The sequence below is a fragment of the Actinacidiphila oryziradicis genome, assembly GCF_005047355.1.
In the GTDB taxonomy this organism is placed as follows: domain Bacteria; phylum Actinomycetota; class Actinomycetes; order Streptomycetales; family Streptomycetaceae; genus Actinacidiphila; species Actinacidiphila oryziradicis.
Map to the genome: position 1 here is coordinate 57,672 of NZ_SUMC01000012.1, position 115,343 is coordinate 173,014.

At 69.7% G+C, this 115,343-nt stretch carries 101 protein-coding genes, 1 tRNA gene and 4 pseudogenes (2 of these 106 cut by a window edge); 70 read left to right on the forward strand and 36 right to left on the reverse strand.

Features of this window, described 5'->3' with window-relative positions; genetic code table 11:
- The 4 genes from FCI23_RS15405 to FCI23_RS15420 all read left to right on the forward strand — a co-directional run.
- Positions 1-924 carry the 3' portion of an NYN domain-containing protein gene (locus FCI23_RS15405; protein WP_136724452.1) on the forward strand. The gene continues 258 nt to the left of window position 1, outside the view, so the window shows 924 of its 1,182 coding nt (coding positions 259-1,182); the start codon falls outside the window, past its left edge; it ends in the stop codon at positions 922-924.
- Between the two features lie 168 nt (positions 925-1,092).
- Positions 1,093-2,061 carry an ABC transporter ATP-binding protein gene (locus FCI23_RS15410; RefSeq protein WP_136724551.1) on the forward strand — a complete coding sequence of 323 codons (969 nt, stop codon included), beginning with the start codon at positions 1,093-1,095 and terminating at the stop codon, positions 2,059-2,061.
- A gap of 55 nt (positions 2,062-2,116) precedes the next feature.
- Positions 2,117-2,956: an ABC transporter permease gene (locus FCI23_RS15415; RefSeq protein WP_136724453.1), complete on the forward strand. Its 840-nt coding sequence runs from the start codon at positions 2,117-2,119 to the stop codon at positions 2,954-2,956.
- A 34-nt stretch (positions 2,957-2,990) separates the two neighbouring features.
- On the forward strand, positions 2,991-3,623 hold the full coding sequence (locus FCI23_RS15420; RefSeq protein ID WP_322973840.1) for an ABC transporter permease: 633 nt from the start codon (positions 2,991-2,993) through the stop codon (positions 3,621-3,623).
- 368 nt (positions 3,624-3,991) lie between these two features.
- Here FCI23_RS15420 and FCI23_RS15425 read toward each other — a convergent pair whose 3' ends face one another.
- The 5 genes from FCI23_RS15425 to FCI23_RS15445 form a co-directional block, all read right to left on the reverse strand.
- Complete coding sequence (locus FCI23_RS15425) at positions 3,992-4,216, reverse strand: hypothetical protein (RefSeq protein WP_136724454.1); 225 nt, start codon at positions 4,214-4,216, stop codon at positions 3,992-3,994.
- Positions 4,217-4,300: 84 nt separating this feature from the next.
- A complete protein-coding gene (gene ybaK, locus FCI23_RS15430) occupies positions 4,301-4,804 on the reverse strand; it encodes a Cys-tRNA(Pro) deacylase (RefSeq protein WP_136724455.1) in 504 nt (167 codons plus the stop codon).
- Between the two features lie 16 nt (positions 4,805-4,820).
- Positions 4,821-5,531, reverse strand: a complete 711-nt coding sequence (locus tag FCI23_RS15435) for an LON peptidase substrate-binding domain-containing protein (protein ID WP_136724456.1) — start codon at positions 5,529-5,531, stop codon at positions 4,821-4,823.
- Positions 5,532-5,639: 108 nt separating this feature from the next.
- Positions 5,640-6,668 (reverse strand): hypothetical protein, encoded by a 1,029-nt coding sequence (locus FCI23_RS15440; RefSeq protein WP_136724457.1) that lies wholly within the window; start codon positions 6,666-6,668, stop codon positions 5,640-5,642.
- Between the two features lie 290 nt (positions 6,669-6,958).
- Positions 6,959-8,527: an oxidoreductase gene (locus FCI23_RS15445; protein ID WP_136724458.1), complete on the reverse strand. Its 1,569-nt coding sequence runs from the start codon at positions 8,525-8,527 to the stop codon at positions 6,959-6,961.
- 127 nt (positions 8,528-8,654) lie between these two features.
- Between FCI23_RS15445 and hisD the strand changes: the two genes are divergently transcribed.
- The 10 genes from hisD (at position 8,655) to FCI23_RS15490 (ending at position 16,484) form a co-directional block, all read left to right on the forward strand.
- A complete protein-coding gene (gene hisD / locus FCI23_RS15450; protein ID WP_136724459.1) occupies positions 8,655-10,007 on the forward strand; it encodes a histidinol dehydrogenase in 1,353 nt (450 codons plus the stop codon).
- A complete protein-coding gene (locus FCI23_RS15455) occupies positions 9,986-11,107 on the forward strand; it encodes a histidinol-phosphate transaminase (protein ID WP_136724460.1) in 1,122 nt (373 codons plus the stop codon). The genes hisD and FCI23_RS15455 overlap by 22 nt, the downstream gene beginning before the upstream one ends.
- Positions 11,104-11,697, forward strand: coding sequence for an imidazoleglycerol-phosphate dehydratase HisB (gene hisB / locus FCI23_RS15460; RefSeq protein WP_136724461.1), 594 nt, complete (start codon positions 11,104-11,106; stop codon positions 11,695-11,697). Before FCI23_RS15455 ends, hisB begins: the two co-directional genes overlap by 4 nt.
- Complete coding sequence (locus FCI23_RS56380; RefSeq protein WP_169316807.1) at positions 11,694-11,846, forward strand: hypothetical protein; 153 nt, start codon at positions 11,694-11,696, stop codon at positions 11,844-11,846. The genes hisB and FCI23_RS56380 overlap by 4 nt, the downstream gene beginning before the upstream one ends.
- Positions 11,847-11,863: 17 nt before the next feature.
- Positions 11,864-12,499 (forward strand): imidazole glycerol phosphate synthase subunit HisH, encoded by a 636-nt coding sequence (gene hisH / locus FCI23_RS15465; protein ID WP_136724462.1) that lies wholly within the window; start codon positions 11,864-11,866, stop codon positions 12,497-12,499.
- Between the two features lie 58 nt (positions 12,500-12,557).
- The gene (gene priA, locus FCI23_RS15470; RefSeq protein ID WP_136724463.1) at positions 12,558-13,292 is read left to right on the forward strand and encodes a bifunctional 1-(5-phosphoribosyl)-5-((5-phosphoribosylamino)methylideneamino)imidazole-4-carboxamide isomerase/phosphoribosylanthranilate isomerase PriA; all 735 of its coding nucleotides are present in this window, start codon (positions 12,558-12,560) and stop codon (positions 13,290-13,292) included.
- Positions 13,289-13,699 (forward strand): RidA family protein, encoded by a 411-nt coding sequence (locus FCI23_RS15475; protein ID WP_136724464.1) that lies wholly within the window; start codon positions 13,289-13,291, stop codon positions 13,697-13,699. Before priA ends, FCI23_RS15475 begins: the two co-directional genes overlap by 4 nt.
- Before the next feature lie 6 nt (positions 13,700-13,705).
- On the forward strand, positions 13,706-14,464 hold the full coding sequence (gene hisF / locus FCI23_RS15480; RefSeq protein ID WP_136724465.1) for an imidazole glycerol phosphate synthase subunit HisF: 759 nt from the start codon (positions 13,706-13,708) through the stop codon (positions 14,462-14,464).
- Between the two features lie 133 nt (positions 14,465-14,597).
- Positions 14,598-15,185, forward strand: coding sequence for an ArsR/SmtB family transcription factor (locus tag FCI23_RS15485; RefSeq protein WP_136724466.1), 588 nt, complete (start codon positions 14,598-14,600; stop codon positions 15,183-15,185).
- A 36-nt stretch (positions 15,186-15,221) separates the two neighbouring features.
- Positions 15,222-16,484 (forward strand): MFS transporter, encoded by a 1,263-nt coding sequence (locus tag FCI23_RS15490; protein ID WP_136724467.1) that lies wholly within the window; start codon positions 15,222-15,224, stop codon positions 16,482-16,484.
- On the opposite strand, the gene FCI23_RS15495 is transcribed toward FCI23_RS15490, so the two are convergent.
- Together FCI23_RS15495 and FCI23_RS15500 are read right to left on the reverse strand one after the other, a co-directional pair.
- The gene (locus FCI23_RS15495; RefSeq protein WP_136724468.1) at positions 16,481-17,116 is read right to left on the reverse strand and encodes a TIGR03085 family metal-binding protein; all 636 of its coding nucleotides are present in this window, start codon (positions 17,114-17,116) and stop codon (positions 16,481-16,483) included. The genes FCI23_RS15490 and FCI23_RS15495 overlap by 4 nt on opposite strands.
- A gap of 37 nt (positions 17,117-17,153) precedes the next feature.
- The gene (locus tag FCI23_RS15500; RefSeq protein WP_136724469.1) at positions 17,154-17,846 is read right to left on the reverse strand and encodes a hypothetical protein; all 693 of its coding nucleotides are present in this window, start codon (positions 17,844-17,846) and stop codon (positions 17,154-17,156) included.
- Positions 17,847-17,970: 124 nt separating this feature from the next.
- On the opposite strand from FCI23_RS15500, the gene hisI reads away from it, so the two are divergent.
- The 15 genes from hisI (at position 17,971) to FCI23_RS15575 (ending at position 36,369) form a co-directional block, all read left to right on the forward strand.
- Positions 17,971-18,336, forward strand: a complete 366-nt coding sequence (hisI, locus tag FCI23_RS15505) for a phosphoribosyl-AMP cyclohydrolase (protein ID WP_136724470.1) — start codon at positions 17,971-17,973, stop codon at positions 18,334-18,336.
- Between the two features lie 168 nt (positions 18,337-18,504).
- Entirely contained in the window at positions 18,505-20,025 is a 1,521-nt protein-coding gene (locus FCI23_RS15510) for an anthranilate synthase component I (protein ID WP_136724471.1), read from the forward strand.
- Positions 20,026-20,073: 48 nt separating this feature from the next.
- Positions 20,074-20,751 carry a TIGR02234 family membrane protein gene (locus FCI23_RS15515; protein ID WP_407645965.1) on the forward strand — a complete coding sequence of 226 codons (678 nt, stop codon included), beginning with the start codon at positions 20,074-20,076 and terminating at the stop codon, positions 20,749-20,751.
- 92 nt (positions 20,752-20,843) lie between these two features.
- Positions 20,844-21,062: an HGxxPAAW family protein gene (locus FCI23_RS59575; RefSeq protein ID WP_136724472.1), complete on the forward strand. Its 219-nt coding sequence runs from the start codon at positions 20,844-20,846 to the stop codon at positions 21,060-21,062.
- Positions 21,063-21,142: 80 nt separating this feature from the next.
- A complete protein-coding gene (locus FCI23_RS59580) occupies positions 21,143-21,571 on the forward strand; it encodes a DUF2752 domain-containing protein (RefSeq protein WP_246143731.1) in 429 nt (142 codons plus the stop codon).
- A gap of 133 nt (positions 21,572-21,704) precedes the next feature.
- Positions 21,705-22,514, forward strand: a complete 810-nt coding sequence (gene trpC / locus FCI23_RS15530) for an indole-3-glycerol phosphate synthase TrpC (RefSeq protein ID WP_136724473.1) — start codon at positions 21,705-21,707, stop codon at positions 22,512-22,514.
- Between the two features lie 21 nt (positions 22,515-22,535).
- Positions 22,536-22,742, forward strand: coding sequence for a tryptophan biosynthesis modulator TrpM (trpM, locus tag FCI23_RS59585; protein WP_136724474.1), 207 nt, complete (start codon positions 22,536-22,538; stop codon positions 22,740-22,742).
- 647 nt (positions 22,743-23,389) lie between these two features.
- The gene (gene trpB / locus FCI23_RS15540) at positions 23,390-24,634 is read left to right on the forward strand and encodes a tryptophan synthase subunit beta (RefSeq protein ID WP_136724475.1); all 1,245 of its coding nucleotides are present in this window, start codon (positions 23,390-23,392) and stop codon (positions 24,632-24,634) included.
- Positions 24,631-25,446, forward strand: coding sequence for a tryptophan synthase subunit alpha (gene trpA / locus FCI23_RS15545; RefSeq protein ID WP_136724476.1), 816 nt, complete (start codon positions 24,631-24,633; stop codon positions 25,444-25,446). The genes trpB and trpA overlap by 4 nt, the downstream gene beginning before the upstream one ends.
- A gap of 73 nt (positions 25,447-25,519) precedes the next feature.
- Positions 25,520-26,410 (forward strand): DsbA family protein, encoded by an 891-nt coding sequence (locus FCI23_RS15550; RefSeq protein WP_136724477.1) that lies wholly within the window; start codon positions 25,520-25,522, stop codon positions 26,408-26,410.
- Between the two features lie 147 nt (positions 26,411-26,557).
- The gene (gene lgt / locus FCI23_RS15555; RefSeq protein WP_136724555.1) at positions 26,558-27,646 is read left to right on the forward strand and encodes a prolipoprotein diacylglyceryl transferase; all 1,089 of its coding nucleotides are present in this window, start codon (positions 26,558-26,560) and stop codon (positions 27,644-27,646) included.
- A 241-nt stretch (positions 27,647-27,887) separates the two neighbouring features.
- On the forward strand, positions 27,888-28,616 hold the full coding sequence (locus FCI23_RS15560; RefSeq protein WP_136724556.1) for a VIT1/CCC1 transporter family protein: 729 nt from the start codon (positions 27,888-27,890) through the stop codon (positions 28,614-28,616).
- 399 nt (positions 28,617-29,015) lie between these two features.
- Positions 29,016-33,644, forward strand: a complete 4,629-nt coding sequence (gltB, locus tag FCI23_RS15565; protein WP_136724478.1) for a glutamate synthase large subunit — start codon at positions 29,016-29,018, stop codon at positions 33,642-33,644.
- Entirely contained in the window at positions 33,637-35,097 is a 1,461-nt protein-coding gene (locus tag FCI23_RS15570) for a glutamate synthase subunit beta (protein ID WP_136724479.1), read from the forward strand. Before gltB ends, FCI23_RS15570 begins: the two co-directional genes overlap by 8 nt.
- A gap of 210 nt (positions 35,098-35,307) precedes the next feature.
- The gene (locus tag FCI23_RS15575; RefSeq protein ID WP_136724480.1) at positions 35,308-36,369 is read left to right on the forward strand and encodes a LacI family DNA-binding transcriptional regulator; all 1,062 of its coding nucleotides are present in this window, start codon (positions 35,308-35,310) and stop codon (positions 36,367-36,369) included.
- Here the strand turns inward: FCI23_RS15575 and FCI23_RS15580 are convergent.
- The 4 genes from FCI23_RS15580 to FCI23_RS15595 form a co-directional block, all read right to left on the reverse strand.
- A complete protein-coding gene (locus FCI23_RS15580) occupies positions 36,339-37,595 on the reverse strand; it encodes an MFS transporter (protein ID WP_136724481.1) in 1,257 nt (418 codons plus the stop codon). The genes FCI23_RS15575 and FCI23_RS15580 overlap by 31 nt on opposite strands.
- A gap of 218 nt (positions 37,596-37,813) precedes the next feature.
- Positions 37,814-38,032 carry a hypothetical protein gene (locus tag FCI23_RS15585; protein ID WP_136724482.1) on the reverse strand — a complete coding sequence of 73 codons (219 nt, stop codon included), beginning with the start codon at positions 38,030-38,032 and terminating at the stop codon, positions 37,814-37,816.
- Positions 38,033-38,113: 81 nt separating this feature from the next.
- Positions 38,114-39,013, reverse strand: a complete 900-nt coding sequence (locus FCI23_RS15590; protein ID WP_136724483.1) for a hypothetical protein — start codon at positions 39,011-39,013, stop codon at positions 38,114-38,116.
- A 40-nt stretch (positions 39,014-39,053) separates the two neighbouring features.
- Complete coding sequence (locus tag FCI23_RS15595; RefSeq protein ID WP_136724484.1) at positions 39,054-40,025, reverse strand: class I SAM-dependent methyltransferase; 972 nt, start codon at positions 40,023-40,025, stop codon at positions 39,054-39,056.
- 85 nt (positions 40,026-40,110) lie between these two features.
- Between FCI23_RS15595 and FCI23_RS15600 the strand changes: the two genes are divergently transcribed.
- The 4 genes from FCI23_RS15600 (at position 40,111) to FCI23_RS15615 (ending at position 42,353) form a co-directional block, all read left to right on the forward strand.
- Positions 40,111-40,797: an MBL fold metallo-hydrolase gene (locus FCI23_RS15600; protein ID WP_136724485.1), complete on the forward strand. Its 687-nt coding sequence runs from the start codon at positions 40,111-40,113 to the stop codon at positions 40,795-40,797.
- Positions 40,781-41,560: a phosphotransferase gene (locus FCI23_RS15605; RefSeq protein ID WP_136724486.1), complete on the forward strand. Its 780-nt coding sequence runs from the start codon at positions 40,781-40,783 to the stop codon at positions 41,558-41,560. Before FCI23_RS15600 ends, FCI23_RS15605 begins: the two co-directional genes overlap by 17 nt.
- Positions 41,561-41,658: 98 nt before the next feature.
- A complete protein-coding gene (locus tag FCI23_RS15610) occupies positions 41,659-41,955 on the forward strand; it encodes a type II toxin-antitoxin system Phd/YefM family antitoxin (protein WP_136724487.1) in 297 nt (98 codons plus the stop codon).
- Positions 41,952-42,353 (forward strand): type II toxin-antitoxin system VapC family toxin, encoded by a 402-nt coding sequence (locus FCI23_RS15615; RefSeq protein WP_136724488.1) that lies wholly within the window; start codon positions 41,952-41,954, stop codon positions 42,351-42,353. The genes FCI23_RS15610 and FCI23_RS15615 overlap by 4 nt, the downstream gene beginning before the upstream one ends.
- A 53-nt stretch (positions 42,354-42,406) precedes the next feature.
- On the opposite strand, the pseudogene FCI23_RS63050 reads toward FCI23_RS15615, so the two are convergent.
- A pseudogene (locus FCI23_RS63050) lies at positions 42,407-42,633 on the reverse strand (VOC family protein).
- A gap of 74 nt (positions 42,634-42,707) precedes the next feature.
- Here FCI23_RS63050 and pepN point away from each other — a divergent pair.
- The 3 genes from pepN to FCI23_RS15635 all read left to right on the forward strand — a co-directional run bounded on the left by pepN (position 42,708) and on the right by FCI23_RS15635 (position 48,588).
- On the forward strand, positions 42,708-45,185 hold the full coding sequence (gene pepN, locus FCI23_RS15625; RefSeq protein ID WP_136724489.1) for an aminopeptidase N: 2,478 nt from the start codon (positions 42,708-42,710) through the stop codon (positions 45,183-45,185).
- Between the two features lie 539 nt (positions 45,186-45,724).
- On the forward strand, positions 45,725-47,185 hold the full coding sequence (locus FCI23_RS15630) for a pyridoxal phosphate-dependent decarboxylase family protein (RefSeq protein ID WP_136724490.1): 1,461 nt from the start codon (positions 45,725-45,727) through the stop codon (positions 47,183-47,185).
- On the forward strand, positions 47,182-48,588 hold the full coding sequence (locus FCI23_RS15635) for a lysine N(6)-hydroxylase/L-ornithine N(5)-oxygenase family protein (RefSeq protein ID WP_136724491.1): 1,407 nt from the start codon (positions 47,182-47,184) through the stop codon (positions 48,586-48,588). The genes FCI23_RS15630 and FCI23_RS15635 overlap by 4 nt, the downstream gene beginning before the upstream one ends.
- Here the strand turns inward: FCI23_RS15635 and FCI23_RS15640 are convergent.
- From FCI23_RS15640 to FCI23_RS15650, 3 genes are read right to left on the reverse strand one after another with little or no spacing between them, the layout of a single operon-like run.
- Positions 48,542-49,288, reverse strand: a complete 747-nt coding sequence (locus FCI23_RS15640; protein ID WP_136724492.1) for a succinate dehydrogenase/fumarate reductase iron-sulfur subunit — start codon at positions 49,286-49,288, stop codon at positions 48,542-48,544. The genes FCI23_RS15635 and FCI23_RS15640 overlap by 47 nt on opposite strands.
- Positions 49,285-51,231, reverse strand: a complete 1,947-nt coding sequence (locus tag FCI23_RS15645; protein WP_136724493.1) for a fumarate reductase/succinate dehydrogenase flavoprotein subunit — start codon at positions 51,229-51,231, stop codon at positions 49,285-49,287. Before FCI23_RS15645 ends, FCI23_RS15640 begins: the two co-directional genes overlap by 4 nt.
- 2 nt (positions 51,232-51,233) lie before the next feature.
- A complete protein-coding gene (locus FCI23_RS15650) occupies positions 51,234-51,935 on the reverse strand; it encodes a succinate dehydrogenase cytochrome b subunit (protein ID WP_136724494.1) in 702 nt (233 codons plus the stop codon).
- 248 nt (positions 51,936-52,183) lie between these two features.
- On the opposite strand from FCI23_RS15650, the gene FCI23_RS15655 reads away from it, so the two are divergent.
- Positions 52,184-53,116, forward strand: coding sequence for a LysR family transcriptional regulator (locus FCI23_RS15655; RefSeq protein ID WP_136724495.1), 933 nt, complete (start codon positions 52,184-52,186; stop codon positions 53,114-53,116).
- Positions 53,117-53,331: 215 nt separating this feature from the next.
- On the opposite strand, the gene FCI23_RS15660 is transcribed toward FCI23_RS15655, so the two are convergent.
- Positions 53,332-55,143, reverse strand: coding sequence for a bifunctional metallophosphatase/5'-nucleotidase (locus FCI23_RS15660; protein ID WP_136724496.1), 1,812 nt, complete (start codon positions 55,141-55,143; stop codon positions 53,332-53,334).
- A 124-nt stretch (positions 55,144-55,267) separates the two neighbouring features.
- Here FCI23_RS15660 and FCI23_RS15665 point away from each other — a divergent pair, with 124 nt between their 5' ends.
- Together FCI23_RS15665 and pyk are read left to right on the forward strand one after the other, a co-directional pair.
- Positions 55,268-56,002 carry an SIMPL domain-containing protein gene (locus tag FCI23_RS15665; RefSeq protein WP_136724497.1) on the forward strand — a complete coding sequence of 245 codons (735 nt, stop codon included), beginning with the start codon at positions 55,268-55,270 and terminating at the stop codon, positions 56,000-56,002.
- Positions 56,003-56,132: 130 nt separating this feature from the next.
- On the forward strand, positions 56,133-57,578 hold the full coding sequence (gene pyk, locus FCI23_RS15670) for a pyruvate kinase (RefSeq protein WP_136724498.1): 1,446 nt from the start codon (positions 56,133-56,135) through the stop codon (positions 57,576-57,578).
- Here the strand turns inward: pyk and FCI23_RS15675 are convergent.
- Both FCI23_RS15675 and FCI23_RS15680 read right to left on the reverse strand, forming a co-directional pair.
- A complete protein-coding gene (locus tag FCI23_RS15675) occupies positions 57,575-57,985 on the reverse strand; it encodes a nucleoside/nucleotide kinase family protein (RefSeq protein ID WP_246143733.1) in 411 nt (136 codons plus the stop codon). The two genes, pyk and FCI23_RS15675, sit on opposite strands and share 4 nt — an antisense overlap.
- 141 nt (positions 57,986-58,126) lie before the next feature.
- A tRNA-Leu gene (locus tag FCI23_RS15680) sits at positions 58,127-58,199 on the reverse strand.
- Positions 58,200-58,298: 99 nt separating this feature from the next.
- On the opposite strand from FCI23_RS15680, the gene FCI23_RS15685 reads away from it, so the two are divergent.
- Complete coding sequence (locus FCI23_RS15685; protein WP_136724500.1) at positions 58,299-58,928, forward strand: ANTAR domain-containing response regulator; 630 nt, start codon at positions 58,299-58,301, stop codon at positions 58,926-58,928.
- 92 nt (positions 58,929-59,020) lie between these two features.
- Here FCI23_RS15685 and FCI23_RS15690 read toward each other — a convergent pair whose 3' ends face one another.
- The 7 genes from FCI23_RS15690 to FCI23_RS15720 all read right to left on the reverse strand — a co-directional run bounded on the left by FCI23_RS15690 (position 59,021) and on the right by FCI23_RS15720 (position 68,609).
- Positions 59,021-59,737, reverse strand: coding sequence for an ABC transporter ATP-binding protein (locus FCI23_RS15690; RefSeq protein WP_136724501.1), 717 nt, complete (start codon positions 59,735-59,737; stop codon positions 59,021-59,023).
- Positions 59,734-60,612: an ABC transporter ATP-binding protein gene (locus tag FCI23_RS15695; protein WP_136724502.1), complete on the reverse strand. Its 879-nt coding sequence runs from the start codon at positions 60,610-60,612 to the stop codon at positions 59,734-59,736. The genes FCI23_RS15690 and FCI23_RS15695 overlap by 4 nt, the downstream gene beginning before the upstream one ends.
- Positions 60,613-60,617: 5 nt before the next feature.
- Positions 60,618-62,399, reverse strand: a complete 1,782-nt coding sequence (locus FCI23_RS15700) for a branched-chain amino acid ABC transporter permease (RefSeq protein ID WP_136724503.1) — start codon at positions 62,397-62,399, stop codon at positions 60,618-60,620.
- Positions 62,400-62,403: 4 nt separating this feature from the next.
- Entirely contained in the window at positions 62,404-63,333 is a 930-nt protein-coding gene (locus tag FCI23_RS15705) for a branched-chain amino acid ABC transporter permease (protein WP_136724504.1), read from the reverse strand.
- Positions 63,334-63,430: 97 nt separating this feature from the next.
- Positions 63,431-64,633 carry a branched-chain amino acid ABC transporter substrate-binding protein gene (locus FCI23_RS15710; RefSeq protein WP_211265340.1) on the reverse strand — a complete coding sequence of 401 codons (1,203 nt, stop codon included), beginning with the start codon at positions 64,631-64,633 and terminating at the stop codon, positions 63,431-63,433.
- A gap of 1,033 nt (positions 64,634-65,666) precedes the next feature.
- Positions 65,667-66,146, reverse strand: coding sequence for a PaaI family thioesterase (locus FCI23_RS15715; protein ID WP_136724505.1), 480 nt, complete (start codon positions 66,144-66,146; stop codon positions 65,667-65,669).
- Between the two features lie 147 nt (positions 66,147-66,293).
- A complete protein-coding gene (locus FCI23_RS15720) occupies positions 66,294-68,609 on the reverse strand; it encodes an FdhF/YdeP family oxidoreductase (RefSeq protein ID WP_136724506.1) in 2,316 nt (771 codons plus the stop codon).
- A gap of 197 nt (positions 68,610-68,806) precedes the next feature.
- Here FCI23_RS15720 and polA point away from each other — a divergent pair, with 197 nt between their 5' ends.
- Entirely contained in the window at positions 68,807-71,542 is a 2,736-nt protein-coding gene (gene polA / locus FCI23_RS15725) for a DNA polymerase I (protein ID WP_136724507.1), read from the forward strand.
- A gap of 210 nt (positions 71,543-71,752) precedes the next feature.
- Here polA and FCI23_RS15730 read toward each other — a convergent pair whose 3' ends face one another.
- A complete protein-coding gene (locus FCI23_RS15730) occupies positions 71,753-72,547 on the reverse strand; it encodes a DUF4184 family protein (RefSeq protein ID WP_136724508.1) in 795 nt (264 codons plus the stop codon).
- Positions 72,548-72,717: 170 nt separating this feature from the next.
- On the opposite strand from FCI23_RS15730, the gene FCI23_RS15735 reads away from it, so the two are divergent.
- From FCI23_RS15735 to FCI23_RS15745, 3 genes are all read left to right on the forward strand, one after another.
- Positions 72,718-73,986, forward strand: coding sequence for a lytic transglycosylase domain-containing protein (locus tag FCI23_RS15735; RefSeq protein ID WP_136724509.1), 1,269 nt, complete (start codon positions 72,718-72,720; stop codon positions 73,984-73,986).
- A 118-nt stretch (positions 73,987-74,104) separates the two neighbouring features.
- Positions 74,105-74,239, forward strand: coding sequence for an SPW_0924 family protein (locus FCI23_RS15740; protein ID WP_136724510.1), 135 nt, complete (start codon positions 74,105-74,107; stop codon positions 74,237-74,239).
- Positions 74,240-74,257: 18 nt separating this feature from the next.
- Entirely contained in the window at positions 74,258-75,256 is a 999-nt protein-coding gene (locus FCI23_RS15745) for a DUF3068 domain-containing protein (protein ID WP_136724511.1), read from the forward strand.
- Between the two features lie 5 nt (positions 75,257-75,261).
- On the opposite strand, the gene FCI23_RS15750 is transcribed toward FCI23_RS15745, so the two are convergent.
- Together FCI23_RS15750 and FCI23_RS15755 are read right to left on the reverse strand one after the other, a co-directional pair.
- Positions 75,262-78,153, reverse strand: a complete 2,892-nt coding sequence (locus tag FCI23_RS15750) for an ATP-dependent RNA helicase (RefSeq protein WP_136724512.1) — start codon at positions 78,151-78,153, stop codon at positions 75,262-75,264.
- Entirely contained in the window at positions 78,150-78,962 is an 813-nt protein-coding gene (locus FCI23_RS15755) for a class I SAM-dependent methyltransferase (protein ID WP_136724513.1), read from the reverse strand. Before FCI23_RS15755 ends, FCI23_RS15750 begins: the two co-directional genes overlap by 4 nt.
- Before the next feature lie 285 nt (positions 78,963-79,247).
- Between FCI23_RS15755 and rpsA the strand changes: the two genes are divergently transcribed.
- From rpsA to FCI23_RS15780, 5 genes and pseudogenes are all read left to right on the forward strand, one after another.
- Positions 79,248-80,756 carry a 30S ribosomal protein S1 gene (rpsA, locus tag FCI23_RS15760; RefSeq protein WP_136724514.1) on the forward strand — a complete coding sequence of 503 codons (1,509 nt, stop codon included), beginning with the start codon at positions 79,248-79,250 and terminating at the stop codon, positions 80,754-80,756.
- A 226-nt stretch (positions 80,757-80,982) separates the two neighbouring features.
- Positions 80,983-82,506 carry a flavin monoamine oxidase family protein gene (locus FCI23_RS15765; protein WP_136724558.1) on the forward strand — a complete coding sequence of 508 codons (1,524 nt, stop codon included), beginning with the start codon at positions 80,983-80,985 and terminating at the stop codon, positions 82,504-82,506.
- Positions 82,507-82,623: 117 nt separating this feature from the next.
- Positions 82,624-83,559, forward strand: coding sequence for a PAC2 family protein (locus tag FCI23_RS15770; protein WP_136724515.1), 936 nt, complete (start codon positions 82,624-82,626; stop codon positions 83,557-83,559).
- A 59-nt stretch (positions 83,560-83,618) separates the two neighbouring features.
- A pseudogene (gene coaE / locus FCI23_RS15775) lies at positions 83,619-84,218 on the forward strand (dephospho-CoA kinase); the annotation flags it as partial.
- 187 nt (positions 84,219-84,405) lie between these two features.
- Positions 84,406-84,777 (forward strand): tetratricopeptide repeat protein, encoded by a 372-nt coding sequence (locus tag FCI23_RS15780; protein WP_136724516.1) that lies wholly within the window; start codon positions 84,406-84,408, stop codon positions 84,775-84,777.
- 156 nt (positions 84,778-84,933) lie between these two features.
- Here the strand turns inward: FCI23_RS15780 and FCI23_RS15785 are convergent.
- A pseudogene (locus FCI23_RS15785) lies at positions 84,934-85,748 on the reverse strand (N-formylglutamate amidohydrolase).
- Between the two features lie 71 nt (positions 85,749-85,819).
- Between FCI23_RS15785 and FCI23_RS15790 the strand changes: the two are divergent.
- Positions 85,820-86,275 carry a cupin domain-containing protein gene (locus tag FCI23_RS15790; RefSeq protein ID WP_211265341.1) on the forward strand — a complete coding sequence of 152 codons (456 nt, stop codon included), beginning with the start codon at positions 85,820-85,822 and terminating at the stop codon, positions 86,273-86,275.
- A 35-nt stretch (positions 86,276-86,310) separates the two neighbouring features.
- Here the strand turns inward: FCI23_RS15790 and FCI23_RS15795 are convergent, their stop codons facing one another.
- Positions 86,311-86,892, reverse strand: coding sequence for a methylated-DNA--[protein]-cysteine S-methyltransferase (locus FCI23_RS15795; RefSeq protein ID WP_136724517.1), 582 nt, complete (start codon positions 86,890-86,892; stop codon positions 86,311-86,313).
- 199 nt (positions 86,893-87,091) lie between these two features.
- On the opposite strand from FCI23_RS15795, the gene FCI23_RS15800 reads away from it, so the two are divergent.
- Positions 87,092-88,018, forward strand: coding sequence for a hypothetical protein (locus FCI23_RS15800; RefSeq protein WP_136724518.1), 927 nt, complete (start codon positions 87,092-87,094; stop codon positions 88,016-88,018).
- Positions 88,019-88,125: 107 nt separating this feature from the next.
- Positions 88,126-89,000 (forward strand): annotated as a pseudogene (locus FCI23_RS15805) (MHYT domain-containing protein).
- Here the strand turns inward: FCI23_RS15805 and FCI23_RS15810 are convergent.
- Complete coding sequence (locus FCI23_RS15810; RefSeq protein WP_136724519.1) at positions 88,957-89,982, reverse strand: chitinase; 1,026 nt, start codon at positions 89,980-89,982, stop codon at positions 88,957-88,959. The pseudogene FCI23_RS15805 and the gene FCI23_RS15810 overlap by 44 nt on opposite strands.
- Before the next feature lie 157 nt (positions 89,983-90,139).
- Positions 90,140-90,637 carry a hypothetical protein gene (locus FCI23_RS15815; RefSeq protein WP_136724520.1) on the reverse strand — a complete coding sequence of 166 codons (498 nt, stop codon included), beginning with the start codon at positions 90,635-90,637 and terminating at the stop codon, positions 90,140-90,142.
- Positions 90,638-90,847: 210 nt separating this feature from the next.
- Here FCI23_RS15815 and FCI23_RS15820 point away from each other — a divergent pair, with 210 nt between their 5' ends.
- From FCI23_RS15820 to FCI23_RS15840, 5 genes are all read left to right on the forward strand, one after another.
- Complete coding sequence (locus tag FCI23_RS15820) at positions 90,848-92,893, forward strand: bifunctional polysaccharide deacetylase/glycosyltransferase family 2 protein (protein ID WP_136724560.1); 2,046 nt, start codon at positions 90,848-90,850, stop codon at positions 92,891-92,893.
- Entirely contained in the window at positions 92,890-94,002 is a 1,113-nt protein-coding gene (locus FCI23_RS15825) for an acyltransferase family protein (RefSeq protein ID WP_407645966.1), read from the forward strand. The genes FCI23_RS15820 and FCI23_RS15825 overlap by 4 nt, the downstream gene beginning before the upstream one ends.
- A gap of 121 nt (positions 94,003-94,123) precedes the next feature.
- Positions 94,124-96,220, forward strand: a complete 2,097-nt coding sequence (gene uvrB, locus FCI23_RS15830; protein WP_136724522.1) for an excinuclease ABC subunit UvrB — start codon at positions 94,124-94,126, stop codon at positions 96,218-96,220.
- A gap of 81 nt (positions 96,221-96,301) precedes the next feature.
- A complete protein-coding gene (locus FCI23_RS15835) occupies positions 96,302-96,880 on the forward strand; it encodes a TerD family protein (RefSeq protein WP_136724523.1) in 579 nt (192 codons plus the stop codon).
- 258 nt (positions 96,881-97,138) lie between these two features.
- Positions 97,139-98,125, forward strand: a complete 987-nt coding sequence (locus FCI23_RS15840; protein WP_136724524.1) for a TerC family protein — start codon at positions 97,139-97,141, stop codon at positions 98,123-98,125.
- A 13-nt stretch (positions 98,126-98,138) separates the two neighbouring features.
- Here FCI23_RS15840 and FCI23_RS15845 read toward each other — a convergent pair whose 3' ends face one another.
- The gene (locus FCI23_RS15845; RefSeq protein ID WP_136724525.1) at positions 98,139-99,422 is read right to left on the reverse strand and encodes an MFS transporter; all 1,284 of its coding nucleotides are present in this window, start codon (positions 99,420-99,422) and stop codon (positions 98,139-98,141) included.
- Positions 99,423-99,519: 97 nt separating this feature from the next.
- Here FCI23_RS15845 and FCI23_RS15850 point away from each other — a divergent pair, with 97 nt between their 5' ends.
- A complete protein-coding gene (locus FCI23_RS15850) occupies positions 99,520-100,428 on the forward strand; it encodes a cytochrome c oxidase assembly protein (RefSeq protein WP_136724526.1) in 909 nt (302 codons plus the stop codon).
- A gap of 97 nt (positions 100,429-100,525) precedes the next feature.
- Here the strand turns inward: FCI23_RS15850 and FCI23_RS59595 are convergent, their stop codons facing one another.
- Positions 100,526-100,945, reverse strand: coding sequence for a hypothetical protein (locus tag FCI23_RS59595; RefSeq protein WP_136724527.1), 420 nt, complete (start codon positions 100,943-100,945; stop codon positions 100,526-100,528).
- A gap of 49 nt (positions 100,946-100,994) precedes the next feature.
- On the opposite strand from FCI23_RS59595, the gene FCI23_RS59600 reads away from it, so the two are divergent.
- Positions 100,995-101,081, forward strand: coding sequence for a DUF3761 domain-containing protein (locus FCI23_RS59600; RefSeq protein ID WP_246143737.1), 87 nt, complete (start codon positions 100,995-100,997; stop codon positions 101,079-101,081).
- A gap of 165 nt (positions 101,082-101,246) precedes the next feature.
- Positions 101,247-101,657 carry a hypothetical protein gene (locus tag FCI23_RS15865; RefSeq protein WP_136724529.1) on the forward strand — a complete coding sequence of 137 codons (411 nt, stop codon included), beginning with the start codon at positions 101,247-101,249 and terminating at the stop codon, positions 101,655-101,657.
- 51 nt (positions 101,658-101,708) lie between these two features.
- Here the strand turns inward: FCI23_RS15865 and FCI23_RS15870 are convergent, their stop codons facing one another.
- Together FCI23_RS15870 and FCI23_RS15875 are read right to left on the reverse strand one after the other, a co-directional pair.
- Positions 101,709-102,365 carry an MBL fold metallo-hydrolase gene (locus FCI23_RS15870; RefSeq protein WP_136724530.1) on the reverse strand — a complete coding sequence of 219 codons (657 nt, stop codon included), beginning with the start codon at positions 102,363-102,365 and terminating at the stop codon, positions 101,709-101,711.
- A gap of 5 nt (positions 102,366-102,370) precedes the next feature.
- Positions 102,371-103,102: a maleylpyruvate isomerase family mycothiol-dependent enzyme gene (locus FCI23_RS15875; protein ID WP_136724531.1), complete on the reverse strand. Its 732-nt coding sequence runs from the start codon at positions 103,100-103,102 to the stop codon at positions 102,371-102,373.
- A gap of 208 nt (positions 103,103-103,310) precedes the next feature.
- Here FCI23_RS15875 and uvrA point away from each other — a divergent pair, with 208 nt between their 5' ends.
- From uvrA to FCI23_RS15925, 10 genes are all read left to right on the forward strand, one after another.
- Entirely contained in the window at positions 103,311-106,235 is a 2,925-nt protein-coding gene (gene uvrA / locus FCI23_RS15880; protein ID WP_136724532.1) for an excinuclease ABC subunit UvrA, read from the forward strand.
- A 178-nt stretch (positions 106,236-106,413) separates the two neighbouring features.
- Positions 106,414-108,489 carry an excinuclease ABC subunit UvrC gene (gene uvrC / locus FCI23_RS15885; RefSeq protein ID WP_136724533.1) on the forward strand — a complete coding sequence of 692 codons (2,076 nt, stop codon included), beginning with the start codon at positions 106,414-106,416 and terminating at the stop codon, positions 108,487-108,489.
- Entirely contained in the window at positions 108,486-109,409 is a 924-nt protein-coding gene (gene rapZ, locus FCI23_RS15890; protein WP_136724534.1) for an RNase adapter RapZ, read from the forward strand. The genes uvrC and rapZ overlap by 4 nt, the downstream gene beginning before the upstream one ends.
- Positions 109,409-110,413: a gluconeogenesis factor YvcK family protein gene (locus FCI23_RS15895; protein WP_407645967.1), complete on the forward strand. Its 1,005-nt coding sequence runs from the start codon at positions 109,409-109,411 to the stop codon at positions 110,411-110,413. Before rapZ ends, FCI23_RS15895 begins: the two co-directional genes overlap by 1 nt.
- Positions 110,404-111,381: a DNA-binding protein WhiA gene (gene whiA / locus FCI23_RS15900; protein WP_136724535.1), complete on the forward strand. Its 978-nt coding sequence runs from the start codon at positions 110,404-110,406 to the stop codon at positions 111,379-111,381. The genes FCI23_RS15895 and whiA overlap by 10 nt, the downstream gene beginning before the upstream one ends.
- A 226-nt stretch (positions 111,382-111,607) precedes the next feature.
- Complete coding sequence (gap, locus tag FCI23_RS15905; protein WP_136724536.1) at positions 111,608-112,612, forward strand: type I glyceraldehyde-3-phosphate dehydrogenase; 1,005 nt, start codon at positions 111,608-111,610, stop codon at positions 112,610-112,612.
- Between the two features lie 78 nt (positions 112,613-112,690).
- Complete coding sequence (locus FCI23_RS15910; protein WP_136724537.1) at positions 112,691-113,914, forward strand: phosphoglycerate kinase; 1,224 nt, start codon at positions 112,691-112,693, stop codon at positions 113,912-113,914.
- A gap of 6 nt (positions 113,915-113,920) precedes the next feature.
- Positions 113,921-114,715 carry a triose-phosphate isomerase gene (gene tpiA / locus FCI23_RS15915; protein ID WP_136724538.1) on the forward strand — a complete coding sequence of 265 codons (795 nt, stop codon included), beginning with the start codon at positions 113,921-113,923 and terminating at the stop codon, positions 114,713-114,715.
- Between the two features lie 141 nt (positions 114,716-114,856).
- Positions 114,857-115,093: a preprotein translocase subunit SecG gene (secG, locus tag FCI23_RS15920; protein ID WP_136724539.1), complete on the forward strand. Its 237-nt coding sequence runs from the start codon at positions 114,857-114,859 to the stop codon at positions 115,091-115,093.
- Positions 115,094-115,265: 172 nt separating this feature from the next.
- Positions 115,266-115,343, forward strand: the 5' portion of a protein-coding gene (locus tag FCI23_RS15925) for an RNA polymerase-binding protein RbpA (protein ID WP_073497103.1). 258 nt of this gene lie beyond the right edge of the window; the window shows 78 of its 336 coding nt (coding positions 1-78); its start codon is at positions 115,266-115,268; the stop codon falls past the right edge of the window.

The window sequence follows — 115,343 nt, forward strand, 5'->3', positions numbered from 1 at the left end:
CTCACCCGAACGGACGGACGCTGGGCGCAGAAAGGCGTCGACGCCGCGATGCACGCCGAGCTGTCCGAGCTCGCCCGCAACCGGGCCTGCTCGGATGTGGTGCTGGTCACAGGCGACGGGGACCTGCTGCCCGGCATGATGTCGGCCAAGGAGCACGGGGTCGCCGTGCACCTCTGGGCGGTGCAGGCAGCCGACGGGGACTACAACCAGTCCGAGGACCTGGTCGCCGAGGCCGACGAGCGGCGTGTCCTCGACCGTGAGTGGATCACCCGGGCGATCCGGGCCCGGGAGATCGCCGTGGCCTGTGCCCCGCTCACCCCCCGCCCGGAGATCGCGGCGATCCTCTCCGCACCCCTGCCCGAGTCCTCCTCCGCCGAGAGCGTCAAGGCGCCGTCCCCGGCCAAGAACGGCTCCGCCTCCTCCGAGCACGCCGCCATCGGCGGCAAGGGCGTCGTCCCCACGCCCAAGGACCTCGCCGGGCTCGGCCGCACCCAGGCCGCCTCCCAGGCCGCCCCCAACGCCACGCTGCGCTGGTCCTCCGAGAAGGGCATGGTCGCCTCGGAGACCGCCCCCGACCTCGGCCTCCCCACCCTCGCCCTGCTGACCAGCGCAGAGCAGCGCTGGGCCGACCGCGAGGAGGACATCACCACCGTCAGCGGCGATCCCTTTGAGGTCGGCCAGGTCTTCGCCCGCCGCTGGATCGCCCGCCTCGCCGACCCCTCCCAGCTTCAACTCCTGTCCACCGAGTACCCCCGTATCCCACACCGCATCGACGGTGAGCTCCTCCGCTACGCCGCCCGCTTCGGGCTCCTCGCCCATAAGGACGACCAGATCGACGAGCACGACCGCTACGCCATCCGGGCCGGCTTCTGGCGGGAAGTCGATGCCCGCACCGTTGCCGAGCACGCCCCGGCGGCCGAATAACCGGCTTGCCCGCTTGCCCGCTTGCCCGCTTGCCCGCTTGCCCGCCGGACGGCGGAACAAGGGGCCGAGGCACGGGCGGCGGGCCGGGCGGGCTACTCTCGGCTCGTGAGCGCGCGCACCAGTCCGGGGGATCCGGCACCGGCGGTACCCGCGACTGTGCGCGGGGCGGTGGCGACTGTGCGCGGGCTGGTGAAGACGTACCCGGCGGTGCGGGGCCGGCGGGGTGCCGGGAGCCCGGAGGTACGGGCGAACGACGGCATCGACCTGGATGTTCGCGGCGGCGAGATCTTCGGCCTGCTCGGCCCGAACGGAGCCGGGAAGAGCACGCTGGTACGGCAGCTGACGGGCCTGCTCCGGCCGGACGCCGGAGCGATCGACCTGCTGGGCCACGATCTCGTACGCCATCCGGACCGCGCCTCGCGGCTGGTCGGCTATCTGGGGCAGGAATCCTCCGCGCTGGACGAGCTGACGGTCGGGCTCGCCGCCGAGACGACCGGGCGGCTGCGCGGCATGGACGTCGCGACCGCCCGGGCGGAGCGGGACCACGTGCTCGCGGAGCTCGGGCTGGAAGGGCTCGCGGGGCGGCCGATCAAGCGCCTCTCGGGCGGGCAGCGGCGGCTGGCGTGCTTCGCCGCGACGCTGGTGGGGGACCGGCCGCTACTGGTGCTGGACGAGCCGACCACCGGCATGGACCCGGTGGCCCGGCGTGCGGTCTGGGCGGCGGTCGACCGGCGGCGGGCGGAGCGCGGGGTGACGGTGCTGCTGGTGACGCACAACGTGATCGAGGCGGAGACCGTTCTCGACCGGGTCGCGGTGATGGACGGCGGACGGGTGATCGCGTGCGACACCCCGGCCGGGCTGAAGGCCATGGTGGCCGATGAGGTCCGGCTCGATCTCGTATGGCGTGACCAGCCCCCGCTCGCGGTGCCGGCGATCGCCGCGCTGCGCGAGGAGGCCGCGGTCTCCGGGCGCCGCTGGACTCTGCGGCTGCCGCAGGCGCGGGCCCGTACGGTGGTGGCCGAGGTGACCGGCGGCCCGGCCTTCGCCGCGCTGGACGACTTCACACTCGCCACACCGAGCCTGGAGGACGTGTACCTCGCCCTCGGCGGCCGGCAGAAGGGACTGGTGAAGGCGTGACGGCTGCCCGCCGGAAATCAGGTTCGACGAACAGGAGCCGCGTAGCGTGAGCGTCATGTCATCTGCCGCCTCTGCCGCGTCCGCGGCCCTCTCCTTGCCCGTCGTGGCGGCCGGGACCGACCCGGGCCAGGGCGCGGCGCCGCTGGCGCCGCGGGCGCGGTTGCTGCCGGCGCTGGGAGCGGTGTACCGGGCGCAGCTGTCACGGGCCAGGGTCGCGCGGATACCGCTGCTGTTCGTGGCGACGTTCCAGTCCGTCGGGATCATGATCATGATGCGGGGCGTGGTGGCCGGGGGATCGGCGTCGGCCGCGACCTCGGTGGTGGCCGGGTCCAGCGTGCTGGTCGTGGCGTTCGTGGCGCTGAATCTGCTGGCGCAGTACTTCGGGCAGCTACGGGCCTCCGGCGGCCTCGACCACTACGCGACGCTGCCGGTGCCCCCGGCGGCGGTGGTGCTGGGGACGGCGGGGGCGTACGCGTCGTTCACGGTGCCGGGGACGATCGCGACAGCGGCGGTGGGCTGCGCGCTGTTCCAGCTGCCGTTCGCGAATCTGTGGGTGCTCGGGGCGGTGATCCCGCTGGCCGGGGCCGCGCTGGCGGGGCTGGGAGCGGCGCTGGGGCTGCTGGCGCCGCGCCAGGAGCTGGCGACGCTTTTCGGCCAGTTGGGTATGTCGGCGGCACTGCTGCTGGGCGTGCTGCCGGCCGGCAATCTGCCGGAGCCGGTGGCGTATGCGCGGGATCTTCTGCCGTCGACGTACGGTGTCGAGGCTTTCGCCCGTACTTTCGCGCCGCACCCGTACTGGGCGGCGGTCGTCGCCGATCTGGGGGTGTGCGCGGCGGTGGGAGTGCTCTCGCTGGCCGTGGCCACCTGGGCGTACCGCAGGGCCGCCTGCCGATGACGCGGCAGACAGCGAGACCTGGCACGATGTCTGAGTGACCGCACCTCTGACGCCGCATGAACAGCCTTCCACGCCGTCGTACCCGTCGGCGTCCGGACTGCCCACCGAGGGCCTGACCGAGCAGGAGCGTATGGAGTTCGGCCCCGAGCTCAAGCGCGGCGCTCTGACCGCCCTCGTGGTCGCGGTGTGCGGGGTGGTGCTGGGACTGCTGTGGCTGTGGCTGGCGCCTCGTATTCCCCTGGTCTCCGACGGCAAGGCCGTCTACCTCAAGGATTCCGAGGGTGAGCAGGCGGTCGGTGCCGACGGCACATTCGTGCTGCTCGGCCTCGGCATGGGCGCGCTGACCGCCCTCGTCGCCTTCTGGCGGTGCCGGCGCGGCGGCATCGGCATCGTCCTCGGCCTGGCGGTGGGCGGGGTGCTCGGCTCGCTGCTCGCCTGGCGCATCGGCGTCTGGCTCGGCCCCACCCAGGACATCGTCGCGCACGCCAAGCAGGTCGGCGCCAAGAAGGTCTTCGACGGCCCGCTCGATCTCCAGGCCAAGGCTGCCCTCCTCGTCTGGCCGATCGCGGCGACCCTCGCCCACCTGGGACTCACCACGGCCTTCGGCCCCCGCGATCCGCAGCCGCCGCAGGGCTGGGACGTCCCGCTACCGCCTCCGCCGCAGTAGCCGCCCCGGCGCGCCTGCGGCTGCTGGGACGTCCCGCTACCGCCTCCGCCGCAGTAGCCGCCCCGGCGCGCCTGCGGCGGGCTTCCCCCACCCCGCCCCTTCCCGGCTGCCTCCGATTTGCGGCTGGCGCCGCGTGGGGGGGCTCCGCCCCCAGGCCCGCCCTCTACGCCCTCGGGCGTGGGGGGACCCCCAGGTCCTCAAACGCCGGACGGGCTGGATTGTGCTGGCGTTGTGGGCAGGCGTGCCGCAGCGCGAGCGAAGCGAGACGGTGGCACCTCCTGGGGGCACCTCCCGGCCGAAGGCTGGGGGAGGTAGCTGGGGGAGGGTGGGCACAACCCGGCCACCGGCCCGGACAGGACCGCGGCCGGCTACGCGGGAACCGAGCGGTTCCGTGCCGCGCCGGCGTACCCCGCCCGGGGGACCTCCGCGGCAGCGGACGAGGCGGAGACGAAGCGGATCGAATGCTGGGGCGCCCGGTTCGCCTCCTCCAGCGCGGAGGCGACGACGGCGGACGGGCCGAGGAGCACTGTGGCCAGTACGCCCGCGATGATTCCGCCGTCGCGCAGCAACGATCGCTTGTCCGGGTAACCCATGACCTTCTCCCTCGGCCGAGTGCCTGATGGAGACGATCGTCGCCGACCCCGCTGTGCCGGTGCCCTGAGGTGTCTGTGGGCCTCCTACGAGGCGCGCGCGGCGCGGCCGATGGGCGCTGTGCCGGCCGAGGTGAGCTTCACCAGGTCCTGGGGGGCGAGTTCGACCTCCAGACCGCGTTTGCCCGCGGAGACGAAGACGGTGTCGTGGTCGAGGGCGGAGGAGTCGACGACCGTGCGCAGCTGCTTGCGCTGCCCCAGCGGTGAGATTCCGCCCCGTACATAGCCGGTGGTGCGTTCGGCGGCGGCGGGGTCGGCCATGGCGGCGCGCTTGCCGCCGGTGGCGGAGGCGAGGGCCTTGAGGTCCAGGGCCCCGGTGACGGGGACGACGGCGACGGCCAGCACACCGTCGATGTCGGCGACGAGCGTCTTGAAGACGCGCTCGGGGGCGGTGCCGAGGGCTTGGGCGGCCTCTTCCCCGTAGCTGGCAACGGCCGGATCGTGCTCGTAGGAGTGGAGGGTGAAGGCGGTGCCGGTCTTCTCCAGTACGACGGTGGCGGGGGTGCCGCCGGGGCGCTGCTTCTTGCCCATCGGGCGGTACCTCCGGTCAGTTGGGGCTGGGGGCCTTCTGCGTGAGGTCAACGGCGGGGATGGTGCGGAGCTTGCTGATGACGGCGGCCTCGCGGCGCAGGAGCCGCAGTTCCTCGGCGAGCCGGGTGGCGGTGTCGGGCGCTTCGAGGAGGCGTTGCTTGGCCGGGGTGTCGAGGATGGTCGCCGCGGCGACGAGGTAGGACAGCACGGACGGCTCGTCGGGGAGCTCCGGGGCGCCGGCGAGGGTACGCTCGCGGGCTCCGGCCAGCCGCTTCTGGTACGTACGGAAGGCCCGGGCGACCCCGGCGGCGAGCGCGCCCGCACCTTCGCCGGAGTGCTCGGGGAGCTCTTCGACCTCGCCGACGAGATAGGGGCCGGTGGCGTCGATGGAGAGCACCCGGAAGCGGGTGGTGCCGGTGGCGACGATTTCGTAGCCGCCGCCGGTCTCGTGTTCGCCGATGGTCGCGGCGTCGGCGGTGCAGCCGACGGTGAACAGGGCCTGGGCCGGATTCTCGCCGAAGCCCGCGGCGGCGTCGGTGGCGTCCTTCGGGGCGACTTCATGGCCGTCGCGGATGGCCACCACGCCAAAGACGCGAGGGGCGTCCTCGGGGAGCGCGATCAGGTCGCGGACGAGGGCGCGGTACCGCTCCTCGAAGATGCTCAGCGGCAGGACGAGGCCGGGGAACAGCACCGAGTTCAGCGGGAAAAGCGGAAGGCGAGCGGTCACAAACGGAAGCCTATGGCTTCGGGCCACATCGGCCGGAGCCAGCGGCCGGGGCCGGCGGCCGGGAACCGGTGTCCGCCGGAGCCGGACGGGCTCGCGCCGCCCGGACAGCTAGGCGTACGGGCCGCCCGCCCTGGCGGTGAGGCGGACGGTCGATGCCAGTTGGACGCGTACGCCGGTACGCATTTCCAGGAACTCGTGCAGGGGCTCACCCGTGCGGGACCAGGGGAAGCTGGTGGCGTGGATGCCGATGGCGCGGAACTGGTCGAGGGCTTCGGGCCAGCGCTTGCGGAGGATCAGTACCTGGGTGAGGACGTTGCGTACTTCGGCGGGCTCGCGGTCGCCGCGTTCGTGCCAGGCGGAGAGCTGGAGGGCGCGGTCGACGGCGTCGTCGATGTACGAGTCGGCGCCGCGGCCGCCGCTGAGCAGATACTCGTAGGAGGCGATCAGCGGCAGGGCGTTCACCAGGGAGCCGGGCAGGACCCGCTCGGCGGCGTCCTCGGCGAAGGCGAGGTACTCCTCGGGCGGACTGGCGGGGTCCTCGCGCAGGAAGCGCAGGGCGCTGACGTGGCAGCCGTAGTGGTGCGGGGAGCGGGCGACGGCCTGGGCCCAGAGGGCGTCGAACTCCTCGCGCGGGGCACGCAGGCCGCGGGCGCGGGTGAGGGCGATCCGCCACGGGACCGGGTCTCCGGGGGCGGCCTCGGCGGCGGTGCGGACCTGCGGGCCGGCGTCGTGCAGGCGGGCGACGTGTCCGCGGCCCGTGCGCCAGGCGCCGCGTACGGCGATCTCGGCGTGCAGCAGGGCGAGGTCGGGGTCGTCGGGGTCGGCGTCCCACCAGGTGTCGAGCCAGCTCCGGCCGGGAGCGTCGCGGGGGCCGGACCGGCCGGCGGCGATGAGGTGCTGTTCGGCGAGCCAGCCGACGTAGCGGTCGCGCGCCTCCCACCAAGCGGTTTCGCGGGTCCGGGCCAGCAGTTCGGAAACCGGCTTGAAATCGCCGTCTAGCAGCCCCGTCGAGGCAGCGGCGAGCCGCTCGTCGGGCGCGTCGAGCCGCACTGTGTCATCGGGCGGCAGATCGGCCCCGATGTGCGGAGTGTGGCGCATCATGCGTGACACGGCGACGAGGGAGTGAAGGAAAGGCATGATGCGCTTATTGAAAGGCCATTGCCCGCCTCCGTTCATTCGCATTTGGATGAAGATTCCATTGTTACTCCTCCGAAGGGGGTCGATGGCGCTGAGCGTCGCTGACTCGCTACAGTGTGTGGCGCGCCGTCAGGGGCCGGTCAGGGCTTGGCCGTCATTAGGTCATCGCGGCGGCCGAGTGAGAAGCCGCCTCCTTCAAGAGGGGAGGAGTCACATATGTCCAAAGGTTGCGTGTTTTAAGGCCAAGGCCAAGCAAAAAGCGATATGTGACTTCGGCGTCTGCGGCGGCCTCAACCCCGGCGCAGCAGCCGGGACGCGCCCGCCGCCACCGTCGTCGCAAGGATCCAACCCAGCATCATCAGAGCAGCTGCTACCCATTGAGCGAATCCCGAAAGCCGCCAGGCGCCGCCCTGTCCCAGATCGACCAGCGGCAGCAGCAGATCCAGCGCGAACAGTGCCGGATTCCAATGCGGCCAGGCGCCCTGGTCGGTGGGCGGCGGCTGGGGCCGGGTCGCGAAGAACACCGCGCCGAGTGCCCACAGCACCGCCATCCACACCGCGGCGCGCCCGGGCCGGTAGCCATAGCCGACCGTCACGTCCTGCAGATAGCCCCACGCCTGGCCGGCCAGCGGCAGCGCCCCGCGCCGGCGTCGCTGCTTGGCGAGCAGCACCTCGCGGGCGTCGGAGTCCTCGCCGCCCGTGCGCAGGGCCGCAGCCAGGTGCTCGTACGGTTCGGGGCCGTACTCGGGGGTGACCGCGGCCAGCCAGGCGATGCGTTCGGACAGCGGGAAGGGGCCCTCGGGGGTGAGCGACGCATAGGTGAAGTTGGCGAGGTCGACGCCGCCGGACTCCGGCCAGGTCCGCCGGCTGTCGGTGAGATTGCCGACCCGGGCCCCGACCAGGGAGATCAAGCCGGTGGGCGGCTCGTCCAGGGTGAGCCGCAGCTCCGGGGTCTGGATCCGGCGCAGCGACAACTGCTGTTGGCCGGTCAGCCGGAAGCGCGCCCGGTCGATTATCACCGCGTTGCCGAACCGCCCGTCGTCCAGGCGCACCCCGCCCTCGGCGGTGAAGCGCTTGGTCCGCGCTCCGGCGGGCGGGGTGCCGCCGCCGCTGCCCGCGGCGACCCAGCCCGAGCTGAGGTACAGGGTGTGCTCGACGGTGACCCGGGCGGCGTTGAGCGCGTATCGCCCGTCCGGGTTGTGCAGCATGCTGCCGCGCAGGCTCAGTCGTCCGCCGATCCGGGCGCTGCGCAGGCTGACTTCGCCGGTCGCCTCGATCAGCTCCGCCTCGACGTCCTGGGCGACGTTCAGTCCGTCGGCGGCCAGAGCCCGGCCGTGCCGGTCACGGCGGACGATGAGCTGGTTGATGAGCAGATCGGTGCCGATGTGCGCGTCGGTGAGCCGGATGCCGCCCTCCACGGTGCACTGGGCGAGATGCAGATCGCCGGTGGTGCTCAGCCGGGCGGCCTCCAGGCGCGGGATCGCGCAGTGCACCAGGCGCAGGGTGGTGAAACTGCACTCCGGCAGCAGCAGTTGCTGGTCGAAGCGGCAGTCGTGCATCTCCACATACGGGGTGACATGGCCGCCGGAGAGGTTCAACTGGCCGCTGACCTGCGCGCCGGACAGTTTGACGGCCGACACCCGGCCGGAGACGGCGGGCGGTCCGTCGAGCAGCAGCTTGGCGATCGCCTCTGCGCGCACGGTCCGGTCGGGGCCCCAGTAGCGGTCGGTGGCGGGATCGTCCCGCTCCGGGATGCCGGTCCGCAGGTCGTACACCTCGCCGAGGCGGAATGCCTCCCACAGCCCGTGCTCCACAGCGGTCCAGTCCTGTGGGGGTGCGATGTCCGGTGGCTCGGTCACTGAAGTCCCTCCCGTTGAGCCAGGGACACTAGTCGTACCAGTAATGATCACTGGGCGGGACCCGTATGCCGTATCAGGGAGTGATACTCCGGACGACCTGTCGGACCGGTTCTCTACACTTGACCATGTGATCTCCCGAATCGATCTGCGCGGTACCGCCTTCTCGGAGGGTTCTCCCGGAGGCGGCATCGACCGCGACCTGCTGCCCCGTGCCGACTTCGACGTCGAGGCCGCCCTGGAGAAGGTGCGCCCGATCTGCGAGGACGTGAAGCATCGTGGGACGGCGGCGCTGATCCACTACGCGGAGAAGTTTGACGGAGTCGTCATCGACCAGGTCCGGGTGCCTGCCGAGGCGCTTCGGCGCGCCCTTGAGGAGCTGGACCCGAAGGTGCGCGCCGCGCTGGAGGAGTCCGTCCGCCGCGCCCGCCTCGTCCACGGCGAGCAGCGCCGCAACGACCACACCACCCAGGTCGTGCCGGGCGGCACCGTGACCGAACGCTGGGTGCCCGTCGAGCGGGTCGGGCTGTACGTCCCGGGCGGGCGGTCCGTCTACCCGTCGTCCGTGATCATGAACGTGGTGCCCGCCCAGGAGGCCGGCGTCGCTTCGATGGCCGTCGCCTCGCCCGCGCAGAAGGCCCCTTTTCCAGGTCATTGGGGCGGCGGCCTGCCGCATCCCACCATCCTCGCCGCGTGCGCTCTGCTCGGCGTCGACGAGGTGTACGCGGCCGGAGGCGCCACCGCCATCGCCATGTTCGCGTACGGCACCGAGGAGTGCCGCCCGGCCACCTTGGTCACCGGTCCCGGCAACATCTGGGTGGCCGCCGCCAAGCGGCTGCTCAAGGGCCGGATCGGCATCGACGCCGAGGCCGGGCCGACCGAGATCGCCATCCTCGCCGATGCCACCGCCGACCCGGTCCATGTCGCCGCCGACCTGATCAGCCAGGCCGAGCACGACCCGCTGGCCGCCGCAGTCCTCGTCACCGACTCCGAGGAGCTGGCCGACGCGGTCGACAAGGAGCTGGAGACCCAGGTCGCGGCCACCAAGCATGTCGCCGACCGGATCCTCCCGGCGCTGGCCGGCCGCCAGTCCGGCATCGTGCTCGTCGACACCATCGAGCAGGGCCTCGCCGTGGTGAACGCCTACGCCGCCGAGCACCTGGAGATCCAGACCGCCGACGCCCACGCGGTCGCCGCCAGGGTGCGCAATGCGGGTGCGGTCTTCATCGGCCCCTATGCCCCGGTCTCGCTCGGTGACTACGCCGCCGGGTCGAACCATGTGCTGCCCACCGGCGGCTGTGCCTGCCACTCCTCGGGCCTGTCGGTGCAGAGCTTCCTGCGCGGTATCCACGTCGTGGACTACACCCGGGACGCGCTGGCCGACGTCGCCCACCATGTCGTCACCCTCGCCGACGCCGAGGACCTGCCGGCGCACGGCGCGGCGGTCCGCGCCCGATTCGAATGGACGGTTCCTGGCACGTGACCGGTATCGACGACCTCCCCATCCGCGACGAGCTGCGCGGCCAGTCCCCGTACGGCGCCCCCCAGCTCGACGTACCCGTACGCCTCAACACCAACGAGAACCCGTACCCGTTGCCCGAGCCGCTGGTCCAGCGGATCACCGAGCGCGTCCGCGAGGCCGCCCGCAACCTCAACCGCTATCCCGACCGGGAAGCGGTGGAGCTCCGCACCGAGCTGGCGAAGTACCTCACCCGCAGCGCCGGACACGAGGTCGGCACGGCCAACGTCTGGGCCGCCAACGGCTCCAACGAGGTGCTTCAGCAGCTGCTGCAGACCTTCGGCGGCCCGGGGCGCACAGCGATCGGCTTCGAGCCTTCCTACTCCATGCACGGGCTCATCGCGCGCGGCACCGGCACCGCTTGGATCTCCGGCCCGCGGGGCGACGACTTCGCGATCGACGTCGAGGCATCCGTGGCGGCCATCGCCGGGCACCGGCCGCATGTGGTCTTCATCACCTCGCCGAACAACCCCACCGGCACCGCCGTCGGCGCCGGGACCGTCCGCGCGCTGTACGAGGCCGCGCAGGCCGCGCGGCCTTCCCTTGTGATCGTCGACGAGGCATACGGCGAGTTCAGCCACCACCCGTCGCTGCTGCCGCTGATCGAGGGCCGCCCGAATCTCGTCGTCAGCCGCACCATGTCCAAGGCGTTCGGCGCCGCCGGCCTGCGTCTGGGCTACCTCGCCGCCGACCCCGCCGTCGTGGACGCCGTACAGCTGGTGCGGCTGCCGTACCACCTGTCCTCCGTCACCCAGGCCACCGCGCTGGCCGCCCTGGAGTACACCGATACTCTGCTCGGGTATGTCGAGCAGCTGAAGGCCGAGCGGGACCGCCTGGTCACCGAGCTGCGCGCGATCGGCTGCGAGGTCAGCGACTCGGATGCCAACTTCGTGCAGTTCGGCCGCTTCGAGGACAGCCACACCGCCTGGCAGGCGATCCTCGACCGCGGCGTACTCGTCCGCGACAACGGCGTACCGGGCTGGCTGCGGGTCTCCGCGGGCACCCCGGCCGAGAACGACGCGTTCCTGGAAGCGGTGCGCGCGATGAAGAAGGAAGACAGATGAACCGCGTAGGCCGCGTGGAACGCACCACCAAGGAGACGTCCGTCGTCGTCGAGATCGACCTCGACGGCAAGGGAGACGTCGCGGTATCGACCGGTGTCGGCTTCTACGACCACATGCTCGACCAGCTCGGCCGCCACGGCCTCTTCGACCTCACCGTCAAGACCGAGGGCGACCTGCACATCGACTCCCACCACACCATCGAGGACACCGCCCTCGCCCTCGGCGCCGCCTTCAAGCAGGCCCTCGGCGACAAGGTCGGCATCTACCGCTTCGGCAATTGCACGGTGCCGCTGGACGAGTCCCTCGCCCAGGTGACGGTCGACCTCTCCGGCCGCCCCTACCTCGTCCACTCCGAGCCCGAGAACATGGCGCCGATGATCGGCGAGTACGACACCACCATGACCCGGCACATCCTGGAGTCGTTCGTCGCCCAGGCGCAGATCGCCCTGCATGTGCACGTCCCTTACGGGCGCAATGCGCACCACATCGTGGAGTGCCAGTTCAAGGCCCTCGCACGGGCCCTGCGCTACGCCTCCGAGCGCGACCCGCGCGCGGCCGGCATCCTCCCCTCGACGAAGGGCGCGCTGTGAACACCGCCGCTACCGTCTACATCGTCCTGGGACTCTTCCTCCTGGGCGGGGTCTACTCCTTCTGGAAGCAGAAGCTGCCCAAGGGCGTCATTGTGCTGCTCGGCGTCGGTGCGGCCATGTCCCTGGCCGCCGGCCTGGTGCACCTCTAGCTCCAAGGGAGGTTGTCATGACCAAGAACGTGGTCGTCCTCGACTACGGATTCGGCAATGTCCGCTCCGCCGAGCGCGCCCTCACCCGGACCGGCGCCGATGTCGAGATCACCGCAGACTTCGACAAGGCCATGGCCGCCGACGGCCTGCTGGTACCCGGCGTCGGGGCCTTCGCCGCCTGCATGCAGGGCCTGAAGTCGGTGCGCGGTGAATGGATCATCGGGCGCCGGCTCGCCGGCGGACGCCCCGTGATGGGCATCTGTGTCGGCATGCAGATCCTCTTCGCGCGTGGCGTCGAGCACGGCGTGGAGACCGAGGGCTGCGACGAGTGGCCCGGCATCGTCGAGCCGCTGCGCGCGCCCATCGTCCCGCACATGGGCTGGAACACCGTGAAGGCACCCGAGGACACCCGGCAGTTCGCCGGCCTCGACGCCGACGCCCGCTTCTACTTCGTCCACTCCTACGCCGTACGGGACTGGGAACTCGAAGTGAACAACGCCCACATCCGCCCGCCCAAGGTCACCTGGTCCACCCATGGCGAACCCTTTGTCGCCGCCGTCGAGAACGGACCCCTGTGGGCCACCCAGTTCCACCCCGAGAAGTCCGGCGACTGCGGCGCGCAACTGCTCCGCAACTGGCTCGACACGCTGTGACCGCTGGCCGGCACAGGTCCGCACCCGCACCCGTCCTCCCCGTAAGGTCCGCAACGCCATGAGCTCCCCGCACCGCCTCGAACTCCTCCCCGCTGTCGACGTCCGCGACGGCCAGGCAGTCCGCCTCGTCCACGGCGAGTCCGGCTCCGAGACGTCCTACGGCGACCCGCTCGCCGCCGCCCTGGCCTGGCAGCAGTCCGGCGCCGAGTGGCTGCACCTCGTCGACCTCGACGCCGCGTTCGGCACCGGCGACAACCGCGCACTGATCGCCGAGGTCGCCCGCACCATGGACGTCAAGGTCGAGCTCTCCGGCGGCATCCGCGACGACGACACCCTCGCCGCCGCCCTCGCCACCGGCTGCACCCGCGTCAACCTCGGCACCGCCGCCCTGGAGACCCCGGAATGGGTCGCCAAGGTCATCGCCGAGCACGGCGACCGCATCGCCGTCGGGCTCGACGTCCGCGGCACCACCCTGCGCGGCCGCGGCTGGACCCGCGACGGCGGCGACCTCTACGAGACCCTCGCCCGCCTCGACTCCGAGGGCTGCGCCCGCTATGTCGTCACCGACATCGCCAAGGACGGCACCCTCCAGGGCCCCAACCTGGATCTGCTGCGCAATGTCTGCGCCGCCACGGACCAGCCCATCGTCGCCTCGGGCGGCGTCTCCTCGCTCGATGACCTCCGCGCGATCGCCACCCTTGTCCCGGAAGGCGTCGAAGGCGCCATCGTGGGCAAGGCTCTGTACGCCAAGGCATTCACCCTCGAAGAAGCGTTGGAGGCCGTATCCCGATGACAGCAGACGGGGCCGTGCGCAGGATCCAGTCCGAAAGCCAGTCCGAAACCCCCTGGGAGGAGCGGATGGGTTTCTCGAGCGCCGTCGCCGCCGGGGACCGCGTCCTCGTCTCGGGCACCCTGCCGCTGGTCGACGGGAACCTGCAGGGCGAGAGCGACCCCTACGAGCAGACCAAGGCGGCCTTCTCCAACGCCTTCGCCGCACTGGAGAAGTTCGGCCTCGGCCCCGCCCACGTCATCCGCACCCGCATGTACCTCACCCACGCCCGCGACGTCGACGCCGCGGGCCGCGCCCACAAAGAGCTCTTCGACGGCATCCGCCCGGCGGGGACTCTCGTCGTCGTCTCCGGCTTCGTCGACTCCCGCGTGCTCGTCGAGGTCGAGCTCGAAGCCTTCCGAGGAGCCTGAATTTCCATGACCCTCGCCGTACGAGTCATCCCCTGCCTCGACGTGGACAACGGCCGCGTCGTCAAGGGCGTCAACTTCCAGAACCTCCGCGACGCCGGTGACCCGGTCGAGATGGCCAAGCTCTACGACGCCGAAGGCGCCGACGAGCTCACCTTCCTCGACATCACCGCCTCCTCCGGCGACCGCGAGACCACCTACGACGTCGTGCGCCGCACCGCCGAACAGGTCTTCATCCCCCTCACCGTCGGCGGCGGGATCCGTGCCGTCGAGGACGTCGACAAGCTGCTGCGCGCCGGGGCCGACAAAGTCGGCGTCAACACCGCCGCCATCGCCCGCCCCGACCTCATCCGGGAGATCGCCGAGCGCTTCGGCAGCCAGGTCCTCGTCCTGTCCGTCGACGCCCGCCGCAGTCCCGAGGGCACCTCCTTCGAGGTCACCACCCACGGCGGCCGCCGCGGTACCGGCATCGACGCCGTCGAATGGGCCCAGCGCGCTGCCGAGCTCGGCGCCGGCGAGATCCTGCTCAACTCCATGGACGCCGACGGCACCAAGGACGGCTACGACACCGAGATGATCGCCGCCGTCCGCAAGCACGTCACCATCCCCGTCATCGCCTCCGGCGGGGCCGGCAAGCTCACCGACTTCCCCCCGGCGGTCGCGGCCGGCGCCGACGCCGTCCTTGCCGCCTCCGTCTTCCACTTCGGCGACCTCCGCATCAGCGAGGTCAAGCAGGCCCTCCGGGAGGCCGGTAACCCGGTGCGGTGAGGGACCGGGCCCGCGTGGCGGTGACCGCACCGCCCGCCGGGCACGGGGAGGCTGACGCCGGAAGCCGTGTTACGCAAGGCCAGTTGCGCAATTTTTATTGCGCAACTTTCCTTTCTTATCTACGCTCGCAGCCATGGCAGACGAGAAACCCCGCCGGATCACCGAGCTGGATGTGCTCAAGGCGGTCAGCAACCCGCTGCGGATGCGGATCTACCGGGCGTTGTCGACCGCCCGCACCGCAACCGCGTCACAGCTGGCGGAGGAGGTCGACGAAGCGGTGTCGCTGGTGAGCTACCACCTCCGCAGGCTCGCCGCGACCGGCATCGTCGAGGAAGCCGAGCAGCAGAGTGCGGACGGGCGCGAGCGCTGGTGGCAACTGGCGTCCCAGGGCCTGAGCTTCAGGGGCGACGACTTCCGGGACGCGCCCGAGCGGGCCGCCGCGCACATGGCCTTCGCCCGCCTCGTGGAGAGCCAGCGCCGTGAGGCGCACGGCCGCTTCCTGGACGAGCAGGCCGCCTGGGGCCAGGAATGGCGGGACGCGTCGTTCGACGCGGAGTACCTGGCCCGCCTCACCGCTGCCGAACTCGACGAGTTCGGGACGGAGTTGAACGCCCTGGCCAAGCGGTGGAGCGACCGGGCCCACGCGGCGCAGGACGCAGGCGACACCGAGGGCCGCGAGAACGTCGCGATCCACCTGTACGGATTCCCTTTCCGGCACTGACCCGGCAGTTCCCCCGACCGCGAAGGAGGCCGCCGGATGCCGGCGACCGTCGTAACCGCGCATTTACCCCTGAAACCCGCCCACCGGGACGGCAATGTCCTGCGCTGGCTGACCGCCTACGCCGCCTCGCTGATCGGCGACAACGTGTACTTCCTCGCCCTGTCCTGGGCGGCGGCCCAGGCCGGGAGCCCGACGCAGGCCGGGGTGGTGCTGGCAGTCGGCTCGGTGCCGAGGGCGCTGCTGATGCTCGGCGGGGGAGTGGTGGCGGACCGGTTCGGGCCGCGCCGGGTGGTGATCGGCAGCGATCTGACGCGGTGCGTGGTGATCCTGGCGGTGGCCGGGCTGCTGGCCATCGCCACGCCGGGGCTGTGGCTGCTGGTGACGGTGGCGCTGGTCTTCGGGGTCGTGGACGCGCTCTTCATGCCGGCCGTCGGGGCGTTACCGCCGCAGATCACCACGTCCGACCAACTGGGCCGGATCCAGGGGCTGAAGGGGGTCGCGTCCCGCGTCGGCACCGTCGCCGGTTCGTCGCTGGGCGGAATCGCGGTGGCCACCGGAGGATCGGCGACCGCCTTCGCAGTGGCCGGAGTGCTCTTCGCGGTGTCGCTGGGGCTGCTGCTCGCCGTACGGATCGCCCCACTGCCCGCCGGCGGACCTGACGATTCCGAGGCCGCCGGGAGCACAGCCTGGCGGGACCTGGCCGACGGCCTGCGGTACATCCGCCGGGACCGCGTGCTGGCCCCGCTGGTTGTCGTGTTCACGGTCGGCGAACTCGGCTTCGCCGGGCCGCTGAACATCGGCGTGACACTGCTCGCGAACGAGCGGGGCTGGGGCGCGGCCGGGCTCGGCTGGATAGTGAGCGGCTTCGGGCTGGGCGCGGGGGCTGCCTCGGTACTGCTGGCCGTACGGGGCACGCTGCCGCGCGCCGGGCTGGTGCAGGCGGCCTGCCTCGTGCCGGCCGCGGTCGCGGTGGCAGCCCTCGCCTACCTGCCCTCCTTGCCGGCCGCTGTCGTGATGGGCGCGGTCGTGGGCCTGGCCGGGGGACTCGCCGGGGCGCTGGGCGGGGCGCTCCTGCAGACCGTCGCGGATCCCGCCTACCTGGGCCGGGTGAGTTCCGTGGTGATGTTCTTCGCGGTCGGCACCGCACCGCTGACCTATCCGCTGACCGGCGCGGCCATCGCAGCCTGGGGCCCGGCGCCGGTCTTCACCGCGAGCGCGGCGGTCATCGCCGCCGGAGCCCTGCTGGGCCTGGCCTCCAGCCCGCTGCGCCGTGCCGAACTCCCGGGCACCGGGCTCTAAAAGCCGAGCTGCTTCGGCTCGTGCAGCTTCGCGACCGCGTCCTTGTCGCCCTCCGCCTCCACCTGCGCGGCCTCCGTACGCCCAAAGGCGAAGAGCGTCAGCTCGCCCGGCTCACCGGTGACGGTGACGACCGGCAGGCCCTTGTGCGCGACCGCCGTCCGGCCGTCCGGGCGGCGCAGGACGAGGCCGACCGGGGCCTTGCGGCCCAGCAGCCGGGCGCTGCGTTCCAGGCGGGACCAGAGGGCGTCGGCGAAGACCGGATCCACTTCGCGCGGCGACCAGTCCGGCTGGGCGCGGCGGACGTCCTCGGCGTGGACATAGAACTCGACGGTGTTCGCCGCCTCGTCGATCTGCTTGAGGGCGAAGGGCGACAGGCGGGGCGGACCGGTGCGGATGAGCTGGATCAGCTCCTCGTACGGCTTCTGGGCGAATTCCTGGCGGATCCGCTCCAGCCGGGCGGCGAGCTGCGGCACAAGCTGGCCAACGGCGGCGTCGCTGCGCCGCTCGCGGACCACGACATGTGCGGCGAGATCCCGGGTGGTCCAGCCCTCGCACAGCGTCGGGGCTGCTGGACCCGCGGATTCGAGCAGGTCGGCGAGGAGCAGGCGTTCACGCTGGGCATGAGTCGACATACCGTCAGGTTACGTCCACTCCGTGCGGGGCGGGCGGCTACGGAAGGGGTTTCGTGAGTTTCTTGCCATCCGGCTTCTCGCTGAGGGTGAGGGAGCAGGAGACGATGTCTCTCTTGTTCTTCTCGTAGGTGACCAGCGACGGGTAGATCGCGTAGTAGTAGTACTGGGCGTCGCTCGGGACCTTGGATCCCTTCTTCGCGACGTCCGTCTTGCACAGCTCCAGGACCTTGGCGCGGAGCGCCTTCTCGGTGGTGAAGGTGCCGACGATGGTCTCGTTGGCGATCACCTCCCCGTCGTGGGGGCTGGAGCAGGACCGGCGGACGGTCTTGGTGATGCTGCTGTCCAGCCCAGGAGTGTCGAAGCACTCGCCCGGCTTGAGCACCACGTAGGGATTGACGCTCTCGCTGGCGCTCGCGCTCGGGGAGTCCGTCCCCGCCCCGCTCCCGGAAGCCTGCACAGGAGACGCGGTGGCGCTGCCGGCGGCTGTAGCCGCGGCGTTCTCACCGTTCTTGCCGTCGCTGCCACCGCCGAGGAACAGAGCCGTCCCCCCGACGATCGCCGCGACTACCGCAACCACACCCACGGCGATCGCGACGAGCTTCGCCCCGCCGCCCGGTTTGCGCGGGGGCGGGGCGGGGCGGTACGAGGGCGGGGGCGGTCCGAAGTCCCGCGGCGGTCCGAAGCCACCGCCCTGGCCGGGCGGGAGTTCGTTAGGCGGAGGAAAACTCATGGACGAAGCATGCCGCATCTGAGTGACAGCGATGAACAGGCACTGAGATCGACTCAGCCGGTGCGCCCCATATATGCGTTGTGACGCTTTTCCGGTCGGGCGTGACAGACGGCAGAATAGAAGCATGTCCGCCCCGATCGACTCCCCCCTCGCTCCCGACGTCGCCGCCCGCCTCAAGCGCACCGCCGACGGACTGGTTCCCGCCATCGCCCAGCAGTACGACACCGGCGAGGTGCTCATGCTCGGCTGGATGGACGACGAGGCGCTGCATCGCACCCTCACCACCGGCCGCTGCACGTACTGGAGCCGCAGCCGCCAGGAGTACTGGGTCAAGGGCGACACCTCCGGGCACGTCCAGTACGTGAAGTCCGTCGCCCTGGACTGCGACGGCGACACGCTCCTGGTCAAGGTCGACCAGATCGGCGCCGCCTGCCACACCGGTGACCGCACCTGCTTCGACGCGGCCCCGCTGCCGCTGGCTCCTTTTTAGGGCTCGTTCGCCTCCGGGGCGCTTCAGCCGCCGTCGACAGTCGACCGTGCTCGGTCGCTCGTTCCTCGCGACCTCCGCGCGCTCTCCCTTTCGACAGCGGCCGCGCCCCTTCGGCTCACTCGCCGGGCCCGGAGCCGGCCCGCCCGGCAGGGCACTACGCTTTCCGTCATGACCATGGGCACCGTCACCCCCGACCTCGAAACGTTCCGCAAGCTGGCCCAGGACCGCCGGGTGATCCCGGTCAGCCGTCGGCTGCTGGCGGACGGCGACACCCCGGTGGGGTTGTACCGGAAGCTCGCCGCGGAGCGGACCGGAACGTTTCTGTTGGAGTCGGCCGAAAACGGCCGCTCGTGGTCGCGGTACTCATTCATCGGCGTACACAGCGCCGCGACGCTCACCGAGCGCGACGGCCAGGCGCACTGGGTGGGCACCCCGCCGGTCGGGGTGCCCGCGCACGGCGACCCGCTACAGGCGCTGCGTGTCACCGTCGAGGCCCTGCACACCCCTCGTGACCTGCATGACGATGCCCGGCTGCCGCCCTTCACCGGCGGCATGGTCGGGTATCTGGGGTACGACGTCGTACGCCGCTTGGAGCGCATAGGCGACCATGCCCAGGACGACCTGCACCTCCCCGAGCTGACGATGCTGCTCACCTCGGACCTCGCGGTGCTCGACCACTGGGACGGCTCCGTCCTCCTGATCGCCAACGCGATCAACCACAACCACCTCGACACCGGCATCGACGATGCCCACGCCGACGCCGTCGCCCGTCTCGACGCCATGGCCGCCGACCTGGCCCGCCCCATCGACACCGCGCCCGTCGAGCTGCCGCCGTCCCGGCTGCCCGAGTTCACCGCCCGCTCCGGCGGCGCCGTCTACCAGGCCGCGGTGGAGACCGCCAAGGAGCACATCCGGGCCGGTGACGCCTTCCAGATCGTGCCGTCGCAGCGCTTCGAGACGCCGTGCCCGGCCAGCGCCCTCGACGTCTACCGCGTACTGCGGGCCACCAACCCGAGCCCGTACATGTACCTCTTCCGCTTCGACGGCTTCGACGTCGTCGGGTCCAGCCCCGAGGCGCTGGTCAAGGTCGAGGACGGCCACGCCATGGTGCATCCCATCGCCGGCACCCGGCCCCGCGGGGCCACCCCGCAGGAGGACCAGGCGCTGGCGGACGAGCTGCTGGCCGACCCCAAGGAGCGCGCCGAGCACCTGATGCTGGTCGACCTGGGCCGCAACGACCTCGGGCGGGTGTGCGAGCCCGGCACGGTCGAGGTCGTCGACTTCATGTCGATCGAGCGCTACAGCCATGTGATGCACATCGTGTCCACGGTCACCGGCAGGCTCGGCGCGGGCCGCACGGCATTCGATGTGCTGACCGCCTGTTTCCCGGCCGGCACCCTCTCCGGCGCACCCAAACCGCGGGCCATGCAGATCATCGACGAGCTGGAGCCCACCCGGCGCGGCGTGTACGGCGGCTGCGTCGGCTATCTGGACTTCGCCGGTGACTCCGATACCGCCATCGCCATCCGCACCGCCCTGCTCCGCGACGGCACCGCGTACATCCAGGCCGGCGCTGGCGTCGTCGCCGACTCCGACCCGGTCGCCGAGGACACGGAGTGCCGTAACAAGGCGGCGGCGGTGCTGCGGGCGGTGGCGACGGCGTCGTCGATTTCCGCTCCCCGCGGCTAGGACGGGGGCGCCTGGGCGCCCGTCCGGCCCACAGGCCATAGTGATGAGGTGAGCCCCGTACCCCAGCCCCGTACCACCGCAGCGAGCGAAGTGCCTGCGGCTTCCGAAACCTCCGGCGCACCCGAACCGGGCGCCTCCCGCAGCGGCGGGCGCCGCAGCCTCGCCCTCGCACTGCTCTTCGGCGTCGCCGGAGCCGCGGTCGTGCTGCTCGCGGGTGGCAAGACCTGGGCGCACGGGAAGGCCGCCTTCCTGGCGGTCAGCGCCTCCGGCCAGGACGTCACCGGGGTGCCGGGTGCCCTGGCGCTGGTCGGGCTGGCGGCGCTCCTCGCCGTGTTCGCGGTACGGGGCGTGGGCCGGACCGTCATCTCGGCGCTGCTGGCCCTCAGCGGCGCGGGCGCGGTGGCGTCGGCCCTGCTGGCCCTCGGCGACACCACGGCGCTCGACGCGAAGGCATCGACGGCCACCAGCGTGGCGCACGCCTCCGTCTCCGCCGCCGGCAGTACCGTGTGGCCCTGGGTGTCCGCCGCCGGCGGAGCGATGATCCTCGCCGCCGGGATCCTCGCGCTCGTACGGGGCCGGGTCTGGCCAGGCATGTCCAACCGGTACGACCGCGACGGGGCGGAGCCCCGCCCCCGTGCAGAGCGCAAGCCTGTCGTCGACCCTGACCGTCCCGAGGACCTGTGGAAGGCCCTGGACCGCGGCGAGGACCCCACCGACGAGATGTGACGTACCACGCGCGCCCCCCGGGCGTCCCCCGCGCTCCGAGCGGGGGACAATGGGGTCTGCAACGATTTCCGGAAGAACCCTTGGGAGCACTCATGGCGGGCAACAGCCACGGACACACCCCTGCCGCCTGGACGGGCGTGATCATCGCCTTCATCGGCTTCACCATCTCGGGTGCCTTCATGGTGCTCGCCGACCCGATCGGCTTCTGGGCGGGCCTGGTCGTCGTCGCCCTCGGCGGCGTCGTAGGCCTCGCCATGAAGGCCGCGGGCCTCGGTCAGGCCCCGTCGAAGCCCATTCGCGTCAGCAGCTGACCCCCGCCTCAGGCGCAGCCCCGGTGACTCCTCCGGGGCTGCGCTTTCGCGTGCGTCCGGTCCGGGAGACAATCACTTCCGTGTCCCAACCCCGAAGCACAGCTGCGGCCGCCCGTGTCACCTCCGGTATCGCCGCGCCGCTCGGAGTCCTCGCCGGGGTCGCCGCCGCCTTCGCCTATGTCGGCACCGTCGACCCCAACGCCCCTGGCCACTACCCGGTCTGCCCGCTGCTGCACTTCACCGGCCTGTACTGCCCGGGCTGCGGCGGACTGCGCAGCGCCTACGCGGTCGTGCACGGCGAATTCGGCACCGCCCTGGGGCTCAACGCGCTCGCCGTCGCCGGCTACGGCCTCTTCGCCGTCCTGTGGACCGTGTGGCTGGTCCGTGCGGCGCGGGGCCGCCCGTTCACCGTACGGCTGCGGCCGGCGCACTGGTGGGCGGTCGGCGCGGTGGTACTGGCCTTCGCGGTTGTCCGGAACCTGCCGTTCGGGGCGGCATTGGCGCCTTAAATGTCCAGATGGTGATACTTCATGCCCCCGGATGCGGGTCCTCCGCTCCTCGGCGGTTACCATCGGTTTGCCGGTGGAACCATCTCACTGGCTTGATCGTTTCGCTTAACCCGCCAAGAAGGGGATCACTCGCGTGAGTGTGCTCGACGAGATCATCGAGGGTGTCCGAGCCGACCTCGCCGAGCGGCAGGCACGGGTATCCCTCGACGCACTCAAGGAGCAGGCCGTCAAGGCGCCCGAGGCCAGGGACGGCGTTGCCGCCCTGCGCGGCGACAGCGTAAAGGTGATCTGCGAGGTGAAGCGCTCCAGCCCCTCCAAGGGCGCCCTCGCCGCGATCGCGGACCCGGCCGGGCTTGCCGCGGACTACGAGGCCGGTGGAGCGGCGGTGATCTCCGTCCTCACCGAACACCGCAAATTCGGCGGTTCCCTCGCCGACCTGGAAGCGGTCCGTGCCAAGGTCGACATCCCGGTCCTGCGCAAGGACTTCATCGTCACCGCCTACCAGCTCTGGGAGGCCAGGGCCTACGGCGCCGACCTCGTCCTGCTGATCGTCTCCGCCCTCGACCAGGACGCGCTCGTCTCGCTCATCGAGCGTGCCGAGTCGATCGGCCTCACCCCGATCGTCGAGGTCCATGACGAGGACGAGGTCACGCGTGCGGTCGACGCCGGCGCGAAGATCATCGGGGTCAACGCGCGTAACCTCAAGACCCTTGAGGTCGACCGTGGGAACTTCGCCCGGATCGCCCCTGAGATCCCCGACCACATCGTCAAGATCGCCGAATCCGGCGTCCGTGGCCCGCACGACTTGATCGCTTACGCGAATGATGGCGCCGACGCGGTTCTCGTGGGCGAGTCCCTTGTCACCGGCCGCGACCCCAAAACCGCCGTCGCCGACCTCGTCGCCGCCGGCGCCCACCCCGCGCTGCGGCACGGCAGGGGCTGAGAGGCCGTCCGGCCCGGTAGGATGACGCACATGTCCCCGTCCACCGCTGCCGGAGCATCCGGGCCCGATGCCTACGCACGCCTGCGCCCCGGCTGCCGCCCGCGCGGCTGCCGTGCGCCTGCGCGGCGCGTACTGGGACGACGGGTGCGGTATGTCATCGGCTGCGAGCCTGGCCAGGTGAACGGCAGCCGATGGCGTCCGGGCTTGCCGTTTCCGTCCTTCGGCTGACCACGCCGGGTTGGCCCTGCTGGGCCAGCTCGGTCCCGCTTCCTCTGTCGGGGGTGCCGGTTCCTCCCCCAGCCTTCGGCCGGGAGGTGCCCCCAGGAGGTGCCCCCACAAGCGCCGGACGGGCTGGGTGGTCGTGCTGGCCGCCACGCAATGTCTGTCGTGGGGTCGGGGCCGCTGTGGGGTGATCTCCTCGGGGCTCGCGCGTTCCGGTCCACAGCACACTCACCCGGGGTGCACGCGCTCGTCCCCTGCGGGGACACCCCGGCGCGTCCCCTCCCGGCCGGATGTGCGCGTGACGGCCTCGCCGTGGCGGAGACCGTAAAACGAACGCACCGCACCCGGTGGTTTGGACCCCAAGGAACCACGCACCGCAAGGCGCCGTACCGGCGGGAGGGGGTGGTGTAGGGGTGTCCCCCGCAGACTGTGTCGCCGTATGCCGGTGGCGATGGCGCATGGTGCAGGGGGTGCTGGCGACACTGTCGTGGGGGCACCTCCTGGGGGCACCTCCCGGCCGAAGGTTGGGGGAGAGTCACCCCGAAGTCGCCACCGACCCACCCACCGAACAAGCGCACCCCACCCCCGGCGCAGAGCACCAAAAGCCACGTACACACGTTCACACGTACAACCCAAGAAACGGACGGACCGTCATGTCCGATGAGTTCTTCATCCCCGACCCAGAGGGCCTGGTCCCGAGCGCCACGGGCTATTTCGGCGCCTTCGGAGGCAAATTCATCCCGGAGGCGCTGGTCGCCGCCGTGGACGAGGTGGCCGCCGAGTACGAGAAGGCCAAGGGCGATCCGGCGTTCGCCGCCGAGCTGAACGACCTGCTGGTCAACTACACCGGCCGGCCCAGCTCCCTCACGGAAGTGAAACGCTTTGCGGAGCACGCCGGCGGGGCGCGGGTCTTCCTGAAGCGGGAGGACCTGAACCACACCGGATCGCACAAGATCAACAACGTGCTGGGCCAGGCACTGCTGACGAAGCGCATGGGGAAGACCCGCGTGATCGCGGAGACCGGCGCCGGCCAGCACGGCGTGGCCACCGCCACCGCATGCGCGCTCTTCGGCCTGGAGTGCACGATCTACATGGGTGAGATCGACACCCAGCGCCAGGCGCTCAACGTGGCGCGGATGCGCATGCTCGGCGCCGAGGTGATCCCGGTGAAGTCCGGCAGCCGCACGCTGAAGGACGCGATCAATGAGGCGTTCCGCGACTGGGTCGCGAATGTGGACCGTACGCACTACCTCTTCGGTACGGTCGCGGGCCCGCACCCCTTCCCGGCGATGGTGCGCGACTTCCACCGCGTGATCGGCGTGGAGGCCCGCCGCCAGATTCTGGAGCGGGTAGGGCGGCTCCCGGACGCGGTCGCCGCGTGCGTCGGCGGCGGATCGAACGCGATCGGCCTCTTCCATGCCTTCATCCCGGACACCGACGTCCGTCTGGTCGGTCTGGAGGCAGCCGGTCACGGCGTCGATTCCGGTGAGCACGCCGCGACGCTGACCCGCGGAGAGCCTGGAATCCTGCACGGTTCACGTTCGTACGTGCTCCAGGACGACGAGGGACAGATCACCGAGCCGTACTCGATCTCGGCGGGCCTGGACTACCCGGGCATCGGCCCGGAGCACGCGTATCTCAAGGACTCGGGCCGAGCCGAATACCGTCCGGTCACCGATGACGAGGCGATGCAGGCGCTGCGCCTGCTGTCACGCACCGAGGGCATCATCCCGGCGATCGAGAGCGCCCACGCCCTCGCGGGGGCGCTGGATCTCGGCCGTGAGCTGGGCGAGGACGGCCTCATCCTGGTGAACCTCTCCGGGCGCGGCGACAAGGACATGGACACGGCCGCCCGCTACTTCGGGCTGTACGACAAGACCGAGGGGAGCGCAAAGTGAGCGGGCAGATCGAGCTGCTGAACAAGGTCCTCGCGGACGCCAAGGCCGACAACAGGGCCGCCCTGGTGGCGTACCTCCCGGCGGGCTTCCCGACGGTCGACGGCGGGATCGAGGCCGTCAAGGCGATCCTGGAGGGCGGCGCCGACATCGTGGAGGTCGGCCTGCCGCACAGCGACCCGGTGCTCGACGGTCCGGTGATCCAGACCGCCGACGACATCGCCCTGCGGGGCGGCGTCCGGATCGCCGACGTGCTCCGTACCGTCCGTGAGGCACATGACGCGACCGGTGCGCCGGTCCTCGTCATGACGTACTGGAATCCGGTCGACCGCTACGGCAGCGAGCGGTTCGCCGCGGAACTCGCCGAGGCCGGCGGCGCGGGGTGCATCCTGCCGGACCTGCCGGTCGAGGAGTCCGAGGTGTGGCGGAAGGCGGCCGAGCAGCACGGCCTGGCCACGGTCTTCGTCGTCGCGCCGAGCAGCCAGGACGAGCGGCTGGCGAAGATCACCGCGGCCGGCACCGGCTTTGTGTACGCGGCGTCGCTGATGGGCGTCACCGGCACCCGCGAGAGCGTCGGCGCGCTGGCCGAGGACCTCGTCCGGCGCACCCGGGCCACCACCGGTACGCCGGTGTGCGTGGGTCTCGGCGTCTCCAACGCCACGCAGGCGGCCGAGGTGGCCGCCTTCGCGGACGGCGTCATCGTCGGTTCGGCGTTCGTCAAGCGGCTGCTGGACGCGCCGGACCTCCCGGCGGGCCTGGTGGCGGTGCGCGAGCTGGCCGCGGACCTGGCGAAAGGCGTGCGCTCCCGCGTCTAGGGCGTTCCCTCGTTGGGGCTAATTGCGACCCCGGGGCACACATTCGCGTGCCCCGGGGTCGTTGTCCAGGGATGTGAGCCAGAGGAACCGTGACGGAAAGCGCACCGCCCGCGAGCGGCTGCGGGAGCAGCGTGAGATCGACAAGGCGCGTGAGAAGCGCAAGCGGACGCTCATCGCCGTAGGCGCGGTGGTCGCCGTGCTGGCGATCGCTGCCGGCGTCGGTCTGCTGGTGGCCGGCAGGAACAACGGCGGTGGGGTGGCCGTGGCCGCCCCGGCCGGGGCGGCCGGCAAGGACAAGCTGGTGATCCCGGTCGGGGCGAGCGACGCCCCGTCCACCCTGACGGTCTACGAGGACTTCCGCTGTCCGGCCTGCGGCCAGTTCGAGAAGACGTTCACCGACACGATCCACCAGCTGGAGGACAGCGGCCAGATCAAGGTCGACTACCACCTCGTACGGATCATCGACGGTAACGCGGGCGGCACCGGGTCGCTCAACGCCGCGAACGCCGCCGCGTGTGCACAGGACCAGAACAAGTTCCGCGCTTACCACGATGTGCTCTACGCGAACCAGCCCGTCGAGACGGACGACAAGTTCGCCCAGAAAACGTATCTCCTCCAGCTTGCCGACAAGGTGGGCGGCCTGAAGACGCCGACCTTCACCACCTGTGTGAACAACGGGACGTACGACGCCTGGGTGAAGAAGTCCAACTCCGCATTCGGCCAGTCCGGCTTCAATTCCACGCCGACCGTGCTGCTCAACAACACCAATATCTACGCCGACACCCAGAATCCACTGACCCCGGCCAAGCTCAAGCAGTTGGTCGCCGACGCCAACAAGGGCAAGAAACCGGGCACCGCTACCCCGAGCCCGAGCCCGAGCCCGAGCCTCAGCCAGAGCCCGAGCCCCAGCCAGAGCCGGAGCCGGAGCCAGAGTCCCAGCCCGAGTCAGAGGTCCACAGGCTGAGAACCGCGAGGTCGCGCCCGCTCTGCCCGGAACCCGGGCGCGACCTGGTTGTCCAAGTTCTTCCGAGGCCGTTACCCAGCCGTTGCCGGTCAGGTGCCCGCAGACCTGTGCGGCACGGTAGCGTCATGTCTTGCCATGAACTCAGCATTGAACCTTGCATTCATCCCCAGCCCCGCGCGCGGAGTGATCCACCTCGGACCCATTCCGCTGCGTGGTTACGCCTTCTGCATCATCATCGGCGTCTTCGTCGGCGTGTGGGTCGGCGGCAAGCGCTGGGCCGCCCGCGGTGGAGTGAAGACCACGGTCGCGGACATCGCGGTCTGGGCGGTGCCGTTCGGCCTGGTCGGCGGCCGTCTCTATCACGTGATCACCAGTTACGAGCTCTACTTCGGTAAGGGCAAGGACTGGGTGAACGCGTTCAAGATCTGGGAGGGCGGCCTCGGTATCTGGGGCGCCATCGCCCTCGGCGCCGTCGGCGCCTGGATCGCCTGCCGCCGCCGAGGCATCTCCCTGCCCGCGTACGCCGACGCCATCGCCCCCGGCATCGCCTTCGCCCAGGCGATCGGCCGCTGGGGCAACTGGTTCAACCAGGAGCTCTACGGCCGCCCCACCACGCTGCCGTGGGGGCTGAAGATCGACGCCGCCCACCGCCCCGTCGACACGCCCCAGCTCGCCACGTACCAGCCGACCTTCTTGTACGAGTCCCTGTGGTGCGTGGGCGTCGGGTTCCTCGTCATTTGGATCGACCGCAAATTCAAGCTCGGGCACGGGCGGGCTTTCGCGGTTTACGTTGCCGCGTACACCGTCGGCCGCTTCTGGATCGAGTATCTGCGTGTGGATGACGCGCACCACATCTTCGGCCTGCGGCTGAATGACTGGACGTCGATCGTCGTCTTTATCGGCGCGATCGCTTACCTCGTCCTTTCCGCGAAGTGGCGGCCCGGCCGGGAAGAGGTCGTCGAGCCATTGGCGGCTCCGGTGGACGGGGACTCCGGGGAGGCCGAGGCGGCCGTCGAGCCCGCCGAGGGTACGGAGAACGCCGAGGACGCGGAGGCTGCCGCCTCGCCCGGCAAGGAGCCCGAGGCCGCCGCCTCCGAAGCGGGCGATGATGCCCCCGCCGGCACAGCTCCCCTGGCTGTTTCCACCGCCGAAGAGTCCTCCGGTACCGACGACGCCCCGGACGCCGGCCTGACCGCCGAGCCCTCCGAAGCAGCGGGCACCGCGCAGAAGTCCTGACCTCCGCGCCGCTCCACGGCCGCCCGGCCCCTTCCACAGGGCCCGGCGGCCGTGTCATGTCCCCGGCCGCCCGGCCGCCCACCCACCGACGCTCGCGCCGGGCCAAGGCGAAGGCGTTTTCGCAGGTAAGGCAGGCTTTGCTTGCTGGAATCGCAGGGAATTCCCGCGTACGGTCAAACTGTCCAGTGGGCAGGATCCGGGCTGCGTCAGCCCGGGTGAAGGGAGCACCCGCGTCATGTCGATGGCCGTTGACCAGGACCAGCCGAGCACTCCGCACCATGTAGCGCACCATGAGCACCGGGATGTGTCTGGCGGCTGGCTGCGGCCGGCGGTGTTCGGGGCGATGGACGGCCTTGTGTCCAACCTCGCGCTGATGACGGGTGTGGCGGGTAGTGCGGTGTCGTCGCAGACGCTGGTGATCACCGGGCTGGCGGGCCTGACGGCCGGCGCGTTTTCGATGGCGGCCGGTGAGTACACCTCTGTGGCCTCCCAGCGGGAGCTGGTCGAGGCGGAGCTGGACGTGGAGCGCCTGGAACTGCACCGTAATCCCGCTGACGAATTGCTGGAGCTCGCCTCCCTCTATGTGTCGCGGGGTGTGGAGCCGGAGCTGGCGCACGAGGTGGCGCGGCAGATGTCCAAGGACCCGGAGCAGGCGCTGGAGATTCACGCCCGTGAGGAACTCGGGATCGACCCGGGCGAGCTGCCCTCGCCGCTGGTGGCGGCGGGGTCCTCGTTCGGCTCGTTCGCACTGGGCGCGCTGCTGCCGGTGCTGCCCTATCTGGTGGGCGCGCACTCGTTGTGGCCGGCGGTGCTGCTGGCGTTGGTCGGGCTGTTCGCGTGCGGCGCGGCGGTGGCGCGGATTACGGCGCGGTCGTGGTGGTTCAGTGGACTTCGGCAGCTGGTCTTGGGCGGAGCGGCCGCCGGGGTTACCTTCGTTCTGGGTACACTTTTCGGTACGGCCGTCGGCTGACCCGTACACCGGCTGGCATAAATGAGCCCGTCCGGCGGTTGAAGACGTTACGAGGACAGTAAAGGACGCTGCAGGGCGCAAGGCCGTGCCCGTTGTCCGGCGGACAGCACCGAGCGGTGTGCCAGATCACAGGTCGCGAGTACAAGCCACTTGTTACCCGCTCGTTTCAGCTAGGCCAACAGAGGGCATCACTCGGAGACGCCACAGGCAGCGCCGCCTGTGTCGTCATCCCCTGACGCTGGCCCGTTGTGCCTGCTCGCACCCGTTCTGTCCACATGATGGAACCGGCCTATCCACTTTTCGGCCATCCGGTCATCATGTAACCTGCACGAAATCGCAGAGGGCCAGCGTCGTCCCGCATGCACATGTCAATTGCCCAAGACGACGACGGGAGAGCCGATGCGTTCCGCGTCCACGCACCCCGGGTCCACCGGCTCCGGCTGGGCCCACATGGACGGGCGTCCTGCCCGTCAGGGGCTGTACGACCCCCGCAACGAGCACGACGCCTGTGGCGTCGGCTTCGTGGCCACCCTCACTGGCGAGGCCGACCACGCGCTCGTGGAGCAGGCCCTGACCGTCCTGCGGAATCTCGAGCACCGCGGGGCCACCGGCTCGGAGCCGGATTCGGGCGACGGTGCCGGCATCCTGCTCCAGGTCCCGGACGCGTTCCTGCGTGAGGCGGCCGGATTCGCTCTTCCGGCCGCGGGTCACTACGCGGTCGGCACCGCCTTCATGCCCGTCGAGGAAGCGGACCGCACCAAGGCAGTCGAGGCGATCGAGCGGATCGCCGCCGAAGAGGGCCTCGCCGTCCTCGGCTGGCGCGAGGTCCCGGTCGCCCCCGAGCTGCTCGGCGTGTCGGCACGCTCGACGATGCCGTACTTCTCGCAGCTGTTCGTGGCATCCGCCGCGGTGGCGGGAGAGGACAGTGCGAAGAAGGCCGGAATCGATCTTGACCGTCCGGCGTTTGTGCTGCGCAAGCGCGCCGAGCGCGAGGCGGACGTCTACTTCCCGTCGCTGTCGGCCCGTACGATCGTCTACAAGGGCATGCTGACCACCGGGCAGCTGGAGCCGTTCTTCCCGGACCTCTCCGACCGCCGGCTCGCCACCGCGATCGCGCTGGTCCACTCCCGCTTCTCGACCAACACCTTCCCGAGCTGGCCGCTGGCCCACCCGTACCGGTTCGTCGCCCACAACGGTGAGATCAACACCGTCCAGGGCAACCGCAACTGGATGCGGGCCCGTGAGTCCCAGCTCGTGTCCGACAGGTTCGGCTCCGCCGACAACGGGCACAGCGCCGGGGACCTGGAGCGGATCTTCCCGATCTGTACGCCGGAGGCCTCGGACACCGCGACCTTCGACGAGGTCCTGGAGCTGCTCCACCTCGGCGGCCGCTCGCTCCCGCACAGCGTGCTGATGATGATCCCCGAGGCGTGGGAGAGCCCCACTCTCGGTGAATCGATGGACCCGGCCCGCCGCGCCTTCTACCAGTACCACTCCACCCTGATGGAGCCCTGGGACGGCCCGGCCTGCATCACCTTCAGCGACGGCACCCTGGTCGGCGCGGTCCTGGACCGCAACGGTCTGCGTCCCGGCCGCTACTGGGTCACCGACGACGGCCTGGTCGTGCTCGCCTCCGAGTCCGGCGTTCTGGACATCGAGCCGGCGAAGGTGGTCCGCAAGGGCCGCCTTCAGCCCGGCCGGATGTTCCTGGTGGACACCGCCCAGCAGCGGATCATCGAGGACGACGAGATCAAGTCGCAGCTCGCCGCCGAGAACCCGTACGCGGAGTGGCTCGACGCCGGGCTGATCCACCTCGCGGACCTGCCCGAGCGTGAGCACATCGTGCACACCCACGCCTCCGTCACCCGCCGCCAGCAGACCTTCGGCTACACCGAGGAGGAGCTGCGCGTCATCCTCGCGCCAATGGCCAAGACCGGCGGCGAGCCGCTCGGCTCCATGGGCACCGACTCGCCGATCGCGGCGCTGTCCGCCCGCCCGCGGCTGCTCTTCGACTACTTCACCCAGTTGTTCGCGCAGGTCACGAACCCGCCGCTGGACGCCATCCGTGAAGAGCTGGTCACCTCGCTGATCTCCGCGATCGGCCCCAGCGGCAACCTGCTGGAACCGTCCCCGGCATCCTGTCGCAACATCACGCTGCCCTTCCCGGTGATCGACAACGACGAGCTGGCCAAGCTCATCCACATCAACGCCGACGGCGACCTGCCCGGCCTGAAGGCCGCGACGCTCTCCGGCCTGTACCGGGTCTCCGGCGGCGGCGAGGCCCTCGCCGCCCGCCTGGCGGAGATCTGCGCCGAGGCCGACACCGCCATAGAGGACGGTGCCCGGCTGATCGTCCTCTCCGACCGGCACTCGGATGCCGAGCAGGCGCCCATCCCGTCGCTGCTGCTCACCTCCGCCGTCCACCACCACCTCATCCGCACCAAACAGCGCACCCAGGTCGGCCTGATCGTCGAGGGCGGCGATGTGCGCGAGGTGCACCATGTCGCGCTGCTCATCGGCTACGGCGCCGCCGCGGTCAACCCGTATCTGGCCATGGAGTCCGTCGAGGACCTGCTCCGCGCCGGAACGTTCCTCGAGGGCCTGGAGCCCGAGGTGGCGATCAGGAACCTGATCAAGGCGCTGGGCAAGGGCGTGCTGAAGGTGATGTCCAAGATGGGCATCTCCACCGTCGCCTCCTACCGCGGTGCCCAGGTCTTCGAGGCCGTCGGCCTGGACGCGGGCCTGGTCGACACCTACTTCCACGGCACCGCCACCAAGATCGGCGGCGTCGGGCTGGACGTCCTCGCCCAGGAGGTCGCCGCCCGGCACGCCCAGGCCTACCCGGCCTCCGGCATCGCCGCCGCCCACCGCCGTCTGGAGATCGGCGGCGAGTACCAGTGGCGCCGCGAGGGCGAGCCGCACCTGTTCGACCCCGACACGGTCTTCCGGCTCCAGCACTCCACTCGCTCGCGCCGCTACGACATCTTCAAGCAGTACACCAGCCGCGTCGACGAGCAGGCCGAACGCCTGATGACGCTGCGCGGCCTCTTCAAGTTCCGCGAGGGCGAGCGCGCCCCGATCTCCATGGACGAGGTCGAGCCGGTCTCCGAGATCGTCAAGCGCTTCTCGACCGGTGCCATGTCCTACGGTTCCATCTCGCTCGAGGCTCACCAGACCCTCGCCATCGCCATGAACCAGCTGGGCGGCAAGTCCAACACCGGCGAGGGCGGCGAGGACGCGGACCGGCTCCATGACCCGGCCCGTCGCTCCGCGATCAAGCAGGTCGCCTCCGGCCGCTTCGGCGTGACGTCGGAGTACCTGGTCAACGCGGACGACATCCAGATCAAGATGGCCCAGGGCGCCAAGCCCGGCGAGGGCGGCCAGCTGCCCGGCCACAAGGTCTACCCGTGGATCGGCAAGACCCGGCACAGCACCCCCGGCGTCGGCCTGATCTCCCCGCCGCCGCACCACGACATCTACTCCATCGAGGACCTCGCCCAGCTCATCCACGACCTGAAGAACGCCAACCCGGCCGCCCGCATCCATGTGAAGCTGGTCTCCGAGGTCGGCGTCGGCACGGTCGCGGCGGGCGTCAGCAAGGCCCACGCGGATGTCGTGCTCATCTCCGGCCACGACGGCGGCACCGGCGCCTCGCCGCTGACGAGCCTGAAGCACGCGGGCGGCCCCTGGGAGCTCGGCCTCGCCGAGACCCAGCAGACCCTGCTGCTCAACGGGCTGCGTGACCGCATCGTCGTACAGACCGACGGCCAGCTGAAGACCGGCCGCGATGTCATCATCGCCGCCCTCTTGGGCGCCGAGGAGTTCGGCTTCGCCACCGCGCCGCTGGTCGTCTCCGGCTGCGTGATGATGCGCGTCTGCCACCTGGACACCTGCCCCGTCGGCATCGCCACCCAGAACCCGGTCCTGCGGGACCGCTTCTCCGGCAAGGCCGAGTACGTGGTGAACTTCTTCGAGTTCATCGCGCAGGAGGTCCGCGAGCTGCTCGCCGAGCTCGGCTTCCGCACCCTGCAGGAGGCCGTCGGCCACGCCGAGCTGATCGACAGCAGCCAGGCTGTGGACCACTGGAAGGCGCAGGGTTTCGACCTCGCCCCGCTCTTCTACGTACCCGAGCTCCCCGAGGGCGCTTCCCTCCACCAATGCGTCCCGCAGGACCACGGCCTGGCCAAGGCGCTGGACAACGAGCTCATCACGCTCGCCGAGGACGCTCTGCGCAGCGGCGAGCCGGTCCGCGCCCAGGTGCGGATCCGTAACGTCAACCGCACCGTCGGCACCATGCTCGGCCATGAGGTGACCAAGAAGTACGGTGGCGCCGGCCTGCCCGACGACACCATCGACATCACCTTCACCGGTTCCGCCGGCCAGTCCTTCGGCGCCTTCCTCCCCAAGGGCATCACCATGCGCCTGGAGGGCGACGCGAACGACTACGTCGGCAAGGGCCTGTCCGGCGGCCGGGTCATCGTCCGCCCGGACCGCGGCGCCGACCATCTGCCCGAGTACTCGACCATCGCCGGCAACACCATCGCCTACGGCGCCACCGGCGGCGAGCTGTTCCTGCGCGGCCGCACCGGCGAGCGCTTCTGCGTCCGCAACTCCGGCGCCACCGTCGTGTCCGAGGGCGTGGGCGACCACGGCTGCGAGTACATGACCGGCGGCCGGGCCGTCGTCCTGGGCGAGACCGGCCGCAACTTCGCGGCCGGCATGTCCGGCGGTATCGCGTACGTCCTCGACCTGAACCCCGTGTACGTCAACACGGGCATGGTGAACATCGAGGCGCTGGACGCGGGAGACATCCAGTGGCTGCACGACGTGGTGCGCCGCCACAGCGAGGAGACCGGCTCTACCGTGGCCGCCTCGCTCCTCGCCGACTGGGGGACCACCCTCACCCGCTTCGGCAAGGTCATGCCGAGGGACTACAAGGCAGTGCTCGCCGCCAAGGACGCCGCCGAGCAGGCCGGACTCTCCGAGTCCGAGACCACCGCGAAGATGATGGAGGCGGCAAATGGCTGACCCGAAGGGCTTCCTCACCACGCCCCGCGAGACGGCCCCGACCCGCCCGGTCGAGGAGCGCAGGCAGGACTGGAGCGAGGTCTACATCCCCGGCGGCCTGCTGCCGATCATCACCAAGCAGGCCGGACGCTGCATGGACTGCGGCATCCCGTTCTGCCACAACGGCTGTCCGCTGGGGAACCTCATTCCCGAGTGGAACGATTACGCCTACCGCGAGGACTGGAGCGCCGCCAGCGAGCGGCTGCACGCGACCAACAACTTCCCGGAGTTCACCGGGCGGCTGTGCCCGGCCCCGTGCGAGTCGGCCTGCGTGCTCGGCATCAACCAGCTGCCCGTCACCATCAAGAACGTCGAAGTCACCATCATCGACAAGGCCTGGGAGAGCGGCGACGTCACCCCGCAGCCCCCGGACCGGCTCTCCGGCAAGACCGTCGCCGTCATCGGCTCCGGCCCGGCCGGCCTTGCCGCCGCCCAGCAGCTCACCCGGGCCGGTCACACGGTCGCCGTGTATGAGCGCGCCGACCGCATCGGCGGCCTGCTGCGCTACGGCATTCCCGAGTTCAAGATGGAGAAGCGGCACATCAACCGCCGTATCGAGCAGATGCGCGCGGAGGGCACCAAGTTCCGTACCGGTGCCCAGGTCGGTACCGACATAGACGGCGCCAAGCTCAAGAGGCGCTACGACGCGGTCGTCATCGCTGCCGGTGCCACCCAGGCACGCGACCTTCCGGTGCCGGGACGCGAGCTCAAGGGCATCTACCAGGCCATGGAGTACCTGCCGCTGTCCAACAAGGTGCAGGAGGGCGACTTCGTCACCCCGCCGGTCAGCGCCGAGGGCAAGCATGTCGTCGTCATCGGCGGCGGCGACACCGGCGCCGACTGCGTCGGTACCGCCCACCGCCAGGGCGCGGCCTCAGTCACCCAGCTGGAGATCATGCCCCGGCCGACCGACGAGCGCCCGGCGCACCAGCCCTGGCCGACGATGCCGATGATCTACAAGGTCACCTCGGCCCACGAGGAGGGCGGCGAGCGCGTGTACGCGGTCAACACCACCCACTTCGAGGGGGACGAGGAAGGCAACGTCCAGTTCCTGCACCTTGTCGAGGCCAAGTTCGAGGACGGGAAGTTCGTGCCGCAGCCCGGCACCGAGCGGAAGATCCCCGCGCAGCTGGTCACCCTGGCCATGGGCTTCACCGGCACCGACCAGAAGAACGGCCTGGTCGAGCAGCTCGGCCTGGAGCTGGACGCGCGCGGCAACATCGCCCGCGACAAGGACTTCGCGACCAACGTCGACGGTGTCTTCGTCGCCGGTGACGCCGGCCGTGGCCAGTCGCTCATCGTCTGGGCGATCGCCGAGGGACGCTCCGCCGCCCGCGCGGTGGACCGCCACCTCACCGGGGCCAGCACCCTGCACGCCCCGATCCGGCCGACCGACCGCCCGCTGACGGTCTGACACGGCCCCAGATTCGTTCCGTACAACGGCGTACGGACACGAGCCAACGGCATCTGCCCCACCCCGACCACGGGGGGCAGATGCCGTTGGCATGTGCGCTCTGTCATCCCGGGAGTGCTGACCCGCGTCTGGCCTGGCATGTTCCGCGCGGTCAGCGAGGCCCCGGCCACGGCTACAGCAGATTCCGCCCCTCAACATAAGGTAACGCCTGTGAGCGGCGCTGTCGGACTCAAGGACGTGGCGATGCGGGCCGGCGTATCCATGCGCACGGTCTCCAACGTCGTACGCGGCACCGGCCGCGCCTCCGACGAGACCCGGCAACGCGTGCTGCGGGCGGTCGCCGAACTGGGCTACCGGCCCAACTCCGCCGCCAGGAGGCTGCGCACCGGCCGCAGCGGCGTCCTCTCCCTCGCCGTCCCGGACCTCACCATGCCGTACTTCGCCGAACTCGCCGCGCACCTGCTGCGGCAGGCGGCCGTCCACGGCTGCACCCTGCTCGTCGAGTGCACCGGCGGCCGAGCCGACGCCGAGTTCGAAATCGCCCTCGGCCGCACCGACCCGCTCGTCGACGGAGTCATCCTCAGCCCCATCGCCCTCGACGACGCAGCCGTCGCCGGAGCCGCCGCCCGGATACCGCTCGTCCTGCTCGGCGAGCGCCTCCACGACCTGCCCGCCACCCACGTGATGATCGACAACACCGCCGCCGCCCGCGAGGCCACCGAACACCTCCTCGGCGGCGGCCGCCGCCGCATCGCCGCCATCGGCCGCCAGGACAGCCCCAACGCCTGCACCTCCGGCACCCGCCTCGCCGGCTACCGCCAGGCCATCGAAGTGGCGGGCCTCCGCTACGACCCCGCCCTCGCCCCGCCCATCGCCGGCTACCACCGCGCCCAAGGCGCAACGGCGATGCGGACACTACTGGCCCTGCCCACCCCGCCCGACGCCGTCTTCTGCTTCGCCGACGCCCTCGCGGAAGGCGCCCTGCACGCCCTGCGCGAGCGCGGCCTCTCCGTACCCCGCGATGTCGCCGTCGTCGGCTTCGACGACGTGGAAGAGGCCCGCTACACCGCCCCGCCGCTCACCACCATCGCCCCCGACAAACAAGAACTCGCCCGCCTCGCCGTCGCCGCCCTCCTCGGCCGTATAGAGGGCCCGGACCCCCTCCCGGGCACCCCGCCAACAGTCGTCATGGCCCGGCACCGGCTGGTCATCCGGGAGAGCTCCGGGGCGTCCGGACGCCGCTACTCGACCGCGTCGGACACCATCGGTTGACGACCCGTCAGTACCGCTGCCTCGCAGCCGCCCCGGCGCAGCGGCGAGCGCCGGAGGGCACCGAGGGCGGTGGCCGCGCCGAGCGGTACGGCAGCGGCGGCGAAGACCGCCACCGGACCGGGACGGTCGATCAGCAGGCCGGCACCGCCCGCGCCCAAGGCGGTGCCCAGGTTGTAGGCCGTGTTGACCCAGGCGCCCGCTTCCGTCCTGGAGCCACCCGGGACCAAGGTGTCCACCAGCAGATACGACGTGATCAACAGGGCATCGGTGCAGGCCCCCGCGAGCAGGAGCGCCACTCCCGCGCCTGGCACGGCGTACAGCAGGGCCGGCAAGGCGTAGCAACCGGAGGAGAACGCGGCCAGAGCCAGCAGCCGCCGTCCGGGCGTGGCGCGCCATTGCCGCCGCCCGTACGCCAGGCCGCCGAGCACGCCGCCGACCGAGAACAGCGCCATCACAGGCCCGGCGACCCCAGCGCCCCAGGCCGCGACGACCGCGATCTCGTCCAGGGACAGCGCGCAGCCGGTGCCCAGGACGACCAGCAGCAGCGGCACGAACCCCGCAGCGCGCAACGGGCCGAGCGCGGTACGGGGGATCGGTGTACGCGCGGCCGCACGGTGCGCGCCCGCAGGACTGCGCCCCAGCGCCGCCGCGAAGGCCGAGAAGCCGGTGATGACCAATACGGCGCAGACCCCCAACGCCATCGGGGCAGCGGAGAAGGTGATCAGGAATGCGCCGAACACCGGGCCGAGCGCGAAGACCGTGGACTCGGCGGCCGTATCCAGACTCAGCGCGCGCTGCCGCTGCTCCTCGTCCACCGTCAGTTCGCCCCACAAGGTCCGCATCAGCGGTCCCACCGGGGGCGGGAACATCCCGGCGAGTACAGCCAGGCCGACGGTGGGCAGGGCGGGAATCCGGAGTGCGCATCCGGCGGCGACCGAGGCCAGCAACAGGGTGTAACAGACGGAAAGGATCATCAGGGCAGCGTGGCGACCCTCGACCAGACGTGCTCTGAAGGGTCCCAGCAGCGCGGCGGCCAGGCCGAAGAGGCCGGTGGCCGTACCGGCGACGGCATACGATCCGGTGCCCTGCCGCAGGGAGAGCAGCAGGGGCAGGGAGAGCATCCCGTAGGAGAGCCGGGCGAGCATGGCGGCGGCGAAGAGGCCACGGGCACGGGGGAGTGCGAGGACAGCGCGATAGGACGCACTGCCCCTGTCGGGGCGTGACATGGGAGATCTCCGGAGTCGGCGCTACTGGTCCTCGCCAGGTCGCGCGCGGGCATGACAGATCGGCATCCCGCCTCCGTCGCCCTGCGGCGCGGGGGCGGTCAGACGACCGGTCAGTGCGGTCCGGAGCTGTTCATGGGAAGGATCGTAGCGGCCCCATCCCATCCGCCGAGCATCCGCCCTGCAAGTGACAGCACCGTCCGGGCCCCACCGGCCGCGCACTATCTCCGAGTGCCGCTCGCCTTGATCCATGCCCCCGGCCCGTACGCGACATCCACCTCGGCCGCTTCGCCGCCGCCCCTGGCGACCCAGATGATCAGAGCGCCGCTGCTGTGGATCTCGTACGAGTAGCGGCCCTCATCACCGTCCGGGCGGCGCTCCTCGACGCCCACCGCCTCCGACATGCCGGCTGATCCGGGCAGAACCCATTGAACGGACATAACCCGACGCTACGTCCGGGCGACTCCGCCCGCCAGACGCGGCGCGACGGCGAGGCCGCCCGGGAACAGCCGCCGCAGGCGTCATGTATCGCACTCCAGCACCGTGCGGCACAGGCCGCAACGGGCCTTCATCCTGCCCCGAACCGGGACCCGGATGCGCTGGTGGCAGGTCGGGCACGGGAAGGACACGCGCATCGGTCCCGAGCCCTCGAAGGCGTAGGGCGCGGAGGGCAGCGCGCTGCCGGCCCGGCGGTCATGGGCGTAGCGGCGGCGGACGGCCCAGCCGCAGTGGGCCAGCGGCGGGCGGCGGAGGTCCTCCTGGGCCTGGGCGAGACCGGTGCGGTAGGCGTCACGGGCCTGGGCGCTGGTGAACCAGGGCTCGATGTCGTCGCCGAAGGCGAGCGCCCGCTTGGCCAGCACGTAGCCGAACTCCTCGGGGGTGAGGTAGCCGAGCTTGGAGGCGGACATGATCAGCCGTTCGCCGCGGACCGCGGGCTCCTCGCGGTAGGAGTCCAGCAGGAGCCAGCCCGCGCCGAGGTAGGCGGTGGCGGTGTCGGTGAGGATCTCGTTGTCGCGGGTGCCGCGGAACTCCAGGTCCAGGCGGTGCAGGTAGACATGCATGACTTCGTGTGCGAGGACCGCGCCGATATCGCGGCGGTCGGTCCTGAAGCGGGAGTGCAGCTCGATGAAATACTCCGGCCCGGCTGCCAGCTCCACATTCCCGGCGTGCACCATGTCTCGGAAGCTCACGATCATGCGGGCGTCCGGCAGCCGGAAGTGCTGCACCATGACGCGGGCCACCCGCTGCGCGCCGAGATACAGGTCCTCGTCGGCCGGGAAGTCCACCGCCTCCGGGCGCACGCTCGCCGCGAACAGGCTCACCGTGTCGTAGGACAGCCGCCGGTAGAGCGCGGTCAGCGACGCCCTGACGGTGTCCAGATGCGGAAAGCCGTGCACGATCGGTTCTGCCTGCTGGGTCACCTGCGCCTCCCCCGGCGACGGCGGTCCGTCGCTTCCGAGGCTACGCGTCGACCCACGCCGTCGCACCCGCCCTGCCGGATACGGCGAGCCCGATGCCGCCGAACTGCTCGGCGGCGTCCGGGAGGGTGCCCTCAGAGGCCTGGTAGACGCTGAGCAGCAGCCGTCCGCCGGGCTCCACCAGGGTGTCCAGGACATGCCGCGCCAGGTCGCCGAACCGTGCCCGCGGCACGGTCTCCGCCAGGATGTGGGCGAAGGTGAAGCGCCGGCCGTCCCGCGGTCTCCAGCTGAGCGCGTTGCCGACCTCGATCCTGCCAGCCCATCGCGGCAGCCGCCGCCGGGCGAGCCCGACGAGACCGGGCGCCAGATCGATCCCGTAGGGCTCGATCACCCGGCCGCGCTCCGCCGCCCAGGCGTGTACTGACTCCATCAGCAGGCCGTTGGCGCAGCCGACATCGAGGAAGGTGCCGTCCCGGTCCAGCCCCTCGACGATCATTGAGCGGCGGGCCCGCCACGCCTGCGGGCCACCTCCGAACCCGGAGCCGCCTTCGGGTGTGGCGGCACGCAGATAGGCGGGCTCCAGCAGCCGCATATTGTCCGCGAAATACGAGGCATCGTCCTGCGCCCGGAAGGACCGGGCCGCGTCCAGCACCACCTGCGCATCGCCCATGAGACCGGCGATGGCCTCGGCCGGGCCGGCCACCAGCTCCACCTCGGCGTGCGGGCGCCGGCCCTTGTAGCGGTCGCCGTCCAGCCAGGCGTACAGGTGGGCCGCCTCGGCGTCGTACGCGAACGGATGCGCCCGCTGGAAGCGGAAACCGGCGGTCTCCAGCGGTATCCGGAGGGTGGTGTCCAGCAGCCAGTGCTCGCCGGGGCGTACCTCGCCCGAGGGCAGTCGCAGCCGGCCGTCGCCATCCGGGATCGCCGCGCAGTGCCCGTCCGGCAGGAACGGCACGAAGGTCATCTGCCGGACGGACCCCGGTGCGGGATCGCCCTCGGTCAGTGCGTACGTCATCGGTACCTCGCCCTCCCCCGGCCGGGGCCGTTCGCCCCCGGCTCAACGTGTGGCTCAGGTTCTGGCATCTGCTTACCGTCGGACAATGGAAACCGTACAAGTGACCACTGACATCTGGCTCCTGCCTTTCCCCGTCGGGCAGGTCTACGTCGTCCGGCAGCCCGGCGGATACGCCCTCGTGGACTCGGGCCCGGCCGGTTCCGAGGCAGCGATCCTCACCGCCCTGCGGCAGCTCGGCGCCCGGCCCCACGACCTCCGCGAGATCGTGCTGACCCATTCCCATCACGACCACTCCGGCTCGGCCGCGGCCCTGGCCGCCGCCACCGGCGCCCGCGTACTGGCCGGAGCCGACGACGCGCCGGCGATCCGGGGCACGGCGCCCCCGACACCACCCGTACTGGAGCCGTGGGAGCGGCCGCTCTACGACGCGGTCGTCCCGACCGTTCCGCACGCACCACCCGCCCGCGTGGACCGGGAACTGGCGGACGGCGACGAGCTGGACTGGGGCGCGCGGGCTCGGATCCTGCATGTCCCCGGGCACACTCCGGGGAGTATCGCACTGCATCTGCCATCGGCCGGAGTGCTGTTCACCGGCGACACCATCGCCCACGCGCAGGGGCGGCCGATGCCCGGCGTCTTCAATACGGACCGCGCGCGGACCGTGGACGCCTACCACCGCCTGGCCGCTCTCGACACCGAGACCGTGTGCTTCGGCCACGGCGAGCCGATCGCCTCGGCAGCAGGGGAGGCACTGCGTGCGGCCGCGATCTGAGGAGCAGGGGGAGCCGGAGGAGCGGGAGGAGCCGCTGAGCGGCGGTTTCATCAACAAGGTCGTACGGTCCGGGGACACGGTCCGGCGGACGGCGGGGGAGCGGGCGGAGTACGTATGGGAGCTGCTGGAGCTCTTCGAGCGCGCGGGATGGCAGGGCGCGCCCCGCCATCTGGGTACAGACGAGTGGGGCCGTGAGGTGCTGTCGTACGCCGAGGGGTCGGCGGGGCAGGAGGCCGGTGACGAGGGTTTGGCGGCGGTCGCGCGCCTGGTACGGGAGTTCCACGACCTGACGGCCGGGACGCCGGCGGCGGCGGGCGGTGAGGTGGTGTGCCACAACGATCTGTCGCCGAAGAACACCGTCTACAGGGAGGTACCGGGCCTCGGGACGCGGCCCGTCGTCATCATCGACTGGGATCTGGCCGCGCCGGGCAGCCGGATCCACGATGTGGCGCAGGTCTGCTGGCAGTTCTGCGGCACCGGCCCCTCGGGCCCGGGCCCGCACCAGGTGGGGCGACGTTTCGGGATTATATGCGACGCATATGGGCTGGACGCCGCCGATCGCGGGCGTGTCGTCGAGACGGTGCTGTGGTGGCAGGACCGCTGTTGGCGTGGCATCGAGGCCGCGGCAGAGGCCGGGGACCCCGCGATGGTGCGGCTGCGCGACGGGGGAGCGGTGGCGGAGGTGCGGGCGGCGTACGCCTGGACGGCGACCCACCGGGCCGTGCTGGAGCAGTGCGCTCAGCCCTGGCACAAGCACGACTGACAGTGATGATGTTCATGGTGACGCTGCGGTGTACTTCGTACGCGTGAAAACAACGCACGTGGGCGTCATTCGACGCACGGAGCTCATACGGTTGCTGCATGACGACCAGAGTGCCCATCCGTCAGCTGCAGCAGCACGCGAGCGAGCTTATCGACCGTGTAGCCGCCGGCGAGCGCGTCGAGATCACCCGGAACGGCCGGTTGATCGCCGTGCTGTCGCCGCCCGACCCCGAGCAGCGTGTCATGGAGGATCTCGTCCGCACCGGCACCGTAGATCCGGACAACGCTGCCTCAGCACGAGGCCTCGGCGACTGGCAGCCGCTCCCCGCCCGGCCCGGGGCTCCCTCCCGGCTGTCCGACGTGCTGCTGGCGATGCGCGAGGAAGAAGACCGTTGATCTATCTCGACTCGTGCGCCTTGTTGAAGCTGCTGCTTCCCGAGCCGGAGACGCCCGCCCTTCGGGCCTTCCTGGGCGCTCACGCCGCTGAGGGGCATGCCACATCGGCCCTTGCCCAGACCGAAGTCGCCCGTGCGCTGGTCCGGGCCGGTGCGGATCCCGAAGTGGGTGACGCGGCAGAGGAACTGCTGGACCGGGTACTGCGGGTCCGGATCACCGGCCCGATCCTTCGCGCGGCGGGCGTGTTCCCGATACGACACCTGCGTAGCCTCGACGCGATCCACCTCGCCAGCGCCGAGCACCTGGAACTCGCCCTCACCGCGTTCGTCACGTACGACAAGCGCCTGGCTGCCGCCGCCAGCGAACGCGAACTGCCTGTTCGGACTCCCGGAGCTTGAGCACGGGTGACCGTCGTGCAGGCGTCGACCAGGCCGCCGCTGCGGGACACGGCTCAGGACTGCCCGAAACAGAGGCAGAAGGGATGCCCCGCCGGATCGGTGAAGGCCCGGAATCCCGAATTCCGGCCGCCGCTGTCGTGCAGCGGCGCGGCACCCAGCGCGAGCACACCCACGCAGGGTCGCTGTCATCCAGCTCCCCGCCGAGAAGCCCCTGGTAGAAGGCGCCCAGCGCACCCGGGTCCGGACAGTCGACAACGGTGCACTGCAACTTGGCAATCATGCGGGCACCCTACGTCCGGCCGCCGCCGCAAACCCTCCTGCGCCCCGCACCGGTGATGCGGCAGCATGGGCCGCATGCCTGAACTCACCCGCACCGAGGCCGAGGCCCGCGCCCGCCTGATCGACGTCCAGCGCTACTCCATCGACCTCGACCTCACCGGCGGGGAAGAGCTGTTCGGCTCCACGACCGTGATCCGGTTCACCGCACACCACGACGGCGACACCTTCGCCGACCTCAAACCCGCCACCCTGCACAGCGCCCTCCTCGACGGCCGCCCGCTGGACACCACGACGCTGGACGACAACCGCCTCCACCTCACCGGCCTCACCGCCGGCCCGCACGAACTGCGCGTCGAGGCCGACATGCGCTACTCCCGCACCGGCGAGGGCATGCACCGCTTCACCGACCCCGCCGACGGCGAAACGTATCTCTATACGCAGATGTCCCTGGAGGACGTCCGGAGCGTCATCGCCGCCTTCAACCAGCCGGACCTGAAGGCCGTCTTCGAGGTCAGCGTCACCGCCCCGCCCACCTGGACCGTGCTCGGCAACGGTATCGCCGAACGCACCGGCGAGGGCCGCTGGCAGCTCGCGTCGACTCCACCGATCAGTACATACCTTTTCGCGATCGCCGCAGGACCCTGGCACTCCGTACGCTCCGAGCACGCCGGGCTGCCCTTCGGCCTGCACTGCCGCCGCTCCCTCGCGCCCCACCTCGACACCGACGCGGACGAGATCTTCGACATCACCCGCCGCTGCTTCGACCGCTACCACGAGATCTTCGACGAGCCGTACCCCTTCGACTCCTACGACCAGGCCTTCGTACCGGAATTCAACTTCGGCGCCATGGAGAACCCCGGACTGGTCACCTTCCGCGACGAGTTCATCTACCGCTCCGCCGTCACCGACACCCAGCGGCAGACCCGCGGCATGGTCATCGCTCACGAAATGGCGCACATGTGGTTCGGCGACCTCGTCACCCTCCAGTGGTGGGACGACATCTGGCTGAATGAGTCCTTCGCCGAATACATGGGATTCCAGGTCCTCTCCGAGGCCACCCGCTTCACCGACACCTGGACCGACTTCGCCCTCGCCCGCAAGGGCTGGGGCTACGACGCAGACCAGCGCCCCTCGACCCACCCCGTCGCCCCCGACGCCGAGACCGTGCACGACACCGCCTCCGCCATGTCCAACTTCGACGGCATCTCCTACGCCAAGGGCGCCTCCGTCCTGCGCCAACTCGTCAGCTGGCTCGGCGAGAAGGACTTCCTCGCCGGAATCAACGACCACTTCGCCCGCCACCGCTTCGGCAACGCCACCCTCGCCGACTTCATCGACTCCCTCGCCCGCGCCACCGACCGCGATGTCCACACCTGGGCCGAGAAGTGGCTGCGCACCACCGGAGTCGACACCCTCACCCCGGCGATCGGCGAAGCCGAGGGCCACTGGCACCTCACCGTCGACCGCGACGGCAGCCGCCCGCACCGCATCGCCGTCGGCGCGTACGACCACGCCCCCGACGGCCCGGGCCGCCTCGTCCCGCGCGACCGTTTCGAACTCGACGTCCCGCAGGGCGACGCCGTCAAGGTCTTGCCCGGCCGCCGCCCCGACCTCGTACTGCTCAACGACGGCGACCTCACCTACGCCAAGGTCCGCTTCGACGAGCAGTCCTGGGCCGCGGCGGCCGCGGCGCTGCGCGGACTGCCCGACTCCCTCTCCCGGGCCGTGGTCTGGAACGCCGCCCGCGACCTGGTCCGCGACGGCGAGCTGCCGCCCGCCGCCTACCTCGACGTGGCCCGCGCCAACCTGCCGTACGAGACCGACATCGCCATCGCCGAGAGCGTCCTCACCTTCGCCCGCACCCAGATCGCCGACCGTTACCTCCCCGCCGGCCGGCGCCCCGCCGCGCTGGCCACCCTCGACACCATCGGCCGCGCCCTGCTGCCCCGCCACCCCCTCACCGCCGCCCGCGCCCTCATCGCCGTCGGCACCGGCACTGCCGAGCTACGGGAATGGCTCACCGAGCGGCGCATCCCCGGCGGCCCCGCCCTCGACCACGAACTGCGCTGGCAGCTCCTGCTCCGCCTCTCCGTCCTCGGCGCCGCCACCGACGCCGACATCGCCGCCGAACTCGCCGCCGACCCCAGCGCCACCGGCCAGGAAGCCGCCGCCCGCTGCCGCGCCGCCCTCCCCGACCCCGCCGCCAAACGAGCCGCCTGGGACTCGCTGTTCCCCTGCGACGAGCGGACCGATCTCTCCAACTACCGCTTCACCGCCACGGCCCAGGGCTTCTGGCAGCCCGAACAGCTGGACCTCCTGAGCGACTACGTCCCCCGCTACTACCCCGCCGCCACAGCCCTCGCCGCCCGCCGCGGCCCTGCCCTCGCCAAAGCCGCCGGCCGCTACGCCTTCCCCCTCCCGCACGTCGACCACGACACCCTCCGCCTCGGCGAGGAATGCCTGCGCGACGCCGATCCCACCCCGGCATTGCGCCGCACGCTCATGGACCAACTCGACGATCTCGCCCGCGCCCTTCGCGTCCGCGGCGCCTAGAGCCTGTCCGGCGGATCACGAACGGTCCCTTCACCGCCGCTCGTGCCCGCTGCGGAGCAGCCGATGTCACTGCCGCTGCTCCGCAGCGGGCACGAGCAGCCTCCCCCAGCTAACGCCGCGAGGTGCCCACAGGCGACGGGCGGCACCTCGCGGCGTTGCCGACTGCGTCCGACAGGCCTCCCCCCAGCTAACGCTGGAAGGTGCCCCCATCACCGGACGACGCCACGGCGACATCAGCCTCCCCCAGCCTTCGGCCGGGAGGTGCCCCCAGCGCGGCGGGCGCCCATGTTCCGCCGCCCCACCTATTCGCGCGGCCTCTCAGCAGTATGAGGGCTCCTCGACAGTCGGATGAAGGCTGTGACCACGACGCTAGACCTTGACGTGCGCGTCAAGGTCAACCCCGTCCGCCGCCGTCCGCGCGGAAGTCGACGTTCCGATCACCCCGGGCAATACCCCCGACCGGCGCCGGTCGTTGTGCATACGGGGCATACGAGTCCGCCGCGTACGCCCTCACCTGCGCAATCCGAAAGGGCCACCCCATGCCACCCCACCCCGCCGGAAGCCCCTCCGGAAGCCTCGCCGCAGGCCTGGCCGGAGGCACCCAAGGCCCCGGCAGGCTGCGCCCGTTACTGGGCACGGTGCTCACCGCGCTCGCCGACGGCGCCACCGCACGCGGCGGCCCGCTCCCGGCCGGCGGCCCGGAAGCGGTGGCGCGGCGGGTGCGGGAGGCCTGCACACCGGTGCTCCCCGACACCGGCACCGGGGCGGAAGAGGCACTGCGTACCCTCGTACGGGCCCTCGCCGAAGGGGCCGCCGACCCCGCCGACCCGCGCTGCACGGCGCATCTGCAGTGCCCGCCACTGGCCGCCGCCGTAGCCGCGGACCTCGCAGCCGGCGTGCTGAACCCGTCGCTGGACTCCTGGGACCAGGCTCCGTCCGCCACAGCCCTGGAGGCGGAGACCACCGCCGTGCTCGCCGCACTGGTCTACCCACACCAAGGCCCCGGCAGCCAGGGCCCCGTCCACCACGCACCCGACGCGCTCATCACCACCGGCGGCACCGAATCCAACCAACTCGCACTCCTCCTCGCCCGGGAGCACGCCGCCCACCCCCCGCTGCAGGTCGTGTGCGGCGCCAACGCCCACCACAGCATCCATCGCGCGGCCTGGCTCCTCGGCCTGCCCGAACCGGTCACCGTCGACACCCCGGCAGGGATCGTGGACCCCGGCGAACTGGCACGGACCCTGGAACACCTGCCACGCCGCAGCACCCTCGTCGTCGCCACCGCCGGAACCACCGACACCGGCGCCATCGACCCGCTGCCCCAGATCGGCCGGATCGCCGAGGCATACGGCGCCGCACTGCACATCGACGCCGCCTACGGCGGACCCCTCCTCTTCAGCGACCGCGAAGCACCCAAGCTCGACGGCCTCACCGCAGCCGCCTCCGTAACCCTCGACCTGCACAAACTCGGCTGGCAACCGGTAGCGGCCGGGCTGCTGGCCGTCCCCGACACGGCCGCCCTGCGGCCCCTGGACCACCGGGCCGACTACCTCAACGCCGCCGACGACACAGAAGCCGGAATGCCCGACGTGCTGGGCCGGTCACTGCGCACCAGCCGCCGCCCCGACGTCCTCAAGATCGCCGTCACGCTCCGCGCCCTGGGCCGCGACGGCATAGGACGACTTGTCGACACCGTATGCGACCAGGCCCACACCTTCGCCGACCTGATCGAGCAGGAACCCGGCCTCACCCTCCACCGGCGCCCCGCCATCAGCACCGTCCTGTTCCGCCCAGCCGATGCCACCGACCACCAGGTCGCAGCCATCCGCCGCACCCTGCTCGACCAGGGCCGCGCCGTCCTCGGCCGGGCCCGGGCCGACGGCCGGCTCTGGCTCAAAGCCACCCTGCTCAACCCCGCCACCCGCCCCGAAGACCTGCAACAACTCCTGGACCTCATCACCTCCGCACCCCGCACGGAAGGCACCACCGACCGATGACCACTCCTGAAGACCAGCAACAGCCACTCGACCTCCTCGGCATCGGCATCGGCCCCTTCAATCTCTCCCTCGCCGCCCTCGCCGACCCCCTCCCTTACCTCAACGCCGCCTTCTACGACCAGCGCCAGGACTTCAACTGGCACCCCGGCCAGCTCATCGACGGCACCACCCTCCAAGTGCCCTTCCTCGCAGACCTCGTCACCCTCGCCGACCCCGCCAGCCCCTGGACCTTCCTCAACTACCTGAAGAGCCGCGACCGGCTCTTCCCCTTCTACTTCGCCGAGCGATTTCACATTCACCGCGCCGAATACGACGCCTACTGCCGCTGGGTCGCCCAAGCCCTGCCCACCACCCACTTCGGCCACCAGGCCGACACCGTCCGCTGGAACCCCGGCCGAGGCCTGTTCGAAGTCGACCACACCCGCCTCGACGCAGGCGGCCAGGCCGAAGCCCTCGGCCGCACCCTCACCCGCAACCTCGTACTCGGCCTCGGCACCGCCCCCTACATCCCCGAGCCGCTACGCCCGCTCGCCGAAGCCCCCACCGCCCCCATCGTCCACTCCGCCGACTACGTCAAGCAGCGCGAACGCATCCTCACCGCCGAACACATCACCGTCGTGGGCTCCGGCCAGTCCGGCGCCGAAGTCTTCCTCGACCTCCTCCGGACCCGCCCCGTCGGCCGCGAAAGACTCACCTGGATCGCCCGCACCCCCGCCTTCGCCCCCATGGAGTACAGCAAGCTCGGCCTGGAACACTTCACCCCTGACTACACCCGCTTCTTCCACGGCCTCGCCGAACCCGTACGCGACAAGCTCCTGCCCCAGCAGTGGCAGCTCCACAAGGGCATCGACCACGCCACCATCAACGCCATCCACGACGAGCTCTACCGCCGCACCCTGGACGGCGGCTGGCCCGACGCCACCCTCACCCCCGGTGTCACCGTCCGCACCGCCGGCCGCCTCGGCACCAACGCCATCGAACTCCACCTCGAACACGAGCAGCAGAACACCCGCAGCCGCCTCACCACCAACGCCGTCATCCTCGCCACCGGCTACCGCGAACGCCCCCTCGGCGCCCTGCTCTCCCCCCTCCACCCCTACATCCGCCGCGACTCCGCCGGCCGCCCCAAGATCGACGAACACCACCGCATCGTCCTGGACGCTTCAGTGACCGGCGCCATCCACGTCCAGAACGCCGAGTGCCACACCCACGGCGTCGGCGCCCCCGACCTCGGCCTCGCCGCCTGGCGCTCCTCCGTCATCCTCAACGCCATCACCGGCCAAACGCCTTACCCCCTCCCCACCCGTACCGCCTTCACCACCTTCGGCCTCAGCACCCCACCCCAGCAATCCCGGATCAGCTCCCTCCCTTCCGCACCGCGCGCAGCCACTCACGGTTCATAGCGGCGATCGACGGCAACGGAATCCCCTTCGGACACGCCGTCGCGCACTCACCGGTGTTCGTACAGCCGCCGAAACCCTGATCGTCCATCGCCGCCACCATGTTCAGCACCCGCGACTCGCGCTCCGGCGCGCCCTGCGGCAGCACATTCAGATGATTGACCTTCGCCGACGTGAACAACATCGCCGACCCGTTCGGACAGGCCGCCACACACGCCCCGCACCCGATGCACTCAGCGTGCTCGAAGGCGTAATCGGCGGCCTCCTTCGGGACGGCCGTCGCATGCGCCTCCGGAGCACTCCCCGTGGGTACCGAGATATAACCCCCGGACTGGATCACCCGGTCGAACGCCGACCGGTCCACCACCAGATCCCGCACCACCGGGAACGCCGCCGCCCGCCACGGCTCGACGTCGATCGTGTCCCCGTCCCGAAACGACCGCATGTGCAACTGACACGTCGTCGTCCGCTCCGGACCGTGCGCCTGCCCGTTCACCACCATCCCGCACGCCCCGCAGATCCCCTCCCGGCAGTCATGGTCGAACGCCACCGGATCCTCACCCCGCAGGATCAACTCCTCGTTCAGCACGTCCAGCATCTCCAGGAACGACATGTCCGGACTGATGTCCGCCACCTCGTACGTGGCCATAGCGCCCTCCTCGGACGCCGAACGCTGCCGCCAGATACGCAAAGTGAGGTTCACGCGTAACTCCGCTGAGTGGGATGGACATACTCGAAGACCAGGTCTTCCTTGTGCAGCACCGGCGCCACACCGGCCTCGGTGAACTCCCAGGCCGCCGCATACGAGAACCGTTCGTCGTCCCGCAGCGCCTCCCCGTCAGGCGTCTGGCTCTCCTCCCGGAAATGCCCGCCGCACGACTCCGCACGATGCAGCGCGTCCAGACACATCAACTCCGCCAGCTCCAGGAAATCCGCCACCCGGTTCGCCTTCTCCAACGACTGGTTCAGCTCCTCGCCCGTCCCCGGCACCTTCACCCGCCGCCAGAACTCCTCCCGCAGCGCCGGAATCCGCTCAAGCGCCTTCCGCAGCCCCGCCTCGGTGCGGGCCATCCCGCACTCGTCCCACAACAGCTCGCCCAGCTCACGATGGAACGAATCCGGCGTACGGTCACCGTCCACCGCCAGCAGCAGACGCAGCCGGTCCTCCACGTCCGCCACGGCCTCCTCCACCGCCGGATGATCCACCGGCACCGGATCGTGCGGACCACGCGCCAGATAGTCGTTGATCGTCGCCGGCAGTACGAAATAGCCGTCGGCCAGACCCTGCATCAACGCACTCGCCCCCAGCCGGTTCGCACCGTGGTCGGAGAAATTCGCCTCCCCGATCGCGAACAGCCCCGGCACCGTCGTCTGCAGGTCGTAGTCCACCCACAGCCCGCCCATCGTGTAATGCACCGCCGGATAGATCCGCATCGGCCGGCTGTACGGATCCTCGGCAGTGATCCGCTCATACATCTCAAAGAGATTCCCGTACTTCTCCGCAACCTTCTCCCGCCCCATACGGGCAATCGCCTCCGCGAAATCCAGATACACCCCCTGCCCGCCAGGACCCACCCCCCGCCCCTCGTCGCACACATTCTTCGCGGCCCGCGAAGCGATATCACGCGGCACGAGATTGCCGAACGACGGATAAATCCGCTCCAGGTAATAATCGCGCTCGTCCTCCGGAATCTTCTCCGGAGACCGCGCATCACCCTGCGCCTTCGGCACCCAGATCCGGCCGTCATTACGCAACGACTCACTCATCAGCGTCAGCTTCGACTGATGGTCACCCGAACGCGGAATACACGTCGGATGGATCTGCGTAAAGCACGGATTGGCGAAATACGCCCCCTTGCGGTGCGCCCGCCACGCCGCCGTCGCGTTCGAACCCTTCGCGTTCGTCGACAGAAAGAACACATTGCCGTACCCGCCGGACGCCAGCACCACCGCGTCCCCCAGATGCACCGACACGGCCCCCGACACCAGATCCCGCGCCACGATCCCGCGCGCCCGGCCGTCCACCACGATCAGATCCAGCATCTCCGTCCGCGCATGCAACTCCACGCCCCCCGCGTCGATCTGCCGCGACAACGCCTGATACGCCCCCAGCAGCAACTGCTGCCCCGTCTGCCCCCGGGCATAGAACGTCCGCGACACCTGCACCCCGCCGAACGACCGCGTATCCAGCAGGCCCCCGTACTCCCGCGCGAACGGCACCCCCTGCGCCACACACTGGTCGATGATCGCCACCGACACCTCGGCCAGCCGGTGCACATTCGACTCCCGCGCCCGGAAATCCCCGCCCTTCACCGTGTCATAGAACAACCGGTGCACCGAATCACCGTCATTACGGTAATTCTTCGCCGCATTGATACCGCCCTGCGCCGCGATCGAATGCGCCCGGCGCGGCGAATCCTGATAACAGAACTGCACCACGTGATACCCCTGCTCCGCCAGCGTCGCCCCCGCCGCGCCACCTGCGAGCCCCGTACCCACCACAATCACCGTATGCTTACGGCGGTTCGCCGGATTCACCAGCTTCGCCTCAAAACGCCGCTGGTCCCAGCGGTCCTCCACCGGCCCCGCCGGAGCCTTCGTATCGGATACCGGCTCCCCGAGCCGGTAATCACCGTAACCACTCATGATCAGCCCACCAATCCGGTCATCACCGACACGGGCACCACCAGGAAACCAGCAGTCAGCGCCACGGCCAGCACATTCGCCACAGTCTTCAGCGCCCGGTCCCGCCGTCCGTTGTTCGCCCCCAGTGTCTGCGCCGCACTCCAGAAGCCGTGCCGGATATGCATACCCAACGCCAGCATCGCCACGATGTAGAACACATCCACATACCAGACCCGGAAATCAGCCACGATGTTCTCGTACGGGTGACCCGCCTGCCCCCGTGGATTCACCGTCAACGTCGTGAGATCGAGAATGTGCCAGACGATGAACAGCCCGAGGATCACCCCGCCCCACCGCATCGTCCGCGTCGCGTAACTCGCCCGGGCCCTGCCATGCACATACTTCGACGGCCGCGCCGCCAGATCCCGGCGGCTCAACTGGAACGCCGCCACGCCATGCAGGACCACAGCGGCCACCAGCACCGTCCGCTGCAGCCACAGATACCAGGTCTCGTGGAGCACCGGCTCGCCAATGGTCCGCAGCCAGGCCGCGTAGGAGTTGAACTCCGCCGCACCGAAGAAGATCTTGAGATTTCCGAACATGTGCACAACCAGGAACAACAGCATGATCACGCCAGTGCCGGCCATGACCGCCTTCTTGCCCACGGTCGAACCCCACAGCGTCCGCACGGCGGACGGCCGAACCGTCCGAGTCGCCAAAGCCATGAAGCCGACGCTAGGCCGACCACCCACAACAGGTCCAAGACATGGAACACCTGGTCTCGATAGGCGGAACCTATGAAAACACGTTGTGGGCAATCGTCCCGCAGGGCCGAGCGGAGCGAGATAGGGGCACCTCCTGGGGCACCTCCCGGCCGAAGGCTGGGGAGGTAGCTGGGGGAGGGTGGGCACGACGCCACCCACCGGCCCGCACCTGAACCCCGCAGTCCGGGCGAAGCCCTAAGGTGCGGGACGTGCAGCTACAACAGCTCGTCTACTTCCTCGCCGTCGCCGACACCCGCCACTTCACCCGCGCCGCCGAACGCACCCACGTCGCCCAGCCCTCCCTCTCCCAACAAATCCGCGCCCTGGAACGCGAACTCGGCGCCGAACTCTTCAGCCGCGCACGGGGCCACATCGCACTGACGGACGCAGGGGAGACGCTGCTACCCCTCGCACGCCGCATCATCGCCGACACCGAGACAGCCACACAGGAAGTGCAGGAACTCCTCCAGCTACGCCGCGGCCGGGTCCGCCTCGGCGCCACCCCCAGCCTCTGCACCGGACTCCTCCCCGAGGTACTCCGCGACTACCACCGCCAATACCCCGGCATCCAGCTCATCATCGAAGAAGGCGGCTCCCGCGACCTCGTCCGCGAACTCGCCACCGGCAGCCTCGACCTCGCCCTGATCGTCCTCCCCCTGCAGAGCCACGACCCGGCACTCGCCGCCACCCCACTGCTCCACGAGGACCTGGTGGCCGTCAGCGCCGCCGACGCCCCGCCCCTCGCAGGCACCGCCCAGATCCAGGTGGAAGATCTCCGGGACCGCCCACTGGTCATGTTCCGCCGCGGCTACGACCTCCGCGAACTCACCGTCAACGCGTGCCGCGCCGCTGGTTTCGAACCGACCTTCTCCGTAGAAGGCGGCGAAATGGACGCCGTCCTCGGCTTCGTCGAAGCCGGACTCGGACCAGCCGTCCTTCCCGGCATGGTCGCCGAGCGCCGCCCCGGCGTCCGGGCCACCCCCTTCGCCCCACCCGGAATGCAACGCACCATCGCCCTCGCCCACCGCAAGGACGCCGAACCACCCCGAGCCGCCCGCGAACTGCGCCGCGTCCTCATGGAGTACATCGGGCAGGCCACCGAGACCGGCAGCCTGCCCCCAGGGACCAGACCCGCCACCTAGGGCCTGTCCGGCGGATCTCCGCGGCGTCGCGTGCCCTGGTACCAGCGCTCGCGGCGTTGTCGTCAGTCAACGACGCTCCCCGTCGCTTCCTCCCCCAACCTTCGGCCGGGAGGTGCCCCCACCTCCGCCCCCTCCATGCGAATCGCAGGCACCAGACCCCGCTCCTTCTCCCACGGAGATCCGCCGGACAGGCCCTGGCGCCTGGAGAGCCCTCTTCAGAACACCGGCGTACCGTCCCGCGTCAGCTTCCAGTCCACCGAAGCGAACGCCGTCGGGTCGATCGTCCCGTTCGCCTTCACCCACGCGATGATCGTGTTCCGGATCTCGTCCGAACTCGACCACACCGACGTAGCAGCCGCCACATGCGGGTAATTGCTGCCACCATTCGCCCGGTAGTTGTTCACCGCCAGAACGAACTGCGCACTGTCGTCCAGCGCCGCCCCGCCGTACGTCAGATTCTTGATCCGCGAACCCTCCGGCTGCGCGATGTCGATCTCATAACTCACCCCGCTGACCATGTCATACGTGTAGTCCCACCTGCTGTTCGCGTTCGTCAGCTTCGCCACGTCGATCACCGCGTCGGCCGGTGTCTGCACGTAGTACGCCGCCGTGAACTCCAGATAGTCCCTGACCTGAGCGCCCGTCAGCAAACGTGCGTCCAACGTGTTCTCGTAGATGTACAGCCCCGCAACATCCCGCAGCGTCACATCCCCCGCCGGAATCGCCCCCGTGCGCGAGAAGCACGACGCCTCGGACAACACCGGCAACGACGCATACGCCGTACCCGCCAGCCCGGCCTTCACCGTATCCGTCTGCACACGATTGACCAGGTCGATGATCGGTGTGTCCTTGTACGTCGACTCCGTCGACGACATCGCCACCTTCGATGTCCCGATAACCTGGTTGACATATGCAACGACCGCGTCGTGCTCCGCCTTCACCAACTTCACGACCTCCGGGTCCTCGGCCGCCGAATTGGCGTTCAGGACATCCGCCGTCACCGACGTGACCTCCCAGCGGCCCTTCTTCAGCTCCAGCGCGAAATCGAAGACGCTCAGCCGCATCCCCCACATATACGGCTCCGACAGCACCACCGTCCTGCCCGTCTCGGTGTTCGTCACCGTCCGCGACGGCACCTCCTTGTGGGTGTGCCCCACCAGGATCGCGTCGATCCCCGGCACCTGCGCGGCCACGTCCGACGACGCGTTCTCCGGATACGGCAGCGCGTCACCGTACGAGGTGCCCCCGTCCAGCCCCGAGTGATCGGTGAGGATCACCACATCGCAGCCCAGCGACCGCAGCTTCGGCACAAAGATCTTCGCCTGATCGACCAGACCCGGGAAAGTCATCTGGCCCTGGACATTCGACTTGTCCCAGATCGCGATACCCGGATTCGTCAGCCCAAGAATCCCGACCTTGATGTCCGGACCGTGCGGCACCTTGATCCGCTTCACCGTGTACGGAGGAAACGCCGGCTTCAGCGTCTTCGCGTCCAGCGCATTGGCACCCAGCAGCGGGAAATTGATCTGCTGCTGGAACTTACGCAGCGTCGGAATTCCGTAATTGAACTCGTGATTCCCCAGCGCCGCCGCGTCATACCCCATGTGGTTCATCGCCAGCGCCATCGGGTGCTTCGGCCCGCGCTTACCGTCCGTACCCGTGATCGGATCCACCCGGGCGTAGTAGTACGACAACTGAGTGCCCTGGATGATGTCACCCGCGTCGATCAGCAACGTCCGGTGACAGCCCTTCTCCTTCCGCACCTGATTCACCAGCGTCGAGATCTTCGCCAGACCGACGTCGTTCTGCGCGGTGTCCGTGTACTCCGCGTTCGTGAAGTAGTCCCAGTTGAAGACATGCCCGTGCAGATCCGTCGTCCCCAGCACCGAGAACGAATACGTCTTAGGCGCCGGCACCGGCTTCTCCTTGCCGTGCGCCTCGGCCGGCGCCGCCGCGGCGCCGGCGAGCGCCACCCCGGCGCCCGTCGCGGCCGAACGATTGAGGAAGGTCCTGCGGTCGAGCGCCATGGCTCTGCTCCCGAGATCTCGTCGATGGTGTGGCGCGTTGGGTAACGCGCGTAGATTCTTACGCGCGCACGCCAACTCGCAACAGTCCCCGCAGGTTTCTATCAGGTAATGCCACAGTGGACCCATGACCACAGACCCCAACGAACCACCCGAAGCCACCGCCGCCCATGACACCGCGAAGCCCTACGGAACCCCCACCGCACCCCGCATCACCATCCGCGGCGAAGCCGTCCTCGACGCCCAACCCGAACTCGCCGGCATCACCATCACCATCACCGCCCGAGGCACCGACCGCCGCACCACCCTCGACGACCTAACCCACCGCAACGCCCAGGCCCTCGACCTCGTCAAGACCTACGGCGACGCCCTCGACACCCTCGAAACCGGCACCCTCCTCATCACCCCCCAACTCCGCGAAAGAGGCCGCGGTGAACGCGTCCGCGCCTACACCGGCCTCGTCCGCATCAGCGCCACCCTCACCGACTTCACCGCCCTCGGCGAACTCATCACCCGCCTCGCCGAGCTCGACCTCACCCGCGTCGACGGACCCTCCTGGTCCCTGCGCCCCGGCTCACCCGCCTATCGCACAGCCCGCGGGCAAGCCGTACACTCCGCCGTCCAGCGCGCCCGCGAATACGCCGACGCCCTCGGCTCCCGCCTCGTCGCCCTCACCGAACTCACCGACGAAGGCATCGCCGGACCCACCCCATACCGCGAACGGTCCAAAATGCGCACCACCGCCTATAGCGCCGCCGGGGCCGAAGAACCACCCGAACCCCTCGATCTCGAACCCGAACGGCAGACCATTCACGCTTCCGTCACAGCGCACTTCACCATCACGCCCCCCGATCTCAGCTAATGCGCCTAATGTGCTCATCAGAGCGCCCCGGCGCACACTTCAGCACTTGTCAACAACCGTTAATCCAAAGGACGTTGGACAGTCGCCTACATCCAGATACCTACCCGCCAGTAAGTCGTAGGGTCGATCCATGCGCCGAGCGAAAATCGTCTGTACCCTGGGCCCCGCAACCGACTCGTACGACCAGATCAAGGCACTGGTCGAAGCCGGAATGGATGTAGCCCGTCTGAATATGAGCCACGGCTCCCACATCGACCACGAGGATCGCTACCGACGCGTCCGCAAAGCCTCCGACGAAACCGGCCGTAGCGTCGGCATCCTCGCCGACCTACAAGGCCCGAAGATCCGACTCGCCCGCTTCGCCGAAGGCCCCGTAGTCCTTGAACGCGGCGACGAATTCACCATCTCCGTCGACGACGTCCCCGGCGACCGCCACTGCTGCGGCACCACCTACAAAGGACTCGCCGCCGACGTCAGCAAAGGCGAACGCATCCTCGTCGACGACGGACGCGTCACCCTCGAAGTGACCGACGTCGAAGGACCCCTCGTCCACACCATGGTCATCGAAGGCGGCATCATCTCCGACAACAAGGGACTCAACCTCCCTGGTGTCGCCGTCTCCGTCCCCGCCCTGTCCAAAAAGGACATCGACGACCTCCGGTGGGCGCTGCGCATCGGCGCCGACGTCATCGCCCTCTCCTTCGTCCGCAGCGGCCGCGACGCCGAAGACGTGCACAAGATCATGCGCGAGGAAGGACGCCGCGTCCCCATCATCGCCAAGATCGAAAAACCCCAGGCCGTCGACAACCTCGAAGACATCGTCAACGCCTTCGACGGCATCATGGTCGCCCGCGGCGACCTCGGCGTCGAGATGCCCCTCGAAGCCGTCCCCATGGTCCAGAAACGGGCCGTCAAGCTGGCCAGGCGCAATGCCAAGCCCGCCATCGTCGCCACCCAAATGCTCGAATCCATGATCGACGCCTCCCGGCCCACCCGCGCTGAAGCGTCCGACGTCGCCAACGCCGTCATGGACGGCGCCGACGCCGTCATGCTCTCCGGCGAGACCAGCGTCGGCAAATATCCCGTCGAAACCGTCAAGGTCATGGGCCGCATCGTCGAAGCCGCCGAGGAAGACATGCTCGCCACCGGGCTGCCGCCCCTCACCGAGAGCAACAAACCCCGCACCCAAAGCGGCGCCGTCGCCCGCGCCGCCGCCGAAATGGGCGACTTCCTCAACGCCAAACTCCTTGTCGCCTTCACCCAGAGCGGCGACACCGCCCGACGCCTCACCCGCTACCGCTCACCCATCCCCGTTCTCGCCTTCACCCCCGAGGCCGCCACCCGCTCCCAGCTCAGCCTCACCTGGGGCGTCGAGACCTTCCTCGGCCCGACCGTCCAGACCACCGACGAAATGGTCGCCCAGGTCGACGAGCAGCTCCTCAGCATCGGCCGCTGCCGGCAGGGCGACGTCGTCGTGATCACGGCAGGCTCCCCGCCCGGCGTCTCCGGCTCCACGAACATGGTCCGCGTCCACCATGTAGGCGAGGACGACTCCCCGAAGGCTGCCTCCTCCTAGCTCACCCTGCTTGCGATCAACCGGGCCGCCTCCGGCGCCCCCACCCGCGTCGTGTCGACCACCTCGCCCTCCCGGCCCAGCCAAGCCCTGGCGCCCTCGTAGGCCGCGAGGTGGTCCAGACGCCACTGCCGGGCACCCCCCGACTCCAGCGAGTCGTCAGCCTCGATGCGCCGCACCATGACCTCCCGGTCCGCATGCAGCACGAAATGGCGCACCGGTATCCCGGCCCGCCCCAGCCCGTCGCGGATCTCCGCCCAGTACCCCTCCACCAGCACCGACTGGACGACCACCAGCGTCCCGCCGAGGTAATCCAGCACCTGGGCCGCCGTCTCCACGACCAGGCTCCGCCAGGGCGGCCAGTCCTGGAAATTCTTCACCGGCACGCTGTCCAGCACATGCCGCAGCATGTACCCCACCTGCTCCGCATCGAAGAGCCTCGCCAGCCGAGTTTGGAGGGGGCTCTGCTGTGTCACGGCCGATCGCGGCGATTTTCACCCCAAGCGGCGAAGATCGCAAAGAAGCAACGCACCTTGCAATCGAAGGGAAAGTGCCCCGGGTGGGATTCGAACCCACGCTGTCGGTGGTTTGAGCACCGTGCCTCTCCCGCTGGGCTACCGGGGCTTCCTTCAAAACGAAGGTTAGCGGAGGACCGCCGTGTTCCAACCATACCGGAGATAGGTAGGCTCATGGTGCAGCACCTGCCCTGGAACGAGGAGACCCGTGAGCGCCCCCGATGAGCACGCTGAGACCAGCGAGCAGTCGCACGTACCCCCGCAGACGACGCGTGTCGTCATCGCCGAGGACGAGGCACTGATCCGGCTCGACCTCAAAGAGATGCTCGAGGAAGAGGGCTACGCAGTAGTCGGTGAGGCCGGCGACGGCGAGACCGCCGTCAAGCTCGCCGAGGAGCACCGCCCTGACCTCGTGATCCTGGACGTGAAGATGCCCATCCTGGACGGCATCTCCGCCGCCGAGCGGATCGCCAAGGAACGCCTGGCCCCCGTCCTGATGCTGACCGCGTTCTCCCAGCGGGAGCTCGTGGAGCGGGCGCGGGACGCCGGGGCGATGGCCTACCTGGTGAAACCGTTCAGCAAGAGCGATCTCGTGCCGGCGATCGAGATGGCCGTGAGCCGTTTTACGGAGCTGAAGCAGCTGGAGCTGGAGATCGCGGATCTCAGCCAGCGCCTGGAGACCCGGAAGCTGGTGGACCGGGCGAAGAGCGTGCTGCAGACGAAGTACGGCCTGACGGAGCCCGCGGCGTTCCGGTGGATCCAGAAGACGTCGATGGACCGCCGGATGACGATGCAGGCGGTGGCGCAGGCCGTGATCGAAGAGGTCCCGGAGAAGTAGCCGGAAGCAGCGATGCACGAGGGGCCCGCACCGGCGATTCGGTGCGGGCCCCTCGTATGTGCGTACCGGCGGAGGGTCGAGAGGGGCGGGGATCAGTCCTCGCCGAGGTAGGCCTTCCGCACGGATTCGTCGTGGAGGAGCTCCTGGCCGGGGCCGGAGAGGACGATCTTGCCGATCTCCATGACGTGGCCCTGGTCGGCGAGGGAGAGCGCCGCCTGGGCGTTCTGCTCGACGAGCAGGATGGTGGTGCCCGAGGCCTTGAGTTCGACGATCGTCTGCATGATCTTCTGCATCATGATGGGGGAGAGCCCCATGGACGGTTCGTCGAGCATCAGGAGCTTCGGCTGGGACATCAGGGCGCGCCCCATGGCGAGCATCTGCTGCTCGCCGCCGGAGAGGGTGCCTGCGGCCTGCTTCTTCCGCTCTCCGAGGATCGGGAAGAGGTCGTAGGCGCGCTGGATGTCCTTGGCGATGCCTTCGGCGTCCTTGCGGAGGTAGGCGCCGAGTTTGAGGTTTTCCTCGATGGTGAGGCGGGGGAAGATGTGCCGCCCCTCGGGGGAGTGGGCGAGACCAAGCGCCACGATCTTGTGCGCGGGGACCTTCTCGAGGGGCTTGCCGTCGAAGAGGATGCGGCCGCCGATGGGGCGCAGGAGGCCGCTGAGGGTGCGCAGGGTCGTGGTCTTGCCGGCGCCGTTGGTGCCGATGAGGGTGACGACCTGGCCGGCTTCGACGGAGAAGGAGATGCCTTTGACGGCCTCGATCTTGCCGTAGGCGACGCGGAGGTCCTCTACTTCGAGAAGGGCGGTCACCGGTCGTCCTCCTTACTGCTGGTGCTGGTCACGGCGTCGGCCGCGGTGCTGGCTTCGGCGCTGGCTTCGGCGGCTTCGACCTCGGCGAGCTCTTCGTCGCCCGGTGCGCCTTCGAAGGGCGTGCCGATGTAGGCGGCGATGACGCGCTCATCGCTCTGGACGACTTCGCTGGTGCCCTCGACGAGCTTTTCGCCCTGGACGAGTACGGCGACGCGGTCGCAGAGGTTGAAGATGAAGCGCATGTCGTGCTCGATGACGAGGACGGCGATGCCCTGGTCGCGGATGGCGAAGACAAGCTCCTCCGTCGCGCGGGTCTCCTGTGGGTTCATGCCCGCGGTGGGCTCGTCCAGGAGCAGCAGTCCGGGGTCGCTGGCCAGTGCTCGGGCGATCTCCAGCTTGCGCTGTTCGCCGTAGGGGAGGTTCCGCGCGAGGTGTTCGGCTTTGCTTGCGAGGCCGGTGAACTCGAGAAGTTCCATGGCGCGGGCGCGGCTGGCGGCTTCGGCGCGGTGGTAGCCGGGGCCGCGGATGATGGCGGAGAGTAGGCCTTCTTTGGTGCGGGTGTGGCGGCCGACGAGGACGTTTTCGAGGACCGTCATGTTGGCGAAGAGCCGGATGTTCTGGAAGGTGCGGGCGATGCCGGCTTTGGTGACGAGGTGTGGTTTGGGCGGGAGGACGGTGCCCTTGTATTTGACGGTGCCTTCGGTGGGGACGTACAGGCCGGTGAGGCAGTTGAAGAAGGTGGTCTTGCCGGCGCCGTTGGGGCCGATGAGGCCGACGATTTCGCCGCTGTTGACGGTGAGGTTGACGTCGCGGACGGCGGTGAGGCCGCCGAAGCGCATGATGACGCCGCTGGCTTCGAGGATGGTGTCGGTCATGTGGTTCACACCCCAGCCGTGGCGGGCGCGGCGGGTTCGGCCGGCGTTGCGGGTTCTTCGGCTTCGTGGAATTCGAGTTGGCGTCGTTTGTTGGCGATGACGCCTTCGGGGCGGAAGCGCATGAGGATGACGAGGGCGACGCCGAAGGCGAGGAGTTCGTAGTTCTGGAGGAACTGGAGCTTCTCGGGGATGAGGTAGAGGAGTGCGGCGCCGAGGAGGGGGCCGCTGACGGTGCCCATGCCGCCGAGGACGACCGCGGCGAGGAGGAAGGCGGAGTTGGGGGGCGCTGCTCCGGCGAATTGGTAGGGGTTCGGGACGACGTTGTAGGTGACGTGGGCGCTGACGGTGCCGGCGAGGCCGGCGAGGGAGGCGCCGAGCGCGAAGGCGACGAGCTTGACGCGGAAGCCGTTGATGCCCATGGCGGTGGCGGCGGTCTCGTCTTCGCGGATGGCGACCCAGGCGCGGCCAATCCGGGAGTCGGCGGCGCGGGTAAAGATGACGATGACGATCGCGGTGATGACCAACATCAGGAAGAAGTAGTTGGCGAAGCGGCCGATGGTGAAGCCGCCGAAGGCATGGGAGTTCCCGAGATTGAAGCCGAAGATGGTGAGATCGGGGATGCCCGGGATGCCGGCAGGGCCGTTGGTGATTTTGGGCCCGGAGACGCCGTCGAGGTTGTTGACGGCGATGCGGAAGATCTCACCGAAGCCGAGGGTGACGATGGCCAGGTAGTCGCCGCGCAGCCGGAGTGTGGGTGCGCCGATGAGGACGCCGAAGACGAGGGAGGCGCCCGCTCCGGTGAGGGCGGCGGCCCAGAAAGGGAAGGTGGTGCCGGAGAACACAGAGTACTCGGAGCCGGAGACAAGGGCGGCCGCGTAGGCGCCGACGCCGAGGAAGGCGACGTAGCCGAGGTCGAGGAGGCCGGTGAGGCCCACGACGATGTTGAGACCCAGAGCGACGGTGCCGAAGATGAGGATGTTGACGCCGAGGTTTGCGTTGTGGTCGTTGTTCTGAGTGAAGGGGAAGACGGCGGCGGCGGCGAACGCCAGAACGGTGGAGAAGCCGCGGTGGGTGGCGGTGAGCGCGGAGAAGCGTTCGAGGATGCCTGCGGCGTGCAGGGCCCAGGCGCCGAAGCCTACGACGATGAGGAAGCCGATGAAGGTCTCGGTGTAGGAGTCGATGCCGTAGGTGAAGACGCTGAGGCCGACGGCGATGGCGAGGGTGATGATGGCGCGCTGTTGCCAGGCCGGGACCTGAGTGCGCGGGGTGGTCCGGTCGAGCTTGGCGGTGTAGGCGGCGAGGCGTGCCTTCAGGCCCCCGCCGTCAGGGGCGGTGTCGGCTTTGGGGAGGCCGAGAGCGCCGATGACAGGGATGAGTGCGGCTACGCCGGCGATGGTGCCGCCGGTGGTCAGGTTGGCGAGTCCGCCGAGTTCGACTGCGATGGCGCCGAGGGAGTACCAGGTGACGGCGAGGCCGCCGAGGGAACTGATGAGGAGGGGGGCGGTGGTTTGGGAGGCGAGCCAGCGCAGGCCCTTGACGCTGTATCCGCTGAGGGAGAACAGAAGGGTGAGGAGGCCGGCTACGAAGGTGAGCCATTGGACTCCGGCGGGGGCGCCGTAGTAGGTGAGGTCCCCGGGGAAGTCACTGGTCCAGGTCCACGCGAGGTAGGCGGAGGCTGCGGTGGCCAGGCCGCCGACCGCGGTGAGGGCTCGGGCGACGTTGACGGGGAGGGGGATGAGGGCTGTGTTCACCGGGGTGGACTCGGTGGTCACGGTGGTGTTGGTCATGTGCTCACGCCCTGTCCGCTACACGCTCGCCGAGCAGGCCCTGTGGTCTCAGCAGCAGTACGAGGATGAGGAGGACGAAGGCCCACACGGAGGCCCAGCCGCTGCCGCCGAGCTGTTCCATGCCGGGGATGTTGGCGATATAGGCGGTGGCGAGGGCCTCGGCGAGACCGAGCACGAGACCGCCGAGCATGGCGCCGTAGATGTTGCCGATGCCGCCGAGCACGGCGGCGGTGAAGGCTTTGAGGCCCGCCTGGAAGCCCATGTCGTACTTGACCTGGCCGTAGCGCAGGCCGTAGGAGACGGCTGCGACGGCGGCGAAGAGGCCGCCGATGGCGAAGGCGACAACGATGACGCGGTTGGTGTCGATGCCCATGAGCTGGGCAGTGTCAGGGTCCTGGGCTGTGGCCTGCATGGCGCGACCGGTGCGGGTCGAGCGGACGAAGCCCGCGAGGGCGGCCATGCAGAGGGGGGCGCCGATAAGGACGAAGAGGTCGCCGCTTTGGATCTGGACGGATCCGATGTGCCAGGGGCCGGCGGGGAGTTGGGGGAAGACCCGGGCCGAGGTGGCCTTCGGGTAGAGGTTGCGGATGGCTTCCTGGAGAGCGAGGGAGAGACCGATGGCGGTGATGAGGGGAGCCAGGCGTGGGGCGTTCCTCAGCGGCCGGTAGGCGAAGCGTTCGGCGCCGGTGGCGATGAGTACCGAGACGACTGCCCCTCCGATGAGCATGAGCGGGAGGGCAACCCACATGGAGGTGCCGGTTGGGAGGACGAGGTAGACCGTGAGGGCACCAAAGCCGCCGGTCATGAAGATCTCGCCGTGGGCGAAGTTGATGAGCTGGACGATGCCGTACACCATCGTGTAACCGATGGCGATGAGCCCGTACATCGAGCCGAGAAACAGCCCGTTGGCCAGCTGCTGCGGCAGGGTGTTCACCGCTTGGCCTCCATGTCGTTGGGGGGATGGTCAGGGGGTATGGCGCGGGCCGCGCGGTGGGCGTACCTACCACGCGGCCCGGGGTCTTGCCGGCCGGTCAGCTGCCGCTGTAGGTGCCGCTCTTGACGGCGACCCACTTGCCGCTCTTGACCTCGTAGGCGGTGAGCTGCTTGTTGGTGGTGTCGCCGTACTGGTCGAAGGAGACCTTGCCGGTGATGCCGTCGAAGTTGGAGGCCTGGACGGCATCGACGATCTTGGAGCGGGCGTCGGAGGGGATCTTGCCGTTGGTGACGGTCTTGCCTACGGCCTTGATGATGGCGGTGGTGGCGTCGTAGGAGTAGCCGCCGTAGGTCTGGTAGTCGCCCTTGTAGCCGGCGGCCTTGTAGTCCTTGATGAACTGCTGGGCTGCGGGGAGGGTGTCGACGGGGGCGCCGACGGAGGTGGCGAGGTCGCCTGCGCTGGCTGATCCGGCGTTGGTGATGTAGGTGTCGGAGTACATGCCGTCACCGCCGAAGAGCGGGATCTGGGCGCCGGCCGCCTTGAGCTGCTTGGTGAGCAGCGAGGACTCATCGTACTGGCCGCCGTAGTAGAGCATGTCGGCGCCGGAGTTCTTGACCTTGGTGGAGAGGGTGGAGAAGTCGGTGTCACCGGTGTTGACGTGGTCGGTGCCGATGACCTTGCCGCCGAGCTTGGTGAACTGCTCACTGAAGATGCCGGCGAGGCCGGCCCCGTAGGGCTGCTTGTCGTCGACGATGTAGGCCTTCTTCTTCTTGAGCGTGTTGTAGGCGTAGTCGGCGGCGTAGGCGCCCTGGAGGGCGTCGGTGGTGGCGGTGCGGAAGTACGTCTTGTAGGGGCGGGTCTTCTTGCCGGAGGCCCAGGCGGGGCCCTGGGTGAGGGGGACGCTGGTGTTCGAGGGGGAGATCTCGACCAGATTGGCGGTGTTGAAGACCTGCTGCATCGACTGGGCGACGCCGGAGTTCAGGGGGCCGACGACGCCGAGGACGTTGGGGTCGGCGACGAGGGTGGTGGCGTTCTGCTGGCCGGTGGCGGGCAGTGCCTTGTCGTCGAGCGCCGTGATCTTGAAGGTGACGCCGGGAACCGTCTTGTTCTTGTTGGCGTCGTCGACGGCGAGTTGGGCGCCGTACTGGATGCCGAGGCCGGTGGCGGAGTTCTGACCGGTGAGGGGGGCGTCGACCCCGATGACGACGGTGGTGCCGCTGCTGCTCTTGCTGCCGCTGTCGCCGCGGGAACCGCAGGCGGTGAGGGCAAGTGCTCCGGTGGTAAGCACGGAGGTCAGCATCAGCAAGGAACGGTGTCGCACGTTCAGTCCTTTCACCTGGCGCGGCCGTCTCTGGTGAGACGCCGAGTCTCCCGACTGGATCCGAACTGAGCTGCAATCCGGTAATGCGGTGACTGGGCGTGACTCTATTGGTGGGAAGGGGGTCGGGCCGAGATGAAGGCCATGATGTGACTGTCTTGTTATGCCGGATTGAGGTTCAACGGTGGGTCACAGTGGGCAGATTGGACATTTGTGCGCTGTTACATGCCGTCCGGATGATGAGAATCCGCAGTTCCGGTAAGGGGTTAGGGTGATTTTGTTACTGACTTCGGGCAGATGATCCGGATCGATTCGAACAGCTCGCGGGGGTAACGCCCGTCGAAAATGAAGCTCTGGGTCTGTATTGCACGGGTGTTACGGAGCGTTACGTCGATGAAAGAGATCCCGGCGTTCAGTGGCAGAGTGGCGCAATTGCGGGTGTATACGTGCACAGAGACGCTGCGGGGTCGTTCCGCCGTGCACGGTGACGGGGGTGGCGGGTTCGGCGGTGGTGATCAGCCCGATACGGCTGGGCGATCCTCTGGAAGGTGACCGGGGGCCCGGAGCGACGGTGACGAGGAATCAGAAGGTAAAGGTGCCGAGGTCGCGGTCGGCGGCTTCGGCGGGCCCTGCTGGGGGCACCTCCTGGGGGCACCTCCCGGCCGAAGGCTGGGGGAGGTAGCTGGGGGAGGAAGCGGGTGATCTGGGCGGGCCACAGGTCGGGCGCGGGGGCGGACGGGCCGGGGCGGGTCGCGAAGGCACAGCCGGCGAGTGCGCTGAGGGCTGCCGCGGCGGTGAGGACGACGGCGGCGCGGCGCCGGCGGTCGGACGGCGGCGGGGCGGCGCCGCTGATGACGTCGTGGACCTGGGCGGCGCCCGGGCCCGTACCCGTGCCTTCACCGGGCTCGATGGGGCCGATGCCGCTCATGGCCTGCGGCCCGCGGGCGTGGACGGCGCTCGACCACTCATGGCCGCACGTTGGACCGCGCCCGCGTAGGCCCACAATGGAGGCTTTTCAGCCGGTGATGCCGTTGGGGGAGACGGGGCGCAGGGTGCAGGTGAGGCGAGCGGTGCAGACGCGCTTGTCGTGTTCGTCGGTGATGACGATGTCATACGTGGCGGAGGTGCGGCCGCGGTGGGCGGGGGTGGCGACGCCGGTGACGAGACCGGAGCGTACTCCGCGGTGGTGGGTGGCGTTGAGGTCGACGCCGAGGGCGAGCTTGGAGGGGCCGGCGTGGAGCATGGCGCCGATGGAGCCGAGGGTCTCTGCCAGGACGGCGGAGGCGCCGCCGTGCAGGAGGCCGTACGGCTGCGTATTGCCCTCGACGGGCATGGTGCCGACGACGCGTTCGGCGGAGGCTTCGGTTATTTCGACGCCCATACGGGTGCCGAGGTGGCCGGCCGAGAAGAGGGCGACGATGTCGACGCCGAGTCCGGCGTACTGCTCGATGACCTCCTGGGGGAAGAAGGGGATGGGGGTTTTCTGCTCGCCCATGCGGGTCGGCTCCGATCGTCGTCCGGTGCGCTGGTCGTGCCGGGCCGGCACTTGCTGTACTGGGCAACCTTAGAGGGCCCTGCCTCCCTGGCGTCCGCCGGATACCCCGCACGGGTCCATGCCGGCGGCACGATCCTCCGCCGGCCGTCAGGCGGGCTCTGGTGCCGGACGGCCGGTCGCGGCTTCGAGCCGGATCACGACCGACTTCGACGCGGGCGTGTTGCTGGTGTCGGCGGTGTGGTCGAGCGGGACGAGCACATTGGTCTCGGGGTAGTACGCGGCGGCGCAGCCCCGGGTGGTGGGGTAGTGGACCACACGAAATCCGTCGGCGCGGCGTTCGGTGCCGTCGGACCATTCGCTGACGAGGTCGGCGTAGGCGCCGTCGGCGAGGCCGTGGGAGGCGCCGTCATCGGGGTGGATCATGATGACGCGGCGGCCGCCCTTGATGCCGCGGTAGCGGTCGTCGAGGCCGTAGATGGTGGTGTTGTACTGGTCGTGCGAGCGGAGGGTCTGCAGCAGGAGGCGGCCCTCGGGGACGGCCGGGTACTCGACGGGTGCCGCCGTGAAGTTGGCGAGGCCGGTGGAGGTGGGGAAGCTGCGGGTGTCGCGGGGCCCGTGCGGGAGGGTGAAGCCGCCGGGGCGGGCGACCTTGGCGTTGAAGTCCTCGAAGCCGGGGACGACGCGGCCGATCCGGTCCCGTATGAGGCTGTAGTCGGCCTCGAAGTCGGCCCAGGGGACACGGCTCTGTGGGCCGAAGACGGCGCGGGCCAGCCGGGAGACGATGGCGGGCTCGGAGAGCAGATGGGGACTCGCGGGCGCCAGGCCGCCGCGGGAGGCGTGGACCATGCCCATGGAGTCCTCGACGGTGACGAACTGTCCGCCGCTCGCCTGGAGGTCCTTCTCGGTGCGGCCAAGGGTGGGGAGTATGAGGGCGCGGGCGCCGGTGACGACGTGGCTGCGGTTGAGCTTGGTGGAGACATGGACGGTGAGCCGGGCGCGGCGCATGGCGGCTTCGGTGACGTCGGTGTCGGGGGAGGCGGAGACGAAGTTGCCGCCCATGGCGAAGAAGACCTTGGCGTCGCCGTCGCGCAGGGCGCGGATGGCGCGGACGACGTCGTAGCCGTGTTCGCGGGGGGAGGTGATGCCGAATTCCCTGTCGAGGGCGTCGAGGAATGCGGCGGAGGGGCGTTCGAAAACGCCCATGGTGCGGTCGCCCTGGACGTTGCTGTGGCCGCGCACGGGGCAGACGCCGGCGCCGGGGCGGCCGATGTTGCCTCGCAGGAGGAGGAAGTTGACGACTTCGCGGATGGTGGGGACGGAGTGCTTGTGCTGAGTGAGGCCCATGGCCCAGCAGACGACGATGCTCTTGGCGTCCAGGACGAGGGCGAGGAGCTTGTCGATCCCGTCCTGGTCCAGGCCGGTGGCGCGCTGCACCTCGTCCCAGTCGGTGGCCCGGGCGGCGGCAGCGAACTCCTCGTAACCGTGGGTGTGTTCGTCGATGAAGGCGTGGTCGAGGACGGTGTCGGGGGAGATGTCCTCGGCTTCGATCAGGAGGCGGTTCAGGGCGCGGAAGAGGGCCTGGTCGCCGCCGAGACGGATCTGCAGGAAGTAGTCGGTGAGGGGAGTGCCGCTGCCGGCGAGGCCGCGCGGGGTCTGGGGGTTCTTGAAGCGCTCCAGGCCCGCTTCGGGGAGCGGGTTGACGCTGACGATCTTGGCGCCGTTGGCCTTGGCCTTCTCCAGGGCGGAGAGCATCCGGGGGTGGTTGGTGCCCGGGTTCTGGCCGGCGACGATGATCAGGTCGGACTGGTAGAGGTCCTCCAGCAGGACGCTGCCCTTGCCGATGCCGATGGTCTCGGACAGCGCCGACCCGGACGACTCGTGGCACATGTTGGAGCAGTCGGGCAGGTTGTTGGTGCCGAGCTCGCGGGCGAAGAGCTGGTAGAGGAACGCGGCCTCGTTACTGGTGCGTCCGGAGGTGTAGAAGACGGCTTCGTCGGGCGAGGAGAGGGCGTGCAGTTCCTCGGCGATGATGTCGAAGGCGCGCTCCCAAGGCACGGGCTCATAGGTGTCGGAGCCCTCGGCGAGGTACATCGGCTGGGTGAGGCGGCCCTGCTGGCCGAGCCAGTAGCCGCTGCGCCGGGCCAGGTCGGAGACGGGGTGGGCGGCGAAGAAGTCGGGGGTGACGCGGCGCAGGGTCGCCTCTTCGGCGACGGCCTTGGCGCCGTTCTCGCAGAATTCGGCAGCGTGGCGGTGGTCGGGCTCGGGCCAGGCGCAGCCGGGGCAGTCGAAGCCGTTCTTCTGGTTGACCTTGAGCAGGGTGAGGGCGGTGCGTCGTACGCCCATCTGCTGCTGTGCGATGCGCAGCGAGTGCCCGACGGCCGGTAGCCCGGCGGCGGCGTGCTGCGGGGTGGTGACGTCGGGCGCGTCCTGTACGGGGTCCCCCGTGGGTGCCTTGCCTGCCATGTCGCTTTGCTCGCTTTCTGCGCTGTGCCTCGTTGAATCCTGCCACGCCGGCGCGGGAGGTGTCGGGGCCGGGTCCGCCCGCGGACCCGGGGCCTGGGGCGCAGCCACCGTTCGGGGAAGGGGCGGCGAGCGGCGGGGAGAGGCGGAGCAGAGCCGCTGCGGCGGCGTTGTCGGTGGCTCGTGGGAGGATCGGGAATGTGGCAGAGACAGCATCGCAGACGAGCACAGTGACCACTTCCGCGCAGGGGGGCGGGCGTCCGCGCCTGCTTCTGCTGGACGGGCACTCCCTGGCGTACCGGGCGTTCTACGCGCTGCCGGTGGAGAACTTCAACACCGCCACCGGGCAGCCGACGAACGCGATCTACGGCTTTACGTCGATGCTGGCGAACACTTTGCGTGACGAGCGGCCGACGCATCTGGCGGTGGCGTTCGATGTGTCGCGCAAGACATGGCGGTCCGAGGAGTTCGCGGAGTACAAGGCGAACCGGACGAAGACGCCGGACGAGTTCCGCAGTCAGGTGGAGCTGATCGGCGAGCTGCTGGATGCCATGGCGGTGAAGCGGTTCGCGGTGGAGGGCTTCGAGGCGGACGACGTGATCGCGACGCTGGCGACGCAGGCGGCGGCGCTGGGGTACGAGGTGCTGATCGTCACCGGTGACCGGGACGCCTTCCAGCTGGTGACCGAGCACATCACGGTGCTGTATCCGACGAAGGGTGTGTCGGAGCTGACCCGGTACACCCCTGCGGCGGTGGAGGAGAAGTACGGGCTCACCCCGCGGCAGTATCCGGACTTCGCGGCGCTGCGGGGTGACCCGTCGGACAATCTGCCGGGGATTCCGGGGGTGGGGGAGAAGACCGCCGCGAAGTGGATCAAGCAGTTCGGGTCGTTCGCGGATCTGGTGGAGAGGGCGGCGGAGGTCAAGGGGAAGGCGGGGGAGAATCTCCGCGCCCACCTGGAGTCGGTCCAGCTCAACCGCCGGCTGACCGAGTTGGTGCGGGATGTGGCGCTGCCGCACGGCCCGGAGGCGCTGGTGCGGGAGCCGTATGACCGGCCGGCGCTCGATGTGGTGCTGGAGGCGCTGGAGTTCCGGCACGCCAACTTCCGGGAACGGCTGTACGCGGCCGACCCGGGGACGGTGGTGGAGGAGCCGGTGATCGCCGGCGGTGTGGAGCTGGACGGTTCGGTGCTGGCGGCGGGGGAGCTGCCGGGCTGGCTGGCGGAGCACGGCGGCGGGGCGCTGGGGCTGGCCGCGGTGGACACCTGGGCGCTGGGCAGCGGGAGTGTGGCGGAGATCGCGCTGGCGGATGCGGGCGGTGCCGCGGCGTGGTTCGATCCGGCGCAGCTGGGCGAGGCCGATGAGCGGGCGTTCGCGGAGTGGATCGCGGATCCGGCTCGGCCCAAGGTGCTGCATGGTGCGAAGAACGCGGCTCGGGTCTTCGCCGAGCACGGCTGGAGCGTGGGCGGCGTGTCGATGGACACGGCGCTGGCGGCTTATCTGATCAAGCCGGGGCGGCGCTCCTTCGCGCTGGACGCGCTGTCGGTGGAGTATCTGGGGCGTGAGCTGGCGCCGGCCGGCGCCGAGTCGGGGCAGCTGGCGTTCGGTGACGGGGACGATGAGGAGGCCGGGGCGGAGGCGCTGATGGCGCAGGCGCGCACGGTGCTGGACCTGGGCGAGGTGTTCGAGGAGCGGCTGGCGGAGGTCGGGGCGGCGGATCTGCTCCGTGATGTGGAGCTGCCGACGTCGGCGTTGCTGGCGCGGCTGGAGCGGGCCGGCATCGCGGCGGACCGGGAACACCTGGAGCGTCTGGAGCAGCGTTTCGCGGATGCCGTCATGCAGGCGGTGAAGGAGGCACACGCGGCGGTTGGCCATGAGTTCAACCTTGGCTCGCCGAAGCAGTTGCAGGAGGTGTTCTTCGGGGAGCTGGGGCTGCCGAAGACGAAGAAGACCAAGACCGGGTACACCACGGACGCGGATGCTCTGGCGTGGCTGGCGGCGCAGACCGACCATGAGCTGCCGGTGATCATGCTGCGGCACCGGGAGCAGGCGAAGCTGCGGGTCACCGTGGAGGGTCTGGTCAAGACGATCGCCGAGGACGGGCGGATCCATACCTCCTTCAGCCAGACGGTGGCAGCCACTGGCCGGCTGTCGTCCACCGATCCGAATCTGCAGAATGTGCCGGTGCGGACGGACGAGGGCCGGGAGATCCGTCGTGGCTTTGTGGTCGGCGAGGGCTATGAGTCGCTGCTGACGGCGGACTACAGCCAGATCGAACTGCGGGTGATGGCGCATCTGTCGGAGGACGAGGGCCTGATCGCGGCGTTCACCTCGGGTGAGGATCTGCACACCACGGTCGGCTCCCAGGTGTTCGGGGTGCCGAAGGACGCGGTGACCGCGGAGATGCGCCGGAAGATCAAGGCGATGTCGTACGGGTTGGCGTACGGGCTGTCGGCGTTCGGGCTTTCGCAGCAGCTGGGCGTCGAGGCGGCCGAGGCGCGCGTACTGATGGATACGTACTTCGAGCGCTTCGGCGGGGTGCGGGACTATCTGCGCCGGGTGGTGGAGGAGGCCCGGGCCACCGGCTATACGGAGACGGTGCTCGGCCGGCGGCGTTATCTGCCGGATCTCAACAGTGACAACCGGCAGCGGCGTGAGATGGCCGAGCGGATGGCGTTGAACGCGCCCATCCAGGGCTCGGCCGCCGACATCGTCAAGATCGCCATGCTGCGGGTGGACCAGGCGCTGACGCGGGAGTCGCTGACCTCACGGATCCTTCTCCAGGTTCACGACGAAGTGGTGATCGAGGTCGCCCCGGGGGAACGGGCGGCGGTCGAGGAGTTGGTGCGGCGTGAGATGGCCAGTGCCTACCCGCTGAGGGCGCCGCTGGACGTCTCGGTCGGGGTGGGCCGGGACTGGGAGTCGGCAGCACACTGACTGCCTCCGGGGGGTGTGGGCAGGCGTGCCGCAGGGCCGAGCGAAGCGAGATGGGGCTCCCAGCGGTAGCTGGGGGAGAGTGGGCACAACGCCGACCACCGGCCCGCACGTTGACGCCAAGGCCCGGGGCAGAGCCCCCCGCGCGGCGCCAGCCGCATATCGGACGGAGCCGGTAAGGGGCGGGGAGGGGGAAAGCCCGCCGCAGGCGCCCTAGCCGACGCGGCTGCCGCCGGTGGCCTCGCCGCGCCGCAGCCGCGCCCGCAACCGCGCCGCCCCGGCATACACCAGCGCCCCGCCCGCCAGCCCGGCGCCCCCGCCGAACAAGGCGGTCGGCAGCAGGTCGAGGATCGATTCCGTCGCCCCGTTCGCCTGGTACCAGTGTGCGCAGCGAGCCGCGGCTCCGGCCGCTGCGGAGCCGCCGAGCAGAGCGGCCATGAGGGCGCGGCTGCGGGCGGACCGGGGATCCGGGCGGCGGGGTGTCTCGTGGCGGGCCCGGGCGGCGAAGGCGGCGACGAGCACGAGGCCGGCCGCTGAACTCCCGTATTGCGCCCAGTGGTGCAACGGCATGCCGTGCACCACGGTGTTGAGGACGGGGAAGGTGCGCACGCCCCAGCGGCCATGGTGGGTGAAGGTGTCCCAGCCGATGTGCGTGGCGGCGCCCAGGGCGGCCGAGGCCCAGAACCAGGCGGCGTTGCGTGGGTTCCAGGACACCGGAACCGGGCAGCCGCGGCCGGACGGCGGCGGTGCGATCAGCGGGTCGCGCACGAACCACCATCCGGCTGCCAGCGCGGCGGCGATCAGCGGGTCCGAGGTGAGGATGCCCGGCACCGAGTGCGTCACCTCGCCGTAGCCGTAGACGCCGTGCAGAAAGGACTCCGCGAAGAAGGGGACGTCGGGTGCGAAGGAGCCCGCGACCAGTGCTGTCGTGATCAGCGGCCCGCGCGCCGATCCGTCCCGGCGCAGGAGGGGTAGCACCGCTGCGGCGTGGCTGAGGGTGAATGGCATGCGACCTCTTCCTTAAGACATGAAGACGTGAGTTCGGTCAGTATGGTTGGGCCCCCGGATGCCTTTATCTATGCCCTCCCGCAAGGTGGTTGCGGGCTTGATGTTGTCGTAGTGTCACCAGAGTCGTCGCGCAGGGACACGCGCATCGCGCAATGGGAGGGAAGCCGGGTATGGCATCGGGGTACGGCCGACGGATACGAAGGTCAGTCACGGGCACGGCGGTAGCGGCTCTGGCCATGGCGGCGCTCAGCGCCTCCCAGGCACCCGGGCTCGCCCTCGCGGCTGTGAGCGGCAGTATGGACTCCGCCACACCGCCGCCTGGCCCGGCGATTGACGGCGGGTCGCCGTACTACACCGCGCTGCCACCGCTGGACACCCCCAACCCCGCCGGCAGCGCGGGCGCTCCCGGCACTTCGACGGGTTCGCCGACCGGCGGCATCGACACCAGCGGCACCGGGCTGCCGGCCACCGTCCTGGACGCGTACAAGAAGGCCCAGTCGGCGATAGCGTCCACCACCCCCGGCTGCAATCTGCGCTGGGAACTGCTCGCCGCGATCGGCCAGGTCGAGTCCAACCAGGCACGCGGCGGCAATGTCGATGCCGAGGGCACCACCATTACGCCGATCCTCGGCCCGGTCCTCAACGGCAACGGTTTCGCGAACATCCCCGACACCGACCACGGCGTGTACGACGGTGACCCCATCCACGACCGTGCTGTCGGCCCGATGCAGTTCATCCCCCAGACCTGGGCCACTTGGGGCGCGGACGGCAACGGCGACGGAGTCAAGGACCCGAACAACGTCTACGACGCGGCGCTCGCCGCCGGCCATTACCTCTGCGCCGCCGGCAGTGGCGACCTGTCCGTGAACACGAACCTTGACCGCGCGATACTCGGCTACAACCACTCCCAGGCCTACCTGAACCTGGTGAAGTCCTGGTACGAGCACTTCATCAAGGGCGGCGCGGTCTCAGTCCCGAACAGCAGCGGCAGCGTTACGCCGACGAGCAGCGCCGGCCCTTCCGCCTCGCCGTCCGTCTCGCCCTCGGCGTCGAAGTCGCGCGGCGCGAGCACCAGTGCCTCCCCGTCCGCGTCGCCGTCGAAGTCGCCGACCCCGACCGTCAGCGCCAGCGGCAGCATCAGTGCCTCGCCGTCGGCGTCCCCTTCGGTCTCGCCGCCGGCCGGCCCCAGCACCAGCCCCAGCACCAGCCCGACCACCAGCCCGACCACCAGCCCGACCCCGAGCCCCACGGGGACGGCCTGCCCCACCGATTCCCCCTCGCCGTCCGTCTCCCCGTCGGACTCGCCCTCGCCCAGCGCCTCGCCGTCCGCCAGCAGCGACCCGTGCGCCACGGTTTCCCCCTCCCCTTCCCCGTCCGGGTCCACCACCGCCTCGGACTCCCCGTCCGCCGCCGAGACGGTCTCCGGCAAGGCCAACTGACGTATCGTCACATTACGGCCGCACTCCCCACGGAGTGCGGCCGTACGTGTTCTCATTTCACGCTCCGAGCGCTACGGTTCCCGCCCCGCCGCCGCACGACACGCCCGGGAGGTCCGGTATGCGTGCCCTTATTGCCGCCGCCATCGGCGCCGTCGCCGCCCTCGCCCTGGTATTCACCCTCGCCGCCCTGGGCAGCCCCACCGGCTCCACCTCGCCCAAGCCGCTGCTCACCACGGTCCCCGAGCACCCGTAACCCCTGGGAGAGGTCCCGATGCGCCGTACATCCAGCCTGGTGCTCCTCGCCCTCGCGGTCTTCTTCGCCGCTCTGTCGCCTCTGATCCGCTGGTACGCCTTCCCCCGGCTCGCCAAGGTCCCCGCCGACCAGTACCAGGCCGTCGTTCTGGAGGCGAAGAACGCCACCCTCCTCGACTACAGCACCATGAAGCCCCGACAAGTCTCCAAGGTCACCATCGTGCAGACCCTGCGCGGCAACGTCGAAGAGGCCAAGAAGGCCCAAAAGGCCACCGGCCGCGATGTCGTCGTCTGGGACGGCCTGTCCTACATCGTCGGCCCCGACGGGAAAATGGTCTCGTCGATCCCCGAGCGCTACATCTTCGACGCCCACTCCCAGGCCCCCGTCCACGTGGCCGGCGAAAGCGTCGACGGCGACACCGTCCGGCGCAAGGGCCTTGAATTCAAGTGGCCCTTCCTCACCGAGAAACGGGACTACTACTACTTCGACGCCCAGTCCCGCACTTCCGCGCCCATCCACTACAAGGGCACCCGCCTCTTCCGTGGCCTGACGGTCTACTACTTCGAGCAGACCGTCCCGTGGACCAAGGTCCCCTTCCCCAAGAAGATGCCGGTCGACGGCATCACCCCGCAGACCGTCCAGGCCATGGGCATGGAGCGCTGGTACACCACCAAACGCATGTTCTGGGTCGAGCCCGTGACCGGCGCGCCCGTCAACGGCGAGGAGATCCACCAGGAGCAGCTGCGCTACACCACCGGCCACCAGTCGCCGGTGACCGTCTTCGCCGGGCATGTGAAGATGCGGGCCGACTACGTCGACCACACGGTCGCCCTCGTCAAGTCCCAGCGCCCGCTCGTCCTGCTCATGACCAGCTACCTTCCATGGGGCTTCCTGGGCCTCGCCACCGTCCTGCTCGCGCTCGCGCTGTTCCTCGAAGCCCGTGGCCGCACCGGCTCCCGGGCCGGGCCCGGACAGCTCGATCCCGCCCCTGGGGGTGCCGCGCCGGTCAAGGTGTGACCTGCTCACCCCCGCTCGGGCCGGGGCTTCGTCCGACGGGTCGGCTCGGCAGCGGAGGGGTCCTCCGGCCAGGGGTGTTTGGGATAGCGGCCGCGCAGTTCGGCCCGTACGGAGCGGTATCCCTCCCGCCAGAAGGACGCCAGGTCGGCGGTGACGGCGGCCGGGCGGCCGGCCGGGGAGAGAAGATGGACCAGCAGCGGTACCCGGCCGCCCGCGAGGCGGGGGGTCCGCTGCCAGCCGAAGAGTTCCTGAAGCTTGGCCGCCAGGACCGGCTGCTCACCCTCGTAAGAGACGCGGATACGGGACCCGGACGGCACCTCGATCCGCTCCGGGGCCAGTTCGCCGAGGCGGGCGGCGTCGCCCGTCGCCCAGGGCAGCAGCCGGGACAGGGCCTGACCGGCGTCGACGCGTTCCAGGTCGGCGCGGCGGCGGGCCCTGGCCAGCTCGGGGCCGAGCCATTCGTCCGTGTGGTCCAGCAGCGCGGCATCCGACACGTCCGGCCAGGGCGCTCCCAGCTCCCGGTGCAGGAAGGCCAGCCGCTGCCGCAGCACCTGCGCGTCCCGGGTCCACCGCAGCATCTCCGGACCCTCGCGGCGCAGGCCCTCGGCCAGCGCCGCACGCAGCAGCTCCGGGCCGGGGGACCGCAGCGGGCGGGAAGCCAGCTCGATCGCGCCCAGCCGCTCCACGGAGCGCGCGACGACATCGCCGCCGTCCCAGCCGACCTCCTCGTACGACGCCAGCATCGGCCCCGCCGCCGTACGGGCCGTCTCGCCGTCGATCACCGCCGCCAGCCGCACCCGCGCCGACGGGGCCCCGGCCGGACGGTCCGCCACGGCGACCGCCAGCCACTCGGCGGCGTCCAGCCGTGAGCCGTCCGCGAGCTGCGCGGCCGTCCCGGAGGCCATCAGATACGCCCCGCCGCCGCGGCGGCGCGCGACCCGCTCCGGGAAGGCCAGCGCCGCGACGAGCCCGGCCACGGCGTCATCACTCCCGCCGCCCGGCGCGGTACCCGGTTGCGCGCTGTGCCCGTTCGGGCGCGCGTCGGCTGCTCCAAGCGGCCCTGCTCGCTTCGCTTCCCGGGCGTTGACGGTTTCCGCGGTCGCTGCCGCCGGTTGCCGACTCCGGGCGGACCGGCCTACGGCCTCCCGGGGCCCCGGCGGCGAACCCTGCCCGGTGCGGGCGTGGCCATCGGACGGGCTGCCGGCGTCCTGGGCGTCGGCGGTCGGTGACCCGGTTGCAGGGTCCTGGGTGGGTGGCTGCCCGTGTCTGTCGCCGGGGCGCCAGACAGGGGCGTGGCCGTCTGACGGGCTGCCAGGGACCTGGGCGTCGGCGGTCGGTGAACCCGTTCCAGGGCTGTGGGTGGCCGGCTGGGATGCGTCCCGCGCCGAAGGGGCGGCCGCCGACGCCAGCCGCCGGGCTTCCGCGCGCCAGCGCGCCGCGTAGCCGTCACCGCCTCGCCGGGCGGTGCGCCACGCGGCGGCGAGGTCGTCGCCGTATGAGCGCGGCGGCTCCTCACTGAGGAGCGCGACGACCTCCGCCGCGCGCCGGGCGCCCACGGCGGTCGCGCCGTCGAGCAGGGCGCGCGCGAGCCGGGGGTGGACGCCCATACGGGCCAACCGCACGCCGCGCCCGGTGACCCGGCCCGTGCCGCCGTCCACGGCGCCGATGGCGGCCAGCACCTCGCGGGCCGCCGCCATCGCGCCGCCCGGCGGGGCGTCGAGGAGGGCCAGGCCGGACGCGTCCGGGTCGCCCCAGCAGGCCGCCTGCAAGGCGAAGGCCGTCAGGTCGGCCACCGCGATCTCAGGGGCGGGCCAGCGTGGCCGGGCAGCGTTCTCGGCTTCCGCCCAGCAGCGGTAGGCGGCGCCGGGGGCCTCGCGTCCGGCCCGGCCGGTGCGCTGGTCGGAGGTCGCGAGAGAGGCTCGTACGGTGGTCAGTGAGCCGAGGCCGCGGGCGTGGTCGGTGCGGGGCTCCCGGGCCAGCCCGGAGTCGACCACGATCCGTACCCCGGGCACGGTCAGGCTCGACTCGGCGACGGACGTCGACAGGATGATCCGGCGCCGTGTCCCGTCCCCGCCGCGCAGGACGGCCTCCTGCACCGAAGCCGGCGCCTGCCCGTGCAATTGCAGGACCTCCGCGTCCACCCCGCCCAGCAGCCCGGCCACCCGGCCGATCTCGCCGGCCCCCGGCAGGAAGCACAGCACGTCCCCTTCGGGGGCGCGCGCGAGCGCGGACCGTGCGGTCGCCGCCACGTGGTCGAGCAACGCGGGGTCCACCCGCATCCCGTGCGGCGGCCGGACCGTACGCGACGGCGGCGCATAGGAGAGGGCCACCGGGTGCATCCGGCCCTCCGCGGTCACGACCGGCGCGCCGCCCAGCAGCCGTGACCACGCATCGGCGTCCGTCGTCGCGGAGGCCGCGACCAGTCGCAGATCCGGCCGGAGCGCGGCGCGTACGTCCAGGAGGAACGCCAGCACGGTATCGGCGTCCAGATGCCGCTCGTGGCACTCGTCCAGGACGACCGCGTCCACTCCGGCCAGCTCCTGGTCGCGCTGGAGACGCTGGAGCAGCACCCCGGTGGTGACCACCTCCACCACGGTCTCCGCCGAGACCTTCCGCTCCCCGCGCACCGTGAAGCCGACCCGGCCGCCGGTCTCCTCCCCCAGCAGCCACGCCATCCGCCGCGCCGCCGCCCGCGCGGCCATCCGCCGGGGCTCGGCGACGATCACCCTGCGCGCCGCCCCGCCGTCCGCCACCCCCGCCAGCACCAGCGGAACCAGCGTCGTTTTCCCGGTGCCCGGCGGCGCGGCCAGCACGGCGCACCCGTGCGCCTCCAGCGCCCGCAGCAGCGCGGGCACGGCGGCACGTACGGGCAGGTCGAGGGCCTCGGTGCGGATCACGCCCCCGAGTCCCGCACGCAGACGAAGATGGCCGTACCCGGCAGGAGGCCGCCGCGCAGCGGGGACCAGCCGCCCCACTCCTGGATGTTCCATTCGGGCCATTCCGGCTCGACGAGATCGACCAGCCGGAAACCGGCCGCCACTATCTCCCGCACCCGGTCACCCAGCGTGCGGTGGTGCTCCACGTATACCGCCTGTCCTTCCTCGTCCTGCTCGACATACGGAGTGCGATCGAAGTAGGAGGAGGTGGCGGTGAGGCCCTCCGGGCCGGGTTCGTCGGGGAAGGCCCAGCGGACGGGGTGGGTCACGGAGAAGACCCAGCGCCCGCCGGGCCGCAGGACGCGCCGCACCTCCCGCATGACCCCGGCCGTGTCGGCGATGAACGGCAGCGCGCCGTAGGCCGAGCAGACGAGGTCGAAGGACTCGCCGGCGAAGGGAAGGGCGCCGGCGTCGGCCTGGACGAGCGGGATGTCCCCGCCTATGCGGTGGGCGTGCCGCAGCTGCCGGTGGGAGAGGTCCAGCGCGACCGGGTGGGCCCCTTGCCCAGCGAGCCAGCGCGAGCACTGGGCGGCGCCGGCGCCGATCTCGAGCACCGCGGCGCCCTTGAGCAGCTCCACCGGCCCGAGCAGCCCGGCGTCCTCCTCGTCGAGGCCCTCGGGGCCCCAGACGAAGCGGTCGTCGCCCAGGAAATGCCCGTGCTCCACCTGGTAATCGTCGGCGTTCCCATCCCACCACCCCCGGTTGGCGCGGCTGCTTTCTGTACTGTCCGCGTCACGGCGGGTCGCTTCCGGCTCAGGTCCTTGGATCATCGTGTCGTTCGTCGTACTCTCTTCGGAGAACTTGTGACTGGGGATTTCCGCCGGGTTTGGGCCGTTGTGTCTTTGGTGTGCTCTTCGCGCATTGACCGTGCCCGGCTGCCCCCGTATGCTACAAGTTGCGCTGCGAGCCTGCGCACCTCAGACGGAGCAGGCTGCGCTCGAATCTGTTGTGGACCTCTCGGCCTTGTGGCTGTCCGGAATATCGGCAGAAGCGATAACGGGCTCCCGGCGTAGCAGTACCTACGACTTACTGTCCGTACCGGAGTCCTTTACCTAATGACGAGCAGCACCGAGGCCCCTCGTACCACCCCGCAGGTGGCGTTCAACGACATCGGTTCCGAGGAAGCCTTCCTCGCCGCGATCGACGAGACGATCAAGTACTTCAACGACGGCGACATCGTCGACGGCGTCATCGTGAAGGTCGACCGGGACGAGGTCCTGCTCGACATCGGTTACAAGACCGAAGGCGTCATCCCCTCCCGCGAGCTCTCGATCAAGCACGACGTCGACCCGAACGAGGTCGTCAAGGTCGGCGACGAGATCGAGGCCCTTGTCCTCCAGAAGGAGGACAAGGAAGGTCGTCTCATCCTGTCCAAGAAGCGGGCTCAGTACGAGCGCGCCTGGGGCACGATCGAGAAGATCAAGGAAGAGGACGGCATCGTCACCGGTACCGTCATCGAGGTCGTCAAGGGTGGTCTCATCCTCGACATCGGCCTCCGCGGCTTCCTCCCGGCCTCGCTGGTCGAGATGCGCCGCGTCCGCGACCTCCAGCCCTACGTGGGCAAGGAGCTCGAGGCCAAGATCATCGAGCTGGACAAGAACCGCAACAACGTGGTCCTGTCCCGCCGCGCCTGGCTGGAGCAGACCCAGAGCGAGGTCCGCCAGACCTTCCTCACCACCCTGCAGAAGGGCCAGGTGCGCTCCGGCGTCGTCTCCTCGATCGTCAACTTCGGTGCCTTCGTGGACCTGGGTGGCGTCGACGGTCTCGTCCACGTCTCCGAGCTGTCCTGGAAGCACATCGACCACCCGTCCGAGGTCGTCGAGGTCGGCCAGGAGGTCACGGTCGAGGTCCTGGACGTCGACATGGACCGCGAGCGCGTCTCCCTGTCGCTGAAGGCGACCCAGGAGGACCCGTGGCAGCAGTTCGCCCGGACCCACCAGATCGGTCAGGTCGTCCCGGGTAAGGTCACCAAGCTCGTTCCGTTCGGCGCGTTCGTCCGCGTCGATGAGGGCATCGAGGGCCTGGTCCACATCTCCGAGCTGGCCGAGCGGCACGTGGAGATCCCGGAGCAGGTCGTCCAGGTCAATGACGAGATCTTCGTCAAGGTCATCGACATCGACCTCGAGCGCCGCCGCATCAGCCTCTCGCTGAAGCAGGCCAACGAGGCCTTCGGTGCCGAGCCCGCATCGGTCGAGTTCGACCCGACCCTGTACGGCATGGCCGCGTCCTACGACGACCAGGGCAACTACATCTACCCCGAGGGCTTCGACCCCGAGACCAACGACTGGCTCGAGGGCTTCGAGACCCAGCGCGAGGCCTGGGAGACCCAGTACGCCGAGGCGCAGACCCGCTTCGAGCAGCACCAGGCGCAGGTCATCAAGTCCCGCGAGGCCGACGAGCAGGCAGCGGCCGAAGGTGTGGCGGCTCCGGCCGGCGCGCCCGGCGCCGGCGCGGGCCTCGGTGGCGGCTCGTACTCCTCGGAGTCGGACGACAACTCCGGCGCCCTCGCGTCGGACGAGGCACTGGCGGCGCTTCGCGAGAAGCTCGCGGGCGGCCAGAGCTGAACGCTTGGCCCCAGCTGGCCACGCGCCACGCACGCTGAAAAGAAGGGCCCGCTCCCATGGGAGCGGGCCCTTCCGCGTGCCCGGCAGGACTGCCGGGCCGGGGTGGCCCGTAACACGCCACTGAGAGAGTCCCCTGCGCCAGCAGCGAAAGGGGACATGACAGATGACTCAGTTCAACCGGCGCGATTTCCTGCGGACTGTCGGAGCCACCGGTGGTGCCGGCGCGATGTTCGCCACCATGGGAGCGCTCGGTCTCGCGCCCACCGCCCAGGCCGCCACCCGGGAGCCAGCTTTCGACGCACCGAGGAAGAGCGACTTCACTCTCTCCGGAAAGGGAGCCGCCAAGGTCGTCATCGTCGGCGGCGGCATCGCCGGTCTGACATCCGCGTACGAATTGGGCAAGGCGGGCTACGAGTGTACGGTCCTGGAGGCCCGGGACCGGGCCGGTGGCCGCAACTTCACCGTGCGGGGCGGCGACACCACGACCGACCTGTACGGCAACCGGCAGACCGCGAAGTTCACCGACGGCCACTACATGAACGCGGGCCCCGCCCGAATACCCCAGTGGATGATCACCCTCGACTACTGCCGCGAACTCGACGTACCCATCGAGGTGTTCACCAACATCAACGCGGACGCCTACATCTACAACGAGTCCGCCGGCATGACCAGCCCGATGCGCTACCGCACCGCCAAGGCCGACACCTACGGCTACGTATCGGAACTGCTCGCCAAGGCCACCGACAAGGGCGCCCTCGACGCGGAGCTCACCAGCGACGACCGCGAGCGTCTGATCGAGTTCCTCAAGGACTTCGGCGACCTGGGGGACACCCTCGACTACACCGAGAGCGAACGCCGCGGCTACTCGGTCGTCCCGGCCGCCGCAGGCACCCCGGAAGTGCGGTGCAGCAACGTCCCGACCGCGTCGGAGGTCCTCGCGACCGGCGTCGGCCGCTACTTCTCCTTCGAATTCGGGTACGACCAGGCCATGCTGATGTTCCAGCCCGTCGGCGGCATGGACCAGATCCCCAGGGCCCCGGTACGGGCGATCGGCGCGCCCAAAGTCCGCACCGGCTGCGCCGTCACGAAGATCACCGACACGGGCGGCGGAGTCACCGTGACCTATACGCAAGGGGGCCGCACCCACCAGATCGACGCCGACTACTGCATCGGCGCGCTGCCGCCGAACATCCTTGCCAAGATTCCGCACAACCTCGGTACCGGAGTCCAGTCCGCGCTCGAGGCCATCACTCCGCAGTCCGCAGGCAAGATCGGTCTGGAATACCGGTCCCACTGGTGGGAGAGCGACCACAACATCTACGGCGGCATCACCGAGACGGATCAGGACGTCGTCCACATCTGGCACCCGTCCTACGGCTTCCACGGCGAGCGCGGCGTCATGATCGGGTATTACAACTACGCTGACACGGCCGATGCGTACGCCAAGCTCACCCCGAAGGAGCGCGAAAATCGCGCCGTCACCACCGGAGTGAAAATCTACGGCGACAAGTACCTTACGGAGCTGGCCTCTTCCTTCTCCCAGCACTGGCGTCAGTTCTCCCATCAGGAGGCCGCCTGGCACGACACGCCCGGCGGTCCGGACGACGCGCGCTATAAGCCGCTCAACGAACCGTCCGGGCGTGTCTACTTCGCCGGCGACTGGCTCAGCTACACCGCCGCCTGGCAGCATGGCGCTTTCACCTCGGCCCGCAAGGCCGTGACCGCCCTCAACCGGCGTGTCCTGGCATGACATCTGACAACCGTCCGTAAAAGCCTGCGGGAATGCGCGGACCCCGTCCATCGTTGAAGCAACGATGTGCAAGGGTCCGCGCACGACCGCGGCGGACCGCGAAAGGAAGGGTGCGCGGTGTTGGATCCGCAGGGGCTGTACGAGTTCGTACCGGGCGGGGCCGAGGCGGTTGACGAGGCGGTCGGCGAGGCCGGGCCGGTGATGATGTACCACCTGGAGGGGTATATCGACGCGGGCGAGACGGGCTCCCAGGTGGTGGAGCAGCTCCTGGAACGGCTGGAGTACCAGGTTGTTGCCCGCTTCGACGCCGACCGGCTGGTCGATTACCGTGCCCGCCGCCCCATGATGACCTTTGAACGCGACCACTGGTCGACATACGAGGCACCCGAGATCGTTCTCTACCTGGTGCACGACACCACCGGCGCGCCCTTCCTGCTGCTGGCCGGACATGAACCGGACGTGGAATGGGAGCGCTTCACGGCCGCCGTGATCGAGATCGTCGAGCGGCTCGGCGTCCGGCTGGCGATCAACTTCCACGGCATTCCCATGGGCGTCCCGCACACCCGCCCGGTCGGCCTGACACCTCACGGCAACCGTATCGACCTCATGCCCGGTCACCGCAGCTGGTTCGACGAGGCCCAGGTGCCCGGCAGCGCCGAGTCCCTCATCGAGCTGCGGCTCTCCGATACCGGCCGCGATGTGCTGGGCGTCGCCGCCCATGTGCCGCACTACCTCTCCCGTTCCTCCTACCCCGAGGCGGCGCTCGCCGTCCTGGAGGCGGTCACCGCGGCCACCGGCCTGGTGCTGCCGGAGGTCGCTCACGCGCTGCGGACTGAGGCCCATACCGTACGCCTGGAGATCGACCGCCAGGTCGAGGAGGGCGACGCCGAGCTCGTCTCGGTCGTCCGCGGCCTGGAGAACCAGTACGACGCCCTGGCCGGTGCCTTGTCCCGCGACAGCCTGATCGCCGAGCCCATCGACCTGCCGTCGGCGGACGACCTCGCGGCGGAGTTCGAGCGCTTCCTTGCCGACCGCGAGGAGGACGGCGCCTGAACGAGGCTGAGGGCGGCCGGAAGACGCTCCTGAGTGGTTCTCAGCAGTAATCTGGCCGCATGCTGAGAGTTGGGTTGACCGGTGGGATCGGGTCGGGCAAGAGCACGGTGTCCGCGTTGCTCGTCTCCTACGGGGCGGTGCTGATCGACGCCGACCGTATCGCCCGCGAAGTGGTGGAGCCGGGCACCGACGGGCTGGCTGCCGTGGTGGCCGAATTCGGCGAGGACATCCTGGCGGCCGACGGCACCCTGGACCGCCCCGAGCTCGGCCGAATCGTCTTTGCCGACGAGAGCCGTCTCAAGGCCCTCAACGCCATCGTGCACCCCTTGGTCCGTGACCGCTCCGCCGAGCTGGAGGTCGCTGCCGGGCCCGATTCCGTGGTCGTCCAGGACGTCCCCCTGCTCGCCGAGAACCGGCTGGCACCCCTCTACGATCTGGTCGTCGTCGTGGACGCCGCTCCCAAGACACAGCTCGACCGATTGGTACGGCAGCGCGGCATGCCGGAGGACGACGCCCGGGCCCGGATGGCCGCCCAGGCCACCCGGGACGAGCGCCTGGCGGTCGCCGATCTTGTCATTGACAACGACGGTCCCTTCGAAGCGCTTGAGCCCCAGGTCAAGAAGGTGTGGGAGGAGCTGCGGCGCCGGGCGGGGGGGGGGGGGGGGGGGGGGGGCGGGGGGGGGGGGGGGGGGGCCGCCCCCCCCCCCCCCCCCCCCCCCCCCGCCCGGCGACATGACACCCCCTGGCAGCCGCTCCTGGCGGGAATGCGGTTGCGGACGTTGACGTTGGGTATTTTTGATCCCACGATCAGACACCAGGCACCGCATTCCGGGGAAGGAGACGCCCGTGCCCGAGCGCACCCCCGAGACCCATGTCATCGACTACCGCGCCGCCGAGCAGCTGCTGGCCGCCCGTGACCCGCGCGGTGCCGTCAAGCTGCTCGACTCGGTCATTGCCGCTCACCCGGAGAACACCGCCGCCCGGCTGCTGCGGGCCCGGGCCTTCTTCCTGGCAGCGCAGCTGCGTCCGGCCGAGCTGGAGTTCCAGATCGTGCTGGAGCGGGAACCGGACAACGCGTTCGCGCACTTCGCCCTGGCCCGCACACTGCAGCGGGCCGGCCGACCCGAGGAAGCGCTGCGTCATTTCCGGCTGGCGGCCGCGCTCGACCCGCAGCCCGAGTACCTGGAGGCGGCCCGCTTCGGGAAGGCTGCCGGCTGATTCTGCGGCGGTCGGCACAGGGGACTGCTGATATCCCGCCGTCTCACTCCCGTTGAGGTTCCGGTGCACGCTTTCTGACGCTGCCGCAACCCACGGGGTCTTCCGCCACACATGGCGGCCGAGTTCGTGTTCGCCACGGCCACCCCGGTCACCGTTTCACCGAATTGGATGTGGCGACCTGATCTGCGCGGCGTCAATGAGGGTGACAAGCGCCGCCACCAGCGTGTCGATGCCTTGGTGCGGGGGGCCGCCCGGCTCCGTCATATAGGTGTCGCGACGGATCTCGACCATGAGGGCGGCCACTTCGGGCGTTTTTCGGTAGTGCTCGAGCGGCACATATGTGCCGGAAAACGGTGAGTCGAGGCCGACGGCGCCGACGGGCGCGAACGCCTCCCGGGCTGCTTCGAGCAGCCAGCCCGGGGTGTGGAAGGCGCATCGGTGCCCAGACAGACTGCCGGCCTGGGCCGGTCGCCGTGCAGTTCGTACGGCAGCGGCACGCTCGGATACGAGTGCACATCGATCACGACCGCCCGGCCGGCCCCGGCCAGCCGGTCCCGTACGCAGCCGGCCATGGCGGCGGCGTACGGGGTGAAATACGCGTCCAGTAGCGCCTTCTCATGCGCGGGATCGTCCTCGCGCAGCCGTTTGCCGTGCGACGTGCGGGTGTAGACCGCACCCATGCCGACAGCCCGCATCTCCTCGCGCTCGTCCGGGAAGCGCTCGGGGTCAACGACCAGCCGGGACAGCGCATTGGTGAACAGCCAGGGGGCAACCGCCGCCCCGGCGGCGGCTCGTGCGGCGATCAGGCCGGTATGGGCGTCCGTCATGTGATCCAGCTCGGCCCCCAGCGCGACATCGTCCAGCAGGATCCGCGAGCGGGCGGCGGCGGTGATGGCGCGGGAGGCGTGTGGTACGTGCAGTACCACCGGGGAGCTGACCGCGCCCGCATTTTTGGTGATCGTACGGTTCACGGCACCCCAGCATGCCCGATAACGTGGCGCCGTCGTAAGTGCATTGGGGAGAGGTACGTGTGGACAGCAGCATGTTGGGCCGGATGCGCAAGTGGGCTCTGGTTACCGTCTTAGCGGCGGTGATTGGGGTAATGCCGTCGGCGGCCCTCGCGACGCCGGGGAGCGGTGTGACGGGGACGATCCTTGCAAAGGGCACCACCGACTCCGGAATCAAGATCAAGACAAAGGGACGTACGGATGTCATCGTCCGCACGATCACAGTCGAGCCCGGCGGCTCGACCGGCTGGCACTACCACCAGGGCAAGCTCATCGCGGTCGTGCAGTCCGGCACTCTGACCCGCACCATGGCCGACTGTTCCGTGGAGACCTCGACCGCCGGCCAGTCCTTCATCGAGCCCGACGGCGCCGACCACATCCATATAGCCCGCAATCTGGGCACCGTGCCCGTCGTCCTCTACGTCACCTACCTCCTGCCCGAGGGGGCCCCGCTCTCGGTCGACGCACCCGACCCCGGCTGCGGCGGCTGATGCCACGACGGGACAAGAGTGCGGGGAGGGCCCCGTCAGAACAGCGGCTCCGGGAGGACGCCCTCCAGCGCCAGCAGGGTCCGCTTGATCTCCAGGCCGCCGCCGAAACCGCCTATGCCGCCGTCGCTCTCCACGACGCGGTGGCACGGGACGACGACCGGGAGCGGATTGGCACCCATGGCTGTGCCGACCGCGCGCGCCGCGCCCGGCTCGCCGAGCCGGTCGGCCAGGTGCTGGTAGCCGACGACGGTGCCGTAGCGGACGCCGGCGGCGAGTTCGCGCTGGACGCGCCGGTTGAAGCCGGAGGTCAGCGACCAGTCCAGGTCGAGCGTGAAAGCCCGTAGCTCGCCCCGGAAGTACGCGTCCAGCTGACATATCGCCTCGGCGAGATGACGGGAGGGAGCGTCCTCGGCCCGCTCCCGGGACAGCTCCTGCGGCGCGGCCCCCAGCCGCCGGGCGAGCCGGTCCAGGGCGGTGTGCGTCGTCTTCTCGTCCGCGTGGAAGACGACCTGGAGCAGCCCCTGCCCGGACGCGGTGAGCAGCAGGGGGCCGACGGGTGTGTCCCGCACGGCCCAGACCGCTGCGGCGGTCGTCGTGTACTGCCCCGTATCCGTCATGGAACCAGCCTAGGCCGTGCCCGGCCGGTCATGTGCGGTCAAGGTCTGCTCCGCTGCGGTACATCGCAAGGCGGGGAGATTACCCGCGATGGCGCCGCGCGACCCGGTCAGGGCCCCGAAACCACTCGCGCGAGTGGTGCTTTTCGACAGCTGTGTCACAGCGGGTAGTCGACACCGTCTGTATGGGGAGGGGGCGGTCATGACACGCAATGACTACACCTTGGCGCTGAGGAAACTGGCGCGCGACCAGGACCGCGTGACGACGATCGGACAGTTGGCCGGGATCGGCGTGCCGCAGTCGTTCGTGCGCGAGCGGTGCAAGCCCGGAGGGCGGTGGCAGCGGCCGCTGCCCAGGGTGGTCGTGCTGCATTCGGAGCCGCTGACCGAGAACCAGCGCCGGCGGGCGGCGCTCGCCTTCGCGGGCCATCCCGCGGACGAAGTGATGATCACCGGCGCCGCGGCCCTGGCGCTGCACGGGATCGAGGCGGCGCCGCTGCCCTCGGGGGTGCCGGTGGTGGATGTGCTGGTAGCGAGCATGAGCAGGATCCGGACGCACACATGGGTGCGCGTCCACCACACGCGCCGTCTTCCGGCGACAGGCTGGGTGGACGCCCTGCCGGTGGCCCCGATGGCGAGGGCCGCAGCCGACGGCGTAAGCGTCTCGTGCGATCCGGAGTGGGCCGGGGACGTGATCCGCGAGCTCGTGGGGGAGCGGGGTATCCGGCCCGGCGAGCTGGCCGAGGCCCTGGGCGCCGAGGTCCTGGGACGGCGGCCGGGAGTGGCGCGGTTCCTGGGCGAGGCGGGGCTGCGGCCACCGGCTCATGGGTTGCTGCGGACGATGGTCGCAAGAGCCGGGCTGCGGCCCCCGCTGTGGCGGCCGACGCTCAAGCTCGACGGTGTGTTCCTGGCGGCGCCGGACGCCTTCTGGCCGCGTGACGGGGTGGTGCTGGACTTGAGCCGGGGCGCCGGCGGGAGCCGGATGGAGGCGTTGGGACTGCGGGTGCTGCACGTCGCTCCCGGCGCTCTGACGAGGCACCCCGGGCAGGTGGTCGCGGCGCTCCGGGGCGCGCTGACGGCCGGTCCGTACGGTCCTCTGGAGAGGATCACCGCGTTGCCCGGCGGGTGATTCCGGAGCAGGTCACGGCTCGGTCTCGAAGCTATGGGATTCCCCAAATTGGATCCAATGCTGCTGCGCCCGTCCTAGTGTGAGCATTCTGAGGAGATCAGGGAAACATGGTGGGGGTTTTCGTGGCTGCTTCGTACGGCGATGTAAACGATTTCAGCTACGGAGTCATCACGCCCTTGGTGGCGTTCCTCATGGCCTGCCTGGGCGCCGCCTTGGGTCTCAGGTGCACGGTCAGGGCCCTGTCGATGGACCGCCCCGGGCGGGCCGGCTGGCTCGCCCTGGGAGCCACCGCCATCGGTACGGGGATCTGGACCATGCACTTCATCGCGATGATCGGCTTTTCCGTCGCACAGGTCAAGATCGGCTACGACGAACCGGTCACCATCGCGAGCCTGTTGGTGGCGATCGCCGTCGTCGGCATCGGCATCTTCATCGTCGGAGTCCTGGGGCGCGGCCGCTGCTGCTCGGCGGCATCATCACCGGTCTCGGTGTCGCCGTGATGCACTACCTGGGCATGACGGGCATGCACCTGCAAGCGGATTTACAGTACGACCCATTGACCGTGGCCGCCTCGGTCGGCATCGCTGTACTGGCCGCGACCGCCGCTCTGTGGTGCGCGGTTTCCATCAAGGGCGTCTATATGGGGCTGGGAGCCAGCCTCATCATGGCAGTCGCCGTCAGCGGCATGCACTACGTGGGGATGGCCGCCCTGCGGGTGCACGTCCACGGATTCGACGCCGGCGCCGTGGAGGGCACCACCTCGGCCGCTGCTTTGGCCCCGCTACTGATCGGCCCTGTGGTATTTCTCTTCCTCGCGGGTGTCGTGGTCGCGCTGGACCCGCTCAACACAGACCAGCCGGCCCGCCGCGACCTGCCCGATCCGGTCGTGTACCCGGACGCCTACCCGGACCCGGCACAGCCGCCCGCCGCCCGGCACGTTACGCACCGGTCCGCCGAGCGGCGCCCGCCAGAGCCCTGGTGAAGGCGAGCGGCTGCTGAGTGACGCCGCTGCAGGTGCTCTGCGCTGTGTCCTGGGTGCCGCCCGCGCATTCCTTGTCGCGGTCGGCAGCCCACATCGACAGCAGGCCGACGTGCCTGTCCCGGGCGAACGCGGCCAGCTGCGTGGCGTCGCTCACAGTGAAGACCTCCCCTGCGATGTCGTTGGCCCCGATCATCGGGGTCACCCCGAGGGCCTTCCAGGCGGCGCTGCTGGACAGTCCGAGCACCTTCTCGATCTGGGCGTGGCTCGCGGTGGCCGCCTGGACGGCGTACTGGCCCATGTTGCCGCGCTGCGATTCGCCGTAGTCCATCGCCATGATGTTCACGGCTGAGATGCGTACGCCTTGCGCCTTCGCTTCGGCCACTTGAGCCAACGCCTCTTTGGACAGGCCGTCCGGTATCGCGGGCAGGGTAAAGGTGACGTCCAGCCGGGCATCCTTCTGCAGCCGGGCGATGGCCTGCATCCGGCGCGTGCCGGCGGCGGTGTCGGCCAGGGCGGCATTCTCGATGTCGAAGTCGAGCCGGGTGAGTCCATAACGGTCGATCACCGTTCGGTAGGCGGCGGTCAGTCCGGAGACACTGCCGCAGGCCTGGGCCAGGTCGGTACCGTCGGCGCCGCCGAAGGACACCCGCGCGTCACCGCCCGCCTTGCGCAGCGCGGTGATGCGTTGGTCGAGGGTGGTGTGCGTCAGACCGGACTTGCCGCCCCACTTCGGGGCGCAGCCGTTGCCGGACACGACGAACCCCAGGGTGAAGTCCTTGACACCGGTCTTCCGGGCGGTGGCCGCCATGTCGAGGACGGTGGCCAGTGCGGTGTCGATGTACGGGGAGAATGTGGTCGTCTCCGCGGTGGACGAGGAGCCGCCCCGGAGTGAGCCGCCCCAGAGTGAGCCGCCCCAGAGGAGGACGGCGGCCACGGACGCCAGTGCGGCGGCGGTGACCCCGCCTATCAACTTTGCACGCATCCACGCATCTCTCTTTCCGGACCAAAGCCAGAAGGCTATCAGATCTTGCATTCTTAAAAACGCTCATTAATTTCCTGTGAGTGGCTTCATGAAAAAATTAACTGAGTGGATTTAACAATTTACCTGCTGATGAAACTGCTATTGTTTGCGGCATGAATCAGACGACTCGTCGACGGAATCGGCCTGCCCGGAAGGGGCCGGTCTTCGTCGACTCATCGGGGGGCCGGGCCCGCACTATCCGGCGTGTGGGAATGTTCGTCGGAGTCGGCTGCATCGGATACACGACGGTGCTCGGAGTCGCCTTCGCCGGGGGAAGTTCAATTGCGCCGGCGACGCTCATTCCCAGACCGTCCGCGTCTACGGCCGTTTCCCGGACGGAGTCCAAGGCCTCGTCCGGGAAGGAGGACAAGAAGGTGGTGGTGAAGAAGAATTCCGCCTCCGAGCCGGTCGTCCCGGTGGCAGACACCAGCGCGGGCCCTACGCTGTCGGCGAGGCCGGCCCCCACGGCTAAGGCGTCCGCTTCCGCCAAGGCCTCGAAGACCACCCCTCCGGCCACGGCCGCCTCAGCGAGCGCGACAGCGTCCGCCGCTCCCACCCCCACCGCGACGGCCGGGCCGAGCGCCTCCGCCTCGTCCCGGCCGTCTGCCACAGCCACCGCGACCGCTACCGCCTCCGCCTCGCCCAGCGCCTCCGCCGGCCGGGACTACGCCATGGGCAGCGATGGCAGAAACAGCCCGGGCGGTCTCGGGTGAGCCGTCACGCCGTGCCCGGAGCGGTGAGCAGGGTGGCCTCGGTCGGACGGCACGCCGTGCCGCGCCCGCGGGTGGTATTGGCTTTGCTCGGACTGTTCGCCCTGGTGTGCGTCATGCTCATGGACGGCTATCTGCACTCGGAGATCGGCAATGACAGCCGCATCGACACCGGCCAGGACTCGAGCAAGGTTCCCGACAAGATACTGAACGGGGGGCCGGTCCTCACCTTCAACGCCAAGGGTCAGCCCGCCACTCACCGGATGCCGAAGAAGACCATCGCGCTCACCTTCGACGACGGTCCCGACCCGGTGTGGACCCCTCAGATATTGAAGGTGCTGCGCGACAACGACGTTCCCGGCACCTTCTTCGTCGTCGGCCAGATGGCCGCCCGTTACCCCGACGTGGTCCGTCAGATAGTGGCCTCGGGCAGCGAGATCGGCGTGCACACCTTCTCCCACGTCGACCTCGCCTACCAGAGCCCGTCCAGGATCAACCGTGAGCTGTCGCAGACCCAGTTGGCGCTGGCCGGCGCCGCCGGCATAACCAGCTCGCTCTTCCGCGCCCCGTACTCCTCCGAGACGAACGCGATCAACAACAAGAGCTGGCCCGTCTACCAGTACATCGGCGCCAAGGGGTACCTCAGCTGCTTCGTCGACCTCGACAGCGAGGACTGGACACGCCCGGGCGTATCCAAGATCATCAGCAATGCCACCCCGAAGAACGGCGAGGGTGTGGCGGTCCTGTTCCACGACGCGGGCGGCGACCGTTCCCAGACGGTCCAGGCCCTCGGCACCTACATCAAGAAGATGAAGGCCCAGGGGTACACCTTCACCACCGTAACCGCAGGCCTGGGCGCGCCGAGCGCCAACCACCCGGCGAACGGCAGCGAGTTGTGGGAGGGCCGGGCGCTCCTCTGGTCGGTGGCCGTCGCCGAGTACATCATGCCGGGCCTGTCCTGGCTGCTTCTCGTGGTCGGCGTGGCGATGATGGGGCGCCTCGGGATAATGCTGGTATTCGCCGGGCGGCACCGCCGGATCCGCCACAAGAAATCCTTCGGCTGGGGGCCGCCGGTCACTGAGCCGGTCAGTGTCGTCGTGCCCGCGTACAACGAGAAGGAGTGCATCGCCAATACGGTGCGCTCGCTCAGTGTGAGCACCCACCCCGTCGAGATCCTGGTCGTCGACGACGGCTCCACCGACGGCACCGGTGACATCGTCGAGGCCCTGGGGCTGCCAGGCGTCCGGCTGATACGGCAGGAGAACGCCGGCAAAGCGGCCGCGCTCAACGCAGGCCTGGCGCAAGCCAGTTACGACCTGATCGTGATGATGGACGGCGACACCGTCTTCGAACCCGACACCGTACGTGAGCTGGTGCAGCCCTTCGCGGACCCGGCCGTCGGCGCCATCGCGGGCAACGCCAAGGTCGGCAACCGCGGTACGCTGATCGGCGCCTGGCAGCACATCGAGTATGTGATGGGCTTCAATCTCGACCGCCGTATGTACGATCTGTTGCGCTGTATGCCCACCATCCCCGGCGCGATCGGCGCCTTCCGCCGCCGGGCGCTGGCCGACGTCGGCGGCATGAGTGACGACACGCTCGCCGAGGACACCGACGTCACGATAGCTGTGCAGCGGGCCGGGTGGCGGGTCGTCTACGCCGAGCGTGCCCGCGCCTGGACCGAGGCGCCCAGCAGCCTCGGCCAGTTGTGGCGGCAGCGCTACCGCTGGAGCTACGGCACTATGCAGGCGCTATGGAAGCACCGCCGTTCGGTCGTCGACCGGGGGCCCTCGGGACACTTCGGGCGTGTCGGGATGCCGCTGGTGGTGGTCTTCCAGGTCATCACACCGGTCCTCGCGCCGCTGATCGATCTCTTCACCCTCTACGGGATGCTTTTTGTCAGCCCCGTGAAGTCGATCCTGGTGTGGGGCGCCGTCCTGGGGCTCCAAATGGCGTGCGCGGCCTACGCCTTCCGCCTCGACCGTGAGAAGTACCGGTATCTGCTGATGATGCCGCTGCAACAGATCGCGTACCGGCAGATGATGTACCTGGTGGTGATCCACTCCTGCGTCACCGCCCTCACCGGCGGACGGCTGCGCTGGCAGAAGCTCAAGCGCACCGGCGAGGTCGAGGCCCCGAAGGAAATGGCGGGTATCCGGTGAGCGCCCTCGCCACAGCTGCCCCGTCCCGCCGCCAGGGGGCCCGGCACGGCACGCGGTCACCGGTGGCCGGCGGCCGCGACCGCTACCTCGACGCGCTTCGCGCCCTGGCTCTGGTGCGGGTGGTCACCTACCACACCTTCGTGTGGGCCTGGCTGAGCCTGGCCTTTCCCTCCATGGGTGTGATGTTCGCGCTCGCGGGCTCACTGATGGCCCGCTCGCTGGAACGCCCGGCGCTCCCCGTGCTGCGGGGGCGGCTGCGGCGTCTGCTTCCGCCGCTGTGGCTGTTCGCGGCCGTGGTGGTGCTGGCGATGATGATCCACGGCTGGGCCCCGACGGCGCACCACATCGGATCATGGTGGACGGCGATGCTGCTGTGGGTCGTCCCGGTCGGCGACCCGCCGGGCAGCGCGTGGGCCTCGCAGGCCACCGACATCCTCTGGTACCTGCACACCTATCTGTGGCTGGTGCTGCTCTCGCCGCTGCTGCTGAGGGTGTTCCGGCTCTCGCCGGTCGTCGTGCTCTGTCTCTCACTGGTGCCGATCGTGGTCCTCCAGACCGTATGGGCCCCCCCGGACAACGACGCCGGGACCGTCGCCACCGACGTCGCCACCTATGTCACCTGCTGGCTGCTCGGCTTCGCGCACCGCGACGGCCTGCTCGAACGGCTGCGGACCGGGCCGGCCCTGGTGATCGCGGTACCCGTCATGGCAGCCGGTGGCTGGTGGGCCTTTCACCACCTCCAGGACGGCACCTACGACCTCAACAATATCCCGGTCGCCCAGGCCTTGTGGTCGGCCGGCTTTGTAATGGTCCTGCTCGGATTCCGGCCGAAGATGGACTGGGTCGGAAGAATCCGGCCATTGGAGAGGCTGATCGGCATATTCAATGCCCGGGCGGTCACGATCTACCTCTGGCATGAGGTCGCGCTGGTGCTCAGCGTGCCGCTGATCGACGCGATGTGGCAGGTCACAGCATTCGAGCTGTCGCTTCCACTGGGCAGCACATGGTTCCAGTTCGGTGTCACCTGGGTGCTTGTCGCGGTGGCGGTCATGCTCTTCGGCTGGCTGGAGGACATCGCGGCGAGGCGCAGGCCGATGCTGTTGCCGTAGGCCCTGCCGTAGTGCCGGGGGGTTCGGGCCTGTCCTCTTTCGGGCCCGGGGCTGCCCCGGGCCGGGCCCGGCGCAGGGCGGCTGTACGACGGTTGTCAGTGGTGGGTCGTACGGTGGGTCCATGCGGCCTGTATCAGACATCGAACGCAGTGTGGCGCCCTTCGAGGTCGTCAGTCCCTTCCAGCCCAGCGGCGACCAGCCGACGGCCATCAACGACCTGGAGCGGCGGATCCGCGCGGGGCAGCACGACACCGTCCTGCTGGGCGCCACCGGCACCGGAAAGTCCGCGACCACGGCGTGGATGATCGAAAGGCTGCAACGCCCCACCCTCGTCATGGCCCCGAACAAGACGCTCGCCGCCCAGCTCGCCAATGAGTTCCGCGAACTCCTGCCCAATAACGCGGTCGAATACTTCGTCTCCTACTACGACTACTACCAGCCCGAGGCGTATGTCCCGCAGACGGACACCTATATCGAGAAGGACTCCTCGATCAATGAGGAGGTCGAAAGGCTTCGGCACTCCACCACGAATTCGCTCCTCACCAGGCGCGATGTCATCGTCGTAGCGTCCGTCTCCTGCATCTACGGTCTCGGTACCCCCCAGGAGTACGTCGATCGCATGGTCCGGCTCAAGGTCGGCGAAGAGATCGACCGCGACAAGCTGCTACGCAAATTCGTCGACATCCAGTACACCCGCAATGACGTGGCGTTCACCCGCGGCACCTTCCGGGTGCGCGGCGACACCATCGAGATCTTCCCCGTCTACGAAGAGCTCGCCGTCCGCATCGAGATGTTCGGCGACGAGATCGAGGCGCTGTCCACCCTCCACCCGCTCACCGGTGAGGTCATTACCGACGACCAGCAGCTCTATGTCTTCCCGGCCAGCCACTATGTCGCGGGCCCGGAGCGGATGGAGCGCGCCATCGCCGGCATCGAGAAGGAGCTGGAGACCCAGCTCGCCGTGATGGAGAAGCAGGGCAAGCTCCTGGAGGCCCAGCGGCTGCGGATGCGCACCACCTACGACATCGAGATGATGCGGCAGATCGGCACCTGCTCCGGTATTGAGAACTACTCCCGGCACATCGACGGCCGCGGACCCGGCACCGCCCCCGACACGCTCATCGACTACTTCCCCGAGGATTTTCTCCTCGTCATCGACGAGTCGCATGTCACCGTGCCGCAGATCGGTGCCATGTACGAAGGGGACGCCTCCCGGAAGCGCAATCTGGTCGACCACGGCTTCCGCCTCCCGTCCGCCCTCGACAACCGCCCGCTGAAGTGGGAGGAGTTCCTCGGCCGGGTCGGCCAGACCGTCTATCTGTCCGCCACCCCCGGCAAGTACGAGCTCTCGCGCGGCGACGGCGTGGTCGAGCAGATCATCCGTCCCACCGGCCTGATCGACCCCGAAGTCATCGTCAAGCCCACCGAGGGGCAGATCGACGACCTGGTGCACGAGATCCGGGTGCGGGCGGAGAAGCACGAGCGGGTGCTGGTCACCACCCTCACCAAGAAGATGGCCGAGGACCTCACCGACTACATGCTCGAGCTCGGAGTCCAGGTCCGGTATCTGCACAGCGACATCGACACCCTGCGCCGCATCGAGCTGCTCAACGAGTTGCGGGCCGGCGAATACGACGTCCTGGTCGGCATCAACCTGCTGCGCGAGGGCCTCGACCTGCCCGAGGTGTCGCTGGTCGCCATCCTGGACGCCGACAAGGAGGGCTTCCTGCGCTCGGGCACCTCGCTCATCCAGACCATCGGCCGGGCGGCCCGCAATGTCTCCGGACAGGTCCATATGTACGCGGACAAGATCACACCCGCGATGGAGAAGGCCATCGAGGAGACCAACCGGCGCCGCGAGAAGCAGGTCGCCTACAACACGGCGCACGGCGTCGACCCGCAGCCGCTGCGGAAGAAGATCGCAGGCATCCTCGACTCCTTCGCCCGCGAGGACGCCGACACCGAGGAGCTCCTCGGCTCCGGGCGCCAGCGCTCGCGCGGCAAGGCACCCGTGCCCGGACTCTCCGCGAAGGCCGCGGACAAGCGGGCCGCCAAGGCGCTGCCCGCAGAAGAGCTCGCCGACCTCATCGCCGAGCTGACCGACCAGATGCATGTCGCGGCGGCGGAGCTGAAGTTCGAGATCGCCGCCCGGCTGCGGGACGAGCTCGGCGATCTCAAGAAGGAGCTGCGGCAGATGCGCGAAGCCGGCATGGCCTGAGGTGAACCGCCGGGCTGCCCGGCGGCGTCTACGCATAGGGTGCGGAAGCAACCGCACAGCAGGTACGAGAGGGGACAGCGCGTGACCGTCAATATGTCCAAAGGCCAGCAGATCAGTCTGACCAAGACCGATGGAGGGACCCTGACGGCCGTACGGATGGGCCTCGGCTGGCAGGCCGCGCCCCGCCGCGGGCTCTTCGGCTCCCGCACCCGCGAGATCGACCTGGACGCCTCGGCCGTGCTGTTCGCCGGGAACGAGCCGACGGACGTCGTGTTCTTCCAGCACCTCGTCAGCAACGACGGCTCCGTCCGGCACACCGGTGACAATCTGGTCGGCGGCGCCGGCCAGGGCGGCGACGACGAGTCGATCCTGGTCGACCTGGAGAAGGTGCCCGAGCACGTCAACCAGATCGTCTTCACCGTCAACTCCTTCACCGGCCAGACGTTCAGCGAGGTCCAGAACGCGTTCTGCCGGCTGGTCGACGAGACCAACGGCCAGGAACTGGCCCGCTACACCCTCACCGGCGGCGGCGCGCACACCGCGCAGGTCATGGCGAAGGTGCAGCGCTCCGGCGCCGGCTGGTCGATGACCGCGATCGGCAACGCGGCCAACGGCCGCACCTTCAAGGACCTGCTCCCGGCCATCGCCTCGGTGCTGTAGAGACGGCCCCCCGGCTCTGCGGCCCGCCAAGCGCGGGGCTCCCGACCTGGGAATTTGACTGTACCTTTGCTCTTCTTTGGTCATTCATGTACCGTTCTTCATGCGGAGGGGAGTACTCCCAATGCGGTGATCCCGTCATCACGGGCCGTTCCGGCCCCGGGGCACCGGCTCGCGGACCACGAGGTCCGTCCCGGGCGGAAGAGACCTCCGGCAGCGACAACGCTGACAGTTGCCGAATCAACCTGCCGGAGGCACAGCGTGGACGTCTCTCCGACCCTGTGGGTCCTGACCATCGCCGGTCTGGGTGCCCTCATCGCCATCGACTTCCTCATCGGTCGCAAGCCCCATGACGTCTCCGTCAAGGAAGCGGGTATCTGGACGGCCGTCTGGATCGCCCTGGCCGCCCTCTTCGGGCTTGGCCTGCTGCTCTTCAGCGGCGGTCAGCCGGCCGGAGAGTTCTTCGCGGGCTTCATCACCGAGAAGTCGCTGAGCGTGGACAACCTCTTCGTCTTCGTCCTGATCATGGGGAAGTTCGCGGTCCCCTCGCAGTACCAGCAACGCGTACTGCTGGTCGGCGTGCTCATAGCGCTGGTCCTGCGCGCGGTCTTCATCGCAGCCGGCGCTGCGGTCATCGCGAACTTCGCCTGGGTCTTCTACATCTTCGGCGCGTTCCTGATCTACACCGCCTGGAAGCTCATCCAGGAGGCACGATCGGAGGAGAGTGAGGAGGAGTTCGAGGAGAACAAGCTGCTCAAGGCTGTCGAGCGCCGCTTCGGAGTCGCGGACAAGTACCACGGCACCGCGCTGTTCATCCGCCGGAACAGCAAGCTCGTCATGACTCCGATGCTCGTCGTCATGCTGGCGATCGGTACCACCGACGTCCTGTTCGCCCTCGACTCCATACCCGCGATCTTCGGGCTGACCCAGGACCCGTACATCGTCTTCACCGCCAACGCCTTCGCCCTGATGGGCCTGCGGCAGCTGTACTTCCTCATCGGTGACCTCCTGAGGAAGCTGGTCCACCTCTCCTACGGGCTGTCGGCGATCCTCGGCTTCATCGGCGTGAAGCTGGTACTGCACGCCCTCCACGAGTCGGGGATCCACGTCCCCGAGATCGGCATCCCCTTTTCGCTCGGCTTCATTGTGCTGGTCCTCGCCGTCACCACGGTGACGAGCCTGCGGGCCTCGAAGAAACAGGCCCTGGCCGAAGCGGCCGAATCCTCCAAGGACCGAGTGGAGGCCTGAGCCATCGCACAGCTCAGGCCGGGGCGCCGACGAGATCACCCTCGCCGGCGCCCCCGGTCATTGTGTCGGGCAGCCCGGCGAAGCAGGCCAGGCTGAGCAGCGCGATCATCGCCACATACGCCGCGACCGCCCAGGGAGTGCCCTCGCCCTGTGCCAGTCGGGTGGCCGCCAAAGGGGTGAGCGCACCGCCCAGAATGCCGCCCAGGTTGTAGCCGAACCCGGCCCCGGTGCAGCGCAGCCGAGGTTCGTACAGCTCGGGCACATACGCTCCGAGGACGCCGAAGGCCGTGATGAAGGCGAGCAGCTCCAGGGCAGCGCCCAGTGCCATCGCGGGCGCTGAGCCGGTAGCGAGGAGCCAGATAAAGGGGAAGATCCCCACCCCCGCCGCAGCGGTCCCGGCCAGTGCGAGCGGCCGCCGCCCCAAACGGTCCCCGAGCAGCCCGACGAAGGGCGTGGCCGCGCCCTTCACGACGACACCGGCCATCAGAGCGCCCAACGCCACCGTACGGTCCATGCCGAGCCGCTCGGTCGCGTACGACAACGACCAGGTCGTGACCGTGTAGAAGACGGCGTAGCCGCCGGCCACCGCCCCCGCCGTCAGCAGCACCAGCCGCCAGTGGTCCCGCAGCAGTTCGCCCAGCGGCAGCCGGGCCAGCTGACCCCGTTCGGCCGCCGCAGCGAAGTCCGGAGACTCCGGCAGCGCCGCCCGCAGCCACAGCCCGCCCAGCGCGAGCACCCCCGCCGCCCAGAACGGCACCCGCCAGCCCCAGTCGCGGAACTGTGCGTCGGTCAGCCACCCGGACAGCACCAGCATGATCCCGTTGGCCAGCACAAACCCCACTGCCGGCCCCGTCTGCGGCAGGCTGGCCCACAGCCCCCGCCGCCCGCGCGGAGCGTGCTCGGCTGTCAGCAGCACCGCTCCGCCCCACTCGCCGCCCAGGCCCAGCCCCTGCAAGAAGCGCAGCGCGATCAGGATCGCCGGCGCGGCCGCCCCGATCCTGTCGTACGTCGGCACAAAACCGACGGCGGTCGTCGCCAGCCCGGTCAGCATCAGCGACGCCACCAGCACCGGCCGCCGCCCGAGCCGGTCACCGAAGTGTCCGAAGAGCATCGAACCCAACGGCCGCGCCACGAACCCGACCCCGAACGTCCCGAACGCGGCGAGCGTCCCGGCCATCGCCGAGAAATCGGGGAAGAACAGCGGTCCCAGGACCAACGCGGCGGCGGTGCCATAGGCAAAGAAATCATAGAATTCGATCGCCGTACCGGCGGCCGAAGCGGCGGCGATACGGCCCATGGGCGGACCGGAAGCAGAGGGCGAGGCGTAGGTCACACACGACCAACGACTACGGTGTTCGCCGGTACCGCACGTCCACAACAAAGGAGCGGAATCGGTGAACACCCTCGGCGCCTTGACGCTCCCGCGATTCCTGGAGACCTGGCGGCTCGACTCCGTATCGCTCGCCGCCGTCGTCCTGCTCGGCGCCCTCTACGCGGCCGGGGTGCGGCGACGCCGCCGCGCGGGCGGCGACTGGCCGCTCTGGCGCAGCGCGGCCTTCGCGGTGCTGGGCCTCGGCACGATCGTGCTCGCCACCATGTCCGCCCTCGCCGTCTACGACGAGGTGCTCTTCTGGCCCGCCGCCGTCCAGAACATCATGCTCGACCTCATCGCCCCCCTCGGTCTCGCTCTCGGCGACCCGCTGGGCCTGACCACCTGGTCCCCGCGTTCGCTGCGCCTGCTGACCTACCCTCTGGTCAGCTCGGTCCTCGTCCTCGTCTCAGAACTGACGATCTACTTCACTCCGTACTTCGGGACCGCCCTGCGCAGTGACGCCGTCCGCCAGCTCATGCACCTGCAGCTGCTGCTCACCGGCTGCCTGTTCGTGCTGCCCATGCTCACCGGCCAGGAAATGCTGCCCCGCTGGTGCACCCACCCCGTCCGCGCGGCCCTGGTCTTCCTCGACGGGCTCTTCGACTCCGTCCCGGGCATTGTCGTCATGACCAGCGGCACCCTCGTCGCGGGCCACTGGTACACCGCTCATCACCCTGTGTGGGCAGGAGACCTCCACCATGACCAGATGATCGGCGGCGGCCTGATGCTGGTCATCGCCGAGCTGGTCTCCCTCCCCTTCCTGCTCGCCGTCTTCGCCCAGTGGTGGCGTATCGAACGTACGAAGACCGCCGAGCTGGACGCCCGTCTGGACCGCGAGGAGGCCGCGCGACTCGACCCCGCGGAGGCGGAAACGGTCCAGCCCTGGTGGCTGACCGACACAGGTGAGGTCGGCCGCCGCTACCGCCAGTAGCGAACGGCGGTCGGTGCTGCTGGTGCCCCATCTGTCACGACCTGACAACCATGTGCGTGATTGCGGTCCAACACCGGGCGTGTCCTGGAATGCTCCCTCATCCGAGGGAACCATTTGGGGGGAACATGGCGCAGACACCGGGCCAGTGGGGGCAGGGCTGGCAGCAGTCGCAGCCGCAGCCGGCCGGGCCGAGAAGTGGCTGGGGGAAGACGCTCGCCATCTTTGCCGTGGCGTTCTTGGCGGTGCTCATCGCTGTCATCGCGGCAAGAGGCGGCGGCAACGACAAGAAGACCGCAGCGATATCCACGGTCGCGCCGAGCGCGTCGACGAAGACCGCACTTGAAGAGACGGCGTCGGCCTCGACGACAGCACCGGCGACGAGGACCACTACGACCAAGGCTGCCACGAGGGCGGCGAAGCCGTCGCCGGCTCGCGCGACCACCAGGCCGCCCACCGTCGCGACGACGCACGCGGCGCCGGTCACGACGGCTCCGGCCGCCAGTTGTGCGCACCACACGGTGGGCACCTGTCGCGCGGGCTCATGGCATCCGCCCGGGGCGACGGCGATGTGTCTGGACGGCACCTACTCGTACAGTGCCCATTTCCAGGGGACGTGCAGCCGCCACCACGGCGTCGAGTACTGGTACAGGTAGGCGTTGCGCGCCGCAGTTGACGCCGTCGCCCCGATCACAGTCGTGGGCTGGTTGGCAAGCCCGCTCGCGGGCCGGCTGATCAAGCTGCCACCGTAGGCATCGGCAACAACCGGCCCGGCCCGGCCCGCGGGCGGGGCCGGGCATTCGAATTGCGTACGGAGAAGCATGGCCAACGATCTCGCACTCATATGTGACGCCTGCAAGGAGCCCATCGGTGACGGGGCCGGCTACCTGTGGATCGACAACGACGCCGTGGCGGCGGAGGAGAGCGCAGCCGCCGGACGTCGGCCGAGGGACATCAAGGATGACGATTCCGCCGAAAGTGTGCGGAGCTACCTGGCCGCCGGCCTTTTCGAGCTCCCTCAGCCGGTCCGCTGGCAGGCACATCACGCGGCCTGCGACCTGACTCCTGAAGCCGGCTCCTACCCCATCCCCGCCGTCGACATCCGAACCTGGGCCGAACTCGTCGAATGGACGGCCCAGCTCATGGAGAAGCCGTGGCTGGCACACACGGACTGGAGCTACGTTCTTCGTGGCGTCGCCAACGGCGACACCCGGCTCATAGCCGTCTCGTAGCCCGCCCCTGCTGCCCCTGCGGACACGGCCGGTGACGGCGCCCTCTACCGGCTACCAGCCCCGCTCGCGCCATTCGTCGAGGTGCGGGCGCTCGGCGCCCAGCGTGGTGTCGTCGCCGTGCCCGGGGTAGACCCAGGTCTCGTCGGGAAGGGCGTCGAAGAGCTTGGCCCTGACTCCCTCGAAGAGGGAGGCGAAAGCGGTCGCCTCGCCCCGGGTGTTGCCGAGGCCTCCCGGGAAGAGGCAGTCGCCGGTGAAGAGGTGCGGGTGGCCGTGCGGGTCGTCGTAGACGAGGGCGATGCTGCCGGGGGTGTGGCCGATGAGGTGGCGGGCGGTGAGCTCGACACGCCCGACGCGGATGGTGTCGCCGTCATCGACCAGGACGTCGGTGGGGACCGGGATGCCCTCGGCGTCGTACCGCCCCGCGTAGGTGCGTGCTCCGGTGGCGTCGACGACGGACCGGAGCGCCTGCCAGTGGTCGCCGTGCTGGTGGGTGGTGACGACGGAGGCGAGGCCGTCGGCACCGATCACCTCGGCAAGGGTGTCCGGGTCGTTCGCGGCGTCGATGAGCAGCTGCTGGTCGGTGTCGCGGCAGCGCAGCAGGTACGCGTTGTTGGACATGGGGCCGACCGCCACCTTGGTGATGATGAGGTCGGTGAGCTCGTGCACGTCGGGTACGCCGCCGACCTTGACTTCGCCGCTGTAGGTCATGGGCGTCAGCTTAGTGGCGGGAGGGCGGGCAGCGGCAGGTCGGGCTGGACGGTGAGGCCGCCGCCGCTGCTGCGGCCGCTGACCCAGCCGAGCAGGGCGCTGCGGCGGCCGGTGACGGTGAGGTCGGGCTCGTTGGCGGCGCCGATGTCCCACTTCTCGCCGCTGTCGGTCTCGTGGAGGCGTACCGGGGCGATGCCCTCGTGGCCGGAGAGGCCGTCGACGAGGGAGGCGAGTTCGCGGGCGGCGAAGTCCGGGGGGAGCTGGTCGCAGGTGTAACCGATACCGAGGTCGATGTGGTGGAAGAGGACCTCGACCAGCCGCCGCCAGGGGACCTCGGCTGCGGCGATCACCTGGCCGGAGCGCATCGTGACCTGCGCCGCCCAGGCCTGGGCGGGGGTCTCTTCGATGGCGATGGCGAGGCGGTCGGCGGAGATGCGCAGGTCGTCGAGTTGGTCGGTGAGCGGGCGGCCCGCGCCGTCCTCGATGTCCTTGTCGCGGATTTCGGCGCTCGGGTACATGGGGGTCTCGATGCCGGTGCGGGCCCAGGTGAGCAGATTGGTGCAGGCGTCGGCGTTGCGGGCGAGGTGGGCCAGGACATGGCCGCGGGTCCAGCCGGCCAGCAGTGAGGGCTCCGCGATGGCGGATGCGGGGAGGACGGAGGCCGTTTGGATCAGTAGTCCGGTCGCTTCGTGTACGGCGGCCGCGTCGCCGTCGGGATCTGGTCGTTGGACAGACACGGGAGCCTCCGGGGTGAGCGATCGACTTCTCTCCTTTGACGCTAGCGCGTGCCACTCGATCGGGTGAACATGATGGCTGAAGTCAGTAAATCGAATGTGCGTGCTATAGGCTCGCGGTGTCGTAACTGGAAGAAAACTCGGCGGCACCCCGTTTAGGCTGTCTGGGGGGCGTCATCTCTCCCTTTTCCCATGAAAGGTGCGCACTGGCGTGGCCGATCGACTCACAGTCCGTGGCGCTCGCGAGCACAACCTCAAGAACGTCTCGCTCGACCTCCCCCGGGACTCGCTCATCGTGTTCACCGGGCTCTCCGGGTCGGGCAAGTCGTCGCTCGCGTTCGACACGATCTTCGCCGAGGGGCAGCGCCGGTACGTCGAGTCGCTCTCCTCCTACGCACGGCAGTTCCTGGGCCAGATGGACAAGCCCGACGTCGACTTCATCGAGGGCCTCTCCCCGGCCGTCTCGATCGACCAGAAGTCGACCTCGCGCAATCCGCGCTCCACCGTGGGCACCATCACCGAGGTCTACGACTACCTGCGGCTGCTCTTCGCCCGCATCGGCAAGCCGCACTGCCCCGAATGCCGCCGACCCATCTCCCGGCAGTCGCCGCAGGTGATCGTCGACCGGGTGCTCGACCTGGAGGAGGGCAGCCGCTTCCAGGTGCTCTCCCCGCTGGTGCGCGAGCGCAAGGGCGAGTTCGTCGACCTCTTCTCCGATCTGCAGACCAAGGGCTACAGCCGGGCCCGGGTGGACGGCACCATCGTCCAGCTCACCGACCCGCCGAAGCTGAAGAAGCAGGAAAAGCACACCATCGAGGTGGTCATCGACCGCCTGACGGTGAAGGACAGCGCAAAGCGCCGGCTGACGGACTCCGTCGAGACCGCGCTCGGGCTCTCCGGCGGCATGGTCATCCTGGACTTCGTCGACCTCCCGGAGGACGACCCGCAGCGTGAGCGGATGTTCTCCGAGCACCTCTACTGCCCGTACGACGACCTCTCCTTCGAGGAGCTGGAGCCGCGCTCCTTCTCCTTCAACTCGCCTTTCGGTGCCTGTCCGGAGTGCACCGGCATCGGCACCCGTATGGAGGTCGACCCCGAGCTGATCGTTCCGGACGAGGAGAAGTCCCTCGACGAGGGCGCGATCGCTCCCTGGTCCCTCGGACACACCCGGGAGTACTTCCAGAGACTCGTTGGCGCCCTCGCCGACGAGCTGGGTTTCCGTACGGACATTCCGTGGGCCGGGCTGCCGCAGCGTGCCAGGAAGGCGCTGCTGCACGGCCACAAGACGCAGATCGCGGTCCGCTACAAGAACCGCTACGGGCGTGAGCGCTCGTACACCACCTCCTTCGAGGGCGCGATCCCCTTCGTCAAGCGGCGGCACTCCGAGTCCGAGAGCGACTCCAGCCGTGAGCGCTTCGAGGGCTATATGCGCGAGGTGCCCTGCCCCACCTGCGAGGGGACGCGGCTCAAGCCGATCGTGCTGGCGGTCACCATCCAGGACCGGTCCATCGCCGAGATCTCCGCGATGTCCATCAGTGACTGCTCGGACTTCCTGGGTGCGATGAAGCTGGACGCCCGGGACAAGAAGATCGCCGAGCGGGTGCTCAAGGAGGTCAACGAGCGGCTGAAGTTCCTGGTCGATGTCGGCCTGGACTACCTCTCGCTCAATCGCGCGGCCGGCACGCTCTCGGGCGGCGAGGCGCAGCGCATCCGGCTCGCCACCCAGATCGGCTCCGGCCTGGTGGGCGTGCTCTATGTGCTCGACGAGCCGTCGATCGGGCTGCACCAGCGCGACAACCACCGGCTCATCGAGACCCTGGTGCGGCTGCGCGACCTCGGCAACACCCTGATCGTCGTCGAGCACGACGAGGACACCATCCGCGCCTCCGACTGGGTGGTCGACATCGGTCCCGGCGCCGGCGAGCACGGCGGCCATGTGGTGCACAGCGGTTCCCTGAAGGACATGCTGGCCAATAAGGAGTCGCTGACCGGCCAGTATCTTTCCGGCAAGCGTGAGATCCCGACTCCTGACGTACGCCGCCCGGTGGACCGCAAGCGGCAGCTGACCGTGCACGGGGCCCGTGAGCACAATCTGCAGGACATCGATGTGTCATTCCCGCTGGGCGTTCTGACCGCGGTGACGGGAGTGTCCGGCTCCGGCAAGTCCACCCTGGTCAATGACATTCTCTACACCCACCTGGCACGCGAGCTGAACGGCGCGCGCAGCGTCCCCGGGCGGCACACCCGCGTCGCCGGAGACGATCTGGTGGACAAGGTCGTACACGTCGACCAGTCGCCCATCGGGCGTACCCCGCGCTCCAACCCGGCGACGTACACGGGTGTCTTCGACCACGTCCGCAGGCTCTTCGCCGAGACGATGGAGGCCAAGGTCCGCGGCTATCTGCCGGGCCGCTTCTCCTTCAACGTCAAGGGCGGCCGCTGCGAGAACTGCTCCGGCGACGGCACCATCAAGATCGAGATGAACTTCCTGCCGGACGTCTATGTCCCCTGCGAGGTCTGCCACGGGGCGCGCTACAACCGCGAGACGCTGGAAGTGCACTACAAGGGCAAGTCCATCGCCGAGGTGCTGGACATGCCGATCGAGGAGGGGCTGGACTTCTTCGAGGCCGTGCCGACCATCGCCCGGCATCTGCGCACCCTGACCGAGGTCGGGCTGGGGTATGTGCGGCTCGGGCAGAGCGCGCCGACACTGTCGGGCGGCGAGGCGCAGCGGGTGAAGCTGGCGTCCGAGCTGCAGAAGCGCTCCACCGGACGCACGGTCTATGTGCTCGACGAGCCGACCACCGGTCTGCATTTCGAGGACATCAGCAAGCTGATCAAGGTGCTGTCCGGACTGGTCGACAAAGGCAACTCGGTGATCGTCATCGAGCACAATCTCGATGTCATCAAGACCGCCGACTGGGTCATCGACATGGGCCCCGAGGGCGGCAATGGCGGCGGCCTGGTTGTCGCCGAGGGCACCCCGGAGCAGATCGCGGCGGTCGGAGCGAGCCACACCGGCAAGTTCCTGAGGGACGTCCTCGGCGCGGAGCGGGTGTCCGATGCCCCGTCGGTACCCGCCGCCCGGGTGAAGAAGCGTGCGGCACCCCGCAAGCGCGCGGCCGCCCAGGCCTGACCGGCGGCCCCCGGTTTCGGGACGTATGGCGCAGATCGCAAGATCGGTACTTCGTCCCGGACCGGGAGCCCCGCCCCGGCTGGCGGCTGCCCGTATCAAGGTCAAGGGTGACAAGCTGGTTGCCGGCCCGAACCGCTGAGGCAACGGGAATGTCACCCCAACTCAGTAGGGTGGTGACATGGCCGATCCTTCCAGCTACCGTCCCAAGCCGGGGCAGATCCCCGACTCTCCCGGCGTGTACAAATTCCGGGACGAGCATGGCCGTGTGATCTACGTCGGGAAGGCGAAGAGCCTGCGCCAGCGGCTCTCCTCGTACTTCCAGGACATCGCCAATCTGCACCACCGCACCCGCACCATGGTGCTGACCGCGGCCTCCGTCGAGTGGACCGTGGTCGGCACCGAGGTCGAGGCGCTCCAGCTGGAGTACTCCTGGATCAAGGAGTTCGACCCCCGTTTCAACGTCAAGTACCGCGACGACAAGAGCTATCCCTCCCTCGCCGTCACCATTGGCGAGGAATTCCCCCGCGCTCAGGTGATGCGCGGCCCCAAGCGCAAGGGCGTGCGCTACTTCGGGCCGTACGCCCATGCCTGGGCGATCCGCGAGACCGTCGATCTCCTGCTCCGCGTCTTCCCCGTACGGACCTGCTCCGCAGGGGTTTTCAAGCGTTCCGCGCAGATCGGCCGCCCCTGCCTGCTCGGCTACATCGGCAAGTGCTCGGCGCCCTGCGTCGGCCGGGTCACCGCCGAGGAGCACCGCGAACTCGCCGAGGAATTCTGCGACTTCATGGCCGGGCGTACGGGAACGTATCTGCGCCGCCTGGAGCAGCAGATGAAGGATGCCGCCGCCGAGATGGAGTACGAGAGGGCGGCCCGGCTCCGCGACGACATAGAGGCGCTGAAGCGCGCCATGGAGAAGAACGCCGTCGTCCTCGCCGACGCCACCGACGCCGATCTGATCGCCGTCGCCGAGGACGAACTCGAAGCCGCCGTGCAGATCTTCCACGTACGCGGCGGCCGGGTGCGCGGCCAGCGCGGCTGGGTCACCGACAAGGTCGAGGCCGTCGACACCGCCGGACTGGTCGAGCACGCCCTGCAGCAGCTGTACGGCGATGAGCAGGGCGACGCCGGGGGAGTGGCCGGGAGCGGCGGAGTACCCAAGGAGGTGCTGGTGCCGGCCCTGCCCGAGGCGTACGAACCAGTGCAGGAGTGGCTCAGCAGCCGTCGGGGCGCGCAGGTCAGCCTGCGCATCCCGCAGCGCGGCGACAAGAAGGACCTGATGGCCACGGTGCAGCGCAACGCCCAGCACGCGCTCGCACTCCACAAGACCAAGCGCGCCTCCGACCTCACCACCCGCTCCCGCGCCCTGGAGGAGATCGCCGAGGCGCTGGATCTGGACTCGGCACCGCTGCGTATCGAGTGCTTCGACATCTCCCACCTCCAGGGGGACGATGTGGTCGCCTCGATGGTGGTCTTCGAGGACGGGCTGGCCCGTAAGAGCGAGTACCGCCGCTTCCAGATCAAGGGCCGTGTCGGAGACACGCAAATCTGGCACGGCGAGGGCCAGGACGACGTGAGATCCATGCACGAAGTGGTCTCGCGGCGCTTCCGCCGCTATCTGCTGGAGAAGCAGAAGACCGGCGAGTGGGTGGACGGTGAGGTCGACGAGGCCGTGGGCGGTCCCATCGACCCCGAGACCGGGCGCCCCCGGAAATTCGCCTATCCGCCACAGCTGGTGGTTGTCGATGGCGGGCAGCCGCAGGTCGCCGCCGCCAAGAAGGCCCTGGACGAGCTGGGCATCGAGGATGTCGCCGTCTGCGGCCTCGCAAAACGCCTCGAAGAGGTCTGGCTGCCCGGCGAGGGCGACCCGGTGATCCTGCCGCGCACCAGCGAGGGCCTGTATCTGCTGCAACGGATCCGGGACGAGGCGCACCGCTTCGCCATCTCCTACCAGCGCAGCAAGCGCTCCAAGTCGATGAAGGCGGGTGCCCTGGACTCCGTTCCCGGGCTCGGCGACACCCGCCGCCAGGCCCTGCTCAAGCACTTCGGTTCGCTGAAGCGGCTGCGCGTCGCGACGGTCGAGCAGATCTGCGAGGTACCCGGGATCGGCCGCCGCACCGCCGAGACGGTGCTCGCGGCGCTCGCCGGGGCCGCACAGCCCGCACCCGCGGTGAACACAGCCACAGGAGAGATCATCGAGGAAGAGGGGCCGGCCGAACCGGCGACCGCCTCATCGGAACGGGGGTACGGGTCATGAATGAGATCGACGGAGACGGAGCACAAGTGACGACGGGCGGAGCGGCCGAGGCCGCTGAGGCGATCCCCGAACTCGTGATCATCTCGGGAATGTCCGGGGCCGGCCGCAGTCAGGCGGCCAAATGCCTGGAGGATCTCGGCTGGTTCGTGGTGGACAATCTGCCTCCCGCCCTGATCCCCACCATGGTGGACCTCGGCGCGCGCTCCCAGGGCAATGTGGCGCGCATCGCGGTGGTGGTGGACGTGCGCGGACGCCGCTTCTTCGACAATCTCCGCGAGTCCCTCGCCGACCTCGATGCCAAGGGTGTCAGGCGGCGCGTGCTCTTCCTGGAGGCGTCCGACGACACCCTGGTGCGCCGCTTTGAGTCCTCACGCCGCCCGCACCCCTTGCAGGGCGACGGCCGGATCGTGGACGGCATCGCCAAGGAGCGCGAGCTGCTGGGCGAGCTGCGCGGCGACGCCGACCTGGTGATCGACACCTCCAGCCTCAACGTCCACGAGCTGCGGGCCAAGATGGACGCACAGTTCGCCGGCGACGAGGAACCCGAGCTGCGGGCCACCGTGATGTCCTTCGGCTTCAAGTACGGGCTCCCGGTCGACGCCGACCTGGTGGCGGACTGCCGCTTCCTGCCCAACCCGCACTGGGTGCCCGAACTGCGCCCGTTCACCGGCCTCAATGACGAGGTCGCGACCTATGTCTTCAACCAGCCCGGCGCCAAGGATTTCCTCGACCGGTACGCCGAGCTGCTGCACATCATCGCCGCCGGCTACCGCCGCGAGGGCAAGCGCTATGTCACCATCGCGGTCGGCTGCACCGGCGGCAAGCACCGCAGTGTCGCGATGTCCGAGCGACTCGCCGCCCGGCTGTCGGCGGACGGCGTCGAGACCGTAGTGGTCCACCGGGACATGGGGCGCGAGTGATCAGAACGGCCCGGCGGCTGCGGCGTTCCGCAGGCCGCTCCGGAGCGACGCCCAAAGTGGTGGCGCTCGGCGGCGGCCACGGTCTGTCCGCCTCGCTCTCGGCCCTGCGCCGGATCACCCAGGAGCTCACCGCCGTGGTCACCGTCGCCGATGACGGCGGCTCCAGCGGCCGGCTCCGCGAGGAGATGGGCGTACTGCCCCCCGGAGACCTCCGCCAGGCGCTGGCCGCACTCTGCGGCGACGACGAATGGGGCCGGACGTGGGCCAGGGTGATCCAGCACCGGTTTGCCAGCGGGGGCGACCTGCACGGCCACGCGGTCGGCAATCTGCTGATCGTCGCCCTGTGGGAGCAGCTCGGCGATCCGGTGGCAGCCCTGGAATGGGTCGGCCGGCTGCTCGGCGCCCATGGCCGGGTGCTGCCCATGTCGGCGGTGCCGCTGGAGCTGACGGCGTCCGTACGCGGTCACGACCCGGCCGCGCCGGACGAGATCACCACCGTACGGGGCCAGGCGACTGTCGCACTCACCCCCGGCGAGGTGCAGGAGGTGCAACTCGTACCCAGCGACCCGCCGGCCGTTCCGGAGGCCGTGCAGGCGGTTCTTGACGCCGACTGGGTGGTTCTCGGTCCGGGTTCGTGGTTCTCCTCCGTGATGCCGCACCTACTGGTGCCCGATCTGGTGTGTGCGCTGATGGAGACCAGGGCGCGGAAGGTGCTGACCCTCAATCTCGCCCCCCAGCCGGGGGAGACGGACGGGTTTTCTCCGCAGCGTCACTTGGAGGTTTTGGCCCGACACGCCCCTAAACTCACCATCGACGTGGTGCTGGCCGATGAGGCCGCCGTGCCCGACCGCGAGAGCCTCGCCGAGGCCGCCGAACGGTTGTCCGGCACGGTCGAGCTGGCCCGGGTCGCCGCCCCCGACGGGCCGCGGCACGACCCGGAACAGCTCGCAGCCGCGTACGACCGGATTTTTCGTATGCATGGAAGGATCGGCCCATGGCGATGACGGCTGCGGTGAAGGACGAGATCTCCCGGCTTCCCGTCACCCGGACCTGCTGCCGCAAGGCGGAGGTCTCGGCGATCCTGCGGTTCGCCGGAGGGCTCCATCTGGTGAGCGGGCGCATTGTGATCGAGGCGGAACTCGACACCGGGATCGCCGCGAGGCGGCTGCGCAAGGACGTTCTGGAGATCTTCGGGCACTCCTCGGATCTTGTGGTGATGGCCCCGGGCGGGCTGCGGCGCGGCAGCCGGTACGTGGTCCGGGTGGTCGCCGGCGGCGACCAGCTGGCCCGTCAGACCGGCCTCGTCGACGGCCGGGGCCGCCCCATCCGCGGGCTGCCCCCGCAGGTCGTCTCCGGGGCCACCTGCGACGCGGAGGCCGCCTGGCGCGGAGCCTTCCTGGCGCACGGCTCGCTCACCGAGCCGGGGCGGTCGTCTTCCCTGGAGGTCACCTGCCCGGGGCCGGAGGCGGCCCTCGCGCTGGTCGGCGCGGCGCGGCGGCTGCAGATCGCGGCCAAGGCGCGCGAGGTGCGCAATGTGGACCGGGTCGTCGTCCGGGACGGTGACGCCATCGGCGCGCTGTTGACGCGGCTGGGCGCCCATGAGTCGGTGATGGCGTGGGAGGAGCGCCGGATGCGGCGGGAGGTCCGGGCGACGGCCAACCGGCTCGCCAACTTCGACGACGCGAATCTGCGCCGGTCGGCCCGGGCGGCGGTCGCGGCCGGTGCCCGTGTGCAGCGTGCGCTGGAGATCCTCGGCGAGGAGGTGCCGGAGCATCTCGCGGCGGCGGGGCGGCTCCGTATGGACCACAAGCAGGCGTCGCTGGAGGAGTTGGGCTCGCTGGCCGAGCCGCCGCTGACCAAGGACGCGGTGGCCGGGCGCATCCGGCGGCTGCTGGCGATGGCGGACAAGCGGGCACAGGACCTGGGCATTCCGGGGACGGAGTCGACGCTGACGGAGGAAATGGTCGGCTAGGGGGCCTGTCCGGCAGACCCCAGGTCGCCCCCCCGCCGGCCGGGCTGCGTTTCCCGGGTTGTGGGCAGTCGTTCCGACTCGCGGAACGACTGCCCACAACCCCGCGGGGAGCCGCGTGGTCGATGTCACCCGGGACCCCCTGGCGCGGTAGGGTCGTGGTGGGTCGGGGACATCCCATACGTCGCAGCCGGAGTGGATTCCGGCGAATTAGCGAGGAGATCGGTTCGTGACGATCCGCGTAGGCATCAACGGCTTTGGTCGCATCGGTCGCAACTTCTTCCGTGCAGCCCTGGAGCAGGGTGCGGACATTGAGATCGTGGCTGTCAACGACCTGGGCGACACCGCTACCACCGCGCACCTGCTCAAGTACGACACCATCCTGGGCCGTCTCAAGGCCGAGGTGAGCCACACCGCCGACACCATCACGGTCGATGGCAAGACCATCAAGGTGCTCTCCGAGCGCAACCCCTCCGACATCCCGTGGGGCGAGTTCGGCGTCGACATCGTCATCGAGTCCACCGGCATCTTCACCAAGGCCGCGGACGCGGGCAAGCACATCGCGGGCGGTGCCAAGAAGGTCATCATCTCGGCGCCCGCCAAGGACGAAGACATCACCATCGTGATGGGCGTCAACAACGACAAGTACGACGCCGCCAACCACCACATCATCTCCAACGCCTCCTGCACCACGAACTGTGTGGCGCCGATGGCGAAGGTGCTGCTGGAGAACTTCGGCATCGTCAAGGGCCTGATGACCACGGTTCACGCGTACACCAACGACCAGCGCATCCTGGACTTCCCGCACAGCGACCTGCGCCGTGCGCGGGCCGCCGCCGAGAACATCATCCCGACCACGACCGGTGCCGCCAAGGCCACCGCCCTGGTGATCCCGGAGCTGGCAGGCAAGCTGGACGGCATCGCGATGCGCGTCCCGGTTCCGACCGGTTCGGTCACCGACCTGGTGGTGGAGCTGGAGCGCGAGGTCTCCAAGGACGAGGTCAACGCCGCGTTCCTGAAGGCGTCCGAGGGCCAGCTCAAGGGCTACCTGGAGTACACCGAGGACCCGATCGTCTCCTCGGACATCGTCAACATGCCGGCCTCCTGCACCTTCGACTCGTTGCTGACGATGGTCCAGGGCAAGAGTGTCAAGGTCATTGGCTGGTACGACAACGAGTGGGGCTACTCCAACCGTCTCGTCGACCTGACCACCTTCATCGGTGGCCAGCTCTAGTACCGCGATGCGATGAGGACAGGGTCCGTACGACAGCCAAAGTCGTCCGGGCCCTGTCCCATGACCTAGGAGCCAAGGATGAAGACGATCGACGACCTCCTTCAAGAAGGCGTCTCCGGCAAGCGGGTGTTCGTCCGCGCCGACCTGAACGTGCCCCTTTCGGGTGACACCATTACCGACGACGGCCGGATCCGTGCCGCCGTCCCGACCATCACCAAACTCGCCGCCGCCGGCGCCAAGGTGATCGTCGCCTCGCACCTGGGCCGCCCCAAGGGCGCGCCCGACCCGCAGTTCTCGCTCGCGCCGGTCGCCAAGCGGCTGGGCGAGCTGCTGGCCTCCTCTGTGCGCGGCGAAGTCGCATTCGCAACCGACACTGTCGGGGAAAGCGCGCGGGCCGCTGTGGCGGCCCTCGCCGACGGCGATGTCGTACTGCTGGAGAATCTGCGCTTCAACCCGGGCGAGACCAGCAAGGACGACGGCGAGCGCGGCGCCTTCGCCGACCAGCTGGCCTCGCTGGCGGACCTGTACGTGGGTGACGGCTTCGGTGCCGTGCACCGTAAGCACGCCTCGGTGTACGACCTGCCGGCGCGGCTGCCGCATGCCGCGGGCGACCTGATCGCCACCGAGGTCGGTGTGCTCAAGAAGCTCACCGAGGAGGTGGCACGCCCGTACGCGGTCGTGCTCGGTGGCGCCAAGGTCTCCGACAAGCTCGGCGTGATCGACCATCTGCTCTCCAAGGCCGACCGGATCCTCATCGGCGGGGGCATGGCGTACACCTTCCTGAAGGCCCAGGGCCATGAGGTCGGCAGCAGCCTGTTGCAGGAGGACCAGATCCCGGCCGTCATCGAGTACCTGGAGCGGGCGAAGGCCAAGGGCGTGGAGTTTGTGCTGCCGCTCGATGTCGTCGCGGCGGACGGCTTCCCGGATCTGAAGAACCCGGTCGCGACCCATCCGACCGTGGTACCAGCCGACGCCATCCCGGCCGACCTCATCGGTCTGGACATCGGTCCGGAGTCCCGCAAGCTCTTCGCCTCGAAGCTCGCCGACGCGGCCACCGTCTTCTGGAACGGTCCGATGGGCGTCTTCGAGCACCCCGATTTCGCCGAAGGCACCCGCGCGGTCGCCCAGGCACTGATCGACAGCCCAGCGTTCACCGTGGTCGGTGGCGGCGACTCGGCCGCGGCCGTACGCATCCTCGGCTTTGACGAGCACGCTTTCGGCCATATTTCGACCGGCGGCGGCGCGAGCCTCGAATACCTCGAGGGCAAGACGCTCCCCGGCCTCGCCGCACTGGAGGACTGACCACACATGGCCGCTTCAACCGAGAAAACCGGGCGCACCCCGCTGATGGCGGGCAACTGGAAGATGAACCTCAACCACCTTGAGGCCATCGCGCACGTCCAGAAGCTCGCCTTCGCGCTCAGCGACAAGGACTACGACGCCGTGGAGGTCGCCGTCCTGCCGCCCTTCACCGACCTGCGGTCGGTCCAGACCCTGGTCGACGGCGACAAGCTGAAGATCAAGTACGGCGCCCAGGATCTCTCCGCGCATGACTCCGGCGCGTACACCGGAGAGATTTCCGGCTCGATGCTGGCGAAGCTGAAGTGCACCTACGTCGCAGTCGGTCACTCCGAGCGCCGCCAGTACCACTGCGAGGACGAGCCGCTGGTCAATGCCAAGATCAAGGCCGCCTACCGGCACGGACTCACCCCGATCCTGTGTGTCGGCGAGGGCCTGGAGGTCCGCAAGGCGGGCAATCAGGTCGCGCACACCCTCGCGCAGGTCGACGGCGCCCTCAAGGACATTCCGGCCACCGAGGCGGAATCGATTGTCATCGCCTACGAGCCCGTATGGGCGATCGGCACCGGCGAGGTCGCCACGCCCGAGGACGCCCAGGAGGTCTGCGGGGCGATCCGCGGCCGGCTGGCGGAGCTGTACGACCAGGAGCTGGCGGACAAGGTCCGCATCCAGTACGGCGGCTCGGTGAAGTCCGGCAATGTCGCGGCGATCATGGCGCAGCCGGACGTGGACGGGGCCCTGGTCGGAGGCGCGGCGCTGGACGCGGAGGAATTCGTGAAGATCGTCCGCTTCCGCGATCAGTAAGCGGGCCAGGAAGCAGTCAGAGTAAGTTTCGCGCCAGTAGGCCATCAGGCCATGTGCGAAGTACCCTGTCGGGGCCGGACCGGCTTTTCCGCCCGTCCGGCCCCGCGTCGTCCTAAGGTCACCGAGAGAGTTGGTCCAGCTGTGGTAGTCGGGTTCTCCATTGCCCTCATCGTCTTCAGCCTGTTGCTGTTGCTGCTGGTGCTGATGCACAAGGGAAAGGGCGGCGGCCTCTCCGACATGTTCGGCGGCGGCATGCAGTCCTCCGTCGGCGGCTCCTCGGTGGCGGAGCGCAATCTTGACCGGATCACTGTGGTGATCGGTCTGCTGTGGTTTGCCTGCATTGTCGCGCTGGGTCTGCTGTTGAAGTTCCAGAAGTAAGCGTGACGCCGTAAACCCGTGCTTCCGGGGAGAACTGACGCCTCGTCGCGAACGCGGACCTATCATGGGAACGGCGTCCTCGGGGGCCGGGTCGATGCCCAGCCGCTGGACGGCACGTAAGGTCCCCGTAAAATGGCGACCTCGCAGCACCATCACGCAGGGAGTTACGACCGTGGCAAGTGGCAACGCGATCCGAGGGAGTCGGGTCGGAGCGGGGCCGATGGGAGAGGCTGAGCGCGGCGAGTCCGCG

Bases quoted from the DNA above. Each gene is read 5' to 3' on its own strand.
- FCI23_RS15415 (WP_136724453.1), top strand. From the start codon at position 2,117: ATGTCATCTGCCGCCTCTGCCGCGTCCGCGGCCCTCTCCTTGCCCGTC.
- FCI23_RS15425 (WP_136724454.1), bottom strand. From the start codon at position 4,216: ATGGGTTACCCGGACAAGCGATCGTTGCTGCGCGACGGCGGAATCATC.
- ybaK (WP_136724455.1), bottom strand. From the start codon at position 4,804: ATGGGCAAGAAGCAGCGCCCCGGCGGCACCCCCGCCACCGTCGTACTG.
- FCI23_RS15440 (WP_136724457.1), bottom strand. From the start codon at position 6,668: ATGCCTTTCCTTCACTCCCTCGTCGCCGTGTCACGCATGATGCGCCAC.
- FCI23_RS15455 (WP_136724460.1), top strand. From the start codon at position 9,986: ATGGACGGTTCCTGGCACGTGACCGGTATCGACGACCTCCCCATCCGC.
- hisB (WP_136724461.1), top strand. From the start codon at position 11,104: ATGAACCGCGTAGGCCGCGTGGAACGCACCACCAAGGAGACGTCCGTC.
- hisH (WP_136724462.1), top strand. From the start codon at position 11,864: ATGACCAAGAACGTGGTCGTCCTCGACTACGGATTCGGCAATGTCCGC.
- priA (WP_136724463.1), top strand. From the start codon at position 12,558: ATGAGCTCCCCGCACCGCCTCGAACTCCTCCCCGCTGTCGACGTCCGC.
- FCI23_RS15475 (WP_136724464.1), top strand. From the start codon at position 13,289: ATGACAGCAGACGGGGCCGTGCGCAGGATCCAGTCCGAAAGCCAGTCC.
- hisF (WP_136724465.1), top strand. From the start codon at position 13,706: ATGACCCTCGCCGTACGAGTCATCCCCTGCCTCGACGTGGACAACGGC.
- FCI23_RS15485 (WP_136724466.1), top strand. From the start codon at position 14,598: ATGGCAGACGAGAAACCCCGCCGGATCACCGAGCTGGATGTGCTCAAG.
- FCI23_RS15490 (WP_136724467.1), top strand. From the start codon at position 15,222: ATGCCGGCGACCGTCGTAACCGCGCATTTACCCCTGAAACCCGCCCAC.
- FCI23_RS15495 (WP_136724468.1), bottom strand. From the start codon at position 17,116: ATGTCGACTCATGCCCAGCGTGAACGCCTGCTCCTCGCCGACCTGCTC.
- FCI23_RS15500 (WP_136724469.1), bottom strand. From the start codon at position 17,846: ATGAGTTTTCCTCCGCCTAACGAACTCCCGCCCGGCCAGGGCGGTGGC.
- hisI (WP_136724470.1), top strand. From the start codon at position 17,971: ATGTCCGCCCCGATCGACTCCCCCCTCGCTCCCGACGTCGCCGCCCGC.
- FCI23_RS15510 (WP_136724471.1), top strand. From the start codon at position 18,505: ATGACCATGGGCACCGTCACCCCCGACCTCGAAACGTTCCGCAAGCTG.
- FCI23_RS59575 (WP_136724472.1), top strand. From the start codon at position 20,844: ATGGCGGGCAACAGCCACGGACACACCCCTGCCGCCTGGACGGGCGTG.
- trpM (WP_136724474.1), top strand. From the start codon at position 22,536: ATGACGCACATGTCCCCGTCCACCGCTGCCGGAGCATCCGGGCCCGAT.
- trpB (WP_136724475.1), top strand. From the start codon at position 23,390: ATGTCCGATGAGTTCTTCATCCCCGACCCAGAGGGCCTGGTCCCGAGC.
- FCI23_RS15560 (WP_136724556.1), top strand. From the start codon at position 27,888: ATGGCCGTTGACCAGGACCAGCCGAGCACTCCGCACCATGTAGCGCAC.
- gltB (WP_136724478.1), top strand. From the start codon at position 29,016: ATGCGTTCCGCGTCCACGCACCCCGGGTCCACCGGCTCCGGCTGGGCC.
- FCI23_RS15570 (WP_136724479.1), top strand. From the start codon at position 33,637: ATGGCTGACCCGAAGGGCTTCCTCACCACGCCCCGCGAGACGGCCCCG.
- FCI23_RS15580 (WP_136724481.1), bottom strand. From the start codon at position 37,595: ATGTCACGCCCCGACAGGGGCAGTGCGTCCTATCGCGCTGTCCTCGCA.
- FCI23_RS15585 (WP_136724482.1), bottom strand. From the start codon at position 38,032: ATGTCCGTTCAATGGGTTCTGCCCGGATCAGCCGGCATGTCGGAGGCG.
- FCI23_RS15595 (WP_136724484.1), bottom strand. From the start codon at position 40,025: ATGACGTACGCACTGACCGAGGGCGATCCCGCACCGGGGTCCGTCCGG.
- FCI23_RS15600 (WP_136724485.1), top strand. From the start codon at position 40,111: ATGGAAACCGTACAAGTGACCACTGACATCTGGCTCCTGCCTTTCCCC.
- FCI23_RS15610 (WP_136724487.1), top strand. From the start codon at position 41,659: ATGACGACCAGAGTGCCCATCCGTCAGCTGCAGCAGCACGCGAGCGAG.
- pepN (WP_136724489.1), top strand. From the start codon at position 42,708: ATGCCTGAACTCACCCGCACCGAGGCCGAGGCCCGCGCCCGCCTGATC.
- FCI23_RS15630 (WP_136724490.1), top strand. From the start codon at position 45,725: ATGCCACCCCACCCCGCCGGAAGCCCCTCCGGAAGCCTCGCCGCAGGC.
- FCI23_RS15635 (WP_136724491.1), top strand. From the start codon at position 47,182: ATGACCACTCCTGAAGACCAGCAACAGCCACTCGACCTCCTCGGCATC.
- FCI23_RS15645 (WP_136724493.1), bottom strand. From the start codon at position 51,231: ATGAGTGGTTACGGTGATTACCGGCTCGGGGAGCCGGTATCCGATACG.
- FCI23_RS15650 (WP_136724494.1), bottom strand. From the start codon at position 51,935: ATGGCTTTGGCGACTCGGACGGTTCGGCCGTCCGCCGTGCGGACGCTG.
- FCI23_RS15660 (WP_136724496.1), bottom strand. From the start codon at position 55,143: ATGGCGCTCGACCGCAGGACCTTCCTCAATCGTTCGGCCGCGACGGGC.
- FCI23_RS15665 (WP_136724497.1), top strand. From the start codon at position 55,268: ATGACCACAGACCCCAACGAACCACCCGAAGCCACCGCCGCCCATGAC.
- pyk (WP_136724498.1), top strand. From the start codon at position 56,133: ATGCGCCGAGCGAAAATCGTCTGTACCCTGGGCCCCGCAACCGACTCG.
- FCI23_RS15675 (WP_246143733.1), bottom strand. From the start codon at position 57,985: ATGCTGCGGCATGTGCTGGACAGCGTGCCGGTGAAGAATTTCCAGGAC.
- FCI23_RS15695 (WP_136724502.1), bottom strand. From the start codon at position 60,612: ATGACCGACACCATCCTCGAAGCCAGCGGCGTCATCATGCGCTTCGGC.
- FCI23_RS15700 (WP_136724503.1), bottom strand. From the start codon at position 62,399: ATGACCAACACCACCGTGACCACCGAGTCCACCCCGGTGAACACAGCC.
- FCI23_RS15710 (WP_211265340.1), bottom strand. From the start codon at position 64,633: ATGCTGACCTCCGTGCTTACCACCGGAGCACTTGCCCTCACCGCCTGC.
- FCI23_RS15715 (WP_136724505.1), bottom strand. From the start codon at position 66,146: ATGGGCGAGCAGAAAACCCCCATCCCCTTCTTCCCCCAGGAGGTCATC.
- FCI23_RS15720 (WP_136724506.1), bottom strand. From the start codon at position 68,609: ATGGCAGGCAAGGCACCCACGGGGGACCCCGTACAGGACGCGCCCGAC.
- FCI23_RS15730 (WP_136724508.1), bottom strand. From the start codon at position 72,547: ATGCCATTCACCCTCAGCCACGCCGCAGCGGTGCTACCCCTCCTGCGC.
- FCI23_RS15735 (WP_136724509.1), top strand. From the start codon at position 72,718: ATGGCATCGGGGTACGGCCGACGGATACGAAGGTCAGTCACGGGCACG.
- FCI23_RS15740 (WP_136724510.1), top strand. From the start codon at position 74,105: ATGCGTGCCCTTATTGCCGCCGCCATCGGCGCCGTCGCCGCCCTCGCC.
- FCI23_RS15745 (WP_136724511.1), top strand. From the start codon at position 74,258: ATGCGCCGTACATCCAGCCTGGTGCTCCTCGCCCTCGCGGTCTTCTTC.
- FCI23_RS15755 (WP_136724513.1), bottom strand. From the start codon at position 78,962: ATGATCCAAGGACCTGAGCCGGAAGCGACCCGCCGTGACGCGGACAGT.
- rpsA (WP_136724514.1), top strand. From the start codon at position 79,248: ATGACGAGCAGCACCGAGGCCCCTCGTACCACCCCGCAGGTGGCGTTC.
- FCI23_RS15765 (WP_136724558.1), top strand. From the start codon at position 80,983: ATGTTCGCCACCATGGGAGCGCTCGGTCTCGCGCCCACCGCCCAGGCC.
- FCI23_RS15790 (WP_211265341.1), top strand. From the start codon at position 85,820: ATGTTGGGCCGGATGCGCAAGTGGGCTCTGGTTACCGTCTTAGCGGCG.
- FCI23_RS15795 (WP_136724517.1), bottom strand. From the start codon at position 86,892: ATGACGGATACGGGGCAGTACACGACGACCGCCGCAGCGGTCTGGGCC.
- FCI23_RS15800 (WP_136724518.1), top strand. From the start codon at position 87,092: ATGACACGCAATGACTACACCTTGGCGCTGAGGAAACTGGCGCGCGAC.
- FCI23_RS15810 (WP_136724519.1), bottom strand. From the start codon at position 89,982: ATGCGTGCAAAGTTGATAGGCGGGGTCACCGCCGCCGCACTGGCGTCC.
- FCI23_RS15820 (WP_136724560.1), top strand. From the start codon at position 90,848: ATGCTCATGGACGGCTATCTGCACTCGGAGATCGGCAATGACAGCCGC.
- uvrB (WP_136724522.1), top strand. From the start codon at position 94,124: ATGCGGCCTGTATCAGACATCGAACGCAGTGTGGCGCCCTTCGAGGTC.
- FCI23_RS15845 (WP_136724525.1), bottom strand. From the start codon at position 99,422: ATGGGCCGTATCGCCGCCGCTTCGGCCGCCGGTACGGCGATCGAATTC.
- FCI23_RS59600 (WP_246143737.1), top strand. From the start codon at position 100,995: ATGTGTCTGGACGGCACCTACTCGTACAGTGCCCATTTCCAGGGGACG.
- FCI23_RS15865 (WP_136724529.1), top strand. From the start codon at position 101,247: ATGGCCAACGATCTCGCACTCATATGTGACGCCTGCAAGGAGCCCATC.
- FCI23_RS15870 (WP_136724530.1), bottom strand. From the start codon at position 102,365: ATGACCTACAGCGGCGAAGTCAAGGTCGGCGGCGTACCCGACGTGCAC.
- uvrC (WP_136724533.1), top strand. From the start codon at position 106,414: ATGGCCGATCCTTCCAGCTACCGTCCCAAGCCGGGGCAGATCCCCGAC.
- rapZ (WP_136724534.1), top strand. From the start codon at position 108,486: ATGAATGAGATCGACGGAGACGGAGCACAAGTGACGACGGGCGGAGCG.
- whiA (WP_136724535.1), top strand. From the start codon at position 110,404: ATGGCGATGACGGCTGCGGTGAAGGACGAGATCTCCCGGCTTCCCGTC.
- FCI23_RS15910 (WP_136724537.1), top strand. From the start codon at position 112,691: ATGAAGACGATCGACGACCTCCTTCAAGAAGGCGTCTCCGGCAAGCGG.
- tpiA (WP_136724538.1), top strand. From the start codon at position 113,921: ATGGCCGCTTCAACCGAGAAAACCGGGCGCACCCCGCTGATGGCGGGC.